Genomic DNA, 115,343 nt, shown 5'->3' with positions numbered 1-115,343 from the left:
TTGAAAGGGGACACTTTATGACAACGATATTTGCAGTGCATCATAAAGGTGAATGTGCCATGTCCGGTGATGGGCAGGTTACTTTAGGAAATTCAGTAGTGATGAAGCATACAGCAAGGAAGGTAAGAAAGATCTTTAACGGTAATGTCCTTGCAGGTTTTGCAGGTTCAGTTGCAGATGCATTCACATTATTTGAGATGTTTGAAGCTAAACTTGAAGAGTATAATGGCAATCTTCAGCGCGCTGCCGTCGAAATGGCAAAGCAATGGAGAAGTGACAATGTACTTAGAAAGCTGGAAGCCATGTTAGTCGTCATGGATAAGAACCATTTGCTGCTCGTTTCTGGTACCGGGGAAGTAATTGAACCGGATGACGGGATTCTGGCCATTGGATCAGGCGGAAATTATGCACTGGCTGCGGGCAGGGCGTTAATGCGATTTTCCAGTGAGCATTTATCTGCAAGGGAAATCGCCCAATCATCTTTACAAATTGCAGCGGAAATTTGTGTATTTACGAATACGAATATAATCGTGGAAGAGTTGTAAGGAGGAGCGCAAATGTCAAATAAAGCTAATTTAACACCGAGGCAAATCGTTGAAAAACTGGATCAATATATCGTAGGGCAGCGTGAGGCAAAGCGGGCAGTGGCGGTGGCTCTTCGGAATCGCTACCGACGTTCCCTTCTCTCGGATCAACTTCGTGATGAAGTCGTTCCGAAAAACATATTAATGATTGGACCGACAGGCGTTGGGAAAACAGAAATAGCTCGGAGAATGGCTAAATTGGTAGGTGCTCCTTTTGTAAAAGTTGAAGCAACGAAATTTACGGAAGTTGGATATGTCGGCCGGGATGTAGAGTCCATGGTTCGTGATTTGGTAGAGACATCCGTCCGCCTCGTGAAGGAAGAAAAGATGGCAAGCGTAAAAGAACGGGCAGAAGAAAATGCAAATCGCCGTTTAATAGAGCTATTAGTGCCATCAACTAAAAAACAAAGTAATTTCAAAAATCCTCTTGAAGTCTTTTTTGGAGGCAGCAACAATCAAGATGAACAGGATTCGGAAGATAATTCCGAAGATTTAAGTTTGCAGGAAAAAAGAAAAATCGTCGCTGAAAAGCTGGCTAATGGCGAATTAGAAAGTGAAATGATAACGGTCGAAGTGGAAGAACAGGCTGCTTCGATGTTTGATATGCTCCAAGGTTCGGGAATGGAACAAATGGGGATGAATATGCAGGACGCTTTAGGAAGCTTGATGCCGAAGAAAAGCAAGAAGCGCAAATTGAAAGTTAGTGAAGCGAGAATTGTTTTAACAAATGAAGAAGCTTCGAAATTGATTGATATGGATGAAGTCACTTCTGATGCTGTTTATGGAGCAGAGCAAAATGGGATTATCTTCATCGATGAAATCGACAAAATTGCCAGCAAGCAATCTGGAAGTTCATCAGCGGATGTTTCAAGAGAAGGCGTTCAAAGGGATATCCTGCCGATCGTCGAAGGTTCAACTGTCGTTACTAAATATGGGTCAGTCAAAACGGATCATGTCCTCTTCATTGCGGCAGGAGCCTTCCATATGGCTAAGCCATCCGATCTTATCCCTGAGCTACAAGGTAGATTTCCTATCCGTGTAGAATTGAACAAACTGACTGTTGATGACTTTGTGCGAATTCTTCATGAGCCTGATAATGCTTTGTTAAAACAATATGTAGCTTTATTGGAAACTGAAGGTATAGAAATTGAATTTTCTGACGATGCTGTTCGTAAGATAGCTGAAGTGGCCTTCGAAGTAAATCAAAACACAGACAATATTGGTGCAAGAAGACTTCATACCATTTTAGAACGGCTGCTTGAAGACCTATCGTTTGAAGCTCCGGAAATTACGATGGAGAAGATTACAATTACACCCCAATATGTCGAAGGCAAGCTAGGTTCTATCGCCCGGAACAAAGATTTAAGCCAGTTTATCCTTTAAGATTCAGACAAATGGTATTAATTTGACAATGCAATGAACATAAAATTACGGAAATACAACTTCATAGTTATGTGAACCACGGTATTTTTAGGAGGAACAAATCAAATGAACTTATTAGCAAAAACAAGAAAAATCAATGCAATGCTTCAAAAAGCAGCAGGTAAAGCAGTCAATTTCAAAGAAATGGCTGAAAGCTTAAGTGAAGTTATCGAAGCGAATGTATTTGTTGTCAGCCGCCGAGGGAAATTATTGGGTATAGCTGTAAGTCAGCAAATCGAAAATGAACGTATGTACAAAATGTTGGAGGATAAACAATTCCCTGAAGTGTACACGAAAAACTTATTTAATATTCCTGAAACTTCTTCCAATCTTGATATCGAAAGTGAATACACGGCTTTCCCAGTCGAAAACAAAGAACTTTTCGCATCGGGATTGACTACGATCGTACCGATTATGGGTGGAGGAGAACGTTTAGGAACATTGGTCCTTGCTCGATTACAAGAAAAATTTCATGATGACGATTTAATTTTAGCTGAGTATGGTGCTACTGTAGTCGGTATGGAGATCCTTCGTGAAAAATCAGAAGAGATTGAAGAAGAAGCGCGTAGTAAAGCTGTTGTTCAAATGGCAATTTCCTCGTTATCATACAGCGAATTGGAAGCCATTGAGCATATCTTTGAAGAGCTTAAAGGTAATGAAGGTCTACTAGTTGCATCAAAAATAGCGGACCGTGTAGGCATCACTCGTTCCGTAATCGTTAATGCACTTAGGAAACTAGAGAGTGCAGGAGTCATTGAGTCACGCTCTCTTGGTATGAAAGGTACTTATATCAAAGTATTGAATGATAAATTCCTACTTGAATTAGAGAAGCTTAAAAATAATTAACAAACAAAAAGGTTTCGGATTGGTCTTATTCCGAAACCTTTTTGTTTTTTTTATTGGATTGGAAGCAGTTATAGAATAGTGAACGTTCCGAGGTCATTACTTAGGCCATTTTTGGCCCTCGGGAGCACTGGCGTTCACACGTGTGAAAAGAAAGCATCCTTATCACCTCAAGTTTTAATACTTCCATTTGTAAAACAAAGAAGACTGTAGGCAAAAGGAGTTCTATCTAAAGGTTAAACAAAGTTGATGGAACGGAAGGTGCGAGACTCCTCACAGGCGCAAAGACCACCCGCGGAAAGCGAATTCCCTACGTTCCAATCAACATTCGAATTTCTACTCTCTGAGGCAGTCCTTGAAAAAGGGCTGCCTTTTTTGTTTTTTAAGCCAACTATGACTAGCAAGCTGAGTGATTTGTAAAAACGTGGAAAAAGAAAACAGGCAATTCATTATGGTCTGATATGGAAATATGAAAATAAGTGTGGTTTTAATATCGGGGAGGAAAATAAAGTAAGGGTAATTATACTATTATAACTATTGAAATGATGCAAAGTGATAACTTTTGGAACTTTATATTTTTTGTGTAAATTTTTCGATGCTTCTATTGATAATGGATCATGTTTATGAAAATCTTATTGTTAGGAAAAATTTGCTGAAATTGTCGAATGGATTAATATCTCGAAAATTTCTCGTTTTTTTCAAAAAAAGAAAATCAGTTTTTACCGCTTATATTTTTTATAACCTTTATATGAAAAGGCTGAAACTGATTAAATGGAAAAAATCACTTAAAATAAAATTCGGAATTTAGTTCTAAAGTATCAGGTATATGGATACGTTTTTCGGTATGATAAATAAGCTAATAGAAGTAAAATATGGTTAAAATGTAGAATATCCTATTAAAATGTAATATAACGTAATTTTAATCATTGAATAATACTAAAAAAAACGTCAAAATTAATCAATTAATGACATTTTTCGACTATAATAGGTCTAAAGTCCATGTGTAGTTTATAGACATAGTCATTATGTTTCATTAAAATTAAAGAATAAATGGTCTGGATTAATTTATTTCTGGAGGAACCATCTGTTAATTATAGAAAGAGGTGATCGATATGGAGTTATTTTCAAATACTTTTCAATCACTAGAAAATGGACTTAATTATTCGACTACAAAACAAAGAGTCATTTCACAGAACATAGCAAATTCAGATACGCCTAACTATAAGGCGAAAGAAGTCGACAAAACACAATCTTTTAAAGCGGAGCTGACATCTTCCATAGAGTCATATCGTACCGATGAAAGACACTTTAACTTCAAATCAGAGGAAAGCCATTCCCCCCACATCGTGACGAAGAAAAATGTTCAATATAACAACAACGGAAACAGTGTGGATGTTGATAAGGAAATGACGGATCTTGCTGCCAATCAAATTTATTTTAATGCAGTTTCTGACAGGCTTTCAGGTAAGTTTCAATCATTGGAGAATGTAATTAGAGGAGGTAAGTGATGGGAATCTTCCAAAGTATGAATATGACCGGATCTAGCCTGACGAGTCAAAGGTTAAGAATGGATGTTATCTCTGCAAATATGGCCAATGCTGACACAACGAGGGCTGAATATGATGCCAAAACGGAATCTTGGAAGCCATACACTAGAAAAGCAGTCGTGCTGCAAAGTAAGGAAGAGGGTTTTTCAAGCTTCTTAAACGCAGCATCCGGAAAAACGAGCGGTATAGGGAATGGAGTGAAGGTGTTGGGAATAGTAAAAGACAAAACACCTTTTGAATTGGATTATAATCCAGAACACCCAGATGCCAATGAAGATGGATATGTTGAAATGCCAAATGTCGACCCACTTAGGGAAATGGTCGATTTAATGAGTGTCACTCGATCATACGAAGCCAATGTGACAGTTTTAAATGCATCAAAGGGAATGATGATGAAAGCATTGGAAATCGGCAAATAAAAATGTGAAAGGTGAGTGTTGATATGGAGGGAATTTCTCTTTCGGCAGTGAACAATGCAGGTAATGTGCTGAAAAAAAATCAGAGTAACACATTTACACCATACGAAGCACAGCAAAATTTTGCGTCCGTATTAAAAGAGTCATTGAATAAAGTTAATGAAACACAGGTGGCATCTGATGATCTGACAACCAAGCTTGTGAATGGGGATGATGTTGAGCTGCATTCGGTGATGATAGCTTCACAAAAAGCCAGTGTTACCATGCAGGCCACATTAGAGGTTCGGAATAAGGTGGTAGAAGCCTACCAAGAAATGATGAGAATGAGTATTTAGCATTCATTTTTAAAACCTCAATAAATAGAAATGACCAGGGGGAAAATGAATCCCCCACTCATAAATTCATAGACTGACCGGGGGATTTAAATGAATGATGTACTAATGAATGTGAAAAACAAAATAACTGCTTACTGGACGAGCCGTAGTAAAAAACAAAAAATCATGATGATTGCTTCAGCTGCATTGATGATCATCATCATTACGGCTGTTTCTATTTTAACCACGCGTACGGCGCTGGTGCCCTTATATTCCAATTTAACTCCATCGGAGACGGGGAGTATTAAGGAGAATTTAGACAGTCAAGGTATTAAGAATGAAATTTCTGAAAATGGTACGACGATAAAGGTTCCTGAAGAGAGTGTGGATACACTTAAAGTGGAACTGGCAGCTGAAGGCATCCCTGAATCGGGTAATATTGATTATTCTTTTTTTAGTCAAAGTGCTGGTATCGGAATGACTGAAAATGAATTCAATGTCATTAAATTGGACTCCATGCAAACGGAACTTGCCAGTTTAATAAAAAAGATTGATGGAGTAGAAGATGCCAGCGTGATGATCACTCTTCCTGATAAAGGAGTTTTTGTTAGTGATGCAGCTGAGGAAGCATCAGCATCCATTGTATTGACAACGAAACCTGGTTATAAATTTGAAGAAAGTCAAATCAATTCGCTTTATCATCTTGTCTCAAAAAGTGTTCCGAACTTGCCTACAGATAATATCGTCATTATGAACCAAGACTTTGAGTATTTTGATCTAGAAAATGAAAATTCTTCTTTTGCGTCCGCATTTGCTACTCAAAATGAAATTAAAAAAGAAGTAGAACGCGATATTCAAAGACAAGTACAAAATATGCTTGGAACGATTATGGGCAGAGATAAGGTGGTTGTTTCTGTCACGACAGACATCGATTTCACTCAAGAGAACCGGGAAGAGAATTTAGTTGAACCCGTTGATAAAGAAAATATGGCTGGAATTGAGATTTCTGCGCAAAGGATCAATGAAACGTATAGTGGGGATGCAGCTGGTGCAGGAGGCATTCCGCAAAGCGAGGACTCTTCTGATTCATTGGGATCTAATTACGTTGAAGGCACGACCGGATCCGGTGATTATGAAAAAGTGGATGAAACAATAAATAGCGAAGTGAACCGAATCAAGAAGGAAATAGTGGAAAGTCCATATAAAGTTAAAGATTTGGGTATACAGGTCATGGTTGAACCGCCTACCGCAGATGATCCAAATTCATTATCTCAACAGAGTGTAGATGATATTACACAAATCCTTGGTACGATAATACGCACGACAATCGAAAAAAAAGCCGAAGGGGAAGAACTTACGGACGAAGAGCTTACTAATAAAATAGCGATTTCGGTTCAACCGTTTAACGGAAAAATGACGTTGCCAAAAGATGATGCTCGTTCATCATTACCAATTTGGGTATACATTGTCGGTGGGGTGCTTTTACTAATCATCATCATTCTCTTGTTCTTATTCTTACGATCCAAAAAGCAATCTGAAATGGAAGAGGAGTACGTGATTGAAGAAGAAGAAGAAGTCATATTCGAAGTTCCGGATTTAAACAAAGAGAAGGAAACAGAAGCATCTATAAAAAGAAAACAACTAGAAAAATTGGCAAAAGAAAAACCAGATGAATTTGCAAAATTATTAAGAAGCTGGATAGCAGAAGACTAGGAGGTTGTGCAAGTGACAGACAGAAAAAAAAAGGCCGGGTTGACTGGCAAACAGAAAGCTGCCATCCTCCTTATTTCTTTAGGCCCGGATGTTTCTGCATCCGTATATAAGCATCTTTCTGAAGAGGAAATTGAGAGATTGACCCTTGAAATTTCAGGAGTTAGAAAAGTGGACTCGCATGATAAAGAAGAAATCCTAGAAGAATTCCATAATATTGCTTTAGCTCAGGATTATATCTCGCAGGGGGGGATAGGATACGCTAAGCAAGTCCTTGAAAAGGCATTAGGGTCCGATCAGGCGACGGCCATCATAAACCGTTTAACATCTTCCTTACAGGTTCGCCCATTCGACTTTGCACGAAAGGCAGATCCAGGACAGATCTTGAATTTCATCCAGAACGAACATCCGCAGACGATTGCATTAATCTTGTCCTATCTGGATCCTGCTCAGGCTGGACAAATATTGTCTGAACTTCCGCAAGAGGTGCAGGCGGATATTGCAAGAAGGATTGCTTTAATGGATAGTACGTCTCCGGAAATCATCAATGAAGTGGAGCAAATACTAGAAAGGAAACTTTCTGCGACTGTGACACAAGATTATACACAGACTGGTGGAGTAGAAGCGGTTGTAGATGTATTGAATGGCGTAGACCGTTCGACGGAACGAACGATTTTGGATGCACTCGAAATCCAAGATCCGGAGCTTGCTGAGGAAATCAAGAAACGGATGTTTGTGTTTGAGGATATTGTGACCCTTGATGGCAGAGCGATTCAGCGTGTAGTCAGGGAATCTGAAAACGAGGATCTCAAACTTTCCCTTAAAGTGGCAAGTGATGAAGTGAAGGAAATCGTTTTCCAAAACATGTCGAAACGTATGGTTGAAACGTTCCAGGAAGAAATGGAATATATGGGGCCTGTACGTTTGCGTGATGTAGAAGAAGCCCAATCAAGAATTGTCGCTGTTATCCGTCGTCTGGAAGAAACTGGGGAAATAGTGATTGCCCGCGGTGGAGGGGATGACATCATTGTCTAGGATTATAAAATCCCAACATGCACAACATGAGAAAAGTAAAAAGATAGCTATAAAAGTTCGGCATTTTGACTTTATTCAAAATGCGGATGAGGGGAAAACCCTTCACCATTTTCAATCTGATGAAATCCTGAACGATGCTAAACAGGAAGCTGATGTTTTATTACTCGATGCTAAACAAAAAGCCCAAGCGATTGCTGCAGAAATCCAGCAAGACCGAGAAAATTGGGAAAATCAAGAAAAGGTTTTATATATCGAACAAGCTCAAAAAGAAGGGTATCAGCAAGGTGTGGAAGATGGCATCCAAAAGGGCTATAACGAAATTGTAGGAGATATCGCTTTTGCAAAAGAAGTGGTAGAGTCTGCTAAAAAAGACTATCGGCAGCATATCGAATCATCTGAAATCGTTATTTTGAATCTTGCTGTTAAAGTGGCGGAAAAAATAATCGGGCAACAGCTTGATAAAGATGAAGAATCTTTTTTATCCATCGTCAAAAAAGCCATCAAAGAGGTAAGGGATCACAGGGAAGTGCAAGTGCACATTCATCCGGTTCAATATCAATCGATTCTTTCCCATAAGGAAGAGTTAATTTCCATCTTTCCAAAAGATACAGAGTTGTATATCTTTCCAGACGATGAACTTGAAGAAGACAGCTGTATTATTGAATCCGAAGCTGGAAAGATAGATGCCAGTGTCGATAGTCAGCTACATGAAATAAAAGTGAAACTTACTGAACTGCTGGAAGGGGATAAAGATGAAAGCTAGTGACCTCTTGCCATTGATTGATGAAGTCGATCCATTCAAAAATTATGGACGGGTAAAACGTGTGGTAGGTTTAATGATAGAATCTCAAGGCCCTGAAAGCTCTGTAGGAGACATTTGTTATATCTATACTGGTATACAAAAAAAGAAAAATCGAATATTGGCCGAAGTTGTCGGTTTTCGGGATGAAATTGTTATTTTAATGCCATTTACCGCAGTCAGTGATATTGCACAGGGGTGTATCGTTGAAGGAAGCGGACGAAGCCTTGAGATAAAGGTGGGCAGTGGGTTGATTGGCAAGGTAGTCGATCCCATGGGTCATCCTATTGATGATTCGTTGCTTCCGAAAGGTCTCGCTACCGTTCCGGTGGATCAAGATCCGCCAAATCCGATGAAACGACCACCCATTAATGAAACGATAGATGTAGGAGTACGGGTGATTGATAGTTTATTGACAGTTGGAAAGGGTCAGCGTGTTGGCATCTTTGCAGGGAGCGGTGTGGGGAAAAGTACGTTGCTTGGTATGGTGGCAAGGAATACGACGGCGGACTTAAACGTTATCGGCCTAGTTGGAGAACGTGGCCGTGAAGTTCGGGAATTCATTGAGAGGGATCTTGGACCAGAAGGGCTAGCACGATCAATCGTTGTTGTAGCGACGTCTGATCAGCCAGCACTTATGCGGATAAAAGGTGCTTTAACGGCAACTGCCATCGCCGAATATTTTCGTGATAAGGGATTGAACGTAATGCTGATGATGGACTCGGTCACAAGGGTTGCGATGGCCCAGAGGGAAATTGGGCTTGCTATCGGAGAACCCCCGACGACTAAAGGATATACGCCATCCGTATTCGCCATCCTGCCAAGGTTACTGGAAAGAACGGGAACAAATCAACTTGGTACCATTACAGCTTTTTATACGGTTCTTGTCGACGGAGATGATATGAATGAGCCCATCGCTGATGCAGTGAGGGGAATATTGGATGGTCACTTCATACTAGACCGGAATCTAGCAAATAAAGGACAGTTTCCAGCTCTCAATGTATTAAAGAGTATAAGCCGTGTCATGAATCATATAGTTGAGGACAAGCATAAAAAATCTGCGGAAAAATTGAGAGCGAGTTTATCAACCTATATGGAGTCGGAAGATTTAATAAATATAGGCGCTTATAAAAGGGGATCTTCAAAGCAAATTGATAACTCCATTACGCGTTATCCGGAAATCATTTCATTTTTAAAGCAAGGAACGCATGAGAAAGCTCCCAAAAATGATAGTATTAATGCCCTTGTCGAATTGATGGAGAAAGGTGATTAGTTATTAGTTATGATTTATCAATATAAATTCGAGAAGATCCTGACCATCAAAGAAAAAGAAAAAAGCGATGCACTGGCTAAATATAATGCTGCTGTAAAAAGGTTTGAAGAAGTGGCAGAGAAATTATATAAGCTCTTAAAGAAAAAAGAAGAGTTGCTTGAATTTCAGCAGGAAAAGTTGCGAAATGGATTATCCGTCCAGGAAATTCGACATCATCAGCTATTTATGGACAACCTGGAAAAACTATTAAGTCATTGTCAACAGGAAGTCATTGAAGCGCGATACAAGATGAATGTTCAAAGGGATGTAGTAATGGAAAGAAATATTGAGGTTAAAAAGTACGAGAAAATGAAAGAAAATGATTTTCTTAAATTCCTTGATGTCATAAAGGAAGCTGAGAATAAACAAATGGATGAAATATCAATCCGACAATTCTTAAGCAAAGGCGTTAGGTGATGGAATGCGTAAAAAAAGTGAATCTAATGGATTGGAAGAATTGGAAGAAAGCAAGATAAGTAAGTTTCAATGGTTTCTTGTTATCTTCATTCCTTTAATTTTTGCTGTAGCGGTAGCGCTGATCGTTTTCACGGTTGCAGGGGTCAATATAGGGGAGAAGGCGAAAGAGATATCAGCAAAAATCCCCTTCATTGAATCGAATGAAAAGGGCGAAGAAAAAGGAAGCCCAGCCAAAAGTGATGAGAAAGTTTCATTGAAGCTGGAAAAATTGGAAACGGAGATTGAAAACAAGGAAAAAGAGATAGACAAGCTGGAGAGCATCATAGATACACGTGACAAGGCCATAGAAAAGGCAGAATTAGAAAAACAGCAGCTTCAAACAGACATGAATCAACTTAAGAATAGTCAGAATGGTAGTAAACAGGCGTTTAAAGAAATAATCCGTACTTATGAAACCATGGCTCCTAAGAAGTCTGCACCTATCCTTACAGAAATGAATGATGATGACGCAATGGAGATTCTCTCAAGTATGAAGGCATCCACTTTAGCGAAGGTATTGGAGCAAATGACAACGGCAGATGCTGCAAGGTTAACGAAGAAACTGACGGAACAAAGTTCTCAAGAGGAAAGATGAAGGATGTGAATATTATATGAATTCAGCCATTAATTCTTTACTCCCCTTGGCATCAGTAAGTCAAAAGGCATCAATAAAGCCTAACCAGCAAACCAATTCCGGGTTTGGTTCAGTCCTTCAATCTGTCGTAGGGGCAGAACCATCCATTCAATCGAATACAGAACCCCTTGACGTCACTGAAGCGAGATTGTCTGCTTTAGGGGATTTGCTTGGATTTTTGAAACTTGATACGTTAAGTGATCCAGACGAAGAGAGTGGTGTTGAAGATACTTCAGTAAATAACCAAGAAGAAGTTAGCAACCTTTTACAGGTACTAAAAAAAATAACCGGCAATGATGAAGAGGCTCTAACAGAATTCTTTGAGAGCATAGAGGAAATGGATTTGGAACAAGATCAAGATGACTTGAGCCTAAGTTCACAAAGTTTGTTATCAGCCAATGTCATGGAACTGTATACGATTCTAAAAAAAGTGTCTGTGTTAAGTGAGGGAGAGTGGAAGCAACTTCCAACTGCTGGTGTGGTGAACCTTTTGAAGCTGGTAAAAGTTCAAGATCTTCTCTCGGAGAATCAGGATTTGAACCAAGATGAAGCAGCCATCCAGAAACAAATGAAAAATCTGCTTGAAGGGATAACGGGAAATCTGGAAAAATGGCTGTCCAATCAGCAAAAAACAAATTCAGAACCTGATCATTCCGGCACTTTGGAAAAAGGGCAGAATAAACCAATCGAAACATTGAAAAGCGCCTTCTCACAAATATCTGGAAGTGACAAGGTAAGTAAAGCTGGAAGTATCTCAAACGTTGTCACTTTGAAAACAGCGGATAGTGATAACTTTCAGGGTTCTGGTATGCCTTTTCACATGACAAAGCTGGAACAATTCGTCTTGACGGCACCATCCATAGGGGAGAAAAATGTCAGCCAAGAAGAGTTTATTAAACAATTTGAAAATATTCTAAGTAAGGCGAATTTCAGCGGAATTAACGGTGTAAATAAACTGTTGATCAGATTGAATCCAGAACATCTAGGGTCACTTAGGATCGAGTTGATTCAAAAGGATGGTATGTTGTCAGCTAAGATTATGGCTACTACAGCACAGGCAAAAGATATGATGGAAAAACAGATTCACGCCTTAAAACATGCCTTTAGCGGTCAAAACATTCAAATCGAAAAAATTGAAATTTCACAAGCGTTCAATGCTTTTAACTCTGAGAAATTCAGCCACAAAGATGAGGAAGAACAAACTAATCAACATGAGAGTAAGGAAGAAAGCCATGATGAGACGGAAAGTGAATTTACAGGCTCCCTTGCTGAAGCTTTGTTAAATCTGGAAGTGTAGGTGAAAAAATGACGACCATCGATACATCACTCTTATTATCAAACTATCAAAATGGTAATAGAAATACTGGGGATTCATTGGGGAAAGATGATTTCTTGAAATTATTGCTTACCCAGCTTCAAAACCAAGATCCGTCAAGCCCTATGGACAATACAGAATTCATCGCTCAAATGGCCACTTTTTCTTCTCTGGAACAGATGATGAATATGGGAGCCCAACTTGAAAAAATAATCGGGAACAATCAACAAAATAGTTTAATGAACTATAACTCTTTTGTCGGTAAGGAAGTCACTTGGCATAAATTAAATGAAGGTGATGATGATCTTGCGATAGAAGAAGGGACAGGCGTCGTGAAATCCATTCAATATAAGGGTGATAGTGTTTATTTCATCTTGGAAGATGGCACAAAACTTGAGCCAGCGAACATTTCGGCAATGGAGCAGCGAAGTACCGCATCCAATAGCTTAACGGAGGCTAGTGAGCTAATAGGCAAGCGTGTTTCTTGGAAGGATGAAAAAAATGGGGAGTCATCTGCAGTCGTTATCTCTGTTTCCATGAATAATGGCAAACTGCAAATTGAAGTGGATGATGAAAGCAACACCAAGCTATCATCAGATCAGTTGACTAAAATCGCTGGAGCTTAAGGGGGCGGAATATGACACTTGGTTTTCAAGCGAATTCCGCTCAGATGATGTCTTAAACAAGCTTGCCCTTGCGGCAAAGATAGTTGATTCAACAAGGGTTTCAACTAAAAATGCGGTAGATTGAAAGCAAGAAAAACAATGTCATCAGTCATGGACAGGGATGAAGCATCGTCTCAATTCTTCACCAACATTAATGGAACCATGATAGTGGATTAATAGGCTGGACCTAGTATAGGAAGCCATGACTGTGGAAGGACAGGAGCAGTCGATATATGAAAGGGGAGCTTTTACATGCTTCGTTCGATGTATTCGGGAATAAGCGGATTAAAAAACTTACAAACAAAATTGGATGTTATCGGTAATAACGTCGCCAATGTCAATACTTACGGTTTCAAAAAAAGCCGGGTGACATTCAGCGATGCGATGAACCAAACCGTATCTGGTGCAAGTGCAGCAACAGCCAATAAAGGTGGAACTAACTCTAAACAAATTGGATTGGGTTCGACGATTGCTACAATCGATACCATCCATTCGCAATCAAGCTTGCAAACTACCGGTCGCGATCTTGACTTAGGAATATCCGGGGATGGTTATTTCGTCGTCAAGCAAGGCGATGCACTTTCCTATACACGAGCAGGAAACTTTTATCTGGATGATAATGGTACACTCGTCAATTCGAATGGTTTGAAAGTACAAGCGTACAAGGTTGATGAAAACGGAAAACGATCAAAAACGATCGGTGACGTTGCTGTTAATGTCAATGCGATTTTACCTGCTGTATCAACTACTAAAATATCAGTTAGTGAAAACCTTGCTGCTGATGCCATTGATGGTTCTGTATTCAGCCAGCAAATAAAAGTCGTTGACGATAAGGGGAAAGAACAAACGGCAACTATCTACTTCCAAAAAACAGGTGATAATAAATGGGAGCTTTTTGATGAAGAACCTGCTGCTTTGGGAGATGCTTCTGCAACTAAACCAAAACCGTTCACTTCAGTGAGTTTCGATGCAAATGGTCAGATAGTGGCTGCGGATAAAAATAAGGCAAATCAAACCCTTAGCATTACAAGCGGCAAAGAGGACGACACGAATACAGCAGTTGATGAAAGCATTCAAAAGGTTAAATTGGATTTTGATTTCTCAAAACTCACCCAAGTTAAAGGGTCTACGACTGCTCTGGTCAATCCAAATGGCAATAAGGAAGGGAAATTGGAGAGTTTTAATATTGGTTCATCGGGAGAAATAAATGGAGTGTATTCCAACGGGCTCATCACAACATTAGGCCAACTGGCCGTTGCCAAGTTTTCAAATTCATCCGGCTTGACGAAAACAGGTGGTAATACTTTTCAGGAATCAATCAATTCAGGGACTGCAAACATCAATATCGCAGGTGAGGGTCGCGGGGTGATTGCATCAGGTTCATTGGAAATGTCCAATGTGGATTTATCTGAAGAGTTTACCGAAATGATCGTTGCGCAACGTGGTTTTCAGTCGAATTCCCGGATTATCACGACATCGGATGAAATCTTACAAGAATTAGTTAACTTAAAACGATAAGTTAAGGGAGGGAGGAGCCAGTTGCTTTTTGCTCTGGCTCCCAAATATCATTATCAAAGTCACAAGACTCAATGGAAAATGCTTTCATATCAATGCATTGTACATAGATACAGTCGAATCATTGCCTGATACGACCATTACTTTTACAAATGGCAAGAAAATCGTGGTGCTTGAGAAGGAAGAGGAAATGGTTGAAGCTATTATACAATTTTATCGTACCGTGAATATTCTGGGATTTCGCAATGATGTGGAGGAAAGAACATGAAAAAGAAATTATTGACAATTATGATGATTATGCTTGTGGCTATAACACTGGTTGGTGTCATAGCGGTCGTGGTTGTGACAAAGTTATCTGACCCCACATCTGCCGAAGGTAAACCGAGCATTGACGAAATTGTCAAATCATCCGTTGAAATTCCCGAGATTACAACGAATCTGGCCGGCAATGATTATATTAAAATCTCATTTATGGTCCAAACAGAAAATAAGAAAGCTAAAGAAGAGTTGGAAAAAAGAAGCTTTCAGATGAAAAATATCATTATTACGGAACTATCCGAAATGAAAGCGGAAGAGTTAACGGGTAAAAAAGGCAAGGAAAAACTACAAGATGCATTAAAGACTAGAATGAATGAATTAATGGAAGAAGGAAAAGTTGAAAAGGTTTATATAACCTCCTCGATTCTTCAATAAGAACATCCTTGCTTCAATTAAATAAGCAGGGGAAGCTTTGGAGGTGAGTGTTAATGTCCGGGGAAATATTATCGCAAAGTGAAATCGATGCTTTGTTATCGGCCATTTCCACAGGTGAAATGGATGCAGATGATTTAAAGAAAGAAGAAGTAGAAAAAAGAGTGAAAGTGTATGACTTTAAAAGGGCACTTCGCTTTTCAAAGGATCAAATCCGGAGTTTGACTAGGATACACGAAAACTTTGCAAGGTTGCTGACCACTTATTTTTCGGCTCAGCTTAGGACATATGTTCAAATTTCCGTTGCTTCGGCAGATCAAATCCCATACGAAGAGTTTATTCGTTCAATTCCGAAAATGACCATTCTGAATGTGTTTGAAGTGCCGCCATTGGATGGGCGTATCATCCTTGAGGTTAACCCGAATATTGCCTATTCCATGATGGATCGAGTTTTGGGAGGGCGGGGCATAAGCGTTAATAAGGTAGATAGTTTAACGGAAATAGAAACGAAAATCATGTCGAATTTATTCGAGAAGGCTTTTGAAAATTTACAGGAGGCATGGGGAACGATTGTTGAAATCGAACCTGTAATGACAGAGTTCGAAGTGAATCCACAATTCCTCCAACTGGTTTCACCCAACGATACTGTTGTTGTCATTTCCTTGAATACCCAAATCGGTGAAACGAGCGGGATGATTAATATTTGCATTCCTCACGTCGTTTTAGAACCTATCATACCGAAGTTATCTGCTCATTATTGGATGGAAAATTCCCAAAAGGATAAAATCCCAGAGGAAATCATGATTTTGGAAAAGCGTATCCGAAACGCAGACCTTCCGATTATTTCTGAACTTGGTACTACAGATATCTCGATCCAGGATTTTTTACTGCTTGATGTTGGTGATGTCATCGATTTAAATAAGGCAATCGATGAACCATTGACGATAAAAATTGGAGGAATCCCAAAATATAGTGCGCAGCCAGGTAAAGTAGGTAAAAAACACGCCATTCAGATTCTTGATATTTTGAAAGGGGGAGACGAAGATGGTAAGTGATGAAATGCTTTCACAAGACGAAATTGATGCCCTTTTAAAAGGTACAAGTGATATAGAAGATGAGGTGAGCACTCTTTCGATGGGCGATTATTTATCAATGATGGAACTCGATGCTCTCGGTGAAATTGGTAATATCTCTTTCGGAAGTTCGGCAACTGCCTTATCCACTTTATTGAATCAGAAAGTGGATATAACTACCCCGACGGTCACCGTCATTGAAAAGGGCCAGATCTCGGAAGAATTCCCTCATCCGTATGTAGCGATTCAAGTTCAATATACAGAAGGATTCTCAGGTATTAATATGTTGGTCATCAAGCAAAGCGATGCTGCTATCATAGCCGATTTGATGCTTGGAGGTGATGGATTGAATCCTTCAGACATGCTGGGGGAAATTCAACTGAGTGCGGTCCAGGAAGCCATGAACCAAATGATGGGTTCGGCAGCGACATCCATGTCGACAATTTTTAGTAAAAAAGTTGATATTTCTCCGCCGAGCATAGATTTACTTAACTTTTTAAATGGTGAAGGAGAAAATGCGATACCAGACGAAGATTTATTTGCAAAAATCTCTTTCCGTTTGCGTGTCGGTAAATTAATTGATTCCAGCATCATGCAAATGCTGCCTTTAGAATTCGCTAAAGGACTAGTTTCTGAACTTTTAAATGGAACAAGCGAACCAACCGAAATGAAAACGGAAAAAGTATTAAGTGATCCAGTTATGAACAATCCATCCCAGGAGCCTGACCCATTTCAGTACGCTGGAACGAACCAAACGGCAAATGAGTTCAATGGACAAGGTTATCAAACCCAACCTACGAACCAAATACCGAATGTGCCGCAACATTTTGGAGGTTCATCCGTACCAACAGGTCAGCCGGTAAATGTTCAGCCTGCCAGTTTCACTAGTTTCCAGCCCTATCAGCTTCAAGAGACTGAAACGAAAAATCTCAGCATGCTGATGGATATTCCATTGCAAGTAACAGTGGAGCTTGGAAGAACGAAGCGTTCTGTCAAGGATATTTTGGAGCTGTCGTCCGGTTCGATCATCGAATTGGATAAGTTAGCCGGCGAGCCAGTGGATATCCTGGTAAACAGTCGCTTGATAGCAAAAGGCGAAGTAGTAGTGATTGATGAAAACTTTGGGGTCCGTGTTACGGATATCATGAGCCAAAGCGACAGATTAAATAAAATCAGATAAATTTGGGGGACGAATATAATGGCGAATAGAATTTTAATTGTGGACGATGCAGCATTTATGAGAATGATGATAAAGGATATCCTTTCTAAAAACGGTTTTGAAATTGTCGGCGAAGCAGCGGATGGTGCGCAAGCGGTGGAAAAATATAAAGAAACGCATCCGGATCTTGTAACGATGGATATCACCATGCCTGAAATGGATGGAATTACAGCTTTAAAAGAAATAAAAAAGGTGAATCCTCAAGCTAAGGTCATTATGTGTTCAGCAATGGGGCAACAAGCCATGGTCATTGATGCAATCCAGGCGGGCGCCAAGGACTTTATCGTGAAGCCATTCCAGGCAGACCGGGTATTGGAAGCCATAAATAAAGCATTAAGTTAAGAGGGTGTCTTCATATTGTTTTTTATAAAAAAATGGCTTCAGGTCCCACTGATGATAGCAGTACTCTTCTCTGGGGCCATTCAGGCCCATGCGGAAGATCTAGATAAAACGGTGAAGGAAGTTTATGAGCAGCCAAATGGTCAGAAAGTGGATAATGAAAAATCAATAGACTCGCTATCTAACAATCAGGCTTCGAATCCGGATAAAGTCGGAATAACCGTTTGGGAATTTCTCAGGATGATACTGGCTACTATTTTTGTAGTGGCACTTCTGTATATCATATTGAAGTTCATCAATAAAAAGAGTAAATCGTACCAAAAGGCAAATTCTGTAGAGAATTTAGGCGGTACGAGCCTTGGTGCAAATCGTTCTGTTCAACTTGTTAAAATCGGAGGGCGAATATTGGTAATCGGGGTTGGTGAAAATATTCAACTTCTGAAAGAAATAGATGATCCTTTGGAATATGAACAGCTTTTGAAAGATTATAACGATAAGTTGGATCAAATGATTCAGCCTGGGGAGTTTGCGGCTAAATTGAAAAATAAGTGGTTGAAGAATAGAGAATCCGAAACCGCTAATTTTTCTACAGAGTTCAAAAATCAACTTGATCAAATATCTGATAGCAGGAAGAAGCTGTTAAATGAGCTTGATAGGAAAGGAAGAGACAATGAATGAATGAGTTCATGGAGTTTTTCAATAACAGTGATCCCACTAATGTCTCTACTTCCGTCAAGCTTGTTCTTCTAATGACCGTATTATCGCTGGCTCCAAGCATATTGATCCTGATGACGTGTTTTACAAGAATCATCATTGTCCTGAGTTTTGTGAGAACATCGCTAGCTACACAGCAGATGCCTCCGAATCAGGTATTGGTCGGACTAGCTCTTTTCATGACCTTTTTCATAATGGCACCTACTTTTCAGGAAGTGAATGAGAAAGCATTAACTCCGTTATTTAATGAAGAAATAGATTTAGAAGAAGCATATGTGCAGGCCTCCATACCTTTTAAGGAATTCATGAGTGCACATACAAGGCAAAAGGATCTGGCATTATTTTTGGAATATGCCAAGGTGGATAAGCCGGAAACGGTACAGGACATTCCCTTGACTGCATTTGTACCAGCTTTTGCAATCAGTGAAATCAAAACAGCCTTTCAAATAGGTTTTATGATTTTCATACCATTTCTGGTGATTGATATGGTAGTTGCAAGTGTCCTGATGTCGATGGGGATGATGATGTTACCGCCAGTCATGATTTCCCTCCCATTTAAAATCCTCTTGTTCATTCTAGTTGACGGATGGTATTTAGTAGTGAAGTCTTTATTACAGAGTTTTTAAGCAGGTGAGAAAAAATGAGTGCAGAGTTTGTTATTGATGTAGCAGAAAAAGGAATTTATATGGTATTGATTATCGCTGGCCCACTGATGGTAATCGCTCTTATTGTAGGTCTATTAGTAAGTATCTTTCAGGCGACTACCCAAATTCAGGAACAAACCTTGGCATTCGTTCCAAAAATCGTGGCAGTCTTATTGGGGCTCATTTTACTGGCTCCATGGATGCTGAGCCATCTGTTATCATACGCCAATGAAATATTCGGTAACCTGAATCGATTTGTAGGGTAGGACATGGAGGAAATTTTTCCGCACTTTCCCGCCTTTTTATTAATTGTAGTCAGGGTCACTACGTTTTTTGTGGCCATGCCGATTTTTTCGTATCGTTCAATACCGATTCAACATCGTGTAGGGCTTGGAATCTTTCTTGCCTGGATCATGTACTATACCATTGAAGCCCCTGTTCTGGACTTGGATGTCACATTTTATTTATTAATCATTAAGGAAGCGCTTGTTGGGCTTTTCATAGGATTCGCCGCCTATATGATTTTATCGGCCGTTCAAATCGCAGGTGGATTGATTGATTTTCAGTTGGGTTTTTCAATTGCTAATGTCATCGATCCTCAAACTGGGGCTCAAAGCCCGTTGTTGGGACAATACCTTTATACAATCGCTCTATTATTCTTATTAAGCACAAACGGCCATCATTTGCTTTTGGATGGAATCTTTTACAGTTATCAGTTCATCCCGATTGACCAATTATTCGTACCATTCGGAGATCATACATTGATAGAATACTTGGCCAAAGCGTTCAGCAAAGCCTTCATGATTGCTTTTCAAATGTCCATGCCAGTGGTAGGGAGCATTTTTTTAGTGGATGTCACATTGGGAATCCTGGCAAGGACAGTTCCTCAATTAAATGTGTTCGTTGTCGGGATTCCAGTGAAAATCATAGCTGGCTTAGCGATCATAATACTGGTTATGGGGATGATGATGACGGTTGTCACCCAACTTTTCAATTTCTTGCTTTTGACGATGCGTCATCTAATGCAGTTGATTGGAGGCGTTTGATATGGAGAGATTTCAGTTGGATTTACAGTTTTTCGCTGGTGAGAAGACCGAAAAGGCGACTCCAAAGAAACGTCAGGATTCTAAGAAAAAAGGGCAGGTGGCAAAGAGTCAGGATGTAAATACGTCTGTGAATTTAATTGCTGTATTTTCAGTGCTATTAATCATGGGGCCCTATATGTACAAGCATTTGCTCGGACTCATGAAAGAATATCTGCAACATTTTACTTTGGCTGGATTCAGCGAGGAAAATGTACAAATTATCATGGTTGAGGTTTTGAAGGAGATGGGGCTGGTCCTTGTGCCCGTTTTTGCAGCAGCAATAGTGGCTGGGGTCTTGGCTAATGTCATGCAAATTGGGTTTATGTTTTCAACAGAATCCATTCAGTTCAAACTTGAAAAATTGGATCCCATTAAAGGGTTCAAACGTATTTTTTCCATGCGGGCCATTGTTGAACTATTGAAATCCATACTTAAAATATCATTTGTTGGTTTTGTTGCCTTTTATGTACTTTGGCAACGTATGGACGAGATTATGATTTTATCACAGATATCTGTGGAAGAAGCGATGTCAACATTGGCGGATATTACGATAAAAGTTGGGTTTTATGCTGCCGTGGCTTTATTGTTCATTGCGCTATTAGACTATTTGTATCAAAAATATGACTTTGAAAAAAACATCCGAATGTCCAAACAGGATATTAAGGATGAATATAAAAATTCCGAAGGGGACCCGCTTATCAAATCCAAGATCAAGCAAAAGCAAAGGCAGATGGCGGCTCAAAGAATGATGCAGGAAATTCCCAATGCGGATGTCGTCATCACTAATCCGACGCATTTTGCAATTGCTTTAAAATATGATGAAGATAAAGCAGAGGCTCCGTTTGTAGTAGCAAAAGGCGTTGATTTTGTTGCTCAGAAAATTAAATTTATTGCTAAAGAAAACGATGTGATCATGGTAGAAAATCGGCCTTTGGCAAGGTCTTTATATGATCAAGCGGAATTAGGCCAGGCGATACCTGAAGAGTTCTTTAAGGCGGTCGCTGAAATACTAGCCTTTGTATATAGAACCAAAGGTAAGCTGTAAAGAAGTAACAGGTAACCCGTTAGTTAGGAGAGAAAAACATGCGAGCAAGAGATTTAGTTGTTATATCGAGCGTCATCCTGATCGTTGCCATGTTGGTCATTCCATTGCCAACATGGTTGTTAAGTATTTTACTCCTCTTAAATATCTCTCTTGCGCTGCTGGTTCTATTGACTACGATGAATATGAAAGAACCTCTCGAATTTTCAATCTTTCCTTCCTTGCTCCTTTTACTGACATTGTTCAGGCTAGGGTTGAATGTTTCGACTACTCGTTCCATTTTGACCTATGGTGATGCTGGAGGAGTTGTAGAGACCTTTGGATCGTTTGTAGTCGGAGGTAACGTACTTGTAGGATTGGTTGTATTCATCATTTTGGTCATCATCAATTTCATTGTCATAACGAAAGGATCGGAACGGGTCTCGGAGGTGGCTGCCAGGTTTACGCTAGATGCGATGCCTGGGAAACAGATGGCCATTGATGCAGATTTAAATGCCGGGATGATTTCCGAAAACGAGGCGCGTGTCAGAAGGGAAAAAATAAGCAACGAAGCAGACTTTTATGGATCCATGGATGGGGCAAGTAAGTTTGTTAAAGGGGACGCCATTGCTGGCATCATCATTGTCATCATTAACTTAATTTTTGGTATGATCATTGGCGTCATGCAATTGGACATGACTTTTGCAGAGTCCGCCGTACATTTTTCGATGTTATCAGTTGGTGATGGTATCGTCAGTCAGGTGCCTGCCTTATTGATTTCCACAGCAACAGGAATAGTCGTAACCCGGGCAGCCTCGAATGGCAACCTCGGAGCAGATATTGTTGAACAGTTATTTCAATTTCCTAAAATGCTCTACTTAACAGCAGCGACCATTTTTCTGTTAGGGTTATTCACTCCCATTTCCGACTTATTCACATTGCCGATTGCTGCTTTATTAGTCATTGGCGGGTATACAATTTCAAGGATACCAAAGCAGGATGAGAGTGAAATACAAGAAATGGAAGAAGTGCTGGAAACAGATGAAATGAAAAGTCCAGAAAGCGTCGTTAACCTTTTAAGTGTTGATCCGATTGAATTTGAGTTTGGATATGGACTGATTCCACTTGCAGATGCCAATCAAGGGGGAGACCTGCTTGATCGAGTCGTCATGATTCGCAGACAGCTTGCTATTGAATTGGGGCTTGTCATTCCTGTCGTCAGAATACGTGATAACATTCAGTTGAACCCTAATGAGTATCGGCTGAAAATTAAAGGTAGTGTCATGGCTAAAGGGGAATTGCTTCTTAATCATTTCTTGGCCATGAGCCCGGGGATGGAGGATGATTCAATAGAAGGGATCGATACGATAGAACCATCCTTCGGTTTACCAGCCAAATGGATCACGGAAGATATGAAAGAACATGCGGAGATAATGGGGTATACGGTTGTAGACCCCCCAAGTGTTGTATCGACTCACTTGACGGAAGTCATAAAGGCCAATGCACAGGAATTATTAGGCAGGCAGGAAACGAAACAATTGATCGATCATCTCCATGAAACTTCCCCGATACTTGTAGAGGAAGTCACCCCGAATCCCCTGTCGATTGGCGATGTACAAAAGGTATTGGCAAAGTTATTGAAGGAAAAAGTCTCTATAAGGAATTTGCCGATCATTTTCGAAACACTTGCGGATTATGGGAAGTTATCCACTGATACAGATTTACTTACTGAATATGTACGTCAAAATTTAGCCAGACAAATAACGAATTCTTTTATTACAGATGAAAATAGAATTAAAGTTATAACATTATCGGGAAAAGTGGAAAAAACGATAGCGGATGGGGTTCAGCAAACTGAACATGGTAACTTTTTATCACTTGATCCAACTGTATCGCAATCCATATTGGAGGCAATTGCTGCGAAATTGGAAGAGCTGACATTAATGGATCACCCACCGATCTTACTCTGCTCTCCAGCAGTAAGGATGTATGCCAGGCAATTAACGGAACGTTATTTTCCTAATGTACCGATTCTTTCATACAATGAACTCGAATCCAATGTAGAAGTACAAAGTGTAGGGGTGGTGAATATCAATTGAAGGTAAAGAAATATTTGGCACCATCAATGAACGAAGCGATGAAGCGAATAAGGGTGGAACTAGGCAGTGATGCGGTCATCCTAAGTTCAAAGCCTGTATATACTAGTGGCTTCCTAGGATTATTCAAAAAGAGGAATATTGAAGTCATTGCAGCCATTGATCCAGTTTCCCAACCTATCCAAACGGTGAGTAAACAAAAAACGAAGAGGTTGCCTTTGAAACCGGAATTGGAAAGTGCACCTGATTTTAATGAAAACAAAAGGGCAAGTACTGATTTATTACAAGAAATCGAAGGCTTGAAAGAAATGATCAAAAATATACAAATCAATTCATCTGGTAGGGAATATCCAGAAAAACTGCAGAAAATCCACGATTACCTAACGGGGCAGGAAGTGGATATATCACTGCGGTCACAAATCATGGAAGAACTACTTGAAAAATGGTTTATTTTGAAACAAAAAGCCACTGATGAAGAAGTTCAGATTTGGCTGGAAGAAGCCATGTTCGGGATACTGGATAAGGTTGAAAATGGAAAACCAGGGCTGCAAAAAAAATATATTAATATTGTTGGTCCAACAGGAGTGGGAAAGACTACGACTCTTGCAAAAGTAGCTGCGGAAACCATGTTGAAGCATGATAAAAAAGTGGCGTTCATTACGACGGATACGTACAGAATTGCTGCAATAGATCAGCTTAAGACATATGCAAAGATTTTAAACGTTCCAATTGAAGTCGCATATAATTTGGAAGATTTCAAAAAGGCGGCTGAACGCTTCTCCCACTATGATTACGTCTTTATAGATACGGCCGGGAGAAATTTCCGTAACCCGCAATATGTAAAAGACCTTAATGAAATCATCGATTTTACAGATGAGATGGAAACCTATTTAGTGTTGTCATTAACCTCTAAGCAAAAGGATATGGACGATATTTATCGGCAGTTTTCAGCCATACCGATTAAACAAGTCATTTTTACAAAAGCGGACGAGACGTCCACTTTCGGAGCAATATTTAATTTTATACACGCTCATAAATTAGGAGCCGCTTATATAACAAATGGACAGAATGTGCCAGACGATATTGAAATAGCTACTTCATCACAGTTATTGAAAATGGCTTTTGGGGCTGAAAAATTTGAATGATCAAGCCGAGAACTTACGAAGACGATTAGAAGCCCGTCAAAATCAATCAATGGCTAGGACAATTGCCGTTTTAAGTGGCAAAGGTGGAGTGGGAAAATCAAACTTTTCCCTGAACTTTTCCATAGCTCTATCCAAAAGGGGGAAAAGGGTCCTGATATTCGACATGGATATCGGCATGGGGAATATTGATATATTGATTGGGCAACATTCCACCTACAGTATTATTGATTTCTTTGAAAATGATTGTAGTTTGAAGGATATTATCACGGAAGGACCCGGGAATATTTCCATCATTACTGGTGGAACAGGGCTGACGAATCTCTTTTCACTAGATGAAGAAAGCTATACCCGCTTTAATGAAGAATTCAGTTCATTGTTGGCAAACTACGATTATATTTTATTTGATATGGGGGCTGGTATAACTCGGGATTCGATGAAATTCATGTTATGTGTGGATGAATTGTTCGTTATTACGACGCCTGAACCGACTTCTATCATGGATGCATACTCCGCAATGAAATATATTCATTCAGTCAATAAAGAGATTCCACTTTTCCTTGTTTGCAATAGGGTTTTCACGAGTAAGGACGGCAAAGAAACGATAAAGCGGCTCCAAAATGCACTAGTGAAATTTTTGGGTCTGGAAACCGTTGTACTAGGATACTTACCAGATGATAGAACTGTTTCAAGAGCTGTTACAAAACAAATTCCCTTTATCCTTTTCGATTCAAAAGCCAATGTATCCAAAGCAATTGCGGACATTGCATCGAGATATGAAAACCATTCATTTGAGGGAGAATTGACTTTGCAAAAAAGCGATTTCCTCCGAAATATGAAGAGATATTTTCTTGGAAAGTAGGTCTCCTTACATGGATAAAGTAAAAGTGCTGATAGTGGATGATTCTGCGTTTATGAGAAAGTTAATTTCAGAGTTTTTAGCAGAGGAGAGCAAGGTTGAAGTCATCGGAACTGCGAGAAATGGATTAGAAGCTTTAGATAAAATAAAGGCTTTAAAACCAGATGTCGTGACTTTGGATGTGGAAATGCCGGTTCTGGACGGCTTGGAAGCATTAAAACGGATCATGAATGAATGTCCAACCGCTGTAGTGATGCTATCAAGTACAACGAAAATAGGAACGGAAAATACATGTGCTGCCATGAACAGTGGAGCATTTGACTTTGTGGCTAAGCCATCAGGTGCCATATCTCTGGATTTACATAAAATTAAGAAAGAACTCTGCGAGAAAGTTATGGCAGCCAGCAGGGCAAATGTTCACAAACTACAAAAAAATGCGCTAAATATTGAAAGAAGCCCATCGTTTTGGAAAAAATATAGTAAAATAGATTCAAATGAAATGATAAAAACCGAAAAAAATAAAAAAACATGGTCCAATGGGAATGAGAGAATTATAGTCATTGGTACATCTACAGGTGGCCCAAAAGCTTTGCAGACTGTATTGACAGAACTGCCAGAAGATATTGAGGCGCCCATTCTTGTTGTCCAGCACATGCCCCCCGGTTTTACAAAATCCTTGGCTACACGCCTGAATTCATTATGTAAGATTCAAGTGAAAGAAGCTGAAGAGGGGGAATTGATCCAAAAAGGAATCGCCTACATCGCTCCTGGAGGCTTTCACATGAAAGTGAGGAAAGTCGGAATGAGTTGGGCAGTCCTTTTGGATCAAACCGAATTGCGTAATGGACATCGCCCGTCGGTGGATGTTCTATTTGAATCAGTAAGTGAAATGAATGATCTTGCGAAAATCGCCGTTATCATGACCGGAATGGGTATGGATGGGACGATAGGGCTTAAGAGGTTGAAACAAAAGGGTCCTTTAAAAGCGATAGCCGAATCACAGGAGACATCAATCGTTTTTGGTATGCCGAAAGCGGCAATCAGTACCAATTTAATAGATAACATAGAGGATGTAGAAAAGATAGCTAAAGCGATAATAGTCTATTGTTAACACGTGGAGGTGGAGATTGTATGGATATGAATCAGTATCTAGAGGTATTTATAGAAGAAAGTAAAGAGCATCTTCAAACATGCAGCGAACAGTTGCTGGTACTTGAAAAGAACCCGGAAGACCTCTCGATTGTAAATGAAATCTTTCGTTCCGCTCACACCTTAAAAGGGATGTCGGCAACTATGGGGTATGAGGATTTAGCCAATTTAACTCATAAAATGGAGAATGTTTTGGATGCAATCCGAAACAGTCAAATCATTCTTACACCTGAATTGTTTGATGTGATATTTTTAGCGGTTGATGATTTAGAGGCGATGGTCATGTCCATTGCTGAAGGTGGAGATGGGAAAAGGGATGTAGTGAATGTTGTCAATCAACTTGAATTGATTGAAAAAGGGGTGTTCCAAGTTTCATCATCCTCCATTGCAGAGGTTGCAGCAGCTTCTGCCGTTCTTGGAAAGGAAGAAATGACTGCGGGGGAGTACGATGAATTTGAATGGACAGTGCTCCAGCAGTCCAAAGAGCAAGGGTTCAACAGCTTTGAAATTTCGATAGGTTTGCGTGAAGACTGTCTTTTAAAAGCTGCCCGCGTGTTTATGGTATTTGAAGTGCTTGAAAAATCAGGTGAAGTAATTAAGTCGTATCCACCCGTTGAACTTTTGGAAGAAGAGCTGTTCGATCAACAATTCACAGTCACGATGGTAACAAGAGAATCGGCTGAAGAGTTACAAGAAAAAATCATAAAGGTTTCTGAAGTGGATCGAGTTGTTCTAAATGCCCTTGATTTTGAAGGCTTGCGACATGCCGACAATACCAAAGAGGATAAAATTGCTGCAGTAAATAATCAGGAACAAGAGAGAAATAATGCCGAGATTCCAATCGATAATAAGGAGAAGAAAAAACAGGCATCCGTCAAGCCAGCGTCAAGCAAGACCATCCGGGTAAACATTGAACGGCTGGATATATTAATGAATTTATTCGAGGAACTTGTAATCGATAGAGGCAGACTTAATCAAATTTCCAGTGATTTGGATAATCAAGAACTGCAGGAAACAGTGGAAAGAATGTCCCGTATAACAAGTGATTTACAAACAATCGTATTGAATATGCGGATGGTGCCTGTGGAAACGGTATTCAATCGTTTTCCAAAAATGGTTCGTCAATTAGCAAGGGACTTAAACAAGAAAGTTGATTTGGAAATCATCGGATCTGAAACGGAACTTGATCGTACAGTCATTGATGAAATTGGTGATCCTCTCGTCCATTTATTAAGAAACGCTATGGATCATGGAATTGAAACACCTGAAGAACGTCTGGCGAAAGGGAAGAAAGAAGAAGGTAAAATCCTATTAAAAGCGTATCACAGCGGGAATCATGTTTTCATTGAAATAGATGATGATGGGGCAGGCATCAATAAAGAGCGAGTCTTGAATAAGGCGCTTTCCAATGGGATTTTAACTAAGGAAATGGCTTCCACTCTAACGGATAAGCAAATCTATGAATTGATATTCGCATCTGGTTTCTCAACAGCAGAAACCATTTCAGATGTGTCAGGGCGCGGTGTAGGTCTGGATGTAGTTAAAAATACAATCGAGTCTCTGGGCGGTTCTGTCACGATTGATTCCAAGGAGAACGAAGGCTCCATATTCCTTATTCAGCTTCCACTTACATTATCCATTATTTCAGTCATGCTGGTTGCGATTCAAAACGAAAAATATGCCATACCGCTTTCTTCTATAATAGAGACTGCGATCATAAAAAGAGAAGATATCATGAATGCCCATAATCAGCAAGTTATTGACTTCAGGGGGAAAGTACTGCCACTTCTGTTCTTGAAAAATATTTTTGAAGTGCCTGTCAGTCAGGAAGAAGAAGAATTCCTCTCCATTGTCATTGTAAGAAAGGGAGATAAATTAGCAGGATTAGTCGTTGATTCATTTATCGGGCAGCTGGAAATCGTTTTGAAATCACTGGGTAATTATTTATCAGGCGCATTTGCAATATCGGGGGCAACGATTCTTGGTGATGGTCAAGTAGCCTTAATCATAGATTGCAACACATTGATTCATTGATTGATAGGGAAATAAGCAGAACCGTGTCACTTTCAGGTTAACATTAAGCTTTTTTTACAAAGAGGAGGGAACAGATGTCGGAGGATATGAAAGTAATCGTATTTCAAATTAAAGATAAAGAATATGCCATTCCAGTAGATAAAGTGAGCGGAATCGAAAAGCTTCTGCATATAACCAGAGTCCCAAAGGCTGTTCAGTTTGTTAAGGGAGTCATCAATTTAAGGGGAGTCATTACCCCAATTATTGATTTACGGGTCCGTTTTGGATTCGAAGAGGTGGAATACGATGATTCTACAAGGATTATCATAGTCATTCTGGATGATATGGAAGTAGGGTTAATAGTGGATTCAGCCAATGATGTTTTGGATATTCCAGTGGACAGTATTGAGCCGCAGCCTGAAGTTGTGGGTCATTTTGCTTCAGAATACATTAGCGGAGTGGCTAAAATTGAAAAGCGTCTGCTCGTCTTAATTAATTTGGAAAAGGCTTTAAGTCTAGAAGTGAATGAAAATATGTTAAAAGAAGGATAGTCATATGTCGTTCATTGAAAAAATCAATCCTCTTCAACTCGATATTTTGAAGGAAATGGGCAATATAGGAGCCGGAAATGCAGCAACTGCTCTTTCTGCCATCCTTAATAGGAAAATAGATATGAATGTTCCTAATGTTCGAATCGTTTCATTCGATGAAATGATGGAAATGGCCGGCGGGCCCGATCACGTCGTTGCCAGCGTTTTTCTTAGAATAGAAGGTGATGCATCCGGAAGTATGTTTTTTATCCTTACGCTTCCAGTAGCCCAATACTTGATTCGACAGATGACTGGTGATGAAACCTTTTCGATAGATTCTACACCTTATACTGAATTGGCATTCTCTAGTCTTCAGGAATTAGGGAATATATTATCTGGATCCTATCTATCTTCACTAGCTGATTTCACTAGATTGAATTTATATCCATCTGTTCCGTCATTGAGCATCGATATGGCAGGGGCAGCCATCAGCTATGGATTATTGGAATTATCCCAAGTAAGTGACGCAGCCATTGTCATTGATACTGTCCTTGAAAAAGATCAGCTACTTGCAGAATCCTTTGATGGTCATTTCTTTTTATTGCCTGATCCTGAATTTTTCGATATCATTTTTGCCGCTTTAGGAGTGACACCAAATGACTGATTTGTTACAGGTCAAGGTTGTTAAGGTCGGAATAGCGGATATGAATATTATAAAACCTCCCCATTCAATCCGTACTTCCGGGCTGGGGTCTTGTGTTGGTCTTGTGATTTATGACGAAAAAAAAGCGATCGCCGGTTTGGCTCACGTCATGTTGCCTGACTCTTCACTCGCTAAATCGGGTCAGATCAACGTTGCTAAATTTGCGGATACGGCGGTTAAGGATTTAGTGCATCTCTTAGTAAAAGAAGGCGCAAGAATGCCATTCTTAAAAGCGAAGTTGGCTGGCGGGGCGCAAATGTTTCAATTTGCCTCGGGAGGGGACTTAATGAGAATAGGTCCCCGGAATGTGGATGCAGTCAAAAAAGAGTTATTTGACTTGCGCATTCAAGTCGTTGCTGAAGATGTTGGGGGGAATAGCGGGAGAACGATCGAATTCAATTTGAACGATTGTTTACTGAATATACGGACCGTAAATAAAGGGACAAAAAGCATATAGAAACGGAAATAGCATTAAAAAAGCGCAGTTAAAATTATGACAGGGTCACAAGAATCAAAATATTGTTGCACCTTGGGCCTTTATGGGCCGTTTTGTTCATAAAACGTATACAATGTTAGGAGGATGTCCAATGTCTCATCTGACCATCGAAGAAGAACAGTTATGTTGGAAAAATTGGGTTGATTGCAGAGATCCGCAGGCCGGGGACATTTTGGTCAAGAAATACATCCCGCTTGTATCGTATCATGTTCAACGTATTTCAGTAAGTCTTCCTAAAAATGTAAGCCGTGATGATATCAGGAGTTTAGGGATGATGGGGTTATTCGATGCGCTTGAGCGTTTTGATACGAATCGAGACCTGAAGTTTGACACATATGCTTCATTTAGAATTCGTGGTGCCATTTTAGATGGATTAAGAAAAGAGGATTGGCTTCCACGGAGTGCAAGAGATAAAGCCAAGAAAATAGAGTCTGCTATTGAAAAGCTAGAGCAGAAATATATGAGGAACCTTTCTCCAAATGAAATTGCAGCTGAATTGAATATACCGGAAGATGATGTATATGATGCAATAAATGAGAATTTTTTTGCGAACGTATTATCCATGGATGAAAACCCTCAAGATCAAGACGAAAAAGAAAGCACAAAATTTCATATTAAAGATGAAAAAACGGATTTACCTGAGGAACATGTGTTAAGGGAAGAACTGTATGTGGAATTAGCCGAAGTCATAGAAACGCTTAATGAAAAAGAACAGTTGGTTTTACAACTTTTTTATAAAGAGGAACTAACATTAACCGAAATTGGACAAGTAATGAGCCTTTCTACATCTCGGATTTCCCAGATTCACTCAAAAGCCATATATAAATTAAGAAACGCGATGCAAGATCAAAAGAATTAAATATACTTAGGGGAACATGGATGCAACGAATACATACAGGTCACGAGTGGGATTTTCGAGGTCGAAGAATCATTATGGCCTTGTTTCAATTATTCTTAGGTCATTCCCCTTCTTGAACATTTCAAAATCCAGAATTTTCTAAAACCGCACGTAGTCTAATGGAGCAGGTCCAGGTTTGCAAGGTATTCAAGTCATATTTTTTAGGATTATAATGTAGACCACTTTCCGTTCGGGTTCATCGGGATTAGTGATTTTTCAGAAGGTGGGTGGCCATGAGTTTAAAAGCGATTGAGATGCAAGTTGCTCTCCTAACCCCGGATGCAGGAAAAATTCAAGAGCAAAATCAACAAAAGAATTTGGTCCAACAGGATCATGCTGCCCATCAAGTCAAAAAGGATATAGAATGAAAACAAAAGACCCTAGTAGGTGAAGAGCAAAAGCTTCCTGCTCATTATTATGAAAAGGAAGGTAATGCAAACAAGGGGCAGACTCGAAAAAAAAATAAACAGAAAAAAACAGCAGTGAAAAAAGATCCCCATTCGTATAAAGGAAATAGGATTGACTATTCCGGTTAATAGGAGGCAACATGTTAGTATTTTTTATGTTTCTGTTGTTCGTTTTGAATATATTCAGCATTTTTGCCATCGTCGTTTTATATCTTCGTCAAAACCGTTTAAGTAAGTTGGAAAAAGACCAAAAAGCAATCATAGGAGAAATGGAACAAATTTTGTCTGGTTATTTGATGGAGATGAAAGAAGATAACGAGACATTGGTACGGGCATTCACCAATTCGGTAGCGATGAAATCCGGGATTGATACAAATGAACAAGAACATGGGTCATTATATGAATCCATGGGAGAGAAAAAAGTCAAGCAAGAACAAAACATGATGCAAGGGCATCATGAGGAAAGGCGTGTCACTTTTAAAAAGCAGGCTATCAAAGCTTATAAAAAAGTGCCTGAAGAACAAGAGTATAATACTTTACCAGTAATAGATGAGGACAAATTGGAGCTTTCAGCAGCAGTCACTTCCGCCTCAATCGAGGGTAATTCGACCAGTAAAGAATTTGCGGAAATGTTACAGGCTTCGTTAAATGAACGATCACTAGATGAACAAGTGAAAATGTTATCTGATCAAGGCCATTCAATAGAAGAAATCGCCAAAAAGTTAAATCGCGGCCAAACGGAAATTGAACTATTACTAAAGTTTCGTATGAATAGATAAATATTTCTTGATTGTGCAGAGTCGTTATGATATATTATGAAATGGTGTTAATACACACGCCCCGTGATTCTTGCAGATGGTGCTGTTTCGACAGTTTCTGTATGAAAATGATCGGTGCGGAGGAAAAACAAAACCATTTAGGAGGAACTAAAATGTCAGTCATTTCTATGAAACAATTGCTTGAAGCTGGTGTGCATTTCGGACACCAAACACGTCGCTGGAACCCGAAAATGAAGAAATATATCTTCACTGAGCGTAACGGCATCTACATCATCGACCTTCAAAAAACAGTTAAAAAGGTTGAAGAAGCTTATAACTTCGTGAAAGAACTAGCTGCTAACGGTGGAACTGTTCTTTTCGTTGGTACTAAAAAACAAGCTCAAGAGTCTGTTAAAGAAGAAGCTATCCGTTCTGGTATGTACTATGTAAACCAACGTTGGTTAGGTGGAACTTTAACAAACTTTGAAACAATCCAAAAACGTATTGCTCGTCTTAAAGATATCGAAAAAATGGAAGCAAACGGAACTTTCGAAGTACTTCCTAAAAAAGAAGTTATCCAACTTAAAAAAGAATGGGATCGCTTAGAGAAATTCTTAGGCGGTATTAAAGATATGAAGACTCTTCCAGATGCGATCTTCGTTATCGACCCTCGCAAAGAGCGTATTGCTGTTGCGGAAGCTCACAAATTACACATTCCACTTGTTGGTATCGTTGATACAAACTGTGATCCGGATGAAATCGATGTAGTTATTCCTGCGAATGACGATGCAATCCGTGCTGTTAAATTATTAACAGGTAAAATGGCAGATGCTATCTTAGAAGCTAAACAAGGCGAAGAAACAGCTACTGAAACAACAACTGCTTAATAAGTAAAAAGGTTGCTTATTCAGTGAGAAAAAAGGTGATAAGAGGATAATGCCTTTTATCCCTTTTTTTTGCACTAAATAAGCATACATAAATCACCGTGCGAATGAAAAAAGCATGGTTGATTTTCAGGAAAGGATAATCATTCAGTTCAGTCAATTTGACTGACTAAGTGGGTGATTCTTCTGGAATTCTGCCGAAAATCGTTATTTTCTTTGATGATAACAAGTATTTTCTGGCAAAAATGGGTAAAGATTGAATAAACTGCATTTAATTTGAGGAGGATATATATTATGGCAATCACTGCACAATTAGTTAAAGAATTGCGTGAAAAAACTGGTGCCGGTATGATGGACTGTAAAAAGGCACTTGTACAAACAGAAGGCGATATGGAAAAAGCAATCGATTTCCTACGTGAAAAAGGAATTGCAAAAGCAGCTAATAAAGGTGACCGTATTGCTGCTGAAGGTTTAACTTCTATCGTTGTAGAAGGAAACCAAGCGGTTATTCTTGAAGTGAACTCAGAAACTGATTTCGTTGCTAAAAACGAAGGCTTCCAAACTCTTGTTAAAGAATTAGCAGCATTCCTTATTGCTAACAAACCTGAAAGCGTTGAGGTTGCTCTTGAACAAACAATGGAAAATGGAGCAAAAGTTGCAGATCATATCAATGCTGCAGTTGCTAAAATCGGGGAAAAATTAACTCTTCGCCGTTTTGAAGTTGTTACAAAAACAGATAATGACGCATTCGGTGCATACCTTCACATGGGTGGACGTATCAGCGTACTATCAGTTCTTGAAGGTACAACTGACGAAGAAGCAGCTAAAGGTGTTTCAATGCATATCGCTGCGATTAACCCTAAATATATCTCTCGCGACCAAGTTGATGCTAGCGAATTAGAACGGGAACGCGAAGTTCTTACTCAACAAGCGCTTAATGAAGGCAAACCTGAAAAAATCGTTGCGAAAATGGTTGAAGGACGTATCAATAAATTCTACGAAGAAATCTGTGTTAACGAACAAGCTTTCGTTAAAAACCCTGATCAAAAAGTGGGACAATTCGTTGAATCAAAAGGCGGAAAAATCCTATCATTCGTTCGTTATGAAGTAGGGGAAGGTCTTGAAAAACGTCAAGAAAACTTTGCTGAAGAAGTAATGAACCAAGTTAAAAAAGACTAATTGTCAGATAATTAATAATAGGGAACACTCTGGTGTTCCCTATTTTTTGAAATGTCATGAATTTTTGGTAGTATTGCAAGAAAGCATGATGAACGAATGAAAAGATTACATAGTTGGAGGTTCTCATGAGTAACGCTAAATATAAACGTGTCGTTTTAAAACTAAGTGGCGAAGCATTAGCCGGTGAAGAAGGATTTGGAATTAACCCTGCAGTAATTAAATCTATTGCTGAACAAGTCAAGGAAGTGGCTGAGCTTGATGTGGAAGTGGCTGTTGTTGTCGGCGGCGGAAACATTTGGCGCGGGAAAATAGGCAGTGAAATGGGCATGGATCGTGCTAATGCCGATTATATGGGTATGCTAGCTACAGTCATGAACTCATTGGCATTACAAGACAGCCTAGATCAGCTTGGAATTGAAACGCGCGTGCAAACTTCCATTGAGATGAGACAAGTCGCAGAACCATACATTAGACGCCGTGCAATCAGGCATCTAGAGAAAAAGAGAGTGGTGATTTTTGCAGCAGGTACCGGTAATCCATACTTCTCAACGGATACCACTGCCGCCCTGCGTGCTGCTGAAATTGAAGCTGATGTCATCTTGATGGCGAAGAATAATGTGGATGGCGTTTACAATGCAGATCCGGTAAAAGACAAAAATGCAGTGAAGTATGATGAACTTTCATATCTTGATGTAATTAAAGAAGGATTGGAAGTAATGGATTCGACTGCGTCCTCACTGTGCATGGACAATGATATTCCATTGATTGTCTTCTCGATTATGGAAAAAGGTAATATTAAACGAGCCGTTCTAGGCGAAACGCTTGGAACAATTGTAAGGGGGAAATAAAAGATGCCGAAACAAGTTATTTCGAATGCGAAAACGAAAATGGAAAAAGCCATTGGAGCTTACACACGTGAATTAGCCAGCATCCGTGCCGGAAGGGCAAATGCCTCATTGCTTGATAGAATCTCGATCGATTATTATGGTTCACCAACACCTGTAAATCAGGTGGCTGGTATTTCTGTCCCTGAAGCTAGACTTTTAGTCATTCAACCTTATGATAAAACGGTATTAGGTGAGATTGAAAAAGCGATCTTGAAATCAGACTTAGGCTTAAATCCTTCTAATGATGGTTCAATCATCAGGATAGCTATTCCAGCGTTAACTGAAGAACGTAGAAAAGAGCTTGTGAAAGTTGTCAAGAAAGAAGCGGAAGAAGCGAAAATAGCTGTCCGTAACGTGCGTCGCGATGCTAATGATGATTTGAAAAAGCTTGAAAAAAATGGTGAAATCACGGAAGATGATTTACGTGGCTATGCCGATGACATTCAAAAGATGACTGATGGCAATATCACGAAAATCGATGAGATTACCAAAGATAAAGAAAAAGAAATTTTGGAAGTATAATATCCACTTAAAGAAATGATTAAATTAAGAGGGCCGAATCCATACTGGGTCATGTCGTGGTTCTAACATATAGGTGTGCTTAAAAGAGAAAACTGTTATAATAAGGTTTCTCCGATAATGATTACTCCTTGAGTTAGTATGTTGCATGCAAACGTTGGAGGTGGTCCTTTTTTTGCTTTTTATATGGGAATCTTAACCGGTTTTAGAAAAAAAGAAGTAATGATTTCTGCCTTTCTCGCTTCTAATGAAGAAATAATTTTCATAATAATAATATGAGAACCAGTTTTTTTTTGATATTATAATATAGATTCTTTTTAAGCGGCAGAAAGCTTGATATACATAGTGCACGAAAATTTTGCCTTTGTAGAGAGATAAGTACAACCTGATGGGGGACTAACATATGTATTCACTATGGAAGCGTTTCGTTAAAAAAGATGCTTCTTCCGATGTAACAAATAGGATTCAGCATATTAAGAAGTTTGATGTTCCTCAACATATCGCCATCATTATGGATGGAAACGGCCGTTGGGCCAAAAAGCGTGCAATGCCACGTGTGGCGGGTCATCATGAAGGAATGAAAACCGTTCGTAAAATTACGAAGGTAGCCAATAATTTAGGGGTCAAGACCTTGACCGTCTATGCGTTTTCCACTGAAAACTGGAAGCGTCCAAAAAGTGAAGTAGACTTTTTAATGAAGCTTCCCCAGGAATTTCTTGGGACATTTTTGCCTGAACTCATTTCTGAAAATGTAAGAGTGGAGACGATTGGAGACTTGTCGCTCATTCCATCACATACTCAAAATGCCGTTAAACGAGCAATGGAAGATACGAAGGATAATGATGGGATGATTCTGAATTTCGCCCTGAACTATGGGAGCCGTGGAGAGATTGTATCTGCAGTGAATAACATCATTCAAGATGCTAAGAATGGTATAATAAAGGAAAATGTATCTGAGGAAATGATATCCAGTTACTTAATGACCAAACATTTGTCAGATCCGGATTTACTGATTCGTACAAGTGGTGAAATCCGTTTAAGTAATTTCATGCTTTGGCAGTCGGCTTATACTGAACTGTGGTTTACTGAGGTGCTATGGCCGGATTTTAGTGAAGAGCATTTATTGCAGGCAGTTGAGGAGTATCAAAAGCGTTCACGAAGATTCGGTGGCGTTTAATGCAGAAGGCGAGGAAAATGGAATAATGAAACAACGAATTATTACGGCGGTCGTAGTTGCCGCTATCTTCATTCCACTAGTTATTTTAGGGGGCATTCCCTTTTTACTGACGGTTTATCTGTTAGGATCCATTGGTTTGTATGAACTGATGAAAATGAAAAATTTGCGTGTACTCTCTTTTGAAGCGATTCTTTCACACATTTTATTGTGGGTACTTTTATTGCCTCATGAATATACTGCTTTTTTAGCGGAAATAAATTACGATAAAGTACAAGTTTTCTTAATCGGGGTTTTGCTGCTGCTGCTTTATACAGTTGTTTCAAAAAACCGTTTTACTTTTGATGACGCAGGCTTTTTAGTGATTTCAATCCTATACTTGGGAATTGGTTTTTACTATCTATTCGAAACACGTGACTCCGCAGGATTGGGTTTGATCTATATCTTGCTTACCCTATTTACGATCTGGGCAACCGATTCTGGAGCCTACTTCATAGGTAAATCACTTGGTAAAAGAAAGCTATGGCCAGAAATAAGTCCAAACAAGACGGTGGAAGGATTTATCGGCGGGTTATTTTCTGCAATGATCGTCGGTGCTTTATTTTATGCCTTCTCCAGCCTTGACTACACATTATTACAATTGTTAGTGATTTCATTAATCATTGGAGTTTTCGGCCAATTGGGTGATCTCGTCCAATCGGCATACAAACGCCATTATGGGGTAAAGGATTCAGGGAAGCTTCTCCCGGGGCACGGCGGGATTTTGGACAGGCTTGATAGCGTGATATTCATTTTACCGATTTTGCATTTATTGCATGTTTTATAATATAAATATAGGCAAGCGTTATATGAATTAGGAGATGAGCAATTTGAAAAATATCAGCCTATTGGGTGCAACAGGTTCGATTGGTCAACAAACAGCGGATGTGGTAAGGTCCCATCCTGATCAATTCAAGATAGTGGCGCTTTCAGCTGGAAAGAATATAGAATTGGTAAGGACTTTTATAAAAGAGTTTGAACCGAAACTGGTTTCAGTCCAGACGGAAGAAGATTATCATGTTTTGAAAAGTGAATTCTTCAGTCGCAAGGATATCGAGTTCATGTATGGCGATGAGGGATTGACTGCAGTGGCTGTGTATGATCAAGCGACGATATTGGTCAATGCTGTCATTGGAAGCGTGGGACTTTATCCGACGCTTTCTGCAATCAAGGCTAAAAAGGATATTGCCATCGCCAACAAGGAGACTTTGGTAACAGCAGGTCATTTGGTCATAAGTGAAGCTAAAAAGGCGGGAGTTAGATTACTCCCGGTTGATAGTGAACATTCCGCTATTTTCCAAGCACTGCAGGGTGAAAAGGAAAAAAATATAGAACGGCTCATCATTACCGCTTCAGGCGGAAGCTTCCGGGATCGAAACAGGGAAGAGTTGAAGGGTGTAACGGTGGACGAGGCGCTGAACCATCCGAACTGGTCAATGGGAGCTAAAATTACGATTGATTCAGCTTCAATGATGAATAAGGGGTTGGAAGTGATTGAGGCCCACTGGCTATTCGATCTTCCATACGATAAAATTGATGTATTGCTACATAAGGAGAGTATCATCCATTCCATGGTTGAATTTCAAGACTCCAGCGTCATTGCGCAACTGGGGACACCAGATATGCGAGTTCCGATCCAATATGCACTTACTTATCCAGACCGGATGCCGCTTGCAGGGCGCAAACGTCTGAACTTGGCTGAAGCAGGAAAGCTGCATTTTAACGAAATGGATTTCTCCAGATATCCTTGTTTGCAATTTGCCTATGAAGCGGGTAAAATTGGCGGAACGATGACAACCGTGTTAAATGCCGCCAACGAAGCGGCAGTTGCTGCATTCTTATCTGGAAAGGTATCTTTCCTTGATATTGAGACGTTGATTGAAAAAGCGCTGAATCAGCATTCCGTCATAGCTCTCCCAGATTTAGAAACGATTTCTGAAGTGGATATTATGACAAGGCAGTATATAGAAACTTTAGTGAAAGATAGGTGACCGGAACATGCAGACTTTAGAAACGATTATAGCGTTCATCATCATTTTTGGCGCTCTTGTATTTTTCCATGAGCTTGGACACTTAGTGTTTGCAAAGCGTGCCGGGATTTTATGCCGGGAGTTCGCAATCGGTTTCGGACCAAAAGTATTCACGTATAAAAAGAAGGAAACCGTTTATACGATTCGTTTGCTTCCTCTGGGCGGTTACGTGCGTATGGCTGGTGAAGACGCAGAAAATATCGAACTGAAGCCCGGGTATCGTGTGGGATTAATGTTTGATCATGATGAGAATGTTACAAAAATCATTTTGAACAATAAAGATAAATATCCTGATATTCGTCTTGTTGAAGTTGAAGTGATCGATCTTGATCATAAACTTATCCTAACCGGTTATGAAGAGGGTGAGGAAGATACATTAAAGACGTTTGCCATTCATAAAGAAGCGGTAATCGTTGAAAATGGTGTGGAGAATCAGATTGCTCCATTTGACCGGCAATTTGCCTCTAAATCGCTTGGGCATCGCTTCCTTACGATTGTAGCAGGACCTGCAATGAACTTTGTTTTGGCTTTTGTCATTTTTGTTTTAATCGGCTTGTTTCAAGGAGTCGTGGTGGATGAAGCGAAACTAGGTGAACTGACTGCAGATGGTTCGGCAGTAAACGCCGGGTTAAAATCGGGGGATGTCATTCAATCCATTGAAGGGACGGAAGTCTCATCTTGGGGGGATGTTCAGGAAAGTATCCAAAAGCACCCTGGGCAAGAGATCGAGTTTGTCGTTGATAGGGATGGGAAAACATTAGAAGTGCCGGTTGTTCCACAAGAAGTGGAAAGGGAAGGTAAGAAAATTGGAATTATCGGTGTTTACCCTCCTGTTGAAAAAGCACCGATTAAAGCTATACAATACGGTTTTACAGAAACATATTTCTGGACAAAACAAATCTTCATCATCCTTGGAGATCTCGTAACGGGCGGATTTACGATAGATAGTCTATCTGGTCCTGTAGGAATATATAAATCCACTGAAGAAGTAGCGAAACAAGGTATATTCACATTGATGAAATGGGCAGGGCTGCTCAGCATTAACTTGGGAATCATGAACTTACTGCCGCTACCGGCATTGGATGGAGGAAGACTGTTATTCTTTGTTGTCGAATTCTTAAGAGGAAAACCAATCGACCGCCAAAAAGAAGGAATGGTTCACTTCATCGGTTTTGCTTTACTGATGCTACTGATGATCGTCGTTACATGGAATGATATCCAGCGATTCTTTTTGTAAGACTTTCTTGGATAAGATAAAACAGGCCAGCAGATTTATCTGTTGGCTGTTTTATTTTAAGAATGACTAGTATTTACTAGTTTTTTAACTGTTTCAGGGAAATAGTTTGTTTTCTAGGGAAATCGTAAGTATAATCGATAATGAGTATAATAACAGCTTTTCTGAATTACGAAGAAAGACTTTTATGTATTGATATGATCATATCCTTTCTGCCGTACGATTTTTACCGTAGTCACAGTTTAATTTAAAGGAATTATTGAAGAGGTGCAGATATGAAACAAAGTATGACGTTAATCCCTACATTGAGAGAAGTGCCTGCAGATGCTGAAATCAAAAGTCATCAGCTTTTATTGCGTGCAGGATTTATGAGGCAAAATTCCAGCGGAGTTTATAGTTTTATGCCGCTTGGAAAAAAGGTGCTTCAAAAGGTAGAAGCGATCGTTAGGGAAGAGATGGAAAATGCAGGAGCAGTTGAACTATTGATGCCGGCTTTACAACAAGCCGAATTCTGGCAGGAATCAGGGCGCTGGTATACCTATGGCCCAGAGTTGATGCGTCTTAAGGATCGCAACAACCGTGAATTCGCACTTGGTGCCACACATGAAGAAGTGATAACGAGCTTAGTTCGTGATGAAGTGAAATCCTACAAGCGTCTACCTTTAACGGTATATCAAATCCAAACCAAATTCCGTGATGAAAAAAGACCACGTTTTGGATTGTTGCGTGGACGTGAATTCATCATGAAAGATGCTTATTCTTTCCATGCTAATCAAGAAAGCCTTGATGCTGTTTATAAAAGAATCTATGCGGCGTATTCAAACATTTTTAGCCGTTGTGGCTTGGACTTCCGTGCCGTCATTGCCGATTCAGGGGCTATGGGCGGAAAGGATACACATGAATTCATGGTCCTATCTGAAATAGGGGAAGATACGATCGCCTATTCGGATACTTCCGATTATGCAGCTAATATTGAAATGGCGCCGGTAAGTGTTAAATATGAAAAAAGTACAGAAGCACAAATTGCATTTGAGAAAATTCATACACCTGGTCAAAAATCGATTGAAGAAGTTGCTTCATTCTTAAATACGGATGCAGAAAAACTGATTAAATCGTTATTGTTTAAAGTGGATGAGAAGTATGTGCTTGTATTGGTACGAGGCGATCATGAAGTCAATGATATAAAGTTGAAGAATTTCTATAATGCTTCAATCGTTGAATTGGTTGATCCAAACGAAACGAAAGAAATTTTGGGATGTTCGATTGGATCCCTTGGACCAATCAATGTCACTTCTGAGGTGGAAGTGATTGCCGATGTTGCCGTCGAAGCGATGGTTAATGGAATCTGTGGTGCAAATGATGAAGATCATCATTATGTGAACGTAAATCCAGATCGCGATTTTAAAGTGGCCAATTATATAGATCTTCGTTTCATTCGGGAGGGCGACCCATCACCTGATGGAAACGGAAATATTAAATTTGCCAAAGGGATTGAGGTAGGTCACGTGTTCAAGCTTGGAACTAAATATTCCGAAGCGATGAATGCGACATTCCTTGATGAGAATGGACGGTCACAGCCTATGATCATGGGCTGCTATGGAATTGGTGTTTCCCGCACACTTGCTGCTGTGGCTGAACAATTCAACGACGAAAAAGGGTTGGTGTGGCCTGCAAACTTAGCACCATACGAAGTTCATTTGATTCCAATCAATATGAAGGATGAAGCCCAGGCTGCCCTTGGTGAAGAGTTGTATAATGAGCTAAAGGCACAAGGCATGGATGTTCTGATGGATGATCGTCAAGAACGTGCAGGCGTAAAATTTGCCGACTCTGACCTGATCGGTCTTCCTGTCAGGGTAACGGTAGGTAAAAAGGCATCTGAGGGAATCGTCGAAGTGAAGATCCGTAAAACAGGTGAGGTTCTTGAAATTGAAAGAGCTGAACTATCTCAAAAGCTTCAAGAAATTCTGGGTTAATTTAATAATAGGGGAATTAGGCATCATTCAATTGGATGATGCCTTTCCTTTTCATGGATTTGGATACTAGAGAAACAATCGTGATATGATATAATAGCCTCTGATATCAAACGAAAATGATAGTGAATAATATCTTAAGTGATAGTAGATAGGGGAGAGAGGGAATGGATCAAAATCCAAATAGCGGTAGAGAGAGATTTCAACTCTTGCTCCAGCAAATGGACTTGACTGAGGATGCCTTTGTGAATTATTTCATAGGTGCCGAAATTGATAAGCTCTCAATCGAGAGGGAGTCCAAAACATGGCATTTTGCCTTTAAAATACCTGCGTTAATTCCTTGCAGTGTTCATACAAGACTTGCTACTCATTTAGCAAGTACGTTTTCCCATATTGCGAAGGTCACATTCAACTTGAATGTGGCCAATCCGCAAGTGACGGAACAATTGGTAAAAGAGTATTGGAAAAACTGCATTGGCGAACTTGAAGGCATGTCTCCGGCCCTGTTATCACTCTTGAATGAACAAGAGCCAATAGTGAATGGATATAAGCTTATCGTAAGCGCCCGAAACGATACGGAGGCCGGTCAGCTGAAACGAAAATACTCCGGCATCATTTCTAATATCTACCAAACATTCGGTTTTCCTCCATTGACACTGGAAGCGGAAGTGAAGGAAACGGTGTCTAATCCTGATTACCAGAAGTTTTTAGAAGAGAAACAAAAGGAAGACGCAGAAAAGGGACTTGCTGCCCTGGTGGAAATGCAGAAGAAAGAATCGGAAAAAGGCGGCGACGAGGTTTACGAAGGACCGGTTAAAATTGGCTATACGATTAAAGAAGATGCGGATTTCCGTCGGATCGAACAGATTATCGATGAAGAGCGCAGGATTGCGATCGAAGGCTTCGTATTTGATGCAGAAGTGCGTGAGTTACGCAGCGGCCGCAGCCTGTTGACGTTTAAAGTCACCGATTATACGAGCTCGATATTGGTCAAAATGTTTTCGCGTGATAAAGAAGATGCTGCCATACTTGCCCGTGTGAAAAAAGGGATGTGGGTACGTGCCCAAGGCAGTATCCAAAATGATACATTCGTACGTGATCTGGTAATGATCGCTAATGATATAAATGAAATTTCTAAACAAGGAAGGCAGGATAAGGCTCCTGAAGGAGAAAAGCGCGTAGAACTGCATATGCATACCCCAATGAGCCAGATGGATGCAGTGACACCCACTTCAGCTCTTGTTGCCCAGGCTGCCAAGTGGGGGCATAAGGCTGTTGCCATTACGGATCATGCAGGTGCCCAATCATTCCCTGAGGCTTACAGTGCAGGGAAGAAGAATGACATCAAAATCCTTTATGGTGTCGAAGTGAACCTAGTGAATGATGGCGTGCCCATCGTTTATAATGAGGCGCATATTGCATTGGCAGATGCCACGTATGTTGTGTTTGACGTTGAGACGACAGGACTGTCAGCCGTTTATGATACGATCATTGAATTTGCAGCAGTAAAAATTCGTGATGGAGACATCATTGATCGATTCGAGTCCTTTGCGAATCCGCATCATCCGTTATCCAATACGACGATAGAATTGACGGGAATAACAGATGATCTTGTAGAAAATGCTCCTGAAGTCTCTGAAGTACTGGAAAAGTTCAAGGCTTGGGCAGGAGATGCAATCCTGGTTGCCCACAACGCTGCTTTCGATATGGGCTTTTTGAATATAGGTTATAAAAACCTGGGATATTCAAAAGCCTCCAACCCTGTTCTGGATACATTGGAACTTGCCCGTTTTCTTTATCCGGAATTTAAAAATCACCGGTTAAATACATTATGTAAAAAGTTCGATATCGATTTGACCCAGCATCATAGGGCCATTTATGATGCTGAAGCTACTGGTTACCTAATGCTGAAGATGCTGAAGGATGCAATGGAAAAAGACATTACCCATCATGATCAGCTTAATGACAATATGGGGAAAGGCAATGCGTACCAACGCTCCCGTCCGTCCCATTGTACGTTGATTGCGCAAACACAGGCTGGTTTAAAAAACCTTTTTAAATTAATTTCAATATCGCATATCGATTATTTTTATCGTGTGCCCCGGTTACCGCGCTCACAACTTAAAAAGTATCGTGAAGGTATTCTGGTCGGATCGGGATGCGATAAAGGGGAAGTTTTTGAAGGGATGATGCAGAAGGGCTTTGAGGAAGTCGTCGATATCGCCGAGTTTTACGACTATCTTGAAATCCATCCGAAGGAAGTGTATCAGCATTTGATTGAGCTTGAATATGTCCGGGATGATAAATCGTTAGAAACGATCATCTCAAATATCGTCAAGCTTGGTGAAAAATTGGATAAGCCTGTCGTTGCCACTGGGAATGTACATTATTTAGATCCTAATGATAAAATTTACCGTAAAATTCTTGTGAACTCACAAGGTGGAGCAAACCCGCTTAATCGCCATAAGCTTCCTGATGTACATTTCCGGACAACTGATGAAATGCTGCGGGAATTCTCCTTCCTTGGTTCTGAGATAGCCAAGGAGGTCGTGGTAACCAACACGAATAAAATCGCGGATATGATTGAAGAAATCAAGCCAATCAAAGATGAGTTATATACACCTAAAATTGAAGGTGCAGAAGAAGAGATGCGTGAGATGAGTTATGGCATGGCAAGGAAGATTTATGGAGAGAACCTGCCGGAAATCGTGGAAGCGCGTCTTGAGAAAGAATTGAAAAGCATCATTGGTCATGGTTTTGCCGTTATATATTTAATCTCTCACAAACTAGTTAAAAAATCTTTGAATGATGGGTATCTTGTTGGCTCAAGGGGATCTGTTGGATCATCCTTCGTTGCCACGATGACTGAAATTACAGAGGTAAACCCTCTTCCGCCGCATTATGTATGTCCGAAGTGCAAGAAATCGGAATTCTTCAATGACGGTTCGGTAGGTTCCGGGTTTGACCTGCCTGATAAAGACTGTCCCGATTGTGAAATTGCTTATACAAAGGACGGCCATGATATCCCGTTTGAAACCTTCCTTGGATTTAAAGGGGATAAGGTTCCCGATATCGACTTGAACTTCTCCGGTGAATATCAGCCGAAAGCCCATAACTATACGAAGGTCTTATTCGGGGAAGAATATGTATATCGTGCGGGAACAATTGGTACAGTCGCTGAAAAAACGGCATATGGGTATGTAAAAGGATACTCCGCTGATAATAACATCCACATGCGCGGGGCTGAGACTGACCGCCTTGTTGCCGGTTGTACTGGTGTGAAAAGGACAACAGGACAGCATCCAGGTGGAATCATCGTTGTTCCGGATTATATGGATATTTATGATTTCACACCTATTCAGTTCCCTGCTGATGACAGGAACTCCGAGTGGAAAACGACTCATTTTGATTTCCATTCCATTCATGATAATATTTTGAAATTAGATATACTTGGTCATGATGATCCGACTGTAATCCGGATGCTTCAAGATTTGAGTGGCATCGATCCAAAGACGGTTCCTACAGATGATCCAGAAGTAATGAAAATATTCAGCAGTACTGAATCATTAGGAGTGACTGAAGAACAGATCATGTGTAAAACGGGTACACTCGGCATTCCCGAATTTGGAACGCGTTTCGTTAGGCAAATGCTTGAAGATACGAAACCTACAACATTTTCAGAGCTTGTTCAGATCTCGGGATTATCCCACGGTACGGATGTATGGTTGAGCAATGCACAGGAATTGATTCACAATCGCATTTGTACATTAAGTGAGGTTATCGGCTGCCGGGATGATATTATGGTCTATCTGATTTATCAAGGACTCGATCCTTCCCTGGCGTTTAAAATTATGGAATCCGTACGTAAAGGGAAAGGGCTCTCTGAAGAATTCGAAGAGGAAATGCGGAAAAATGAGGTACCTGAATGGTATATCGATTCATGTAAGAAGATTAAATACATGTTTCCTAAAGCCCATGCTGCAGCTTACGTATTAATGGCTGTCCGGATTGCCTATTTTAAAGTGCATCTGCCTTTATTGTATTATGCAGCCTATTTCACAGTACGTGCCGATGACTTCGAAATCGACGCCATGACACGGGGCTCGCAAGCGATCAAATCAAAAATGGAAGAAATCATGGTAAAAGGATTGGATGCATCCACTAAGGAAAAGAATACATTGACTGTTCTTGAACTGGCTTTGGAAATGTGTGAAAGAGGATATGCATTTGCTAAAGTGGATTTGTACAAATCCAGTGCTGACCAATTCATAATTGAAGGAAACACTTTGATTCCGCCTTTCAATTCGATACCTGGTCTTGGAACGAATGCCGCCATCAATATCGTCAACGCACGCAAGAATGGCGAATTCCTTTCGAAAGAAGACCTCCAACAACGAGGGAAAGTCTCGAAGACCATCCTTGAATACCTTGATAAACAAGGGTGTTTGGAGTCATTGCCTGAACAAAATCAGTTATCATTATTTTAAAGTGGATACGGATGTCAAAAAGGAAGAAACAGACATGATATTTGCATAAATATCTTGATTATGGTATATTTTTATTGGAAATACTAAGAGGAACCAATGGCAAGAGTGGGGAAACCCACTCTTTCGTGTTGTATTGACCATTTAATTTTGAATCCGAAACCAAGCGCATACAACGCACGTATGGAGGAAACAAATGAGTAAAAAGGTAACGGAAGTTGTAGAGGAATTAGCATTACCAATTCTTGAGGAATTGCAGCTTGAATTAGTCGAAGTGGAGTATGTGAAGGAAGGTAAAAGCTGGTTCCTTCGAGTTTACATTGATAAAGAAACAGGCGTAGATATTGAAGATTGCGGAAATGTGAGTGAAAAACTCAGTGAAAAGCTTGATGAGGTTGATCCGATTCCACAAAATTATTTTCTCGAAGTTTCATCACCCGGAGCTGAAAGGCCTCTGAAAAAGGAGAAGGATTTCCTTAATGCTATCGGTAAAAATGTTTACATAAAAACATACGAGCCCATTTTAGATGAAAAAGAATTCGAAGGAATCCTAATCAGTTTCGATGGTAAAGAAGTGACACTCGAAGTCAGGATCAAGACGAGAAAGAAAACGATCGTCATACCATTCGAAAAGGTAGCCAAAGCAAGATTGGCGATTACCTTCTCTTAAGTCAAGCAAATCATTAATTAAATATCCGTAAGGGGGATCACCATGGGCAATGAGTTATTGGATGCTCTCTATATTTTAGAAAACGAAAAAGGAATTTCCAGGGAAGTTTTGATCGACGCGATTGAAGCTGCACTTATATCGGCATACCGCCGTAACTTTAACCAAGCACAAAATGTACGTATCGACTTGAATCTTGGTAAAGGAACTATGCGTGTATTTGCCAGAAAAGACGTTGTTGACGAAGTATTCGATTCACGTTTGGAAATTTCTGTAGAAGAAGCAAGAGCAATTGATCCCAACTATCAGTTAGAGGACGTTGTCGAAATGGAAGTTACGCCTAAGGATTTCGGCCGTATTGCTGCTCAAACTGCAAAACAAGTCGTTACCCAAAGGGTTCGTGAAGCAGAACGAGGCATCATTTATGCCGAATTCATTGATCGCGAAGAGGATATCATGACTGGAATCGTTCAACGCCAGGATTCTCGCTTCATATATGTTAGCTTAGGTAAAATTGAAGCTTTGCTGCCCGTGAATGAGCAAATGCCGAATGAACAGTATAAACCTCATGATCGCATTAAAGTTTTCATCACGAAAGTTGAAAAGACGTCGAAGGGCCCGCAAATTTTTGTATCCCGATCACATCCTGGACTTTTAAAACGTTTATTCGAAATCGAAGTGCCTGAAATTTTTGATGGAACGGTAGAAATCAAGTCAGTTGCCCGCGAAGCAGGTGACCGTTCAAAAATCTCCGTTCACTCCGATAACGAAGAAGTCGATCCTGTCGGTTCATGTGTAGGTCAAAAAGGACAACGTGTTCAGGCCATCGTCAATGAATTAAAAGGGGAAAAAATCGATATCGTTAAATGGTCAGAGAATCCGGTCATTTTCGTTGCGAATGCTTTAAGCCCTTCAAAAGTCCTTGAAGTTATCGTTAAAGAAGAAGAAAAAGCGACGACTGTTATCGTCCCTGATTATCAACTATCTCTAGCAATTGGTAAACGTGGACAAAATGCCCGCTTAGCTGCCAAACTTACAGGCTGGAAAATTGATATCAAGAGTGAAACGGAAGCCCGCGAAGCTGGTATTTATCCAGTGGAAGAACAGGAATTCCTTTTAAGCAGAGATAGTTATGTTAATGAAGAGGAAAATGAATTCGAAGAGGATAACGAGTAATCCAGAGGTGAAAAAAGATGAATAGCCGAAAAAAAATCCCGATGCGTAAATGTGTGGCCACAGGCGAAATGAAGCCGAAGAAAGAACTCATTCGCATCGTTCGATCTAAAGAAGGGGAAGTCAGCCTTGATCCGACCGGAAAGAAATCGGGAAGGGGAGCTTATTTAACTCTTGATCGGGATATTATCGAGCTGGCCAAAAAGAAAAACGTGCTGGCTAATCACCTTAGTACCCAAATCGATTCTTCCCTTTATGAACAATTGCTTGAATTAGTGAATAAGGAGAAAAACTAACACCATGACCCAACAACAACAATGGATGTCTCTATTAGGTTTGGCCAATCGAGCACGCAAGCTAATTTCGGGTGAAGAATTAGTGGTTAAAGAGATTAGAAGCGGTAATGCCAAAGTTGTTATTTTATCCGCGGACGCTTCAAAAAACACTGAAAAAAAAATATCTGATAAGTGCGCATTTTATCAGGTTCCTTTAAAAAGAGTCGAAAGCAGGTCATTGCTCGGCCATGCGATAGGTAAGGATGCTAGAGTCGCCGTCGCAGTTCTGGATGAAGGTTTTGCACAAAAACTCCGAACGCTGCTCGATTAAATTTTACGGGGGTGAATGTATGACAAAATTGCGTGTATATGAATATGCAAAACAAAAGAACGTTTCAAGCAAGGATGTAATAAATAAACTTAAAGAAATGAATATAGAGGTAACAAATCATATGACAGCATTAGACGATTCAACTGTAAATAAATTAAACGATTCAATTAAACCTAAAAACGAAGATAAAAGTCAAGCTGCTGAACCAAAAGCTAACGCTACGGTTGCAAAATACGAAGCAGAAGCAGATGAGAAGAGTACGGTCAATAAAGAAAAATTAAAGAAAAAACCACCAGTTAAACCTGTAGGTACAAAAAAACCGACTGGGCAGTTTAACCGGGGTCGCAATAATAAGAATAAAAATAATAAACAAAGACAACAAGCGCCGGCGGCTCCTGTTACAAAACGTAAAGAAAGAGAACTACCAGAGAAAATTACGTTTTATGAGTCTTTGACTGTTATGGAACTTGGTAAAAAACTTCACCGTGAACCATCTGAAATTATTAAAAAGCTCTTTATGCTTGGTGTGATGGCTACAATTAACCAAACTTTGGATAAAGATGCTATTGAATTGATCTGTGCGGAATATGGCGTATTGGCTGAAGAAGAGATTCGTGTTGACCTTACTGACCTTGAGTCACTAGTCACTGAAGATGCTTCAGAAGATTTGATTGAGCGTCCGGCCGTAGTAACGATCATGGGCCACGTTGACCATGGTAAAACAACGTTGCTTGATTCTATTCGCCATACGAAAGTAACAGAAGGCGAAGCTGGCGGAATCACTCAGCATATCGGTGCCTACCAAGTTAAAGTTAACGACAAAAAAATCACTTTCCTTGATACACCAGGACATGCTGCGTTTACAACGATGCGTGCTCGTGGAGCTCAGGTTACGGATATCACAATCCTGGTCGTAGCAGCGGATGATGGTGTTATGCCTCAAACGGTTGAAGCGATTAACCATGCTAAAGCAGCAGAAGTTCCAATTATCGTCGCTGTTAATAAGATGGATAAAGAAGCAGCTAATCCAGACCGCGTCATGCAAGAATTGACAGAGCATGGTTTAGTTTCTGAAGCATGGGGCGGGGATACAATTTTCGTACCTATCTCAGCTAAAAATGGTGAGGGTATCGATAGCTTGCTTGAAATGATTCTGCTTGTTAGTGAAGTAGAGGAGTATAAAGCGAATCCGTCTCGTAAAGCAAATGGAACGGTTATCGAAGCTCGTTTGGATAAAGGACGCGGTTCCGTTGCGACATTGCTTGTTCAAAACGGAACGTTGAAAGTCGGAGATCCGATTGTTATCGGTAATACTTTCGGGCGTGTTCGTGCAATGCTTAATGATCTTGGTCGTCGTGTTAAGGATGCTGGTCCGTCAACACCGGTTGAAATCACTGGATTGAATGAAGTACCACAGGCTGGCGATCGTTTCATCGTCTTTGAAGATGAGAAAACGGCACGTCAAGTTGGTGAAGTCCGTGCACAGAGACAACTTGCTTCACAACGTAATGAAAAATCCCGTGTAACGCTTGATACATTGTTCGAGCAAATGAAAGAAGGGGAAATAAAAGAATTGAACATCATTCTAAAAGCTGATGTTCAAGGTTCTGCGGAAGCAGTTGCCGCTTCCCTGAATAAAATAGAGGTGGAAGGCGCTAAAGTGAAAATCATACACACTGGCGTCGGGGCTATTACAGAGTCTGACATCATCCTTGCCACGGCTTCCAATGCTATCGTCATCGGATTTAATGTCCGTCCTGATGTGAATGCGAAGCGTGCGGCTGAATCAGAAAATGTTGATGTCCGTCTTCACCGTATCATCTATAAAGCGATTGAAGAGATCGAGTCGGCTATGAAAGGGATGCTTGACCCTGAATTCGAAGAAAAAATTATCGGTCAGGCTGAAGTTCGTACGACTTTCAAAGTATCTAAAGTCGGCACGATTGCCGGTTCATATGTTACTGAAGGTAAAATTACACGTGATAGCGGAATTCGCTTAATTCGTGAAGGTGTCGTCATTTACGAAGGTGAAATCGATGCATTGAAACGGTTTAAGGATGACGTTAAAGAAGTGGCAACCAACTATGAGTGCGGTATTACCATTAAAAATTACAACGACCTTAAAGAAGGCGATGTAATCGAAGCATATGTAATGGAAGAGATTGAACGTAAATGATCGTTGGCTCTGTCCAATGTGAATGCATCATCCATGATACCCATTCTTTGAAAGAAAAACGGGCCGTGTTGCAGCGTGTCATGACACGGCTTAAACAAAAGTTCAATATTTCGGTAGCCGAAACCGATTTTCAGGATTTATGGCAACGAACAAAGATTACTATCGTAACCGTAACTTCTTCAAGGAAGGCTACTGAGAGGGAACTTCAAAATGCCCTGAAATTTCTAGATTCTTTTCCTGAACTAGAGAGAACAATAACAGATATAGACTGGCTTTAGGCTATCGAGGTGATATTATGAGCCTTCGTTCAAATCGTGTTGGCGAACAAATGAAAAAAGAGCTGAGTGAAATTATTGGCCGAAAAATTAAAGATCCAAGAATCGGATTCGTAACAGTAACGGATGTCGAGGTTACAGGCGATCTACAACAGGCAACAGTTTTTATTTCCGTTTTGGGTGACCAGGAACAACGGGAGAAAACCTTGCAAGGCCTAGCAAAGGCCAAAGGATTCATGCGATCAGAGATTGGGCAAAGAATTCGCCTGCGCAAAACCCCTGAATTGTTTTTTGAATTTGATGAATCGGTCGATTATGGTAATCGTATCGAGTCGTTGATCTCCCAAATCAATTCAGAGGAAAAACCGGCTGAAAAAGACGAAGAATAAGCAAGCAAAAGGAGGCCGACTCAATAAGTGCTTTGCACTTCTTGAAGTCGGTCTCTTTTTTTTGAATATGGAATATGTAAACAAGCAATAAACACCTTTCAAAATTGGATTATTTTCTTTGTGTTACCCGTTTGAGGTGTTTTTTCTTTTAAATGATGAGGTGAAAAAAGTGAATGGTATTCTACCATTAATGAAACCAAAGGGATTGACATCCCATGATTGTGTTTTTAAATTAAGAAAGATTTTAAAAACAAAAAAGGTTGGGCATACAGGTACTTTAGATCCTGATGTCACAGGGGTGTTACCGATTTGTATCGGAAGGGCAACGAAAATAGCTGAATATTTGACAGAAGCCGGTAAAGCGTATGAAGGGGAAGTGACCCTCGGTTTTTCAACGGTAACCGAAGACGCAAGCGGTGAAAAAGTAGAAGAGAAAAAGGTTGGCGAAGTGATTCAGCGTGAACGGATACTAGAAGTGTTGGAATCATTGACGGGGAAAATTGAACAGACGCCGCCGATGTTTTCAGCCGTTAAGGTAAACGGCAAGAAGTTATATGAATATGCTCGTGCCGGAATCGAAGTGGAGAGGCCGACAAGGGAGGTCACCATCTACGAAATTACCCTTCTGGATGATCGTTCTGAATTCATGGGAGAAACCATTTCTTTTCGTTTTCGTGTCAAGTGCAGTAAAGGGACGTATATTCGAACGCTTGCAGTCATGATGGGGGAAAAACTGGGCTATCCTGCACATATGTCAGATTTAATCCGGATTGAATCGGCTGGTTTTAAGCTAGAGGACTGTTTGACATTCGATGAGGTGGAAGCATTCATGGAAACGGGAAGAACGGATGATTTTCTGTTGCCTTTGGAGCGGGGATTATTTCATTTGCCCAAATTTAAGATTAGTGATAAAGTAGCAAAGAAAGTACTTAACGGTGCGGTATTGGAACAAACAGAGGATGTTGTTGTTGAAAAAGGGAAGCCTTTTGTGATGGTAGACCCATCTGATAAGGCCATTGCCATTTATCAAATACATCCGACAAAAGAGGGGTTAATTAAACCTGTAAAAGTATTGGCACAAGAATTATAGACCGTTTTGCCGTCGGAAAGAGGAGATTGAAAGGTGAAAGTGATCGCAATAGAGCATCCTCATCAATTTAATTCGGATGATTTTCCTGAGCTTGTAATGGCGCTTGGATTTTTTGATGGTATTCATAAAGGACATCAAATCGTTATTCAAACTGCCAAGAAAAAAGCAAAGGAAATGAATCTTAAGTCAGCAGTCATGACATTTGATCCGCATCCTTCTGCAGTATTGGGGAGGAAAACGGAGAATATCCGTTATATTACACCACTTGAAGATAAGGTGGATATCATAGAATCGATGGAGATAGATTATTTATTCATCGTCCATTTCAGCGAGGAATTTGCTTCGGTATTGCCGGAACGCTTCGTTGACGAATACATTGCCGGGCTGAATGTCCGACACGTAGTTGCAGGCTTTGATTATTCATACGGTCGCTATGGTCAAGGGTCGATGGAAGATTTGCCTGTTTACGCACAAGGAAGGTTTTCGCAGACGGTCGTTGCAAAACAAACCCTTGAGGATGAAAAGGTTAGCTCGACAAGAATCAGGGAGACTCTAGGAAATGGTGATTTTTCCGACTTTCATCATTTGGCTGGCCGACGCTATTTAACGAAGGGTCATGTCATTCACGGTGAAAAACGGGGCAGGAAGTTAGGATTCCCCACTGCTAATATTGAAGTGAGCAATGATTATATCTTCCCTGCTGCCGGCGTATATGCTGTCAGGATTAAAATTAGCGGTGAATGGTATAATGGAGTTTGCAATGTCGGTTACAAACCTACGTTCCACGAAGAAAAGCCTAAATATCCTACTGTGGAGGTTCATGTCCTGGAGTTCTCGGGTGATATTTATGGCAACCAGGTTTCTGTTGAATGGCATACAAGACTGCGGAGTGAGCAGAAATTTTCAGGACTTGAAGCATTGGTCGCTCAGATCGAAAAGGATAAGCAAGATACGATAGCATATTTTTCAAAGCTTGAAGCTAAAAAAGGTTAGTAAGAGACAAGACTTGCAATTTTAATGAAATACATGTATTCTATTGTATGTATGAAAATAACCATTGCTTGGCTAGTCGAGACTCCGACGCTGGCTCGGTAATCGGTGATTTTACAGAATTTTAGGAGGAATAATAACATGGCAATTACACAAGTACGCAAAAACGAACTTATCGCTGAGTTCAGAACTCACGATACTGACACTGGGTCTCCAGAGGTTCAAATCGCAGTATTAACAGAAGAAATCAACAACTTGAACGGTCACTTACGCACACATAAAAAAGACCACCATTCACGTCGCGGTCTTCTTAAAATGGTAGGTAAACGTCGTAATCTTTTAACTTACCTACGTAACAAAGACGTTACTCGTTACCGTACACTAATTAACAAATTAGGTCTACGTAGATAATTTTTTCAGGAAGGCGGGAAATTTCCCGCTTTTTTGATGTTAATCAAATGATTAGGACGTGTTCTATTTTAAGGCTGAGCCTTCGTCCTTGGGACTCGGCGGGAGCCGGGTCCTTTTCCGTTTATAAATGATCAGGATATACATAATCAAATGAATGAAATTTTTATTCATTTTACTGTTAATGCTTGTTTTTTTCGTGCATAATAGGAATAGTTTGGTTTTAACTCGAGTTCAGTTACTTTCACATAAATGATTTAATCCAATACAGGTTTAGGTAATCTAAGCCACTAAGTGAAGATTCAGAGAGGGGTTTAATAAATGGGACAGGAAAAACATACGTATTCATTTGACTGGGCCGGCCGTAATATAACGGTAGAGATAGGGCAATTGGCCAAACAAGCGAACGGAGCAGTTTTAGTCCGTTATGGAGAAACTGCTGTGTTAAGTACAGCAACAGCTTCGAAGGAACCTAGAAATGTCGACTTTTTCCCTTTGACAGTCAACTACGAAGAAAGACTTTATGCAGTCGGTAAAATTCCAGGCGGCTTCATCAAGCGTGAAGGCCGGCCGAGTGAAAGGGCAATTCTTGCAAGCCGGTTAATTGATCGTCCAATCCGTCCGCTATTCGCTGATGGCTTCAGGAACGATGTACAGATCATCAGCATGGTCATGAGTGTCGATCAAGATTGCTCCACAGAAATGGCAGCGATGCTTGGTTCATCTCTTGCACTTTCAGTTTCCGATATTCCGTTCGAAGGTCCAATTGCTGGAGTTGTAGTAGGAAGAATCAATAATGAATTCATAATTAACCCTACTGTTGACCAACTGGCAAAAAGTGACATCAATTTGACGGTTGCAGGTACTAAAGATGCGATCAACATGGTTGAGGCAGGAGCAAATGAAGTACCAGAAGAAACTATGCTTGAAGCAATCATGTTCGGACATGACGAAATCAAGAAAGTCATTGCATTCCAAGAAAAAATCGTTGCTGAAATCGGCAAGGAAAAAATGCAGATCGCATTATATCAAGTGGATGCAGAACTAGAAGCAGAAGTGAAAGGCCTTTGTGAAGCAGACTTGAACAAAGCAGTACAAGTTCAGGAAAAACATGCTCGTGAAGACGCGATTAAAGAAGTAAAAGATCGTGTATTGGCTCATTATGAAGAAGAAACTGATGAAGCTAAATTAAAACAAATCAAAGAAATCCTGAATATATTGGTTAAATCCGAAGTCCGCCGTTTAATTACGGAAGAAAAAGTGCGTCCAGATGGACGTAACCCTGACGAAATCAGACCATTATCATCAGAAGTTACCATACTGCCTCGTACACATGGATCTGGATTGTTCACACGCGGACAAACCCAAGCGCTATCCATTTGTACATTAGGTGCACTAGGTGATGTACAGATTTTGGACGGGCTTGGAACCGAGGAGTCAAAACGCTTCATGCACCACTATAACTTCCCACATTTCAGTGTTGGTGAAACTGGTCCAATCCGTGGGGCAGGCCGTCGTGAAATTGGTCATGGTGCACTTGGTGAAAGAGCATTGGAACCGGTCATTCCAAATGATAAAGATTTCCCTTATACAATTAGACTTGTTTCTGAAGTACTTGAATCAAACGGGTCAACATCGCAAGCAAGCATCTGTGCAAGCACACTGGCCATGATGGATGCTGGTGTACCATTGAAAGCTCCAGTTGCAGGAATTGCAATGGGTCTAGTTAAAACAGGTGAGCACTATACAATTTTAACTGATATTCAAGGTATGGAAGATCATCTAGGGGACATGGACTTTAAAGTCGCGGGTACCTCAAAAGGTGTTACTGCCCTGCAAATGGATATAAAGATTGCGGGTCTTTCAAGAGAAATCCTGGAAGAAGCTTTACTTCAAGCCAAACATGGCCGGATGCATATTTTGGAATCAATGATCTCAACAATCAATCAACCGCGTGAGCAGTTATCCAAATATGCTCCAAAAATTGTTACAATGTCTATAAATCCGGATAAAATCCGTGATGTCATTGGACCGAGCGGAAAACATATCAATAAAATCATTGAAGAAACTGGCGTGAAAATCGACATCGAACAAGATGGAACGGTATTCATATCATCTACAGATGAACCAATGATTCAAAAAGCGAAGAAAATCATCGAAGATATCGTACGTGAAGTCGTTGTGGGCGAACTATACTTAGGTAAAGTTAAACGTATTGAAAAGTTCGGTGCTTTCGTTGAAATCTTCAATGGTAAAGACGGTTTGGTACATATTTCTGAACTGGCTGAAGAAAGAGTCGGAAAAGTGGAAGATGTCGTTTCACTTGGTGATGAGTTATTAGTAAAAGTTACTGAGATTGATAAGCAAGGAAGGGTAAACCTTTCTCGCAAAGCGGTCCTAAAAGAGCAAAAAGAGGCGGCTAATCCTTCTCAATCGTAAAGAAATGAAAAAACGGCATGCGATTCCTTGTGAATCTGCATGCTTTTTTTTTGAAAGTAATGGGGCGATATAAAGGGGAAGCAGTATTAAAAGCATGTCATGTTCTACCTTGTCCGTTTTCTTCATACATTTTGGTATGAAGGGGGCGTAAAAAATGAATAATAAATGGAAGCAGATAGTTGCGATAAGTGCCATTGCAGGTATATCATGGTTATTAGTGCAAAATCCATATACACAAGTTTATTTGACCCAATTAACAGATCATTCAGTTGCTTCAATGAAGCAAGAAGATGACCTTCTTTTACAAATAAAAGACTCATCAAAAAAATATGAGATTGAACCACAGGATGCACGAATAGATTCGGTTTGGAAAACCGTTCCTGCATATAATGGCCTTAAGGTAAAAATTGACGATTCGTATAAAGCCATGAAGAAGGAGGGCGTGTTCGATAAGGATAAGCTGGTATTTCAGCAGGTTCCTGCAAAGATACATATAGAGGATCTTGATCCGGCTCCGATTTACCGGGCCCATCCCGAAAAGCCGGTGGTTTCATTTTTAATCAATGTGGCTTGGGGAAATGAATACTTACAAGATATGTTGGCTGTATTAAAAAAGAATAATGTAAAGGCTACTTTTTTCCTTGAGGGTAATTGGACGAAAAAGAATCCGGATTTAGCCAAGATGATTAAGGCTGGCGGGCATGAAATTGGAAATCACTCTTATTCACACCCAAATATGCAAAACATATCCGCGCAGGCTACACGTGAGGAAATTCGAAAAACGAACGAAGTCATTGAAGCGGTGACAGGTGTAAAAATGAAATGGTTTGCACCCCCAAGTGGCAGCTACCGGGACGAAACGGTGAAAATTGCGGATTCTTTCGGTATGGAAACCGTTATGTGGAGTGTGGATACGATCGACTGGCAAAAACCAAGCCCTGAAGTCCTTCAACAGCGCGTGCTCTCCAAGGTTCACCCAGGAGCATTCATTTTAATGCATCCTACGGAATCCACCGCAAAATCATTGGAAACGTTAATTGTTGAAATAAAAAAGAAAGACTTAGATGTTGTTACCGTTTCAGAGGCAGTAGACGAAGAACGATTGAATCCATAATGTTTTGGTTACGATAGCAGCATAGAATGATTGGGAGGAATGTTAGGTGATTAAGAAATACACGTGTCAAAATGGAGTAAGAATTGTATTGGAAAATATTCCAACAGTACGTTCAGCAGCAATTGGAGTATGGATTAAAACAGGTTCCCGAAATGAAACACCTGAGTTGAATGGAGTTTCACATTTCCTGGAGCATATGTTGTTCAAAGGGACCACTACGAGAAATGCGCGTGAAATTGCCGAGTCGTTCGATAGTATTGGCGGACAAGTGAATGCATTCACTTCAAAAGAGTATACATGCTATTATGCAAAAGTAATGGATAACCATGCAAGCTATGCGCTTGAAATCCTTGCTGATATGTTCTTCCATTCAACATTTGATGAAGAGGAACTGAAAAAAGAAAAAAATGTAGTCTACGAAGAAATCAAAATGTACGAAGACACACCGGATGATATTGTCCATGACCTCTTAAGTAAGGCGGTATATGAAAATCATCCTCTTGCCTATCCTATATTGGGTACGGAAAATACGCTTGAAACATTCAATAGTGATACTTTAAAGAAATACGTCCATGATATGTATACACCAGATAAAGTAGTGGTATCCATTGCTGGGAATGTGGATGAAAAGTTGATTCAAGAAGTCGAAAGCTACTTTGGTTCGTATGAAGGCGGGAAAGAACGTCTAGAATTGATCAAGCCATCTTTCCATGAAAATAGGATCACTCGTAAAAAAGAAACGGAGCAAGCCCACCTATGCCTTGGTTACAAAGGGTTGGAAATCGGCAATGATAAAACATACAGCTTGATTACCTTGAATAATATTCTTGGAGGAAGCATGAGTAGCCGCCTCTTCCAGGATGTCAGGGAACAACGCGGCCTTGCCTATTCCGTTTACTCCTATCATTCCAGCTACCAAGATAGCGGTTTGGTGACAGTCTATGGGGGGACAGGCACAAATCAACTTGATAGCCTGTATGAAACCATTCAGGAAACGCTGGATACATTAAAACGGGATGGCATAACGGAAAAGGAATTGCGCAATAGTAAAGAGCAACTTAAAGGAAGCTTGATGCTCAGCCTTGAAAGCACGAATAGCCGCATGAGCCGAAACGGAAAAAATGAGCTAATGCTGGGTGAGCACCGTTCCCTTGATGATATCATCATCAAAATTGACGAGGTGACGGAGAATACCGTGAATGAACTGGCAAACCAAATTTTCACGGAACATTCCTTGTCATTAGTGAGTCCGCTGGAAAACTGGGACAAATAAAATGAATAAGTCTGTACCTTCCTTTTATTAATGGGAGGTCAGGCTTTTTTTTTATATAAAAATCTTAGGAATAGAAGGTTTCAAAGTTATGGACAATATTTGGGTAAATGCCTTCTAAGTTTATCTTTTTCGGATATAGATTGAATAGAAGGTGAAAAAGGGGGAGCTATAATTGAGATTGAGTGAACTGAGCGGGAAGGAAATAGTCGATGTGAACCGAGCGGAAAGATTAGGAATCCTCGGACAGACGGATTTGGAAATAGATGAAACCGGACAAATTACCACGTTGATCATCCCTTCGGTCAAATGGTTCGGTCTCTTAAGGAATGGCAGTGAAATAAGGGTGCCGTGGGAACATATAAAAAAAATCGGAACGGACATGGTCATCATTGATTTTCAGGAAGGGCTTTCACATGAGGATGGAGAGCATATGGACGGATAAAGACAGCAGAAAGCAAACATATGTTAAAAAAACGCCTCAGCTGGCAATAGCTAAGGCGTTTTTTCTTTTCTTATCACCGTTTTTTAAGTGAAAACATAAGATGCAGGGTAACTAGAGAATGCAGCAAATTGCTTCTTGAGGAAATGTATCATGAGGCGAGCAATGTTTAGGATCTTTTATATAAAGAAGGTGACGGTTTTAATGCTCACAGGCATGCAAATCGCTGTAATTGGTGGAGATGCGCGTCAGCTTGAAGTTGTTCGTAAACTGACGGAGCTCGATGCGAAGTTATTATTAGTAGGTTTTGAACAGCTCGACCATGCTTTTACCGGAGCGGTTAAGGAAAAAATGGAAGATATAAATTTCAAGGAAATTGATTCAGTTATTCTACCTGTCCGGGGCACAGATCCTGATGGAAAAGTGGAAACGATCTTTTCCAGCGAAGATGTTGTCTTGACTGAAGAAATGATAAAAAACACCCCGGCACATTGCATTTTTTATGCAGGAATCAGCAATGATTACCTCAATGGAATATTTAAGAAAGCGAATCGCAAACTCGTTCTATTGTTCGAACGTGATGATGTGGCTATTTATAATTCTATACCTACTGTAGAGGGCGCGATCATGATGGCCATTCAACATACGGATTTCACTATCCATGGATCAAATGTGGCCGTTCTAGGACTGGGAAGGGTTGGTATGAGTGTAGCCCGGTCATTCCAGGCTCTTGGAGCAAAGGTTAAGGTGGGTGCAAGAAAAAGTGAAGATATTGCGAGGATCAGTGAAATGGCTCTAGCCCCTTTTCATTTAAATGATCTTGCTGCAGAAATGAAAAATGTTGATATATGTATCAATACGATTCCTTTTCCGATAATTACCGCAAAAGTCATTGCGAATATGCCCGTTCATACATTAATTATCGACCTTGCTTCAAAACCGGGGGGAACGGATTTTCGTTACGCTGAAAAAAGGGGAATTAAAGCGCTGTTGGCACCGAGCTTACCGGGTATAGTTGCCCCGAAAACAGCTGGTCAGATATTAGCGAACGCACTGGGACTATTGATTCAAGGTGAGTTCACGAAAAGGAAGGGGAAAAAACCATGAGTCTTCAAGGGAAACGTATCGGTTTCGGATTAACAGGGTCACATTGCACATATGATGAAGTGTTTCCTGAAATAGAAAAGCTTGTAAATGAAGGGGCAGAAGTCATTCCAATCGTAACATCGACCGTACAGAACACGGAAACCCGTTTTGGAAAGGGCGAGGATTGGGTTGAAAGGATAGAAAAATTGACGGGGAATCACGTCGTTGATACAATCGTCAAAGCAGAACCATTAGGACCTAAATTGCCGCTTGATTGTATGGTGATTGCCCCTTTAACGGGCAACTCCATGAGTAAAATGGCAAATGCTCTTACCGATTCGCCTGTACTTATGGCTGCAAAAGCGACGATGAGAAATCACCGTCCGGTTGTGGTCGCAATATCAACCAACGATGCACTTGGGTTAAATGGTGTCAATCTAATGAGGCTGATGGCAGCAAAAGATATTTATTTTGTTCCGTATGGCCAGGATAATCCAGTAGGGAAACCGAGTTCCATGGTTGCCAGGATGAGCATGATAAGGGATACGATCATTGCGGCACTGGAGAGGGAACAAATTCAACCCGTAATCGTAGAAAGGTTCAAGGATGATTTAAACTGATCAAGTTTTCTGACACGCTCCCGCTTTCTGATTACAGACATGTATGCATAAATTTGTAGGTTGAAGTTATAAAAACCACTCCACTAGCAGAATATTTTGTTAAAGTGCGACCCTTTGGAATGTTAATGTGATAAAATAAATGATATTCTGAACAAGTAGTAGTAAATCCAACAAATAACTAATTTTAAGAGATAGAAAAGGAGTATGGACAAATGACTGAGACACAGGGATTGCATATTGCAGTTGTGGGAGCAACTGGAGCAGTAGGACAACAAATGATTTCAACACTCGAACAACGGGACTTACCGATAAAGAAAATCATCTTTTTATCATCGGCTCGTTCCGCAGGAAGCAAACTTACGTTTAAGGGCGAAGAAATCGAAGTGCAGGAAGCAAAACCTGAAAGCTTTGAAGGCATCGATATCGCTTTATTCAGTGCTGGAGGAAGCGTGTCTAAGGAATTGGCTCCAGAAGCAGTGAAACGCGGCGCGATAGTAGTGGATAATACGAGTGCATTCCGCATGGATGAAAATGTGCCGCTGGTTGTGCCTGAAGTAAATGAAGAAGATTTGAAACAGCATAATGGGATCATTGCCAACCCGAATTGTTCAACTATCCAAATGGTAGTGGCATTAGAACCTATCCGCCAGACTTACGGCTTATCAAAAATTGTTGTTTCTACCTATCAGGCTGTTTCAGGTGCAGGAGCCGCAGCGATAAATGAATTAAAAGAACAAGCTCGCGACTTGCTTGATGAAAAAGAAATAAATCCAAAAATTTTACCGGTAAAAGGGGACGAAAAGCATTATCAAATCGCATTTAACGTCATTCCCCAAATCGATAAATTCCAAGATAATGGGTTCACATTTGAAGAGATGAAAATGATTAATGAAACAAAGAAAATCATGCATATGGATGACCTACCAGTAGCAGCAACATGCGTAAGGCTACCTGTTGTTACAGGTCATTCAGAATCCGTTTATATTGAAGTTGAAAAAGAAGGCGTAGCGGCTTCTCAAATTAAAGATTTGATGAGAACGGCTCCTGGAATAGTGTTAGAAGATGAACCGGAACAACAACTTTACCCAACTCCTGCATCGTCCGTCGGAAAAAATGATGTATTTGTCGGTCGGATTCGCAAAGATTTGGATGAGGATAAGGGCTTCCATTTATGGGTGGTTTCCGATAATCTATTAAAAGGAGCAGCATGGAATTCTGTTCAAATTGCGGAAAGCCTTTTAAAATTAGGTTTGGTGACCGTTAAGTAATAATTACGATAGAAAATTAAATTCTAACAGGATAGAGAGTTTTTGTCAGCTTCCCGAATCGGGAAGCTGGCTTATATTTGGGGTGCATATTATGAAAATCATCGTTCAGAAATTCGGTGGGACATCCGTTCGTGATGAGAAAAGCCGTACATTTGCGAAAGGCCATATTGAAAAGGCGATCAAAGAAGGCTATAAAGTGGTGGTAGTCGTTTCAGCTATGGGGAGAAAAGGAGAACCCTATGCAACGGATACCTTGCTTTCACTAATAAATGGGGCAAAAACCAGCCTTTCAAAGCGAGAACAGGATTTACTTATGTCAGTAGGAGAAACAATTTCTTCTGTTGTATTTACGAACATGCTGTTAGAAAACGGTATAGAAGCCGTTGCATATACTGGAGCTCAAGCGGGATTCTTGACGAATACCGACTATTCAAGTGCGAAAATTGTAGAAATGAAATGTGACCGTCTCATGAAAGAACTGGAATTGAAGGATGTAGTCGTTGTGGCAGGATTCCAGGGAGCGGCTAAAAATGGGGACATCACGACCATTGGCCGGGGAGGTAGCGATACTTCAGCGGCAGCATTAGGTGCGGCATTGCAAGCTGAAAGGGTCGACATTTTTACGGATGTGGAAGGTATCATGACTGCAGATCCACGTATTGCGGAGCAAGCACGTCCATTATCCATCGTTTCATATACGGAAGTTTGCAACATGGCATATCAAGGGGCGAAAGTCATTCATCCACGAGCTGTTGAAATTGCCATGCAGGCCAAAGTTCCGATTCGGATTAGGTCAACATATAGCGAAGGTTTGGGAACACTAGTTACAGGTGTGAACAAAGGCAGCCAGGGCAGTGACATTCGTGAAAGGCTCGTTACCGGGATAGCCCATGTTCCTAAAATCACACAAATCAAGGTGCGCGCAAAAAAAGATCAATACAATTTACAGGCAGAAGTTTTCAAAGCAATGGCCAATGCCTCCATTTCAGTGGACTTTATAAATATTTATCCGAGTGGTGTAGTTTATACCGTTTCGGAAGAGATGACAGAACTGGCCCTTTCCATTTTGTCCGAGCTTGGTCATGAACCGGTCATTGAACGAAATTGTGCCAAAGTTTCCGTTGTCGGTGCAGGCATCAACGGAGTGCCAGGCGTTGCAGCGAAGATTGTCACAGCGCTTTCAGAGAAGGAAATTGCCATTCTCCAGTCAGCGGACAGCCATACGACTATTTGGGTCCTCGTAAAAGAGGAAGATTTAATTGAAGCTGTTAATTCACTTCACTATGCGTTTCAATTGCATGAAAATGAAGTCCAATAATCATAAGGTTTTTAATAAAGGTTTTATTAATTAAAGAGGTGTTAAAAGATGATATTTGGTAGAGTATCAACCGCAATGGTCACGCCTTTCGATAGCAAGGGAAATGTCGATTTTCAAAAAACGACTACATTGGTCAATTATTTATTATCCAATGGAACGGATTCACTTGTGATTTCGGGTACGACAGGGGAATCTCCTACTTTATCTTCGGAGGAGAAAATTGCCTTATTGCGTCATGTTTCGAAGGTTGTTGATAAACGAGTGCCCATCATCATGGGTACAGGAAGCTACAATACGTATGCTTCCATTGAATTGACAAAAAAAGCAGAACAAAACGGTGCAGATGCGATCATGCTGGTGGCCCCGTATTATAGTAAAACGAATCAAGAGGGGTTATACCAACATTTCAAAGCGATTGCAGCTAGCACGACTCTGCCTGTAATGGTTTATAATATCCCTGGGCGTGCTTCGGTCAACATTGAACCGGAAACGATCATCCGTCTTTCAAAAATTCCTAATATCGTAGCCGTGAAGGAAGCGAGCGGTGATTTAAACGCGATGACTCAAATCATTGCTGGAACGGATGATGAATTTGCATTATACAGTGGGGACGATGCTTTAACACTCCCTGTTTTAGCGATAGGCGGTGTGGGGGTAGTTTCAGTTGCGTCCCATATTGCCGGTAATGAGTTACAGAAAATAGTGGAGGCCTTCATCAGTGGGAACCTGAAAGAGGCAGCCCGGCTGCATCAGGAACTTTTACCGCTTATAAAGGGTTTGTTTGCAGCACCAAGCCCTGCACCTGTGAAAACAGCGCTTCAGTTATATGGAATTGACGTTGGATCAGTGAGACTGCCGATCGTGCCGTTGACCGAGCAGGAGCGCCTTGCATTAACTAAGGTATTAAAAAAATAAAAAGTCACGGAACAAGCTGATCGTTGAAGATTGGCTTGTTTTTACATAAAGATGTATTTGAAAGTGGGTTCCTATCCAGTTTTGGGTTAAAAACAATGAGAGTTTCATAAGTCTTAACATTGAAAACCGGATAAAAACACGTGAAATAAAAGGGATGAATGTCTCATACATAAGTGAAATGAATTTTAAAAGAAATTAAGTGAAAAAATCCCTCTGAAATTGGTAAGTGTTGTCATGTTTTTTGAACATCGGTTATAATGAAATCATTGGGAAATTATGAACGGGATTTTTTAAGGAGGATATTCGATTGGGTAAAGATAAAAATAATGGGATAAAAGTCATTTCTCTTGGAGGACAAGGGGAACTTGGTAAAAATATGTACATCGTTGAGGTGAACGAAGACATTTATCTTCTTGATGCAGGTTTGATGCTGCCAGGAGAAGAAATGCTTGGAATCGATGCGGTTATACCTGATATTTCTTATTTGATGGATAATAAAGAACGTGTACAGGGGATATTCATTTCCCATGGTCATGAAGACCATATGGGAGCACTTGCTTATGTTTTGAAATACTTACCAGTTCCTGTTTATGGAACGAAGCTTACACTTGCTTTAATCAAAACGAAATTAAAGGAAGATGGCTTTAATGGCCGGGCAACATTTACGGAGATCGATTCAGATTCTCTTTTAAGTTTCCCACAAGCAGCCGTGTCTTTTTTCCGGACTAACCATAGTATTCCCGATTCTGTCGGTGTCGTGATCCATACCCGTGATGGTGCGATCGTATACACAGGGGATTTCAAATTCGACCAAGCGGCAACCGAGTTATATAAGCCGGAAATCGGTAAAATGGCTAGTATCGGTGAAGAAGGTGTCCTATGTTTGCTATCGGATAGCACGGGTGCTGAGAGGCCAGGTTATACGACATCAGAAGCCGTTGTTGCCAGGGATATTACTGAAGCATTCCATGCTGCAACGGGAAGGATCATCGTTGCGTGCTTCGCATCAAACATCAACCGGATCCAACATGTCTTCAATGCGGCAGCAGCAAGCCGCAGGAAAGTGGCAGTTGTAGGAAAAAGCCTTCAACGTGTTTATGAAACAGCCCTGAACCTTGGTTATTTAAAGGTCGAAGATGAGCTAATAATCCCAATTAATGAAATTAGCCAGTATGACGACCGTGAAATCGTCGTATTATCGACAGGTCACCAAGGGGAGCCCATTGCGGCGCTTCAAAAAATGGCGAAACAGACTCATAAACAGGTAACGATAAAAAAAGGTGATACCGTTTTGATCAGTGCATCACCCCTGCAGGGCGGCGAACTAATTTTATCAAAAACGGTCGATTTGCTATACAGGGTAGGTGCTGAAGTAGTATCTGCCAATAAATATAAAGTGCACGTAACGGGGCATGGCAGCCAAGAAGAATTGAAAATGATGATCAATCTGATGAACCCTAAATTCTTTATCCCGGTACATGGAGAATACCGCCATTTATATGCCCATCAAAAAGTTGGGGTCGCCGCGGGTATAAAGAAGGAAAATATCGTAATTGCCGAAAAAGGTGATGTCATCGAACTAAAGGGCGATAAAATGAGCCTATCCGGCAAAGTTTCTGCAGGAAATATCTTGATAGATGGCAGCGGTGTTGGCGATGTGGGCAATATCGTTCTCCGTGATCGTCGCTTGTTGTCCCAGGATGGCATTTTGATCGTCGTCGTCACTCTGAACCGTCAGGATAAAAGTATTGCTGCAGGACCTGAAATCATTTCCCGTGGATTCGTTTATGTTCGTGAATCAGAAAAAATGATTGCCGAAGCAACTGAAATAGTAGGTGAAATCGTAAAGAAAAATGGATCACGCCAACCTTTCGATTGGTCTACGCTGAAGCAGGAAATGCGTGATGCCTTAAACCAATTCTTCTATGAAAAAACGAAGCGCCGTCCGATGATTTTACCAATCATCATGGAATATTAAGTAAAAATCCCTGATAAGCATTATCAGGGGTTTTTTTTCTCTGTGTCAAACCACTTATATCTTTAAGAATGAAGTCCAAGACTCGTGACATAATAAAGCTATAGGATTTAAGTGAAAGGGGTTGGCATAGTGGATAATGCACCATTACCAAATGAAAATGAAGGCAGGCAGGAAGGTAAGAATTCAACTTTAATCGAAAAGATCCAGCAGCTGGGGACTACAAATGTCCCGCAACTATCTCAGGACTCAAAAATCCATTGTTTGACGATCATTGGACAAATTGAAGGACATATGCAGCTGCCACCTCAAAATAAAACGACCAAATATGAACATGTTATTCCACAAATTGTAGCAATTGAGCAAAACCCTAATATTGAGGGGCTACTAGTCATTTTAAATACAGTGGGTGGAGATGTTGAAGCAGGACTAGCCATTGCAGAGATGCTGGCGTCCCTATCAAAGCCGACAGTGTCGATTGTACTTGGGGGCGGACATTCGATCGGTGTGCCTATTGCGGTTTCGTGTGACCATTCCTATATAGCTGAAACCGCGACGATGACGATTCATCCCATTCGTTTGACAGGCCTGGTCATTGGGGTGCCTCAGACCTTTGAATACCTCGATAAAATGCAGGAAAGGGTCATTAAATTTGTTACACGACACTCCAATGTCACGGAAGAAAGCTTTAAGGATTTAATGTTTGCTAAAGGAAATCTAACCCGTGATATTGGTACGAATGTAATCGGGTCGGAGGCAGTTGAAATCGGTATGATCGATGATGTTGGAGGAGTGGGCCAAGCCATGAGAAAACTAAATAGCTTCATGGAAGAAAGAAGGCCAAAAATAGCAAGCGAAGAGGAGGGGCTTCTTCAATGACGCTCTATACGATCGTTCCTGATGAAATTATTTTCCCTCATCATCACGAGAAGACGGCGAACCTGATAGAAATGATCTATAATGGTGTACATGTCATGGTAGAACATGATGGCGGACGTACGTTTCGCATCGATCGAATAGTGAGCACGGATCCTGTAGATTATATGAATGTACACATTCAGCCAGGGGCTGTCATCAATATGTTCGAACAGATGAATAGCAGGTAGTAACGACTAACTAAGGAAAATTATGATATACTGGAGTGAAAATCAGCAGCCGCTTGGCTGCTTTATTCATTTTGTGGGCAAATTGTCCTTCTCATATAGAAATGGTATATATATCAAGGACAAGGTCATTTTTATTTGGTATAATCAAGGAGCGAACGTTTGTTTTGTGAAGGGAAATCACGATGTAATGTTGAATAGGAATGTTAGAATAGTTTCATGAAGAATCAGGTGATATTATGGCAAAGAAGAAACACAGAAAAAAGAAAAGTACAGAGAAATTAAAAATAACGCTTAAATATGAATTGATTGGCTTGACCTTGATAGGGTTAGCTATCATTGCCATTGCCAAGCTTGGAGCAGTGGGAAACGGGTCGGTCCTTTTAATCCGCTTCTTTATGGGGGAATGGTATATCCTCTTTTTGTTGGGTGCGATTGCTGCCGGTTTCTATTTGATGATTAAGAGAGAGGTCCCATACCTGTTAAAACGGCAGTTGATCGGTACGTACTTCCTTGTTGCGAGCATGCTCTTGCTAAGTCATGTAACACTGTTTAACATGCTTGCAGATGGAGGTCCGTTCACGAAGCCGAGCGTCATTTCGAATACGTGGGAATTATTCTGGATGGAAGTGACAGGCAAGGCCAGCTCGAAGGATCTTGGAGGCGGTATGATTGGAGCGATATTATTTGCTGCTTCTTACTTTTTATTCGACGAAGCTGGTTCGAAAATCGTTTCATTCCTTTTTATCATTGTAGGGGCCGTGCTATTGACAGGGAAAACATTAGGTGAAACCCTTGGAAAGTTTTTCATGGGTCTTGGAGGCTTTTTCAAAAGTCAATGGTCAGCGTTCAGAGATGATGTGAAAACATGGAATGTAGACAAAAAAGAAAAGAAAAAAAATCCCGTGAAAAAGAAAAAACGAGAAAAAGATCCGGTTGAAGAAACGGATCAGAACCCTCATCAAGAAGAGGAAACACAGCAAATGGCAACGGAACGGATCATTTCTAGTTTTGCTGATAAAGCCTATAGCGATGAAGCGGAAATAATTCCGGTTGCAGCAGAACCTGAAGCTGTAAGTACAGAGGACCAGGATGATGCCGTACTGCCTATGAATTTTACGGAAGTGGAAAATAAAGAATATCTATTACCGCCGCTCTCTTTATTATTGCAGCCCCAAAAAACGGACCAAAGCGGAGAGTATCAATTAATTCATGAAAATGCGGCAAAACTTGAACGCACCTTCCATAGCTTTGGCGTGAAAGCGAGGGTCACGCAAGTTCATTTAGGCCCTGCCGTAACGAAATATGAAGTGCATCCGGATGTAGGGGTGAAGGTAAGTAAAATTGTCAGCCTATCCGATGACTTGGCCCTAGCGCTTGCCGCAAAGGATATTCGGATCGAAGCTCCGATTCCCGGTAAATCAGCTATTGGCATAGAGGTACCTAACTCCGAAGTGGCGATGGTGTCATTAAGGGAAGTTTTAGAAGCGAAAGAAGTTGACAAGCCTGACGCAAAACTACAAATAGGTTTAGGTCGAAATATTTCTGGTGAAGCGGTTAAGGCGGAGCTCAATAAAATGCCCCATTTACTAGTGGCTGGAGCAACAGGAAGTGGGAAATCCGTTTGTATCAATGGCATTATCACGAGTATCTTGATGCGGGCAAAACCGCATGAAGTGAAAATGATGATGATCGATCCAAAGATGGTAGAGTTAAATGTTTATAATGGAATTCCGCATTTACTCGCACCTGTCGTGACGAATCCAAAGAAAGCTGCACAGGCTTTGCAAAAAGTGGTCAGTGAAATGGAACGCCGATACGAACTATTTTCTCATACAGGTACGCGTAATATTGAAGGGTACAACGATTATATCAACCGGTATAATATTGAAGAAGATGCCAAACAACCACTTTTGCCTTATATCGTAGTCATTGTCGATGAGCTGGCTGATTTGATGATGGTCGCCTCAAATGATGTAGAGGATGCCATCACACGACTTGCACAAATGGCGAGGGCTGCAGGCATCCATTTGATAATAGCCACTCAGCGGCCTTCCGTCGATGTCATAACAGGGGTCATTAAAGCGAACATCCCTTCTCGAATTGCTTTTAGTGTCTCATCAATGACCGATTCGAGAACGATCCTGGATATGGGCGGAGCCGAAAAACTGTTGGGTCGGGGTGACATGCTTTTCTTGCCTGCAGGAGCTTCAAAACCGGTCCGGGTCCAAGGGGCCTTTTTATCAGACAATGAAGTTGAGGAAGTTGTCACATATGTAATTTCACAGCAAAAGGCACAATATAACGAAGAGATGATACCGGATGAAATTGCAGAAACTTCAAATGGTGAAGTCGAAGATAGTTTATATGATGATGCGGTATCCCTGATTTTAGAAATGCAGACGGCATCAGTTTCCATGCTGCAGCGTCGTTTCCGAATCGGTTATACGCGGGCAGCAAGACTTATTGATGAAATGGAAGCAAGGGGAATTGTTGGTCCATATGAAGGCAGTAAGCCGCGAAATGTATTGGTGGCTAAAGATGAACAAGACGAAGCGCATTTATCATAGCTAAAAAAAAAACCGGGCCATGGCCCGGTTTTTAATTATTCATCGCTTCGTCTAAATGTTTAAGGCAAAAGTCGGTAATCATCGCTTCTTCATCTTCCTCTAAATCGAATTCGAGCGCACCTTCATTCCCTTTTTCAAATATATCATATTTAATCAGTTTGCCTATTTGCTCTTCAACTACAAATAGTACCCGGATATATAAACCATTTTCTGAAAAGAGCTCATCCTCTTCCGGCACTTCAATATCTAAGAACAACTCGTAACGCTCCCCGGTTAAAATACCAAATGGATCATTCAATTTTTCAATACTGTATTCTGTAATGTTTAACATCATGTGTACATCCCTTCAAAGAAGATAATCCTATTATACAGGAAATCGGTATCTTGAACAGAAAGCTGGCTACAATCAGTTTGCATTTTTTTATTTGATTTTTATCTGATTTAGGAGAATAATCGTACAATTAATCAAGCCTTGTCTAGATTGAAAGACACAGATGAGGGTAATTTCTCCTAAATTCTTTTTAAGTAAATAGTAAAACACTATTTATTTATATCAAAAAAAATGTTATATTATTTTCGATTAGTAGGAATGATTCAACATCAGAGGTCTGATGTCTTAAGAAATTAGCTGGGGGAAACTTTATGTCAATAAAATCAGATAGTCGACATTTATATTTGCAGGTCATTGATTACCTGAAGCAGGATATTGAAGCAGGGGTCTATCAGGAAAATGAAAAATTCCCTTCTGAATTCGATCTTGCAAAAAAACTGGGTGTGAGTAGGGCTACACTTCGAGAAGCGCTGCGAATTTTAGAGGAAGAAAACATCATCATTCGCCGCCATGGAGTTGGGACTTTTGTCAATCCAAAACCTCGGTTCTCATCAGGTATCGAGCAATTAAAAAGTGTCACGAACATGATTGAAGAGGCAGGGATGAAGCCGGGTACGATTTTCTTAAGCTCGACGGCTCAAGAACCAACAGATGAGGATTTACGCAGGTTTACCTGTTCACCAGAAGAACGCATCGTCATCATCGAACGTGTTAGGACAGCGAATGGCGAGCCGGTTGTCTACTGTGTCGACAAAATTCCTGAATCAATACTATCAGAAAATTTTGACCGTAATGATGAGTCTCTTTTGGATATTTTGGAAAGAGATGCACATCGGAAAATTACGCATGCCGTAGCAGAGATTGAACCTATTGGATATCATGAGAAAGTTTCTCCTATCCTTAAATGTTCACCGGAAGCCGCACTACTCGTTCTAAAGCAGATGCATCTGGATGATTGGGACCAGCCTATCCTGTATTCTGTTAACTACTTTAAAGCCAATATGTTCAGTTTCCATGTTCTCCGCAAACGAGTGTAATCCATAACTCTTGCATACGGGTGAATGCAAGCGTTTGTTCCAAATTCATACGTATGTAAAAAAATTTAACGAGAAGTGAAAACGCAAACATAAATGACTTTTCAGAACATTCCTGCTCAAAAAAACTATGCATTTTAGGGGGAAAAAATTTGAAAAAGCGCAAATTAGGTCTAGCTCTTTCACTTGTTCTTGCAGCCGGTACGTTATTGGGAGCATGTGGTAATTCAGAGAATGACGATAAAGAATCCTCAAATGGTAAAGGCAACAAAGATAACTTTACAGTTGCCATGGTAACAGATACTGGCGGAGTGGATGACGAGTCGTTCAACCAATCGGCTTGGAAAGGTATTCAGGAATTCGGTAAGGACAATGGTTTGGAAAAAGGTAAAGATGGCTTTAACTACCTGCAATCTAAATCTGATGCTGACTATGCTAAAAACCTGAATACACTTGTACGTGAAGATTACAAACTTATTTACGGTATTGGATTTCTTTTAGCTGAAGCAGTTGGTGAAGTGGCTGACCAACGTCCTGATTCTAACTTTGCTATCGTGGATACAGTTGTAGATAAAAAGAATGTTGCCAGCATTAATTTTAAAGAGCAACAAGGATCATTCCTTGTAGGTGTAATTGCCGGATTGCAAACGAAAACAAACAAGGTCGGTTTTATCGGCGGAGTTGAATCTGAATTAATCAAGAAATTCGAAATTGGCTTTAAGGCTGGGGTTTTATCTGTAAATCCGGATGCGAAAGTGGAAGTTAAATATGCCGGAGATTTCAATAAAGCAGACATTGGTAAATCCACTGCAGGTTCCATGTATTCTTCAGGTATCGATATCATATATCATGCTGCTGGCGGAACTGGAAAAGGTGTATTTACAGAAGCTGTCGAGCAAAAACAAAAAGATCCTAAGAGAGAAATCTATGTTATCGGTGTAGATAGCGATCAAGCTAAATTAGGAGCTGTTCCTGGAACAGACGACAACGTTACTTTAACTTCTATGATAAAACGTGTTGATGTTGCAGTTAAAGACCTTTCTACGAAAGCCAAAGAAGGAAACTTCCCAGGTGGAGAAGTTATCGAATACGGTATCAAAGAAAATGGTGTAGGCATTTCTGATACAAAAGATAACGTAACTGAAGAATCTTTAAAAGCGGTCGAAGAATGGACAGAGAAAATTAAATCAGGTGAATTCGTAGTTCCTGGTACGGATAAAGAATTCAAAAAACTTGGTTTATAAGTTGTAATTGAAGAGAGAATAGGGAGGCAGAATTGCCCTCTATTCTTTCTTTTCCTAAAAAAATGCGCTTGGCACTGTAAAATATCGAATGAAAAACTATGATAGATTCGTAGTTTTTCATTTGGTTTTTTTCAAAAAAATCAATAAGGTAAGATATCAATTTATTAATTAAGAATATTTACACTCATTTTAGGAGTTGATAATACGTGGAATATGTAATTGAGATGCTCAATATCCGTAAGGAATTCCCAGGCATCGTCGCAAATGATAACGTTACCCTTCAGGTTAAAAAAGGGGAGATTCACGCATTATTAGGTGAGAATGGCGCGGGAAAATCCACATTGATGAATGTTTTATTCGGCTTATACCAGCCAGAGCAGGGAGAAATTCGTGTGAATGGTGAGCCAGTCAAGATTACCAGTCCAAACATTGCCAATGAATTAGGGATTGGAATGGTCCATCAGCATTTTATGCTCGTTGACCCTTTTACTGTAACAGAAAATATCATATTAGGAAAAGAACCATCAAAGGCTGGTAAGATCGATTTAAAAGAAGCGAGTGAGGAAGTTAGGAAACTATCAGAACAATATCAGCTTCGGGTCGACCCCTATGCAAAGATAGCCGATATTTCAATAGGGATGCAGCAACGTGTTGAAATCCTAAAGACACTCTACCGTGGTGCGGAGATATTGATTTTTGATGAACCAACCGCTGTTCTGACTCCTCAAGAAATCAAGGAACTGATTTTTATAATGAAAGCTCTTATCAAAGAGGGGAAATCTATCATTTTAATTACACACAAACTTAAAGAGATCATGGAGGTTTGTGACCGCGTAACGGTTATACGCAAAGGGCAAGGAATCGGTACAGTGAATGTCAGCGAAACGAACCCTAACGAATTGGCCAGCTTAATGGTCGGTAGGGAAGTTTTATTTAAGACGGAAAAAACGGCAGCTGCTCCTTCTGATGTCGTTCTCGAAGTTCGGGAACTTGAAGTCAAGGATCCACGTGGCGTTTCAGCTGTTCGGAACTTGGATTTAACTGTCCGTGCAGGAGAAATTGTCGGAATCGCTGGAGTGGATGGAAATGGTCAATCCGAATTAATTGAAGCATTGGCTGGTCTAAGGAAGACAACAGCAGGTTCCATAAAGTTAAATGGAAAAGAAATCAGTAATCTGAAGCCACGTAAAATCACGGAATCGGGCGTTGGTCATATTCCAGAAGACAGGCATAAGCATGGTTTGGTTCTTGATTACAGCATTGGGGAAAATATTGTCCTGCAAACCTACTATCAACAGCCTTTCTCAAAAGCTGGTATCTTGAACTCAAAGAAAATATTTGAAAAAGCCCGTTCATTGATCAAAAGTTACGATGTTCGTACTCCGAGTGAATATACCCCGGCAAGGGCGCTTTCTGGCGGCAATCAGCAAAAAGCAATCATCGGTCGTGAAGTTGATAGGAACCCGGATTTATTGATTGCGGCACAACCTACACGCGGGCTTGATGTGGGTGCGATTGAGTTTATCCATAAACGCCTGATTGAACAGCGGGATGCAGGAAAAGCGGTACTCCTCATATCATTTGAATTGGAAGAAATCATGAATGTGAGCGATAAAATTGCCGTTATATACGAAGGGGAAATCGTCGCAATCGTCGATCCGAAAGAAACGACTGAACAGGAGCTTGGCCTTCTTATGGCCGGCAGTAAACGGACGGAAGCAGGTGGAAAACAACATGTCTAAGTATTTATCTAAATTAACGAGTCCGTTAATAGCAGTTATCCTCGGCTTGGTCGTTGGGGCCATAATCATGTTGGTAAGCGGCTATGACCCAGTTGCCGGCTATGGCTCCATGGTTAATGGAATTATTGGGGATTCTTATTATGTAGGGGAATCCGTCAGGACAATCATCCCTTATATCCTTGCTGGTTTGGCAGTGGCCTTTGCATTTCGTACGGGCCTATTCAATATCGGGGTAGAAGGGCAATTAATAGTTGGCTGGCTGGCTGCGGTTTGGGTCGGAATCGCTTTTGAGCTTCCAAGGATCATCCATTTGCCGTTGGCGATCTTAGCTGGTGCAGCTGCGGGCGCATTGTGGGCATTCATCCCTGGATATTTAAAAGCGAAGTTCCGTGTACATGAAGTAATCGTTTCTATCATGTTGAATTATACAGCTTTATATGTAACGAATTATTTAATTCGGAATGTACTGACTGACAAGCTGGATAAAACAGAAAGAATTGCAGATACAGCATCACTGCGTTCTCCTTTTTTTGAAAGCATTACCGATTTTTCCCGGATGCATTGGGGAATAGTCGTAGCAATTATATGCGTAATCATCATGTGGTTCATTCTTGAAAGAACAAAAACGGGCTTTGAACTGAAAGCGGTTGGTTTCAATCAGCACGCGTCCGAATATGCAGGGATGAGTGTAAATAAGAACATCATCCTTTCCATGGTTATTTCTGGTGCTTTTGCAGGACTTGCGGGTGCGATGGAAGGCCTTGGAACTTTCGGTTATGCAGCGGTCAAAGGCGGGTTCACAGGTATGGGCTTTGACGGGATTGCAGTAGCCTTACTAGGGGCGAATACAGCTATTGGGGTTGTTCTGGCCGCCTTATTATTTGGGGGACTGAAAGCAGGTGCCTTAAATATGCCGTTAGAAACCGGCATACCAAGTGAAATTGTAGATATTGTCATAGCGTTGATTATTTTCTTTGTCGCATCCAGTTATTTTATTCGTTGGATTGCCGCTCGATTTAAGAAAGGGGTGAAATAAGTGGATTTTTACCAAGTACTGCAAATAATTATTCCATCCATGATTGCTCTAGCTGCTCCACTTATTTTTACTTCACTCGGAGGGGTGTTTTCTGAACGGGCAGGTGTCATAAACATCGGTTTAGAAGGATTGATGGTCATTGGTGCCTTTACAGGGATCGTCTTTAACTTAATGTTTGCTGATGTCTTTGGCGAATGGACTCCGTGGCTTGCCGTCTTAGCGGCAATGATTGCCGGATTACTGTTTTCCATTCTACACGCTGTGGCATGCATTACGTTCAGGGCAGACCAAACGGTTAGTGGGGTCGCCATCAACTTGTTGGCAGTAGGTCTAACCATGTTTTTGGTGAAGCTGATTTTTGACAAAGGTCAAACTGATAGGATCACAGAAACATTCCCAAGGATTGATGTTCCGTTACTAAGTGATATTCCATTTATAGGACCTATCTTTTTCGCAAATGGGTATTATATCGTTTATATAGCGATCCTAATATCGTTTGTAGTTTGGTATGTACTTTATAAAACACCATTTGGATTAAGGATCCGTGCAGTGGGGGAGCATCCGATGGCTGCTGACACGATGGGTGTCAATGTTACGAAAATCCGTTATGCCGCCGTTTTATTATCAGGTGCTTTTGGCGGTATCGGCGGAGCGATTTATGCTACCATCTTTTCGAATGAATTCAATCATGCGACAATCAATGGTCAAGGGTTCATGGCCATTGCCGCTATGATATTTGGTAAATGGCACCCAATCGGGGCAATGGGTGCAGCACTATTCTTTGGTTTGGCTCAAAGTTTAAGCATCGTTGGCTCGAGCCTTCCTTTCTTCAAGGATATTCCATCTGTTTACCTCTTGATCGCTCCTTATGTTCTGACGATCATTGCACTAACTGGTTTCATTGGACGTGCAGATGCTCCAAAAGCATCTGGACAGCCTTACATTAAAGGGAAAAGATAAGTAATTTGACCGGTCAGCAAATTGTGCTGACCGGTTTTTCCTTATGTGAAAGCTTAAGATTGGGGCCGCAATTCAAAAAAAGTAGCTGTAACTTGCATGATTTTTCCTTTCACATGTATATTTTAAGTAGATGTTTAAAAGGGTTCCGATCTACAAACAATAAGCTAATAAAGGTTATTTATATAATGAGGAGGATTATTCATGTCAATTGCTTCCGATACTATTACGGAAAAAAGCGGCTACAAGCTTCATGTGGTCCGTACGGATAAATATAAAACGAATACTCTCGTACTGAAGATGAAAGCACCATTGACAAAAGAGGACGTTACATATCGTGCATTGCTGCCATATGTATTACAAAGCAATACAAGTAAATATCCTACAACTCCCGAGCTTCGATCTTATCTAGATGATTTGTATGGGGCAGGGTTTTATGTTGATGTGGCTAAAAAAGGTGAATATCAAATCATAAGTTTTACAATCGATATCGTCAATGAAAAATTCCTTAGTGATTCCACCCCGCTTCTCGAAAAGGCTTTTGGATTATTATCCGAGGTAATCTTTCACCCGAAGCAGAATGGAGAAGCTTTTGACTCTAAGACGGTTTCCAATGAAATCCGTTCTTTAAGGCAGCGGATACAATCCATTTCCGATGATAAAATGCGATATTCAGCTACAAGGCTTGTCGAGGAAATGTGTAAAAACGAACCATATGCTCTTGAGGCGAGCGGTAATCTGCAAGACTTGGAAACGATAACGCCCGAGTCGCTTTTCACCTATTATAAAAAAATGCTGACTGAAGATGAAATCGATTTATATGTGATCGGCGACATCGATGAATCAGAAGTGGAAGCTCTAGCTGACAAGTATGTGTCACTAAAAGAACGGGTGCAGGTGAGCCCGCCAAGGAATACGAGTAAGAACGTGGATGAGGAAAAAGAAATCATTGAAAATTCAGATGTGAAACAAGGGAAATTGAATATTGGTTATCGAACCAATATTGCATATGGTGACCCGGAATATTATGCACTTCAGCTCTTCAATGGGATTTTTGGTGGTTTTTCACATTCAAAACTTTTCATTAATGTAAGGGAGAAAGCCAGCCTTGCTTATTACGCAGCTTCGAGGCTCGAAAGTCATAAAGGCCTGTTAATGGTCATGGCGGGCATTGAAAATGCAAACTACAAGCAGGCACTGGAGATCATTCACGCACAAATGAATGAAATGAAGCAAGGGAACTTTTCCGAAGAAGAACTCGAACAAACGAAGGCGGTCGTAAAGAACCAGCTCTTGGAAACCATTGACGTGTCGAGAGGACTAGTGGAAATTTTATATCATAATGTGATTTCCGGCTTGGATATTTCACTAGACGACTGGTTTGCAAAGACAGAGCGGACGACAAAGGAAGAAATCGTTGCCGTTGGTCAAAAGATTCAGCTTGATACGATTTATTTCCTAACAGAAGCGGAGGTGCAAGGGTAATGGAGAAAATTGCATTCACACAATTAAAAGAAGAACTTTACCATGAAAAAATGGAGAATGGCCTAGAAGTATATATTCTTCCGAAAAAAGGGTTCAATAAATCATTTGCGACGTTTACGACAAATTATGGTTCGATCGATAACCATTTCAAACCATTGAATCAAAAGGAATTCTCTAAAGTGCCTGATGGAATTGCCCATTTTCTTGAACATAAGCTTTTTGAAAAGGAAGATGGTGATGTTTTTCAGCAATTTTCAAAGCAGGGAGCATCTGCAAATGCTTTTACTTCTTTTACCCGTACGGCCTACTTATTTTCAAGCACGTCCGATTTCAATCGAAATCTAACGACCTTAATCGACTTTGTCCAGGATCCTTACTTTTCGGAAAAAACGGTAGAAAAGGAAAAAGGAATCATTGGTCAGGAAATTAATATGTATGATGATAATTCAGACTGGCGGTTATACTTCGGTACGATAGCCAACATGTATCATAAACATCCGGTGAAAATTGATATTGCCGGTACTGTAGAATCCATAGCCGATATTACGAAAGATATGCTTTACGAATGCTATAATACGTTTTATCATCCTAGCAACATGCTGTTATTTGTTGTAGGACCGGTAGATGTCGAGAGTACGATGAAGTTGATCAGGGATAATCAAAACAATAAAGGGTACAAAGAACAGCCCGAGGTGGAACGTAAATTCGCTGAAGAGCCGGAAACCGTTGCAAAGGATAGGGAAATCTTGAAGATGAATGTCCAGACACCGAAAGTGATGCTGGGGATCAAGGCCACCAATGTTCATCAATCAGGTTCACAGCTTTTGAAAAGGGAATTGGCGACCAATATTTATTTGGAAATGCTGTTCGGCAAGAGTTCACCTTTGCATGAGGAACTGTACGAGAAAGGGCTGATCGATCAAAGCTTCTCCTATGATTATACACAGGAGCAGGGTTTTGGCTTTGCGTTGATTGGCGGGGACAGTGCAAAACCCGAAGAATTGACAGAGGCTTTATTCGGGATATTGCAAAAATCCAAAGCTGGAACCGGGTTGAATGAAGAAAGCCTGCAAAGGACGATTAAGAAAAGAATCGGTTCTTTCCTTCGTTCTCTGAATTCCCCGGAATATATCGCGAATCAATTCACCCGATATGCATTCAACGATATGAACTTGTTTGATGTGGTATCGGTATTGGAAAAACTAACGATCGAAGATATCAGGAACATCGCCAAGGACTTAATATCCGATGAACGGATGACCGTCTGTCAGGTACTTCCTAAATAAAATAAAAAAGGGGGCGGGAATGTGGGGAAACGTTATGCCCTTATTACTGGTGCCAGTGGAGGAATCGGCAGGGAAATAGCTATCAAGCTCGCCGAAGAGAATTATTCACTTTACTTACATTATAACAACAACGAAGAAGCAATCCTGGAATTAATTGAGGAACTGAAACCTCATCAAGTTGAACTTATTCCGGTTCAAGCTGATTTAGCTACACCGGACGGATACAAGAAATTGGCGGATAATATTTTTGCCCTTCATGCCATTGTCCTTAATAGCGGTAATAGCTATTATGGGCTCATCTCCGATATGGATGAGAAAATCGTGAATGAAATGGTCCAGTTACATGTAACGAGCCCTTTCCAATTAACAAAGGAACTGCTTCCCAAGTTGATGTACCAAGAACAGGCTGCTATTGTTGCAGTCACATCCATTTGGGGACAGACGGGTGCATCTTGTGAGGTCCTATATTCAATGGTCAAGGGCAGCCAAAATGCGTTTATCAAGGCACTGAGCAAAGAAGTATCGCTTAATGGAATCCGGGTGAATGCCGTTGCCCCCGGTGCGATTTCAACGTCGATGCTCGAAACCTTCAGTGCTGAAGATTTGGAGATCATCAAAGGCGATATCCCGATGGGCAGGATGGGCAATTCGAAAGAAGTCGCCGAGGCCGTTTTCTTTCTGCTTTCTGACAAGTCATCTTATATCACCGGACAAATCTTAGGCGTAAATGGTGGATGGTACACATGATTTTTTTATGACATGTATAATTTCCTCGGTTCCTTCACAAAATATATATGTACTATTTTGAAGGAAAGGGTGACCATTCATGTCTGTACTAGACAATTGGGATCAATGGAAAAATTTCTTAGGCGACAGATTAAATCAAGGTGAACAACAAGGTTTATCAGAAGGTGCTGTTACCAACTTGGCTTTTGAAATCGGCGATTACCTTGCTAAGCAGGTTGAGCCCCAGAATGATCAAGAGAAAGTTCTTGCTGATCTTTGGTCGGTCGCAAGCGATGAAGAAAAACATGCAATGGCAAGCGTTATGGTCAAGTTAGTCGAGAACAATGGAACAAAGTAAACTATCAAGCCAAAGGCCCTGTTATTAATTAACAGGGCCTTTGGCTTGAAGTTGACCACTATTTATCCTCTTCGATAAAAATGAAGACTTTTATAGGGTTTTTCCTTTTAACTTAACAGGAAATGCTATATTATAGAATCTAGACAATAATAATTAATGGGTACAGACCTTGAAAATAACGATGGATAAGTTTTGCCCGAATGGGTAAAAGCTTTTAGGCTTAAGGAGTGTTATCGTGGAGAATAAAGAATGGTATTTTGAATATGAAATTCAAGTCAACCGCCCAGGTTTATTAGGGGATATTTCATCCCTGCTTGGTATGCTGTCGATCAATATCATCACTATTAACGGGGTTGATCAAGGCAGGCGTGGCTTACTTTTGTTGGCGAAAGATAGCCGTAATATAGAAAGATTCGAATCAATCCTCCATACGATGGATACGATAAAGGTCATTAAGCTTAGGGAACCTAAATTGCGTGATCGTCTTGCTGTCAGGCATGGACGTTATATTCAGCGCGATGCTGATGAGAAAAACACCTTTAGGTTTGTCCGTGATGAACTTGGTTTGCTTGTCGATTTCCTAGCCGAGCTGTTTAAACAGGAAGGTCATAAATTAATCGGCATCCGAGGCATGCCACGTGTAGGGAAAACGGAATCTATCGTAGCCTCGAGTGTATGTGCTAATAAAAGATGGTTGTTTGTGTCATCGACCCTTTTAAAGCAGACTATCCGCAGTCAGCTTATTGAGGATGAATATAACAATGATAATTTGTTCATTTTAGATGGAATTGTTTCGACCCGCCGTGCAAATGAGCGACACTGGCAGTTGATTCGCGAAATCATGAGGCTTGATGCGGTCAAAGTCATCGAGCATCCGGATGTTTTTGTCCAAAATACCGAGTATACTCTCGAAGACTTTGATTATATTATTGAATTGCGAAACAATCCAGAAGAAGAAATAACATATGAAGTTGTCGACCAAAAAGACCAGTTTTCTGGATCTGATTTTGGTTCCTTTGACTTTTAAAATGGCAGGTGTTTTATTTGACTGAGTTAGGTAATCGATTAAAGGAAGCTAGGGAAGCAAAAGGCCTTAGCCTCGAAGACTTACAGGAATTAACGAAGATTCAAAAGCGCTACCTCATTGGCATTGAAGAGGGAAATTACAGTATGATGCCTGGAAAGTTCTATGTACGGGCTTTCATAAAGCAATATTGTGAAGCGGTCGGGCTGGATTCCGAAGAGATTTTTGAACAATATAAGAGTGAAGTGCCTTCAGTCTATAGTGAGGAATTGCCTGAACAACTTTCAAGGGTCCAATCCCGGAAAACGATTCCGGCTGGGGACTCCAAGGTTGTAGAAATGTTGCCTAAAATCCTAGTTTCGGTTTTAGTTATTGGTGTTGCTATATTAATTTGGGTGTTAGTATCCAATTATATGAGCAAGCCAGATAGTGCTGATAAAAAGAGTGAAAAACAGGGTGAAGTGGTCGGATACAACAAAAGTGATGAATTAAACAAAAAGGAACAAGAGAAAGCGGATAAAAAGCAAGAGGTAGAAAAAGAAGATACATCTGACAAGAAAGATGATGCAGATGACGCTGTAGACGAAAAGACCAAGCAAAAACTTACCGTTATCAGTACAAACGGTAAAAATAGTACGTATGAATTGAAAAATACGGATACCTTTAAGTTAAAAGTGACTTCCAATGGCTCACCATGGGTTGGTATTAAAAATGGTGAAGGTAAATTACTATTCCAAGGGACTATCAAAAAGAACGATAGCGAGGAAATTGATTTCACCAATGAAAAAGAAGCTGTCATTAATGTAGGCAGAGCGTATGAAACGGATATTTTTGTGAATGATGAGAAGCTGGAGTATTCCATTTCACCGACTGAAGTGAATACGCAATTGGTTACGATACAATTTACGAAAGCCGAATAGTCATCTTATAGATGACTATTTTTTCTCTATATTAATGCGGGATTGGTTTATCCCGGCATATAAGATTGGGTTTTGAGTTAAATTATACATATAAGCATGTGGTGGCCTTACGCCATAATTATTTTAGATCTATAACGCTTTGCCAAACGGCCGGCGTAAATTTTGGAGGTAAAAGTTTTGAATCTGCCTAATAAGATTACAGTAGCAAGAATCTGTTTAATACCAGTTTTTTTAATCATCATGCTCGCACCTTTTTCATGGGGTACACTTACTTGGGGAGAATACAGCTTGCCAGTTGCGCACTTAGCTGGAGCGATCCTCTTCATTATCGCTTCTACTACGGATTGGATCGATGGCCATTTTGCCAGAAAATACAATTTAATTACGGATTTAGGGAAATTTTTAGACCCATTGGCTGATAAACTTCTGGTTTCAGCTGCCCTAATTGTTTTGGTTGACCTAGATTTAATGTACGGTCAGTCGTGGATTGCCATCGTGATCATAAGTCGTGAATTTGCCGTTACCGGATTACGTTTAGTACTAGCGGGTACAGGGGAAGTGGTTGCAGCTAACCAGCTTGGTAAAATTAAAACATGGGCGCAAATTGTTGCTATTTCGGCATTATTGCTGCATAACCTTCCATTCGCCCTCATTTCACTTCCGTTTGCTAATATCACATTATGGATTGCATTAATCTTTACAATCTGGTCAGGTTTGGATTATTTTATAAAAAACAGAGAAGTATTTGTTAATTCAAAGTAAAACGAATGGTGGTTTTGAAAAGATGGATGCAGAAATCATTGCAGTGGGCTCTGAGCTTCTTTTAGGACAAATTAATAACACTAATGGAAGATTCCTATCACAACAATTCGCGGAAATGGGTATCAATGTTTTTTACCATACTGTGGTAGGGGATAATGACCGTCGTTTACAACAAGCTATAGAAATCGCTGAATCAAGGGCGAACTTGATTGTCTTTACCGGTGGACTTGGTCCTACCAAAGATGATTTAACGAAGGAAACGATTGCTCGCCATATAGGGAAAAAGCTCGTTTTTAATGACGAAGCTTTGCAATCCATTGAAGCTTACTTTCAAAAACGGGAACGGCCGATGACGGAAAACAACAAAAAACAGGCGCTTGTTCTGGAAGGCTGTGAAGTGTTGGCAAACGATCATGGGATGGCCCCGGGAATGGTCTTATCCAAATCTGGGATTACATACATGCTTCTCCCAGGTCCCCCGAGTGAAATGGAACCGATGTTTTTAAGTTATGGGTATGAAGCGATCATGAATAAACTGGACAAGCATGAACGGATCGATTCCAAGGTTCTTCGGTTCTACGGGATAGGTGAAGCTGAACTGGAAACGGTGATTGAAGATCTTCTTGTCAATCAAACCAATCCGACAATTGCTCCCCTTGCTTCCGAAGGGGAAGTGACGTTAAGGATTACCGCTAAAGACTCATCTAAAGAAAAATGCGAAGAGCTTATTTTAGAAGCGGAAAAAGAAATTCTTAGCCGGGTCGGAAAGTTCTATTATGGAAGTGATAATACTTCGCTCATAAAGGAGCTTGTAAAAGAATTAACGGTCCGCAAGCTTTCGATTGCGGCAGCGGAGAGCTTGACCGGAGGGATGTTCCAAGAGCAGCTGACAACCATCCCGGGCGCCGGTAAAGTCTTCAAAGGTGGTATTGTCAGTTATTCGAATGATGCCAAGTCGAATGCTCTAGACGTCAGCGAGGGTACCATCTCTGAGCATGGTGTGGTCAGCGGTGAGTGTGCTATGGAAATGGCCTCTAATGTCCGGAAAAAGCTCGATGCGGATGTAGGCATCAGCTTTACAGGTGTCGCAGGGCCAGATGAACAAGAAGGCAAACCTGTCGGTACAGTATTTATTGGTATTTCATATCGGGATGGGAACACTCATTTCAAGGAGCTTAATCTTTCCGGAAGCAGGGCGCAGAACCGGATTCGAAGTGTGAAGTACGGCTGTCATTACCTATTAAGGGATTTATAAACGTCGAAGCAGGGCTTTTTAAAGCTCTGTTTTTATTTGTTGGAGAAGTTTGTTTCTGTAAAAAAAGGGGAAAGAAGAAAAAAGTTAATTCCATGAAAATGCTTTTTTAAGTCAGTAATTGAAAGAAAATGAGGGATTCCTTAAGATAAAACGCTATTTTACAAAGAATATCCAGAAGGAAAAAAACGAATGAATGTTCGACTTTTTGCTTGGCAAAATAGTAAAAAGAGTATATAGTAAAGATAGGTTTTGAGACAAGATATAAACATTGATCTCAAATAATTGCTAACGTAAGAACACCTTTAATCGGACAGCCGATTATTTGAATATAGAGGAGGAAATTGAGTGAGTGATCGTCAAGCGGCTTTAGATATGGCGTTAAAACAAATTGAAAAACAATTTGGTAAAGGTTCTATTATGAAACTTGGAGAACAGAGTGATAGAAGGATTTCAACCATTTCAAGCGGTTCTTTAGCATTGGACGTAGCATTGGGAGTGGGCGGATATCCAAGAGGCCGGGTCATTGAGATATATGGACCTGAAAGCTCCGGTAAAACGACTGTTGCATTACATGCCATTGCAGAAGTACAAAAGACTGGTGGTACGGCTGCATTCATTGATGCAGAGCATGCTTTAGATCCAGCATATTCAGAAAAACTTGGTGTGAATATCGATGAGTTATTGCTTTCACAGCCTGATACAGGTGAACAAGCCCTGGAAATCGCTGAAGCATTAGTGCGTAGCGGAGCGGTAGATATCATTGTCATTGACTCAGTGGCAGCCCTTGTTCCTAAAGCTGAAATCGAAGGAGAAATGGGAGATTCCCATATGGGTCTTCAAGCCCGGATGATGTCTCAGGCACTTAGAAAACTGTCGGGTGCCATTAATAAATCAAATACCATTGCCATTTTCATTAACCAGGTCCGTGAAAAAATCGGTGTTATGTTTGGAAATCCAGAAACCACTCCAGGAGGCCGGGCTTTGAAGTTCTATTCAACTGTTCGTCTGGAAGTGCGTCGTGCGGAACAATTAAAACAAGGTAATGAAATCGTCGGTAATAAAACGAAAATCAAAGTTGTAAAAAACAAGGTTGCTCCCCCATTCCGTCAAGCAGAAGTTGATATCATGTATGGTCAAGGGATTTCCCAGGAAGGTGAAATCATCGATATGGGTGCAGATTTGGATATCGTCCTTAAAAGCGGCTCGTGGTACTCTTACAATGAAGAGCGTGTCGGACAAGGACGGGAAAATGCGAAGATGTTCTTGAAAGAAAACCAGGATATCGCCCAGGAGATTTCTCAGAAAATCAGAGATCACTATAATCTTGATGGAGAGCATGAATTACCACCAGAAGAAACAGAAGAGGAACATTTTGAATTGCTTGATTAACAGAAGGAAAAGGCCTAAGCTTGTTCGCTTAGGCCTCTTTCTATATATTGTGAATTAGAGAGAAATTGAAAAAGTGCGCAATTTTCAGCGAATTAAATGGTTGGGTAATACAGATTTACAGTCTACTTCCATAATGAATGTTGCACGTAATGTCGGTTGGTATTAAGAAAACTTGAATAATCATTGATACATAAGGGACAAACGCTTGACAATAAAAATTCTCAACTATACAATTAATATGTATATTTTACAATTTTTCAAACTAAAATTTTGAAAATTAAGTGCTGTATATTGAATTTATGTGCAATGTACTTGCCGACAGTTCAACATTTTATGTAAAAAGTTCATAGCAAGGGGAGGTGAAACGATGGAACCCATGACAATCATCTTCACTTTGCTTGGCCTAATCGTCGGTGCAGTTGTTGGTTATTTTATTCACAAATCAAAGTTTGAGAGTAAAATAACAGGGGCAAAGGGCTCTGCAGAACAAATCCTTGAGGATGCAAAACGTGAAGCGGATGCTCTTAAGAAAGAGGCCTTGTTGGAAGCAAAAGATGAAATTCATAAAATTCGTTCTGATTCTGATCGGGAATCCCGTGAAAGAAGGAACGAATTACAAAAACAAGAAAATCGGTTATTGCAAAGAGAAGAGAATTTGGACCGTAAGGATGAAACGTTAGACAAACGTGAAAGCCTTTTGGAGAAAAAAGAAGATTCTCTAAACCAAAGACAACAGCATATTGAAGTGATGGAAAGCAAAGTGGACGAGACGGTTCGTAAGCAGCAAACAGAGCTTGAACGTGTTTCCGGTTTAACTCGTGAAGAAGCTAAAGCAATCATTATAGACCGAATGGAAAACGAACTGGCTCATGATGTAGCGCTTATGATTAAAGAAAGTGATACCCGTGCCAAAGAAGAAGCTGATAAAAAAGCAAAAGAAATTCTTTCTCTTGCCATTCAGCGTTGTGCGGCTGATCATGTTGCAGAAACCACCGTTTCTGTAGTAAATCTTCCAAATGATGAAATGAAAGGACGGATAATCGGACGTGAAGGACGAAATATCCGGACATTAGAAACGCTAACAGGTATTGACCTTATTATTGATGATACTCCTGAAGCTGTCATTTTATCTGGATTTGATCCAATTAGACGGGAAACAGCACGCTTGGCTCTTGAAAAACTTGTTCAGGACGGACGGATCCATCCGGCTCGAATCGAAGAAATGGTTGACAAAGCAAGACGTGAGGTAGATGAACATATTCGTGAAATTGGTGAACAAACAACTTTTGATGTTGGAGTTCACGGTCTCCATCCGGACCTTATCAAAATACTAGGCCGTTTGAAGTTCCGTACCAGTTATGGGCAAAACGTGCTTAAGCATTCAATTGAAGTGGCTCAGCTTTCAGGTTTACTGGCCGCAGAGGTTGGTGAGGATGAGGTTCTTGCCCGCCGTGCAGGTTTATTGCATGATATTGGGAAAGCAATTGATCATGAAGTGGAAGGCAGTCACGTTGAAATTGGCGTCGAATTAGCCACCAAGTATAAAGAGCATCCAACTGTCATTAACAGCATCGCTTCACATCATGGCGATACGGAACCAACTTCCATAATTTCAGTGCTTGTAGCAGCCGCTGATGCATTATCTGCTGCAAGACCAGGTGCTAGAAGTGAAACGCTTGAAAATTACATTAGAAGACTTGAAAAACTCGAAGAGATTTCCGAATCCTATGATGGAGTAGAAAAGTCATTCGCGATTCAAGCCGGACGAGAAGTGCGGATTCTAGTGAAACCAGAGCAGATAGATGATCTTTCGGCCCATCGACTCGCACGTGATATCCGGAAAAGGATTGAAGAAGAGCTCGATTATCCAGGTCATATAAAAGTCACGGTCATCCGTGAAACAAGGGCAGTCGAATACGCCAAATAAATTGTTAAATAAAAACGAAGTGGTGCAAACCACTTCGTTTTTATTTTTCTACTATTTATGGTTAAGAGTGATTCCTATGATTACCTCATATTATGTTACAATACATACTTGAATATTCTTATCATTAGAAATGTGAATATAGAAAGGGTTTTACAATGAAATTGTTATTTATTGGAGATGTCGTAGGGTCTCCAGGTCGTGATATGATCCAAGAATACCTTCCAAAGTTAAAAGAAAAGTATCGGCCGCATATCACGGTCATCAATGGAGAAAATGCTGCCAGCGGCCGGGGAATTACAGAAAAGATATACAGGAATTTTTTAGAGTGGGGAGCGCAGGCGGTGACCATGGGAAACCATACATGGGATAATCGAGATATTTTCAATTTTATTGATGATGCGAAATATCTCATCCGTCCAGCTAACTTTCCAGACGGTACACCTGGAGAAGGCATGAAGTTTTTAAAATTGAACCAGCAGGAAATTGCGGTCATCAATTTGCAAGCCAGAACATTCATGCCGGACCTGGATTGTCCATTCAAAAAGGCGGAAGAACTCGTGGCAAAGGCTCAAAAAAGAACACCAATCATCTTTGTCGATTTTCATGGTGAGGCTACAAGTGAAAAACAAGCAATGGGGTGGTTCCTGGATGGAAAGGTTACAGCCGTTGTGGGTACACACACCCACGTCCAGACGGCTGATAACCGTATCTTACCTGCGGGCACCGCTTATATATCAGATGTAGGCATGACAGGACCGTATGATGGGATTCTTGGCATGGAAAGAGGGGCAGTCATCCATCGGTTCCTGACAAGTCTGCCTGTACGTTTCGAAGTGCCTAAAGAGGGACGAACTCTATTAAGTGGGATTATACTGGAAATTGACGATAAGACTGGTAAGGCTAAAAAGATAGAACGAATACTCATTAACGAAGATCATCCCTTTTATCATTGATTTGAATGGATGGACAGTCAAAAGCTGTCCATCCATTTTTTCATTAATAAAACCTTTGGTGGACAATCCCGGTTTTCTTTGTCATACAAGTTTTACTTGATGAATATAGTAGCAGTGGAAAGTGTTATAACTATTGAGCCAAAGATTATAATCGGCAGGGAAGACAAGGAGGACTAGGAATGGAAATATTAAAGGTTTCAGCAAAATCTAATCCTAATTCTGTAGCAGGCGCACTAGCGGGAGTGCTCAGAGAAAGAGGAGCAGCCGAAATTCAAGCAATCGGTGCAGGTGCGTTAAATCAAGCCGTCAAGGCAGTAGCAATCGCAAGAGGGTTTGTCGCACCTAGTGGAGTTGACTTGATTTGTATTCCTGCCTTTACAGATATACTTATTGATGGCGAAGAGAGAACGGCTATAAAGTTAATTATTGAACCAAGATAATCTCATGGGTTGGTGTCCTGTTTGTCTGACGGCGAGCAGGCTCTTTTTTGTGAAAAAAACCAAATGACGAAAAACACGGGTCTCTTTATAATGAAATAGATGAATTTTAAAAAGGTAAGGAACAGGAAGGGGGATTATATTGAATATTTTTGACGCACATTGTGATGTGTTAATGAAGATGTACATCGATCCGGATATTTCTTTTTTGGATAGTGATAAATTACATATAACAAAGCAGGGATTATTGGAGGAAGGGGGAAAAGTCCAGTGTTTTGCGATATATATTCCTGAAAAGGTACACCCTGATATGAGATTTCAGGCGGCCTTGGCAATGGTTGATATTTTTCATGAAAAGATTTTGTCAGAGCCGGAAATGAAATTTATAAAAACCAAGGCAGACATCGATTCCCTAAAAGAAAGAGAAATAGGTGCATTGTTAACTTTGGAGGGGTGCGATTGTATTGGCAATGATTTGTTGAAACTGAAAACTCTTCTTCATCTTGGAGTGTCCTCTGTAGGACTAACATGGAATTACGCCAACTTGGTAGCTGATGGGGCATTAGAATCAAGAGGGGGCGGATTGACACAATTTGGAACGGAGGTGGTGAACCTATTAAATGAGAAGTCAATTTGGTGTGATTTATCGCATTTATCTGAGGCTGGATTTTGGGACACCATAAAAAGGGCGGAATTTCCCATTGCTTCCCATTCGAATGCCCATCATCTTTGTTCGCATCCGCGAAATTTAAAGGACAGCCAGATAAAGGCCCTTTTGCAGAAAAATGGAGTGATCGGGGTAACCTTTGTCCCTCAATTTCTTTCTAATCGTGATTCATCTTCGATAAAGGATATCTTGAAACATATAGATCATATCTGTAGTTTGGGTGGAGAGAGGCAAATTGGATTAGGGTCTGACTTCGATGGAATCGAACATATGGTAGAAAATTTAACATCATATAAGGATTATCACAACTTTATCAATGAGCTGAACAGACTTTATTCCAGTGAGTTTGTAAAAGGACTTCTTTTTGGGAATTTCACTCGTAATTTCCCTGTTAAAAAGGAAAGATTTTAAGAGTGTTTCAATTCTCACTATATAGATATGAATAAATATTCTGAAAATATAAAAAATAGAAGCAAAAAGGTTGCAATTTGATGGTTTAACCGATAGAATTGAAAGCGTTTAGTACACCTTTCCTAACTAAGGACGATTAATTATACATAGTCGAATGTTCTGAAGAGAGGTGCGGTTAAATGCATTTATATACGAACGTTCTAAAGGAGTGTAAGACATGATCAATCAACTTTCATGGAAAGTTGGCGGACAACAAGGTGAAGGTATTGAAAGTACAGGAGAAATATTCTGTATTGCCCTCAATCGCTTAGGTTACTACTTGTATGGCTACCGTCATTTCTCATCCCGAATCAAGGGTGGACACACGAATAACAAAATTCGTGTAAGTACTACGGAAACACGTGCTATCTCTGATGATTTAGACATCTTAGTTGCTTTTGACCAAGAAACAATTGACGTCAATTATAAAGAATTACATGAGGGTGGCATCATAATCGCAGATGCAAAATTCAAACCTGTCTCCCCAGAAGATACAAAGGCAGAATTATATATTGTTCCATTTACAGAAATAGCAGCAGAATTAGGAACATCATTAATGAAAAACATGGTCGCTATCGGTGCGACATGTGCTGTTCTAGGAATGGAAATCTCCGTATTCAACGATGTAGTTGATGAAATCTTCGGCCGTAAAGGAGAAGAAATCGTTAAGAAGAATATGGATGCCATTACTGCAGGATACAAGGCAATGGAAGTAATGCTTGGTGAAAAACTAGGTGCAATGGAGCTGGAGAAGGCTGACGGCCAAAAACGATTGTTCATGATCGGAAATGATGCCATCGCTTTAGGTGCAGTTGCAGGCGGTTGTCGTTTCATGGCAGCTTACCCAATTACCCCAGCATCGGAAATTATGGAATACCTAATTAAAAAACTACCTCAATTGGGCGGGACGGTCATTCAGACTGAAGATGAAATCGCCGCTGCTACAATGGCGATCGGTGCGAACTATGGTGGTGTCCGTGCCATCACGGCTTCAGCTGGACCTGGACTTTCCTTGAAGATGGAAGCGATTGGTTTAGCGGGCATTACCGAGACTCCAATTGTCATAGTCGATACACAACGTGGTGGTCCATCTACGGGACTTCCAACTAAGCAAGAGCAATCGGACTTAATGGCAATGATTTATGGTACACACGGTGAAATTCCTAAAATCGTCATGGCTCCAAGTACTGTTGAGGAAGCTTTTTATGATACGGCTGAAGCATTCAACCTTGCGGAGGAATATCAATGTCCAGTTATCATTTTATCCGACTTACAGCTTTCTTTAGGTAAACAAACGGTTCAGCCGCTTGATTACAGCAAAGTGGAGATAAGACGCGGTAAATTGGTGGACTTTGAGATTGAAGAGGCTGAAAACAACAATTCATACTTCAAGCGTTATGAAGTAACGGAAGACGGGGTCTCACCTCGTGTTGTACCTGGTATGAAAAATGGAATTCACCATGTTACAGGTGTTGAACATGATGAAACGGGCAGACCTTCTGAGACTGCTTTGAATCGTAAAGCGCAAATGGATAAACGGATGCGGAAGTTGAATAAATTAACCAACACATTCCAAACACCAGTATACAAAAATACCCCGCATGAAGAAGCGGATTTATTAATACTTGGTTTTAACTCGACACGCGGGACGATTGATGAAGCGATCGGCCGGTTAGAAACGGATGGAATGAAAGTGAATCATGCGCAAATCCGTTTGATTCATCCTTTCCCCGCTGATGAAGTCCTTTCATTAGTGCAAGCGGCTAAGAAAGTAGTAGTTATCGAAAATAATGCGACTGGACAATTGGCTAATATTATCAAGATGAATGTCGGACATGTTAATAAAATTAAAAGCATCCTAAAATATGATGGCAACCCATTCCTCCCGCATGAAATTCACACACAATGCAAGGAGATGTTCGAATATGGCAACGTTTAAAGAGTTTCGTAATGATGTAAAACCTAACTGGTGTCCTGGCTGCGGAGATTTCTCCGTTCAGGCTGCCATGCAGCGTGCAGCAGCCAATGTAGGATTGGAGCCGGAGAACTTGGCTGTTGTTTCCGGTATCGGCTGCTCAGGCCGTATATCCGGTTACATCAAGTCATATGGTTTTCATGGAATCCATGGCCGCTCACTGCCAATTGCTCAAGGAGTGAAAATGGCCAACCGTGAATTGACCGTAATAGCTTCAGGCGGAGACGGAGATGGTTTTGCAATCGGGATGGGACATACGATTCATGCGATCCGTCGTAATATCGACATTACGTATATCGTCATGGATAATCAAATTTATGGGTTGACAAAAGGCCAGACTTCTCCACGGTCAGCTGCTGGATTTAAAACAAAATCCACTCCAGAAGGATCGATTGAACAGGCTGTTTCACCTATGGAATTAGCATTATCAGCTGGAGCTACCTTTGTCGCCCAAAGCTTTTCCACTGACTTGAAAGACCTTACAGCAATCATTGAAGCAGGGATTAATCATAAAGGGTTCTCATTCATCAATGTTTTCTCTCCTTGCGTAACTTATAATAAGATCAATACGTATGATTGGTTTAAACAAAACTTAACTAAATTGAACACGATTGAAGGCTATGATTCTTCAAATAAAGAACAGGCCATGCAGACTTTGATGAAACATGACAGCCTTGTGACAGGGATTATTTATCAAGACTCTTCACGCCCTTCGTACCAGGAATTAATACCAGGGTATGCTGAAGCAGGGTTAAATAAATCAGATCTGACACTCGATCAAGCACATTTTGATAAGCTTGTTGCTGAATTTATGTAAAAGTTAAAAGGTTCACCCCTTAAAATGGGGTGAACCTTTTTTGAGATTAATTGGAAATCTCAAATGGAGAGAATTACTAAACTCTTTGGATTAGCTTACCACCAACCGTTATTGCATCCACGGTTACAGCCGAATGAGAAGAAATTGCAACGATTCCTTCTGCAACAACAATGGTGGTGGCGGTCCCTATCGCGGTCCCGATCGCGGTCCCGATCCCGATCCCGATCCCGATCCCGATCCCGATCCCGGTCATTGTCACGTCTTTGACAGCCTCTTACAGCACGACAAAAATCGTCTGCGATTCTGTCGTTATCGTTGTTATTATGATGATGGTGATTATTGTTACATGACATATAAGTCACTCCTTCAATTATTTTGGTTGTACAAGATATCTTATTCGAGAGCGGACGAGATGCTATAGAAACATGACCCATTTAATAAAAATGTACGAATGCACTAAAAATCATCATTATTAATGTGAAGAGGCCGGTACAAAAGCGATTATGGTATTTTTTAGATTAGTTTTTCATATCTTTACATATTAAGGTAGATGATTGAGCAGCCCTATTTCAGGGGGAGTGTACATGTTGAGAGGGAAAATGAAAGCAGTTGTCAAACATCACCGAGGTTATGGAGCACAAATGCAGGTTGTCGATATTCCGGATATTCGTGAGGACGAGGTATTGATTCGAGTCAACATGACCTCGATTTGCGGAACTGATATTCATATTTTCACTTGGGATAAATGGTCACAGGGAAGAGTGAATCCACCATACGTATTTGGGCACGAACTCGCAGGGGAAGTAGTGGAGATAGGAGCAAGTGTGAATAATGTTTCAGTTGGGGATTATGTATCTGCCGAAACACATATCGTTTGCGGTGCATGCCGCCAATGTTTAACAGGACAGTTTCATATTTGTAAAAATACGAGTATTATCGGTCTCGATACACAGGGGTGCTTTGCTGAGTATGTAGCTCTGCCCGCCAAGAATCTATGGATAAATCCAATTGACATGCCGCCGGATATAGCTACCATCCAAGAACCGATGGGTAATGCCGTCCATTCTGTCCTTGCAGGCGATGTGCTCGGTAAAACGGTGGCAATCATCGGCTGTGGACCAATTGGACTTATGGCAGTGGCTGTTGCAAAGGCCGCAGGTGCTGATAAAGTAATCGCGCTTGATATTAATGATTATCGACTTCAGCTTGCAAAAAAGATGGGGGCTACACACCTAATCCATTCAATGAAACAAAATCCACTGGAAATCACGAAAGGCCTCACAAATACGGATGGGGTGGATGTAGTTTGTGAAATGAGCGGTAATCCTGCTGCAATCGAACAAGGGTTTAAGATGGCGACGAATGGTGGAAGGATATCAATCCTAAGTCTGCCGGCTCAGCCCGTCACACTGAATATAACGGAGGATATCGTCTTCAAGGGACTTACTGTACAAGGGATAACCGGAAGGAAAATGTTTTCAACCTGGCAACAAGTTTCAAGTCTGCTTGGAAGTGGGAAGGTTGATGTAAAACCAATGATTACGCACCGTTTTTCGCTAAGCGATTTTGAGAAAGGATTTGATCTAATGATCAAAGGTCAATGTGGTAAGGTACTCCTGATACCTTAAAGAGTGAGAAGGTTCACGAGTAAATCAACCAAATTCACGAGTAAAGCGGTCAAACTCACGAGTAAATTGCATGGTCTGCTTTTGAAATAGCTGTGAAGGAATAGTATCATCCTATCATTTAATAAGAAGGGGCTAAGTTCGTTCGAATATGCGAATCAGGCCTCTTCTTTTATGTTCTCAATTACCGTTTCTGTGAATAATTTCTTACAATTGAAGAAGGCACGACAGAATGATTGTTTCTTGCTGTTAAAAGCTTTATACTATGTTAATGTGGATATATCACACTTAAAAGCTAATATTTACTGGTAATTTTTAAAAAGAATGACGTATAAAACCATTAGAAACAAGATAGGTCTTGGAATAGTTAGTGAAAGAAATAAACTAACTATTTTGAAAGGAGATTAACTATGAACGAGAAACAACGATTAGAATCACAACAAGTACAGGCTGAGAATCCAGCGGACAAAAAATCCGATAAGGACTACAGTAAGTACTTTCAAGCCGTTTATATTCCGCCTTCCTTAAAAGATGCGAAAAAGCGAGGAAAAGAAGAAGTAGAATACCATGATGATTTTGCGATTCCTGAAGGTTTCCGTGGTATGGGAGAAGGCAAAAAGTTTTACATTCGTACATACGGCTGTCAAATGAATGAACATGACACAGAGGTAATGGCGGGCATTTTTACGGCACTTGGTTATCAGCCTACAAACACGGTTGAAGATGCTAACGTCATTTTACTTAACACTTGTGCGATTCGGGAAAACGCTGAGAATAAAGTGTTTGGTGAATTGGGGCATTTAAAATCATTGAAATTGGAAAAGCCGGATTTATTGCTAGGGGTTTGCGGCTGCATGTCCCAAGAAGAGTCAGTTGTAAAGCGAATTCTTGAGAAGCACCATTTTGTTGACATGATTTTCGGAACGCATAATATCCACCGTTTGCCCCAAATTCTTAATGAAGCTTATCTTTCAAAGGAAATGGTCATTGAGGTTTGGTCAAAAGAAGGTGATGTTATCGAGAACCTTCCGAAAGTGCGTAAGGGCAAAACGAAAGCATGGGTTAATATCATGTATGGCTGCGATAAGTTTTGTACATACTGCATCGTACCATACACAAGGGGAAAAGAAAGAAGTCGCAGACCTGAAGATATTATACAAGAAGTGCGTCATTTAGCTGCCCAGGGCTACAAAGAAATAACCCTTCTTGGACAGAATGTGAATGCTTATGGTAAAGATTTTACGGATATTGAATATCGTTTCGGTGATTTGATGGATGAAATTCGCAAAATCGATATTCCTCGTATTCGATTTACGACAAGTCACCCCCGTGACTTTGATGATCACTTGATTGAAGTTCTGGCTAAAGGCGGCAATCTTGTTGACCATATCCATCTTCCTGTTCAATCGGGAAGTACGGACACTCTTAAAATCATGGCTCGTAAATATACACGTGAAGAATATTTAGAGTTAGTAAAAAAGATTAAGGAAGCTATCCCAAATGCATCACTAACGACTGACATCATTGTAGGCTATCCGAATGAAACGGAAGAGCACTTTGAAGAAACGATGTCTTTATACCGCGAAGTTGGTTTTGATGCAGCATATACTTACATTTATTCACCACGTGAGGGAACTCCTGCTGCGAAAATGCAGGATAATGTACCGATGGAAGTGAAAAAGGAACGTCTTCAACGCTTGAATGCACTTGTAAATGATACGTGTGCGTTGAAAATGAAAGAGTATGATGGACAGATTGTTGAAGTGCTTGTAGAAGGTGAAAGCAAGAAGAATGCGGAAGTATTAGCAGGCTATACAACCAAAAATAAGCTCGTCAACTTCAAAGGACCAAAATCTGCAATTGGCCAAATCGTAAAAGTGAAAATCACTGGAACCAAAACATGGTCATTAAATGGGGATATGGTTGAAGAAGCAACGGCGATTGAGGTGGAGTAATATGACGAAATATACTAAAGATGACATACTGACAAAAGCGGCCGAGCTCGCTGAGATGATTGCCAGCACGGAAGAAGTCGATTTCTTTAAAAGGGCAGAAGCTCACATCAATGAAAACCAAAAAATCCGGGAAATGATTGCAAGTATCAAAAGTTTGCAAAAACAGGCGGTTAACTTCCAGCATTATGGCAAAGAGAAAGCATACAGCCAAGTTCAGGCGAAAATTGATGCATTGGAAAAACAATTGGATGAACTTCCGATCGTCCAAGAATTCAAACAATCCCAAGTTGACGTAAATGATCTTTTACAAATGGTCTCATCACAAGTATCGAATAAGGTGACTGACCTGATTATTGAATCAACCCAAGGCGACGTCCTTCGCGGCGAGACAGGTTCACAGGTACAAGCTGGCGGCGGAAGCTGTTCATGAATATAAAAAAGCCCTTCTGATTTCAGAAGGGCTTTTTTATATTCGGAAATCCTTATACGGCGCCCATTCGTGACACATATCCCAAAACATGCGCATAAAATAACCTAGGTTTAAAACATTACAGCAGTTTTCAAATAAAAAAAATTCTACGCACACTAGACTTTTACCACGCATAGGATGAATGGAAACTGTATGAGGAGGGTTCGCTAGCATGTCACAATATAGAGAGATAATTACTAAAGCGGTGGTGGCAAAAGGACGTAAATTTACAAAGTCCTCTCACACCATTTGCCCGGCTCATCATCCTTCTAGCATTCTAGGTTGTTGGATCATCAACCATAAATACGATGCAAAGAAAGTCGGCAAAAAGGTAGAAATCCACGGCAGCTACGAAATCAACGTCTGGTATTCTTATAACCATAATTCAAAAACGGAAGTTGTTACTGAAAAAGTGCAATATACCGACGTGATTTCGCTGAAATACCGTGATCCCGATTGTCTTGATGACCATGAAATCGTTGCAAAATCTGTCCAACAGCCGAATTGTTTAGAAGCTTGCATCTCCCCATGTGGGCAAAAAATCATCGTCCATGTGGAAAGAGAATTCTTTGTGGAAGTCGTCGGCGAAACGAAAATTTGTGTCGCTGTTAGTCCAGATGGCCGCTGTGAGGATGACTGGGGCTCTGATTTCGATGATGAGGAATTTGAAGATTTAGATCCGGATTTCCTTGATGAATTCGAAGACGAATAGAATAGAATATGGAAAGTAACTACCGGATGACATTCCCTTCATCCGGTTTTATTTATTTTGAAATGGGACATGTTTTAGGGAATTGGTAAATATCATTATGTGTTTTTGTACGGATTTATAGCACTTAACAGTGACTTCATAGGAAAAAATTGATTTGCGATGAATTTCCGAATGCAGGCAATGTTGCATTACCGTATGTTATAATGTAGGACATAAAAGAATAATAGATTTTAGTTTGGAAAGGTTTTGAAGGAATGGCTGGATATACTCCAATGATACAGCAATATTTAAAAATTAAGGCAGAGTATCAGGATGCCTTTTTATTTTTTCGTTTAGGCGATTTTTATGAAATGTTTTTTGACGATGCACTGAATGCATCACAGGAGCTCGAAATTACATTAACGAGCCGAGAAGGTGGAAGCGAAGATCGAATTCCGATGTGCGGCATTCCGTATCATTCGGCTGCTAATTATATTGATATATTAATAGAAAAAGGTTTTAAAGTAGCTATTTGTGAACAGACCGAAGATCCCAAACAAGCCAAAGGCGTGGTGCGCAGGGAAGTTGTCCAGCTTATTACGCCGGGTACGAAAATGGATAGTAAAGGTCTTCGCGAAAAGGAGAATAATTACATCGCTACCATCACTTCTTTTCATGATGGTCAGTTTGGTTTTGGGTACAATGATTTATCTACAGGGGAAAATAAGGTCACATTGATTGAGAGTTTCGAAGAAGTTCTCAATGAATTTGCCATCCTTGGTGCGAGCGAAGTGGTCATTTCTGAAGATTTCAATGAAGAATGGAAAAAAAGGCTGCAAGAACGGGGCGCTGCAGCTCTATCCCTAGAAGATAATTTGGAACAAAGTGAATCTTTCGTTCCTTTATTGCATCTTTTAAAGGCCGAAAAGCAGAAGACAACCACCACACGTTTATTGAATTATTTATACCGCACACAAAAACGCAGTCTGGATCATTTACAGCCAGTACTTGCATATGAAACGTCACAATATATGAAAATTGATTATTACAGCAAACGCAATTTGGAATTGACCGAAACGATCCGTTCCAAAGGTAAAAAGGGCTCATTATTATGGCTGCTTGATGAAACGAAAACAGCCATGGGCGGAAGAATGTTGAAGCAATGGATTGATAGACCGCTCATCAATAAAAAACAGATCGAGAGAAGGCAAAGCCTTGTTGAAACCCTGAAAAACCAATACTTCGAACGCCAAGACTTACGTGAACGCCTTAAGGAAGTATACGATTTGGAGCGGCTTGCCGGAAGGGTCGCCTTTGGGAATGTTAATGCCCGGGACTTGATTCAGTTGAAACGTTCATTGCAACAAGTTCCCATCATCCGTGAAATCGTGAAGTCAATGGCTTCCAATCAGGAAATTTCAATTCTTGCCGATAAATTGGATCCTTGTGAAGAAGTCACGGATTTGCTTGAGACCGCGCTTGTTGAAAACCCACCGTTGTCCGTCAAGGAAGGGAATATCATTCAGGACGGTTTCCATGAGGAGCTGGATACATACAGGTATGCCAGCAGAAACGGAAAGACTTGGATTGCTCAGCTGGAACGCGAAGAGCGGGAACGGACAGGGATCAGATCATTGAAAATCGGTTATAATCGTGTTTTTGGTTATTATATTGAAGTCACACGTGCCAATCTGCATCTGCTTGAAGAAGGACGCTATGAACGGAAGCAAACGTTAACGAATGCCGAACGTTATATCACACCGGAATTGAAAGAAAAGGAAGCGTTGATTTTACAAGCCGAGGAAAAAAGCATCGGTTTGGAATATGACCTGTTCCTCAATCTGCGTGAAGAGGTTAAAAGTTATATTCCACGCTTACAGGATTTAGCAAAGGGCGTCAGTGAACTAGATGTCCTGCAGTGCTTTGCGACGATTAGCGAAGAACGCCATTATGTGAAACCTGTCTTTACTGATAATCGAAGAATCGTCTTGAAGGAAGGACGGCATCCCGTAGTCGAGAAAGTTCTTCAATCACAGGAGTATGTCCCCAATGACTGCTTCATGGATGAAGACCGGGAGTTACTTTTGATCACTGGACCCAATATGTCGGGTAAAAGTACGTATATGCGTCAGATTGCGCTAACCTCGATTTTAGCGCAAATTGGATGCTTCGTATCTGCGAGTATAGCTGAATTGCCTATTTTTGATAAGGTATTCACTAGGATTGGCGCGGCCGATGATTTGATTTCCGGTCAAAGTACATTCATGGTCGAGATGCTTGAAGCAAGGAATGCCATCATGAATGCGACGGAAAACAGTTTAATTTTATTTGATGAGATCGGGCGGGGAACCTCAACATACGATGGGATGGCACTTGCCCAAGCCATAATTGAATATATCCATGAGGAAATCGGTGCGAAGACCCTTTTTTCCACTCATTATCACGAATTGACGGTATTAGCATCGGAACTGCCCAAATTGAAAAATATTCATGTCAGTGCAATTGAGCAAAATGGTAACGTTGTTTTCCTTCATAAAATTAAAGAAGGACCTGCAGATAAAAGTTATGGAATTCATGTGGCCAAGCTTGCTGATCTACCAAAGCAGTTGATTGACCGGGCAGCAGCTATCTTAGCGCATTTAGAGAATGAAAATGGACAAGCAAAGGCGCTGCCAGCAGAGCCAGTTGATGTTAGAAAAGCACCGATTGCTGCAGCTGCTCCAGAAATACCTGTCAATGAGGCACAGCTGTCCTTCTTTGGCGAAGAGGCACATAAAGGAAGAGTGAATTCTTCTCCTAAGGAAAAAAAGGTACTGGATGACATAAAATCGCTGGATATCCTTGAAATGACGCCGCTAGAGGCGATGAACACCCTTTATAAATTGCAAAAGAAACTTAAATGAGAAAATAAAGCGAGGCGATAAAAATGGGAAAAATCATACAGCTGGACGAGGCTTTATCGAATAAAATCGCAGCTGGCGAAGTTGTTGAACGCCCAGCCTCAGTCGTAAAGGAACTTGTGGAAAACGCCATAGATGCAAACAGTACCATCATTGAGATTGAATTGGTGGAGGCTGGACTTGGTTCCATTCGAATCGTGGACAATGGCGATGGGATTTTGGCTGATGATATAGAGCAAGCATTTAAACGTCATGCTACAAGTAAAATAAAAGATGAAAACGATCTATTCCGAATTCGGACACTTGGTTTCCGCGGGGAAGCTATGCCAAGTATTGCTTCAGTTTCCCGCTTTGAATTGAAAAGCAGCACAGGCGAAGGCGTAGGGACGCGCATTCTTCTTGAAGGCGGGATGGTGAAGGAACTTGAGGCTTCATCCAGCCGTAAAGGAACGGATATCCTTGTTACCGACTTATTTTACAATACACCTGCAAGGTTGAAATATATGAAAACCGTTCATACTGAGCTTGGAAATATTACGGATGTCGCTAACAGGCTCGCACTTTCACACCCGGATGTTTCTATACGTTTATCACACAATGAGAAGCGTATCCTGCATACGAATGGTAACGGTGATGTCAGGCAGGTGCTAGCTGCAATCTATGGGACGAATATCGCCAAAAAGATGATTCCCATACAGGCAAGCTCTTTGGATTTCACTTTATCGGGTTATATCGTTATGCCTGAGGTCACGCGGGCTTCGAGGAATTATATATCAACGATGATAAACGGCCGTTTCATTAAAAACTATGCACTAGTGAAAGCGATTTTGGATGGGTACCATACCCTTCTACCGATTGGCCGGTTTCCAATTGCTTTGTTGAATATTGAAATGGATCCAATTCTTGTCGATGTCAACGTCCATCCATCCAAAATGGAGGTTAGGCTCAGCAAGGAACAGGAATTGTACAGCCTCGTATCAGAAACGATCAAATCTGCGTTTAATAAGTTATCTCTCATTCCAAGTGGATATACACCTGCACCAAAGCCGGAACAGGTGAAAAGTGAGCAAACTACGCTTGATTTGGACCATGTTGTGGAAAGTGGGAAGCGAGTCCTTGAAGAAGCCAAGAAAGAAGCTTCACTATTGAAGGATACCTTGATTCGGGAAAAGCAGGAACAAAAGAATGTTGAGGATCATGTCGAAGAATTTAATTTCGAACCGAAGGAATTAATCTACAGCAATGAAAAACAGCAGCAAAATACAGATGCCTATATCCCGGTCTTACCAGAGGATGAAAGAAAACCATACTTCGAATCGGCCGAAAAGTATACAACCTATACGGTCGAACAAGAGGAAGAAATCGAGGGAAATGAATCCGAAAGTCGAATCCCTCCGATGTACCCAATTGGGCAAATGCATGGTACGTATATTTTTGCCCAAAACGAAAAGGGATTGTATATCATCGACCAACATGCTGCACAGGAACGGATCAAATACGAATATTTTAAAGAAAAAGTCGGACAAGTCGAGAACGAACTACAGGATATGCTGGTCCCAATTACGCTTGAATTTTCGACAGACCAATGTATTCGGATAAATGAATATAGGCATGAGTTGGAAAAAGTCGGCGTCTATTTAGAGGAGTTTGGTTATAATGCCTTTATTGTACGATCGCACCCACAATGGTTCCCTAAAGGGATTGAACAGGAAATCCTTGAAGAAATGATAGAACAATTGCTATCGATGAAAAAGGTCGATATCAAAAAACTGCGCGAAGAAGCGGCCATCATGATGAGCTGTAAAGCCTCCATAAAGGCAAACCGTCATCTGCGCAATGATGAAATACAAGCACTATTGGATGAACTAAGACGAACAACAGATCCCTTCACATGTCCTCACGGAAGACCGATCATTATCTCTTATTCCATATATGAAATGGAGAAAATGTTCAAGCGGGTCATGTAATTCAAAGCAATGGAAAACCCTTTATTTGATAGGGTTCTCCATTGCTTTTTCAGTTAATTGACCACAAAATTTTCCAAGAGCTTTTGAAAGGTTTTCTGCAGAAGAGTCCTGTATATTCTGAGTAACATGACTAGATTAACGAAAGTTTCATTATCGACATCATTTGTCATTTGATTTGTTGCTAATTTATACATTTTTGAAATGAAGCAGATGGGATTACAGGTCGGATTATTCATAATGAAGGGGTATTAGTTTACGTAGATCGATAGACTTATATATAATAGATTAAAACCATTAGGAGTTGACTTAATGATTAATCGGATCAGGAATAAATTAATTCCCGCACAGGAAATGGGAGAAGAGGTAGATAATATCTACTCTATCTTACCCCCGCCAGGAACCATTATCGGAGAGGCAACAGAAGAAGAAATGGAAAAGGCAGCAGAGCTAGAAATTAGACATATGGCTTTCATGAGGTTGCAGGAAATGAATATACAATTTGACGGTGCATCTTATAAAGAACTATTAAAAGAATTTCAAGATTTTGAAACCGATTCTAGTAAATTTTGGAGAGATATATCCAGCCGTTTATCCGTTCCGTATGAATGGCCAATCAGAATTGATCATGCAAACGGCCCTATTTATATTGGTGAACACGATTTATTTGAAGAAGAGAATGAGGATTGATATTGAAATTTACGTTTGGCATAGGTTCATGTATTAGTTTTTAATGCAATTTTCGTAAATCAATCCTAGAGCGTTAACCAAAAGGTTTAACGCTCTTTTTATTTACAAATTTAACTGGTTAGAAGTAGGTGAATGTTTCCTTCTTATTGAACCAACGTAGCTGGTGGTTTAGGAAAGGATCAGGAATATTTATTGTAGTTTATCACCTGTTTTTTTAAAAGATATTCCTTAACCTAAACAACTAACAAATGAGTTAGTTGATTATGGTTCACAAAAAAAATCCATATTTTTTATAGGTTTTGTTCTATATTATGGTTGATTAACAAGTGAACGGTTTGTACGATTTTTCAAATTTTCATCAGAACTGGAAATCTAAGCATTGAATCCTAAAGAAAATTAACGAAGAGAGTTAGTGGCCTTTTATTACTCTTTAAATGTTATATAAATCGAATATAACAATGATCACTTTTCTTATAAAAATACTGGGACTTAATTTTTGATAGCCCATTCCTCACCCAATCTTCTTGCATAATATGATTATACGCGCCAATATATTGTGAAGCAGGTGATTACTTGGGAGGAAAAAAAGGATCAAACTCCGCTTCTAAAAACCATCCTCACTGCTTTGAACCATTCATAAGTCCCAACCCTATTACTTCATTTAATCCTGTTCAACGCTTTCCTAAAATTGATAAAACAGCCTTTGTAAGTCAGTTTTCCAGTGTCATAGGTGATGTTACTATTAGTAACAATGTTTATGTAGCCCCTAATGTAAGTATACGTGCGGATGAAGGAACCCCTTTTTATATAGGTTCTAATACAAATATCCAGGACGGAGTAATTTTACATGGTTTATTAAATAAAAAGATTTCAGTTGGAGCAAAAAGGTATTCTATATTCATTGGAGATGAAGTGACCATTGCTCATGGAGCACTTGTCCATGGTCCTTGTTATATCGCGGACAAAGTATTTGTTGGTTTTAATTCTATTGTTCATACCGCAATTGTAGGGAGAGGCGCATTTATTTCTTATAATGCCGTAGTTACAAATGGCGTTCGAATTCCACCTAATAGGTTCGTACCACCTGGAGCTAATATAGATTCTCAAGAAAAAGCGGATGCACTTTCGCCAGTACCAAAGGATAGTAAGGAATTTGCACATGAAGTTCAACGAGTCAATCAAGAATTCCCCGCATCGTATCACCTGTTATTTGGGAAAAATCGTTGCTCCTGCGGATTTGCTATGACCAACATTAAAAAGGGAATGTATACAGCGAGTTCTTTTCACAGAGGAGAAATAAGAAAGGGTGCACCAAGGAGACCAAATAAAATGGTCTCTTTTTTATTTGTTCACTACATTATGTTTAACAAAGCTCTTTTAAAAAGGGGGAGTGAAACACGGGAAACTTAAGACGCAATATGATTGAAAAGGTGGGCGTCACCTCAACCGTTTCTGCGGCAAATTTGTTTGTCGTACAGCCTATTACTGGTGAACATAAAATAAAGGGGATCAGGAGATATGTTGATTAATTCAAAACCATGTCATCTTACTATTTATGTATGCTTAAGAATGTATGCAAATTGGTATAATAATTGTATTCAAGTGGGTGATGGATTTTAATAGGCCAGAATCACGTGCTGGATATAGTTAATTTGGTGGAAATCTTTTGTTTCCTCTAGATCACTTATCTTTAATAATAATGCTATGGATTAGGTGGAGGTTGATAGATATAGGTACGTATTGTTCGTACAGGAAACTACTAATCTGATTTTTTTGTATAATCAAACTTTTTAATATACAGGTTTTCTCATTGCGTGTTTAGAAATTACAGTGATATAATGATTTCTGTGATTTTAAAGTTTAACATAGGAAGTGTCTAAATTGTCAAACAATTCAAAAGAGAGTAAATTCGTCCCGTACGTCTCTGCATCTAAATCTTTACCGGAATTAACAGTAACTGCAATAATTCTAGGCATCATTCTTGCAATTGTCTTCGGGGCAGCAAATGCATACTTAGGCCTGCTTATTGGATTAACTGTCTCTGCTTCAATACCCGCCGCGGTAATTTCAATGGCGATCTTAAGAGGAATTTTTCGCAGGGATTCTATATTAGAAAACAATATTGTGCAAACGATGACCACGGCAGGGGAGGCTATTGGTGCCGGTGCAGTATTTACCATCCCAGCATTATTCATGTGGGACATGGACGTGAGTCAAGCATTGATCATTTTCATTGTTTTAACCGGGGGATTTTTAGGTGTCTTCATGATGGTGCCCCTTCGGCAGCTATTAATTGTTAGGGAACATGAAACATTACCTTACCCTGAAGGTACGGCATGTGCCGAGGTACTGAAGTCAGGAGAAAAAGGTGGTACAAGCGCCAAACTAATCGGTGCCGGTTTGGTAATCGGTGGTGTGGTTAAAGCGCTTGGTGATGGATTTAAGCTTTTCAAAACAGAAGTTGAAACAGGAATCACAAATTTTAAAAACGCAGTGGTTGGTCTTGATGCCTTTCCTTCCCTTTTGGGAGTAGGGTATATCATTGGTCCGCGCGTTGCAGGTCAAATGCTAGGTGGAGGGTTATTAGCCTGGGTCGTTCTTATACCGGCGATCAGCTTCTTTGGCAGCAGTAATGGAACAGCCATTTTCCCTTCTGATGTACCGATTGGTGAATTGGATGCATGGGGAATTTGGGATAATTATATACGTTATATTGGAGCCGGTGCAGTTGCAACTGGCGGATTGATTACCTTGATTAAAACGTTGCCTATCCTTTTCAGTTCAGTTATTGATACTCTTAAAGGCGTAAAAGCTAATAAAGGACAACTTAAGTCAGGTTCAATCCGTACTGAAAAAGACATACCGGCTAAATACGTTTGGTTAGGAACGATCATTGTTATTTTAATCATCGCTTTCACACCTATAACAGATGTAGGAATCATCGGTGCGATTGCGATTGCGATTTTTGGATTTTTATTCGTGACTGTGGCCTCGAGGGTTGTTGGAATCGTTGGAAGTTCTTCTTCCCCTGTTTCTGGAATGACCATAGCCACACTTTTGATTGTAGCGATTGTCTATAAAGCTACTGGTTTTACTGGAACGACTGGAATGGTAGCGGCTCTAACCGTTGCCGCAATCATTTGTACAGCTCTTGCTGTTTCAGGTGATGTATCTCAAGATCTAAAAACAGGATATATCGTGGGCGGAACACCATGGAAACAGCAAGTTGCCATGATGATTGGTGTCGTCGCGTCCGCTTCTGTCATCGGTTTTATCCTAATTCTTATGGACAATGCTTATACAATGGGATCTGCAGAACTTCCAGCACCTAAAGCAGCTCTTATGAAAATTCTTGCTGAAGGAGTTCTTGGAGGAGATTTACCTTGGACCCTTATCTTTATCGGTGCGGCCATTGCCATCACATTAGAGTTTTTCGGTTTGAATTCACTTGTAGTTGCAGTCGGCATTTACTTGCCGGTTCATACTAGTGCCCCAATCATGATTGGTGGATTTATACGTTTCTTCGTTGAATACTTCGCGAAAACGAAAGAAGAGCTTAAAGCTCGTGTTGATAGAGGTGTATTGTTCGCATCTGGTTTAATAGCAGGTGAATCATTGATTGGTGTACTTATTGCCATATTGATCGCAGCAGGTGTCCAAGTTCCGGCTGCGGCTAAATTAGCCAGCAATTTGCTACCATTCTTACTATTCCTTGCTCTAGCTGGATTGCTTTGGTACGTATCCAGCAAAGGGAAAAAAGAAGATGCTTCGTAAACGCCAATCAAAAAAGCGGAACCTGTTAACTATGGTTCCGCTTTTGGAAAGACGTGTCACTTTGGAACAACAATCTTCTGAAGCAACTTTTTTAGTCATTCAACGGACCAATTTTGTCGAACGAATTACGATCCGTTTCTTCAAGCAGCCGTCCGTTCGAAAAATCAAACTTGATAAGTTTGGGGCATTTGCCATTAAACAAATGGAGTACAAATGCAATGTCAATCAAATTTCCGAAGCGATGAGTGAACATTTTGGCGAGGAAGCAGAACCAGCCTTACCGAGGCTGATGAAATTTTTGGAAATTCTTGAGGTCCACGATTGGATCATATGGGATGATGAAGAAAAATGATAAACAAGCTGAAGCTCTTTTTGATGCTTCAGCTTGTTTTTTTGTTTTGGGTATTGGTAATTCCTATTCAGGTACGGTTGGGTAAGTGAACTATGGGTATAAAAACATGTGATATCTTTATATATGTTGTAATCTTGAACTGTTAGTCATGATTCATAATGCAGTTTTATTCATATTTTGAAGAGCTGGTGGGTCATTTTGGGAAGAGTACAAGGTAAAGTAGCATTAGTGAGAGGTGGAGCTTCAGGTATAGGGTTATCCATATCCACACTAATGGCTAAAGAAGGCGCCAAAGTCGTGATTGCTGATTTTAACGAAGCAGGAGCAAAAGAAGCGGCCGAAAACATTAAAAAAAGGTGGGGAAGCGACTGGAGTGTTCTTGGATGCTGGACAATCAGATTCTTATCCTGGCAGCAGTCGACTTTACAGTTGAACAATATGGAACGGTTACGGTACTTGTTAATAATGTGGGTTTAACTAACTTACATAAAGATCTGGATGTAGTGAATGTACATTTGGAAGAATGGGACCGGCTTATCAGATGTGAATTTAAAAAGTGTGCTATTGGGAAGTAGGTTTGCCATTCCCCACATGATTAAAGCGGGAGGAGGATCGATAATCAATACGCTGGACTTACAGGTGACTCCGTACGGTCTGCATATGGTACCTCCAAAGCTGGTGTAGTGAATTTGACCACAAGTAGGGGAAAGAACATATTCGTTGTAATGGAGTGGCACCAGACCTTATTTTAACTCCTGCTGCGAAAAATAATATGCCTCCGGCCGTACTCGACATTTTTGCCAAATTTAATGCATTGCCATATCATGGTGAAGCGGATGATATCGGATATACCGTTCTATTCCTTGACTCTGATGAGTCCAAATTGATTACAGGTCAGACGATCCAAGCATCTCTGATTTTAATGATTATTTAACTAAAGCAAAATCCAATTAATTGTCTGGACATTTATATAACAAAACTTTACCCTGGATAAGATTAACCTTATTCGGGGTTTTTCGTTAGGAATGTCTTATTGAAATAACCATGAAGCAGGTGCATGAAACAATGGAAGTAACAGATTATGATGAAGTGCTGAACATCAAAACGGAGGGTGAACAAAAAAATTTCAATGATTCTTTGCATTATCACCGATACGAGCCTACACCCTATAATGCATTGGAATATTTATTCAAAAAATATCCACTGAAAAGAAATGATCGCATAGTCGATTTTGGATGCGGTAAAGGACGATTGAATTTTTTTATCCATCACTTATATCAACCATCTGTAGTTGGCGTGGAGATGAATGAATCTTTCTATAAACAAGCGATCGCGAATCTGAAAAGCTATAGGAAGAAAAGGAAAACCGGCAATGGCAATATAGAATTCCACTGTTGTTTGGCAGAGGAATATGATATTGATGCGAAGGACAATCGGTTTTATTTCTTTAATCCATTTTCCGTACAGATCTTCATGAAGGTCATCAATAACATATTGGTGTCCATCGAAACAGAACCGCGCCGAATCGAATTGATTTTATATTATGGGTCACAGGATTATATTTTTTTTCTCGAAAATCAAACCGTCTTCGAGCTGAAAGAAGAAGTGTTGTTACCGGGCTTGACTGAATCGAATCCTTTTGAGAAATTCGTCATATATCAATTGCCGAATTAAACGAATAATAATCAAGTAATTAAGTATAAAAAGCACCCAGCAATTTCATTGATTGCTGGGTGCAAATGAGGAAACAAGCCACTCGTTCTCGTTTAATGGATGCTTAATTTACAGCATATTGTAAAATCTTTTGAGGTTGAAGCTCATATTGTTTTTCTATATAAATTTGATGCCAAATCATAAAAGTTAAAATGGTCCAGAGCTTCCGGCTGTTTTCTTTTAAAATCAAGATTCGGGATAAGAGCATTCCGAATTAGAGTCAATATGCCGTACAAAAAGTGCACAAAAAAATGGGATGCCTTAATTAATAAGGCATCCGTCTTATTTTATCTATTAATAATCAATAGTTCCGTTCGATGATAAAGTGTGCCCGATCACCTCTAAAGAGAGTTTTAGAGAATTCTATGACCGAGCCATCACTCTCATGAGTGTAAGTTTCCAATGAAAAACAAGGTGAACCGTTAGGCACTTCCAACTTGTCAGAAATGGAATCGTCGGCTAGTGAAAACTCCAAGTGTTCGACCGTTTTTTTTACTTTTAAATTGAATTGTGTTTCAAGTACGTTAAAGAGCGACTTTTCACATGCCTCAATATTCAGACCGGGAGTCTTATACCAAGGAAGATAGGCAATTTCGTATTGAAGAGGAATATCGTTTACGTAACGTACACGCTCCAGTTTGTTGACTGGATCTCCAATATTTTGCTTGAAGAGTTTGGCAAGGGTTGCATTCGCTTCAATGACCTTTAAGCTAATGACCTTAGTGGAAGGATTTTTTCCTTGCATCGTTATTTGCTCAGAGAACTTTTCAACCGTGCTTGTAAGGAATTGCTGCACTTTATTTTCCGAAACGAAAGTCCCTTTCCCCTGAACACGATAGATGTAGCCTTCGACGGTCAATTGCTGTAAGGCGGTGCGAACTGTTGTCCTGCTTACACCATATATTTTACAAAATTCTGCTTCAGTCGGTAGTTTTGTATTCGTTTGATACTCGCCATTTTTTATGAGATCGATAATTGATTCCTTGACTATGGAATGCAATGCCGCTTCTTTATTCATGGTTTCCACAGTGATTCCTCCTATACTCATTCCAATATATACATATAGATTATCTCGGATAAGTGCAATAATCAACTTTAAATCGAAAATTTGTAGTAACAATTTGAAATTTGTGTTGATATTTTATTAATTTGTAACTACAATATAAGTATGGAGGTAATAATACCCATTTTAAGGGAGTGATAATACACAAGAACAGCGCTAATTATAATAATGGGATTTATTTTACTTAAAAATACTGAATAATCAATTATTAAAAGGGGGGTAATTTCAATGAATATCTTATTATGTTGTTCAGCGGGTATGTCTACTAGTTTATTAGTTACCAAAATGGAGGAAAGTGCAAAGGTCCAAGGAGTGAATTGTAAAATATGGGCGGTTGGATCGACAGAAGTGAACAATGAAATGGATAAGGCTGATGTCATTTTATTAGGTCCACAGGTGCGATATCTGCTTTCCAAGTTACAGCAAGCGGGAAAAGAGAAGGGGATTCCGGTCGCAACCATCGATCCAATGTTCTATGGATTATGTAATGGTGAAGAAGTGCTAAAACAAGCCACTACTTTAATAAAAGGAGAATAAGGATATGATGACTTTTATTGATAAGTATATTATGCCCGGAGCTGTAAAGGTAGGAAATAACAGGCATCTGCTCGCCATTCGTGACGCATTGATTGGAATGATAGCGATTACAATGATCGGTTCATTTGCCGTCCTGTTTAATAATCTTGGGCAAGTCATCAAGCCGTACGGAAGAATGATGGAGGCCATTTTCGGTCCTGCGTGGAATACGCTTGGAGGAGATATTTGGTTTGGTACCTTTGCATTCATGACGGTATTCGCTGTGTTCGGCATTTCTTATAAACTAGCAAGATCTTACGGTGATGATGGTTTTGAGGCCATGCTGGTTTCCGCGGCCTGTTTCTTCTTATTATTGCCCCAAATCGGTAATGTCACGTTAACGATCGATGATAAAGCGGTTACAGGCGGGGCCTGGGGATTCGTAAGTGTGAACTATTTTAATGCAACGGCCCTATTTACAGGAATAGTCGTTGCCTTAATAGCAACGGAAATATTCGTGAGACTTTCAAGAGTCAAATATTTAGTCATTAAGTTACCTGATGGAGTACCTCCAGCGGTAGCCCGTTCATTTGCAAAGTTAGTGCCCGGTATGGCAACAATCTTTGCCGCTGGTGTGTTTGGATTGCTATTCCGTAAAGCTACGGATGGGCAGGTATTAAATGACTGGCTGAGTAAAGTGATTGTATCTCCTTTACAAAGTGCCGTAGATTCATTACCATTCGCTATTTTACTAGTATTTCTTGTTCATTTATTATGGATGATCGGTTTGCACGGACCAAATATCCTTGGCGGGATAACGACACCGCTTTTTGAAAGTTCGGGCGTGAAAAATATTGATTTATATGCACAAGGTGTCAAAGACATGGACCAATATGGGGTATTGGCAGGTTCTTTCCTCGATGCATTTGTTTATTTAGGCGGATCTGGTGCAACATTAGGCCTGATCATCGCTATGATCATTGCCGGCCGGAAACGATATAAACAGATGATTGCACTTGGAGGGGCACCAGGGGTGTTCCAAATTAACGAACCGATCCTTTTCGGATTGCCTATCGTTCTGAATCCAATGTGGTTCATCCCCTTTGTTCTCGGTCCGGTCATTACAACGGTGATTTCATATATAGCGGTAAGTAGCGGAATGGTTTTCCCGATCGTTGCTAAAATTCCATGGGTAACCCCTCCGATTGTGGGAGGATTCCTGGCTACAGGCGGGCATGTATCTGGAGCGGTATTGGCTGCGATCAACCTATTCATTTCAACAGCGATTTATTTACCGTTCGTATATGCTCAAGTGAAGATAGATACAAAAAATAAAACAGAGCTTACGAAAGATTCAGAAACGTTAAGCGTTTAAGAAAGAAGTGTTGATAATGGAAAAAGAAGAATTATACCAGCTATCCTTTCAATTGATTTTATATAGTGGGAATGCAAGAAGCTTTGCAATGGAAGCGATGCAGGAAGCGAAGAAAAAGGATTTCGATTCTGCCCGCTTGAAAATTGCAGAGGCTGAAACAGAATTGCTGCAAGCCCATAAATACCAAACTCAATTAATCCATGCTGAGGCAGGCGGGGACCATTTTGAACTTCCCATTATCCTGGTGCATGCACAAGATCATTTAATGACAGCGATGACTTTAAAGGATCTTGCAATTGAAATGATCGATCTACGCGAAGAATTCTTGCATGCAAATGCTGTTAAGGAGGGAACTGCTGAATGAGCAAGGGGTTGAAGATTGTCACGATTGGCGGAGGATCGAGCTACACGCCAGAACTAATCGAAGGTTTCATTAAATATCATGGGGAACTTCCTGTGAGTGAGATTTGGCTTGTGGATATAGAAGCAGGAAAGGAAAAGCTTGAAATTGTTGGGGATTTGGCAAAAAGGATGATAGAAAAGGCTGGTGTGGATATAGAAGTCCATCTGACGCTAGACAGAAAGAAAGCGCTTAAAGGTGCGGATTATGTAACAACCCAGCTGCGTGTTGGCCAGCTCGCTGCAAGAGCTCTTGATGAAAAAATCCCCTTGAAACACGGTGTCATTGGACAGGAGACGAACGGACCAGGCGGTCTTTTCAAGGCTTTTAGGACGATTCCCGTTATTCTCGATATAGCTCGTGAGATGGAGGAATTATGTCCAAATGCATGGTTGATTAACTTCACGAACCCTGCTGGAATGGTAACGGAAGCAGTTCTGCGTCACAGCAATATTTCCAAAATCATCGGCCTTTGCAATGTGCCGATTGGTATGGAACGAGGTGTTGCGGATTTGATGGACGTCGAGCCATCAAGAGTCAGGATTGACTTTGCTGGTTTGAACCATATGGTTTACGGATTGGATGTATTCGTTGATGGGGAGAGCGTCAAAGATCAAATCATCAATCTGATTACAGATCCAGCGAAAGCTGTCACGATGAAGAATATCCATGCAATGGGCTGGGAGCCGGAATTCCTTAGAGCGTTGAATCTGTTTCCATGCCCATACCACAATTACTATTATAAAACGGGAGATGTATTGGCTCAAGAATTGAAGGATGCTGAAAACGGGGAAACACGTGCTGAGGTCGTTCAAAGACTTGAAGAAGAGTTATTCGAGCTTTACAAAGACCAAAATCTGGCTATCAAGCCGCCGCAACTAGAAGAGCGCGGAGGAGCTTACTACAGTGATGCGGCTGTACGGTTGATTTGCTCGATGCATACGGATAAGCGAGATATTCAAGCGGTAAATACCGTCAACCATGGTGCGATTGAAGGCATCCCTTACGGATCGGCGATTGAAACCAGCTGCGTGATAACTAAGGATGGTCCTAAGCCAATCAATGTAGGAGAGCTTCCTGTCGCTGTCCGCGGATTAATTCAGCAAATTAAATCCTTTGAACGAGTAGCCATCGAAGCTGCAATCTCAGGTGATTATGATACTGCGTTGCTTGCCATGACGATTAATCCACTCGTTCCAAGTGATCGGGTTGCCAAACTAATCTTAGACGAAATGCTCGAGGCACATAAAGACTATTTGCCCCAGTTTTTTAAAAAAAAAGAGTTGCAGGATAACTTCTCATGATTGAAGTTCTTATAAATGCAGATGATTTCGGGCTAACTAAAGCGGTGAATTATGGAATTTTGGATTGTCATAAATATGGAATTGTCAATTCGGCAACGATCATGATGAATGCAAAAGCAACGGAGCATGCGATTGAAATCGCAAAGAAAACGCCTTCGTTGAAAGTAGGGATACACTTAGTGCTGACATGGGGGAAACCTTTGTTGAGCGACGTTCCGAGTTTAGTTGATGAATCTGGATTCTTCAAGAAGCAAGGGGTGGTATATGGAGACACTAACGATATTTCCTTGAGCGAGTTGGAGAGGGAATGGTCAGCACAGATCGAAAGATTCTTGGAGTTTGGCCTGTTCCCGACACATTTAGACAGCCATCATCATGTACACGGGATAACAGCGTTTCTTCCTGTTATTCAAAAGTTGTCAGAGAAATATCGATTGCCAGTACGTAATGCTGGAGAACATCTTGTTGGGGTACAAACCGTGACAGATGTATTCCTGGATGACTTTTATGGAGAAATGGTGGTTGAAGATTACTTTCAAAACTTAAAGGGGAGGATAATGGACGGGGCAAGCGTAGAAATAATGACTCATCCAGCTTATATGGATGAAGAATTGCTGCAAGTTTCTTCTTATAATGATAAACGCTTAAAGGAAACGCGGATTTTGACAAATGCAAAATTGCCAGAAGGATTTTTCCTTAGATATAGCATCAACCAAGTTCAGATTTGATTTAAAAAGGGTAATCCTACAACCAAAAAGGGGACCATTCATTAAGATGAATGGTCCTTTTTAATTCAATGATTACTTTATCTCAAATTAATAAGCCAAGCTGAATAGGGCTTTGATGTGTGATAAATAGCGAACATTACTTGCTTCTTTCATCAATGTAGCAGGCAGACCTTTAAGGGAAGTGTTATTAGCCCCAACGGTTGCCACTGCATCCTTACGGCCAAGGCTTGCAAGTGTACCTGAGTTTACAGGTAAAAACTCTTCAAGTTTTTTGCCTTCAAAGGCTGCATATAGGTTGTATCCAACAAGCTCACCCATTTGCCATGCGTTTTGGGCGGTTGGTGCGTAT

General features: G+C 40.4%; 108 protein-coding genes and 3 pseudogenes. 107 read left to right on the top strand and 4 right to left on the bottom strand.

Annotated features, from left to right (window positions below; translation table 11 throughout):
- Nucleotides 1-17: 17 nt before the first annotated feature.
- The 70 genes from hslV (at nucleotide 18) to ACQKMH_RS11480 (ending at nucleotide 70,700) form a co-directional block, all read left to right on the top strand.
- Nucleotides 18-545 (top strand): HslVU peptidase proteolytic subunit, encoded by a 528-nt coding sequence (gene hslV, locus ACQKMH_RS11825; protein WP_427587678.1) that lies wholly within the window; start codon nucleotides 18-20, stop codon nucleotides 543-545.
- A 12-nt stretch (nucleotides 546-557) separates the two neighbouring features.
- Nucleotides 558-1,967 carry an HslU--HslV peptidase ATPase subunit gene (hslU, locus tag ACQKMH_RS11820; protein WP_427587677.1) on the top strand — a complete coding sequence of 470 codons (1,410 nt, stop codon included), beginning with the start codon at nucleotides 558-560 and terminating at the stop codon, nucleotides 1,965-1,967.
- Between the two features lie 105 nt (nucleotides 1,968-2,072).
- Nucleotides 2,073-2,852 (top strand): GTP-sensing pleiotropic transcriptional regulator CodY, encoded by a 780-nt coding sequence (gene codY, locus ACQKMH_RS11815; RefSeq protein ID WP_427587676.1) that lies wholly within the window; start codon nucleotides 2,073-2,075, stop codon nucleotides 2,850-2,852.
- A 1,109-nt stretch (nucleotides 2,853-3,961) separates the two neighbouring features.
- Nucleotides 3,962-4,357: a flagellar basal body rod protein FlgB gene (gene flgB, locus ACQKMH_RS11810; protein ID WP_427587674.1), complete on the top strand. Its 396-nt coding sequence runs from the start codon at nucleotides 3,962-3,964 to the stop codon at nucleotides 4,355-4,357.
- Complete coding sequence (flgC, locus tag ACQKMH_RS11805; RefSeq protein ID WP_427587673.1) at nucleotides 4,357-4,815, top strand: flagellar basal body rod protein FlgC; 459 nt, start codon at nucleotides 4,357-4,359, stop codon at nucleotides 4,813-4,815. Before flgB ends, flgC begins: the two co-directional genes overlap by 1 nt.
- A gap of 23 nt (nucleotides 4,816-4,838) precedes the next feature.
- Nucleotides 4,839-5,147, top strand: coding sequence for a flagellar hook-basal body complex protein FliE (fliE, locus tag ACQKMH_RS11800; protein WP_427587672.1), 309 nt, complete (start codon nucleotides 4,839-4,841; stop codon nucleotides 5,145-5,147).
- Nucleotides 5,148-5,237: 90 nt separating this feature from the next.
- Nucleotides 5,238-6,839, top strand: a complete 1,602-nt coding sequence (gene fliF / locus ACQKMH_RS11795) for a flagellar basal-body MS-ring/collar protein FliF (protein ID WP_427587671.1) — start codon at nucleotides 5,238-5,240, stop codon at nucleotides 6,837-6,839.
- A 12-nt stretch (nucleotides 6,840-6,851) separates the two neighbouring features.
- A complete protein-coding gene (gene fliG, locus ACQKMH_RS11790; protein ID WP_427587670.1) occupies nucleotides 6,852-7,871 on the top strand; it encodes a flagellar motor switch protein FliG in 1,020 nt (339 codons plus the stop codon).
- Nucleotides 7,864-8,634 carry a flagellar assembly protein FliH gene (gene fliH / locus ACQKMH_RS11785; protein WP_427587668.1) on the top strand — a complete coding sequence of 257 codons (771 nt, stop codon included), beginning with the start codon at nucleotides 7,864-7,866 and terminating at the stop codon, nucleotides 8,632-8,634. Before fliG ends, fliH begins: the two co-directional genes overlap by 8 nt.
- The gene (fliI, locus tag ACQKMH_RS11780) at nucleotides 8,624-9,943 is read left to right on the top strand and encodes a flagellar protein export ATPase FliI (protein WP_427587667.1); all 1,320 of its coding nucleotides are present in this window, start codon (nucleotides 8,624-8,626) and stop codon (nucleotides 9,941-9,943) included. Before fliH ends, fliI begins: the two co-directional genes overlap by 11 nt.
- A 9-nt stretch (nucleotides 9,944-9,952) precedes the next feature.
- Nucleotides 9,953-10,399 carry a flagellar export protein FliJ gene (fliJ, locus tag ACQKMH_RS11775; protein WP_427587666.1) on the top strand — a complete coding sequence of 149 codons (447 nt, stop codon included), beginning with the start codon at nucleotides 9,953-9,955 and terminating at the stop codon, nucleotides 10,397-10,399.
- A gap of 4 nt (nucleotides 10,400-10,403) precedes the next feature.
- Nucleotides 10,404-11,033 (top strand): MotE family protein, encoded by a 630-nt coding sequence (locus tag ACQKMH_RS11770; protein ID WP_427587665.1) that lies wholly within the window; start codon nucleotides 10,404-10,406, stop codon nucleotides 11,031-11,033.
- 16 nt (nucleotides 11,034-11,049) lie between these two features.
- On the top strand, nucleotides 11,050-12,369 hold the full coding sequence (locus ACQKMH_RS11765; RefSeq protein WP_427587664.1) for a flagellar hook-length control protein FliK: 1,320 nt from the start codon (nucleotides 11,050-11,052) through the stop codon (nucleotides 12,367-12,369).
- Between the two features lie 8 nt (nucleotides 12,370-12,377).
- Nucleotides 12,378-13,013: a flagellar hook assembly protein FlgD gene (flgD, locus tag ACQKMH_RS11760; RefSeq protein WP_427587663.1), complete on the top strand. Its 636-nt coding sequence runs from the start codon at nucleotides 12,378-12,380 to the stop codon at nucleotides 13,011-13,013.
- 138 nt (nucleotides 13,014-13,151) lie between these two features.
- The gene (locus tag ACQKMH_RS11755; RefSeq protein WP_427588486.1) at nucleotides 13,152-13,229 is read left to right on the top strand and encodes a hypothetical protein; all 78 of its coding nucleotides are present in this window, start codon (nucleotides 13,152-13,154) and stop codon (nucleotides 13,227-13,229) included.
- Nucleotides 13,230-13,304: 75 nt separating this feature from the next.
- Nucleotides 13,305-14,570 carry a flagellar hook protein FlgE gene (locus ACQKMH_RS11750; protein WP_427587661.1) on the top strand — a complete coding sequence of 422 codons (1,266 nt, stop codon included), beginning with the start codon at nucleotides 13,305-13,307 and terminating at the stop codon, nucleotides 14,568-14,570.
- Nucleotides 14,571-14,619: 49 nt separating this feature from the next.
- Entirely contained in the window at nucleotides 14,620-14,835 is a 216-nt protein-coding gene (locus ACQKMH_RS11745) for a flagellar FlbD family protein (RefSeq protein ID WP_230158272.1), read from the top strand.
- Nucleotides 14,832-15,260, top strand: coding sequence for a flagellar basal body-associated protein FliL (gene fliL, locus ACQKMH_RS11740; protein WP_427587660.1), 429 nt, complete (start codon nucleotides 14,832-14,834; stop codon nucleotides 15,258-15,260). Before ACQKMH_RS11745 ends, fliL begins: the two co-directional genes overlap by 4 nt.
- 53 nt (nucleotides 15,261-15,313) lie before the next feature.
- Nucleotides 15,314-16,312, top strand: coding sequence for a flagellar motor switch protein FliM (fliM, locus tag ACQKMH_RS11735; protein ID WP_427587659.1), 999 nt, complete (start codon nucleotides 15,314-15,316; stop codon nucleotides 16,310-16,312).
- A complete protein-coding gene (fliY, locus tag ACQKMH_RS11730) occupies nucleotides 16,302-17,510 on the top strand; it encodes a flagellar motor switch phosphatase FliY (RefSeq protein ID WP_427587658.1) in 1,209 nt (402 codons plus the stop codon). Before fliM ends, fliY begins: the two co-directional genes overlap by 11 nt.
- Nucleotides 17,511-17,528: 18 nt before the next feature.
- Nucleotides 17,529-17,891, top strand: a complete 363-nt coding sequence (locus ACQKMH_RS11725) for a response regulator (RefSeq protein WP_063231856.1) — start codon at nucleotides 17,529-17,531, stop codon at nucleotides 17,889-17,891.
- 15 nt (nucleotides 17,892-17,906) lie between these two features.
- Nucleotides 17,907-18,566 (top strand): flagellar biosynthetic protein FliO, encoded by a 660-nt coding sequence (locus ACQKMH_RS11720; protein WP_427587657.1) that lies wholly within the window; start codon nucleotides 17,907-17,909, stop codon nucleotides 18,564-18,566.
- Entirely contained in the window at nucleotides 18,563-19,228 is a 666-nt protein-coding gene (gene fliP / locus ACQKMH_RS11715) for a flagellar type III secretion system pore protein FliP (protein WP_427587656.1), read from the top strand. Before ACQKMH_RS11720 ends, fliP begins: the two co-directional genes overlap by 4 nt.
- A 14-nt stretch (nucleotides 19,229-19,242) precedes the next feature.
- Nucleotides 19,243-19,512, top strand: coding sequence for a flagellar biosynthesis protein FliQ (fliQ, locus tag ACQKMH_RS11710; protein WP_230158060.1), 270 nt, complete (start codon nucleotides 19,243-19,245; stop codon nucleotides 19,510-19,512).
- Nucleotides 19,513-19,515: 3 nt separating this feature from the next.
- A complete protein-coding gene (gene fliR, locus ACQKMH_RS11705; protein WP_427587655.1) occupies nucleotides 19,516-20,292 on the top strand; it encodes a flagellar biosynthetic protein FliR in 777 nt (258 codons plus the stop codon).
- 1 nt (nucleotide 20,293) lies between these two features.
- Complete coding sequence (gene flhB, locus ACQKMH_RS11700) at nucleotides 20,294-21,376, top strand: flagellar biosynthesis protein FlhB (protein WP_427587654.1); 1,083 nt, start codon at nucleotides 20,294-20,296, stop codon at nucleotides 21,374-21,376.
- Between the two features lie 38 nt (nucleotides 21,377-21,414).
- Nucleotides 21,415-23,451, top strand: coding sequence for a flagellar biosynthesis protein FlhA (gene flhA, locus ACQKMH_RS11695; protein WP_427587653.1), 2,037 nt, complete (start codon nucleotides 21,415-21,417; stop codon nucleotides 23,449-23,451).
- Nucleotides 23,448-24,593, top strand: coding sequence for a flagellar biosynthesis protein FlhF (gene flhF, locus ACQKMH_RS11690; protein ID WP_427587652.1), 1,146 nt, complete (start codon nucleotides 23,448-23,450; stop codon nucleotides 24,591-24,593). Before flhA ends, flhF begins: the two co-directional genes overlap by 4 nt.
- Complete coding sequence (locus ACQKMH_RS11685) at nucleotides 24,586-25,452, top strand: MinD/ParA family protein (protein WP_427587651.1); 867 nt, start codon at nucleotides 24,586-24,588, stop codon at nucleotides 25,450-25,452. Before flhF ends, ACQKMH_RS11685 begins: the two co-directional genes overlap by 8 nt.
- 10 nt (nucleotides 25,453-25,462) lie before the next feature.
- Complete coding sequence (locus ACQKMH_RS11680; protein ID WP_427587649.1) at nucleotides 25,463-26,560, top strand: protein-glutamate methylesterase/protein-glutamine glutaminase; 1,098 nt, start codon at nucleotides 25,463-25,465, stop codon at nucleotides 26,558-26,560.
- A gap of 20 nt (nucleotides 26,561-26,580) precedes the next feature.
- Nucleotides 26,581-28,632, top strand: a complete 2,052-nt coding sequence (locus ACQKMH_RS11675; protein ID WP_427587648.1) for a chemotaxis protein CheW — start codon at nucleotides 26,581-26,583, stop codon at nucleotides 28,630-28,632.
- Nucleotides 28,633-28,706: 74 nt separating this feature from the next.
- Nucleotides 28,707-29,162 (top strand): chemotaxis protein CheW, encoded by a 456-nt coding sequence (locus ACQKMH_RS11670; RefSeq protein ID WP_427587646.1) that lies wholly within the window; start codon nucleotides 28,707-28,709, stop codon nucleotides 29,160-29,162.
- 4 nt (nucleotides 29,163-29,166) lie between these two features.
- On the top strand, nucleotides 29,167-29,805 hold the full coding sequence (locus ACQKMH_RS11665; RefSeq protein ID WP_427587645.1) for a chemotaxis protein CheC: 639 nt from the start codon (nucleotides 29,167-29,169) through the stop codon (nucleotides 29,803-29,805).
- Nucleotides 29,798-30,301 (top strand): chemotaxis protein CheD, encoded by a 504-nt coding sequence (locus tag ACQKMH_RS11660; protein WP_427587644.1) that lies wholly within the window; start codon nucleotides 29,798-29,800, stop codon nucleotides 30,299-30,301. Before ACQKMH_RS11665 ends, ACQKMH_RS11660 begins: the two co-directional genes overlap by 8 nt.
- 130 nt (nucleotides 30,302-30,431) lie before the next feature.
- Nucleotides 30,432-31,199 (top strand): FliA/WhiG family RNA polymerase sigma factor, encoded by a 768-nt coding sequence (locus ACQKMH_RS11655; protein ID WP_427587643.1) that lies wholly within the window; start codon nucleotides 30,432-30,434, stop codon nucleotides 31,197-31,199.
- Nucleotides 31,200-31,471: 272 nt separating this feature from the next.
- Entirely contained in the window at nucleotides 31,472-31,606 is a 135-nt protein-coding gene (locus tag ACQKMH_RS11650; RefSeq protein ID WP_427587642.1) for a hypothetical protein, read from the top strand.
- A gap of 179 nt (nucleotides 31,607-31,785) precedes the next feature.
- Entirely contained in the window at nucleotides 31,786-32,424 is a 639-nt protein-coding gene (locus ACQKMH_RS11645; protein ID WP_427587641.1) for a hypothetical protein, read from the top strand.
- 152 nt (nucleotides 32,425-32,576) lie between these two features.
- Nucleotides 32,577-33,290 carry a 30S ribosomal protein S2 gene (gene rpsB, locus ACQKMH_RS11640; protein WP_057913389.1) on the top strand — a complete coding sequence of 238 codons (714 nt, stop codon included), beginning with the start codon at nucleotides 32,577-32,579 and terminating at the stop codon, nucleotides 33,288-33,290.
- A gap of 291 nt (nucleotides 33,291-33,581) precedes the next feature.
- A complete protein-coding gene (gene tsf / locus ACQKMH_RS11635; RefSeq protein ID WP_427587639.1) occupies nucleotides 33,582-34,466 on the top strand; it encodes a translation elongation factor Ts in 885 nt (294 codons plus the stop codon).
- A 125-nt stretch (nucleotides 34,467-34,591) separates the two neighbouring features.
- Nucleotides 34,592-35,314 (top strand): UMP kinase, encoded by a 723-nt coding sequence (pyrH, locus tag ACQKMH_RS11630; protein ID WP_057913387.1) that lies wholly within the window; start codon nucleotides 34,592-34,594, stop codon nucleotides 35,312-35,314.
- A 3-nt stretch (nucleotides 35,315-35,317) separates the two neighbouring features.
- The gene (frr, locus tag ACQKMH_RS11625; protein ID WP_289317136.1) at nucleotides 35,318-35,875 is read left to right on the top strand and encodes a ribosome recycling factor; all 558 of its coding nucleotides are present in this window, start codon (nucleotides 35,318-35,320) and stop codon (nucleotides 35,873-35,875) included.
- A 400-nt stretch (nucleotides 35,876-36,275) separates the two neighbouring features.
- Entirely contained in the window at nucleotides 36,276-37,049 is a 774-nt protein-coding gene (locus ACQKMH_RS11620) for an isoprenyl transferase (protein WP_230158039.1), read from the top strand.
- Between the two features lie 25 nt (nucleotides 37,050-37,074).
- Complete coding sequence (locus ACQKMH_RS11615) at nucleotides 37,075-37,872, top strand: phosphatidate cytidylyltransferase (protein WP_427587637.1); 798 nt, start codon at nucleotides 37,075-37,077, stop codon at nucleotides 37,870-37,872.
- A 43-nt stretch (nucleotides 37,873-37,915) separates the two neighbouring features.
- On the top strand, nucleotides 37,916-39,076 hold the full coding sequence (gene dxr, locus ACQKMH_RS11610; protein WP_427587636.1) for a 1-deoxy-D-xylulose-5-phosphate reductoisomerase: 1,161 nt from the start codon (nucleotides 37,916-37,918) through the stop codon (nucleotides 39,074-39,076).
- 7 nt (nucleotides 39,077-39,083) lie between these two features.
- Entirely contained in the window at nucleotides 39,084-40,352 is a 1,269-nt protein-coding gene (gene rseP, locus ACQKMH_RS11605; RefSeq protein WP_427587635.1) for an RIP metalloprotease RseP, read from the top strand.
- A 272-nt stretch (nucleotides 40,353-40,624) separates the two neighbouring features.
- Nucleotides 40,625-42,325 carry a proline--tRNA ligase gene (locus ACQKMH_RS11600; protein ID WP_427587634.1) on the top strand — a complete coding sequence of 567 codons (1,701 nt, stop codon included), beginning with the start codon at nucleotides 40,625-40,627 and terminating at the stop codon, nucleotides 42,323-42,325.
- Between the two features lie 164 nt (nucleotides 42,326-42,489).
- On the top strand, nucleotides 42,490-46,809 hold the full coding sequence (locus ACQKMH_RS11595; RefSeq protein ID WP_427587633.1) for a PolC-type DNA polymerase III: 4,320 nt from the start codon (nucleotides 42,490-42,492) through the stop codon (nucleotides 46,807-46,809).
- Between the two features lie 193 nt (nucleotides 46,810-47,002).
- Nucleotides 47,003-47,476, top strand: a complete 474-nt coding sequence (gene rimP / locus ACQKMH_RS11590; RefSeq protein ID WP_427587632.1) for a ribosome maturation factor RimP — start codon at nucleotides 47,003-47,005, stop codon at nucleotides 47,474-47,476.
- Between the two features lie 42 nt (nucleotides 47,477-47,518).
- On the top strand, nucleotides 47,519-48,649 hold the full coding sequence (gene nusA / locus ACQKMH_RS11585) for a transcription termination factor NusA (protein WP_427587631.1): 1,131 nt from the start codon (nucleotides 47,519-47,521) through the stop codon (nucleotides 48,647-48,649).
- 17 nt (nucleotides 48,650-48,666) lie between these two features.
- The gene (gene rnpM / locus ACQKMH_RS11580; protein ID WP_057913378.1) at nucleotides 48,667-48,942 is read left to right on the top strand and encodes an RNase P modulator RnpM; all 276 of its coding nucleotides are present in this window, start codon (nucleotides 48,667-48,669) and stop codon (nucleotides 48,940-48,942) included.
- A 4-nt stretch (nucleotides 48,943-48,946) separates the two neighbouring features.
- Nucleotides 48,947-49,252 carry a YlxQ family RNA-binding protein gene (locus ACQKMH_RS11575; RefSeq protein WP_034313614.1) on the top strand — a complete coding sequence of 102 codons (306 nt, stop codon included), beginning with the start codon at nucleotides 48,947-48,949 and terminating at the stop codon, nucleotides 49,250-49,252.
- Nucleotides 49,253-49,271: 19 nt separating this feature from the next.
- Complete coding sequence (infB, locus tag ACQKMH_RS11570; RefSeq protein ID WP_427587629.1) at nucleotides 49,272-51,428, top strand: translation initiation factor IF-2; 2,157 nt, start codon at nucleotides 49,272-49,274, stop codon at nucleotides 51,426-51,428.
- The gene (locus tag ACQKMH_RS11565) at nucleotides 51,425-51,706 is read left to right on the top strand and encodes a DUF503 domain-containing protein (protein WP_057913375.1); all 282 of its coding nucleotides are present in this window, start codon (nucleotides 51,425-51,427) and stop codon (nucleotides 51,704-51,706) included. Before infB ends, ACQKMH_RS11565 begins: the two co-directional genes overlap by 4 nt.
- Before the next feature lie 17 nt (nucleotides 51,707-51,723).
- Complete coding sequence (rbfA, locus tag ACQKMH_RS11560; RefSeq protein WP_230158011.1) at nucleotides 51,724-52,092, top strand: 30S ribosome-binding factor RbfA; 369 nt, start codon at nucleotides 51,724-51,726, stop codon at nucleotides 52,090-52,092.
- 169 nt (nucleotides 52,093-52,261) lie between these two features.
- Nucleotides 52,262-53,182, top strand: a complete 921-nt coding sequence (gene truB, locus ACQKMH_RS11555; protein WP_427587628.1) for a tRNA pseudouridine(55) synthase TruB — start codon at nucleotides 52,262-52,264, stop codon at nucleotides 53,180-53,182.
- 33 nt (nucleotides 53,183-53,215) lie between these two features.
- A complete protein-coding gene (ribF, locus tag ACQKMH_RS11550) occupies nucleotides 53,216-54,175 on the top strand; it encodes a bifunctional riboflavin kinase/FAD synthetase (RefSeq protein WP_427587626.1) in 960 nt (319 codons plus the stop codon).
- Nucleotides 54,176-54,313: 138 nt separating this feature from the next.
- Entirely contained in the window at nucleotides 54,314-54,583 is a 270-nt protein-coding gene (gene rpsO / locus ACQKMH_RS11545; protein WP_053345367.1) for a 30S ribosomal protein S15, read from the top strand.
- 318 nt (nucleotides 54,584-54,901) lie between these two features.
- Nucleotides 54,902-57,019: a polyribonucleotide nucleotidyltransferase gene (pnp, locus tag ACQKMH_RS11540; RefSeq protein ID WP_427587625.1), complete on the top strand. Its 2,118-nt coding sequence runs from the start codon at nucleotides 54,902-54,904 to the stop codon at nucleotides 57,017-57,019.
- Nucleotides 57,020-57,173: 154 nt separating this feature from the next.
- On the top strand, nucleotides 57,174-58,133 hold the full coding sequence (locus ACQKMH_RS11535) for a polysaccharide deacetylase family protein (protein ID WP_427587624.1): 960 nt from the start codon (nucleotides 57,174-57,176) through the stop codon (nucleotides 58,131-58,133).
- 46 nt (nucleotides 58,134-58,179) lie between these two features.
- A complete protein-coding gene (locus tag ACQKMH_RS11530; protein ID WP_427587623.1) occupies nucleotides 58,180-59,406 on the top strand; it encodes a M16 family metallopeptidase in 1,227 nt (408 codons plus the stop codon).
- A gap of 172 nt (nucleotides 59,407-59,578) precedes the next feature.
- Nucleotides 59,579-59,848: a YlmC/YmxH family sporulation protein gene (locus ACQKMH_RS11525; RefSeq protein ID WP_427587622.1), complete on the top strand. Its 270-nt coding sequence runs from the start codon at nucleotides 59,579-59,581 to the stop codon at nucleotides 59,846-59,848.
- Between the two features lie 201 nt (nucleotides 59,849-60,049).
- Nucleotides 60,050-60,952 (top strand): dipicolinic acid synthetase subunit A, encoded by a 903-nt coding sequence (gene dpaA / locus ACQKMH_RS11520; protein ID WP_427588485.1) that lies wholly within the window; start codon nucleotides 60,050-60,052, stop codon nucleotides 60,950-60,952.
- Entirely contained in the window at nucleotides 60,949-61,551 is a 603-nt protein-coding gene (locus ACQKMH_RS11515) for a dipicolinate synthase subunit B (protein WP_377355641.1), read from the top strand. The genes dpaA and ACQKMH_RS11515 overlap by 4 nt, the downstream gene beginning before the upstream one ends.
- Before the next feature lie 212 nt (nucleotides 61,552-61,763).
- Entirely contained in the window at nucleotides 61,764-62,819 is a 1,056-nt protein-coding gene (asd, locus tag ACQKMH_RS11510; protein ID WP_427587621.1) for an aspartate-semialdehyde dehydrogenase, read from the top strand.
- A gap of 91 nt (nucleotides 62,820-62,910) precedes the next feature.
- Nucleotides 62,911-64,137 (top strand): aspartate kinase, encoded by a 1,227-nt coding sequence (gene dapG, locus ACQKMH_RS11505; RefSeq protein ID WP_427587620.1) that lies wholly within the window; start codon nucleotides 62,911-62,913, stop codon nucleotides 64,135-64,137.
- Between the two features lie 48 nt (nucleotides 64,138-64,185).
- Nucleotides 64,186-65,052 (top strand): 4-hydroxy-tetrahydrodipicolinate synthase, encoded by an 867-nt coding sequence (dapA, locus tag ACQKMH_RS11500; RefSeq protein ID WP_427587619.1) that lies wholly within the window; start codon nucleotides 64,186-64,188, stop codon nucleotides 65,050-65,052.
- A gap of 307 nt (nucleotides 65,053-65,359) precedes the next feature.
- Nucleotides 65,360-67,030, top strand: coding sequence for a ribonuclease J (locus tag ACQKMH_RS11495; RefSeq protein ID WP_427587618.1), 1,671 nt, complete (start codon nucleotides 65,360-65,362; stop codon nucleotides 67,028-67,030).
- A 126-nt stretch (nucleotides 67,031-67,156) separates the two neighbouring features.
- A complete protein-coding gene (locus tag ACQKMH_RS11490) occupies nucleotides 67,157-67,906 on the top strand; it encodes a ClpP family protease (RefSeq protein WP_427588484.1) in 750 nt (249 codons plus the stop codon).
- Nucleotides 67,903-68,133 carry a YlzJ-like family protein gene (locus ACQKMH_RS11485; protein WP_427587617.1) on the top strand — a complete coding sequence of 77 codons (231 nt, stop codon included), beginning with the start codon at nucleotides 67,903-67,905 and terminating at the stop codon, nucleotides 68,131-68,133. Before ACQKMH_RS11490 ends, ACQKMH_RS11485 begins: the two co-directional genes overlap by 4 nt.
- Before the next feature lie 236 nt (nucleotides 68,134-68,369).
- The gene (locus tag ACQKMH_RS11480; RefSeq protein WP_427587616.1) at nucleotides 68,370-70,700 is read left to right on the top strand and encodes a DNA translocase FtsK; all 2,331 of its coding nucleotides are present in this window, start codon (nucleotides 68,370-68,372) and stop codon (nucleotides 70,698-70,700) included.
- Nucleotides 70,701-70,731: 31 nt separating this feature from the next.
- Here the strand turns inward: ACQKMH_RS11480 and ACQKMH_RS11475 are convergent, their stop codons facing one another.
- Nucleotides 70,732-71,034, bottom strand: coding sequence for a DUF6509 family protein (locus ACQKMH_RS11475; protein WP_427587615.1), 303 nt, complete (start codon nucleotides 71,032-71,034; stop codon nucleotides 70,732-70,734).
- Between the two features lie 308 nt (nucleotides 71,035-71,342).
- Here ACQKMH_RS11475 and ACQKMH_RS11470 point away from each other — a divergent pair, with 308 nt between their 5' ends.
- The 20 genes from ACQKMH_RS11470 to ACQKMH_RS11375 all read left to right on the top strand — a co-directional run bounded on the left by ACQKMH_RS11470 (nucleotide 71,343) and on the right by ACQKMH_RS11375 (nucleotide 93,475).
- Nucleotides 71,343-72,068 (top strand): GntR family transcriptional regulator, encoded by a 726-nt coding sequence (locus tag ACQKMH_RS11470; RefSeq protein WP_427587613.1) that lies wholly within the window; start codon nucleotides 71,343-71,345, stop codon nucleotides 72,066-72,068.
- 149 nt (nucleotides 72,069-72,217) lie between these two features.
- Nucleotides 72,218-73,309: a BMP family lipoprotein gene (locus tag ACQKMH_RS11465; RefSeq protein ID WP_427587612.1), complete on the top strand. Its 1,092-nt coding sequence runs from the start codon at nucleotides 72,218-72,220 to the stop codon at nucleotides 73,307-73,309.
- Nucleotides 73,310-73,515: 206 nt separating this feature from the next.
- Nucleotides 73,516-75,051 carry an ABC transporter ATP-binding protein gene (locus tag ACQKMH_RS11460; protein ID WP_427587611.1) on the top strand — a complete coding sequence of 512 codons (1,536 nt, stop codon included), beginning with the start codon at nucleotides 73,516-73,518 and terminating at the stop codon, nucleotides 75,049-75,051.
- Entirely contained in the window at nucleotides 75,044-76,087 is a 1,044-nt protein-coding gene (locus ACQKMH_RS11455) for an ABC transporter permease (protein WP_098370972.1), read from the top strand. Before ACQKMH_RS11460 ends, ACQKMH_RS11455 begins: the two co-directional genes overlap by 8 nt.
- Nucleotides 76,088-77,047, top strand: a complete 960-nt coding sequence (locus tag ACQKMH_RS11450; protein ID WP_094246576.1) for an ABC transporter permease — start codon at nucleotides 76,088-76,090, stop codon at nucleotides 77,045-77,047.
- Nucleotides 77,048-77,248: 201 nt separating this feature from the next.
- Nucleotides 77,249-78,529, top strand: a complete 1,281-nt coding sequence (gene yfmF, locus ACQKMH_RS11445; protein WP_427587610.1) for an EF-P 5-aminopentanol modification-associated protein YfmF — start codon at nucleotides 77,249-77,251, stop codon at nucleotides 78,527-78,529.
- Nucleotides 78,529-79,815 carry an EF-P 5-aminopentanol modification-associated protein YfmH gene (gene yfmH, locus ACQKMH_RS11440; protein ID WP_427587609.1) on the top strand — a complete coding sequence of 429 codons (1,287 nt, stop codon included), beginning with the start codon at nucleotides 78,529-78,531 and terminating at the stop codon, nucleotides 79,813-79,815. The genes yfmF and yfmH overlap by 1 nt, the downstream gene beginning before the upstream one ends.
- Before the next feature lie 21 nt (nucleotides 79,816-79,836).
- Nucleotides 79,837-80,562: an elongation factor P 5-aminopentanone reductase gene (gene ymfI / locus ACQKMH_RS11435; RefSeq protein WP_427587608.1), complete on the top strand. Its 726-nt coding sequence runs from the start codon at nucleotides 79,837-79,839 to the stop codon at nucleotides 80,560-80,562.
- Between the two features lie 79 nt (nucleotides 80,563-80,641).
- Nucleotides 80,642-80,899 carry a DUF3243 domain-containing protein gene (locus ACQKMH_RS11430; protein ID WP_427587606.1) on the top strand — a complete coding sequence of 86 codons (258 nt, stop codon included), beginning with the start codon at nucleotides 80,642-80,644 and terminating at the stop codon, nucleotides 80,897-80,899.
- 235 nt (nucleotides 80,900-81,134) lie between these two features.
- The gene (locus ACQKMH_RS11425; protein WP_427587605.1) at nucleotides 81,135-81,926 is read left to right on the top strand and encodes a DUF3388 domain-containing protein; all 792 of its coding nucleotides are present in this window, start codon (nucleotides 81,135-81,137) and stop codon (nucleotides 81,924-81,926) included.
- Nucleotides 81,927-81,934: 8 nt separating this feature from the next.
- Nucleotides 81,935-82,843 (top strand): RodZ domain-containing protein, encoded by a 909-nt coding sequence (locus ACQKMH_RS11420; RefSeq protein ID WP_427587604.1) that lies wholly within the window; start codon nucleotides 81,935-81,937, stop codon nucleotides 82,841-82,843.
- Between the two features lie 177 nt (nucleotides 82,844-83,020).
- Nucleotides 83,021-83,605, top strand: a complete 585-nt coding sequence (pgsA, locus tag ACQKMH_RS11415; protein WP_427587603.1) for a CDP-diacylglycerol--glycerol-3-phosphate 3-phosphatidyltransferase — start codon at nucleotides 83,021-83,023, stop codon at nucleotides 83,603-83,605.
- 22 nt (nucleotides 83,606-83,627) lie between these two features.
- The gene (locus tag ACQKMH_RS11410; RefSeq protein ID WP_427588483.1) at nucleotides 83,628-84,860 is read left to right on the top strand and encodes a competence/damage-inducible protein A; all 1,233 of its coding nucleotides are present in this window, start codon (nucleotides 83,628-83,630) and stop codon (nucleotides 84,858-84,860) included.
- Between the two features lie 345 nt (nucleotides 84,861-85,205).
- Nucleotides 85,206-86,249: a recombinase RecA gene (gene recA, locus ACQKMH_RS11405; protein ID WP_427587602.1), complete on the top strand. Its 1,044-nt coding sequence runs from the start codon at nucleotides 85,206-85,208 to the stop codon at nucleotides 86,247-86,249.
- A gap of 367 nt (nucleotides 86,250-86,616) precedes the next feature.
- Nucleotides 86,617-88,176, top strand: coding sequence for a ribonuclease Y (gene rny, locus ACQKMH_RS11400; RefSeq protein ID WP_427587601.1), 1,560 nt, complete (start codon nucleotides 86,617-86,619; stop codon nucleotides 88,174-88,176).
- Nucleotides 88,177-88,331: 155 nt separating this feature from the next.
- Nucleotides 88,332-89,129 carry a TIGR00282 family metallophosphoesterase gene (locus tag ACQKMH_RS11395; protein ID WP_427587600.1) on the top strand — a complete coding sequence of 266 codons (798 nt, stop codon included), beginning with the start codon at nucleotides 88,332-88,334 and terminating at the stop codon, nucleotides 89,127-89,129.
- Between the two features lie 179 nt (nucleotides 89,130-89,308).
- The gene (gene spoVS, locus ACQKMH_RS11390) at nucleotides 89,309-89,569 is read left to right on the top strand and encodes a stage V sporulation protein SpoVS (protein ID WP_029281188.1); all 261 of its coding nucleotides are present in this window, start codon (nucleotides 89,309-89,311) and stop codon (nucleotides 89,567-89,569) included.
- Between the two features lie 139 nt (nucleotides 89,570-89,708).
- Nucleotides 89,709-90,644: a dipeptidase gene (locus ACQKMH_RS11385; protein WP_427587599.1), complete on the top strand. Its 936-nt coding sequence runs from the start codon at nucleotides 89,709-89,711 to the stop codon at nucleotides 90,642-90,644.
- 217 nt (nucleotides 90,645-90,861) lie between these two features.
- On the top strand, nucleotides 90,862-92,622 hold the full coding sequence (locus ACQKMH_RS11380; protein ID WP_427587598.1) for a 2-oxoacid:acceptor oxidoreductase subunit alpha: 1,761 nt from the start codon (nucleotides 90,862-90,864) through the stop codon (nucleotides 92,620-92,622).
- Complete coding sequence (locus tag ACQKMH_RS11375) at nucleotides 92,609-93,475, top strand: 2-oxoacid:ferredoxin oxidoreductase subunit beta (protein WP_230157945.1); 867 nt, start codon at nucleotides 92,609-92,611, stop codon at nucleotides 93,473-93,475. The genes ACQKMH_RS11380 and ACQKMH_RS11375 overlap by 14 nt, the downstream gene beginning before the upstream one ends.
- A gap of 76 nt (nucleotides 93,476-93,551) precedes the next feature.
- Here the strand turns inward: ACQKMH_RS11375 and ACQKMH_RS11370 are convergent, their stop codons facing one another.
- Nucleotides 93,552-93,734: a hypothetical protein gene (locus ACQKMH_RS11370; protein WP_427587596.1), complete on the bottom strand. Its 183-nt coding sequence runs from the start codon at nucleotides 93,732-93,734 to the stop codon at nucleotides 93,552-93,554.
- A 325-nt stretch (nucleotides 93,735-94,059) separates the two neighbouring features.
- Between ACQKMH_RS11370 and tdh the strand changes: the two genes are divergently transcribed.
- From tdh to ACQKMH_RS11310, 12 genes and pseudogenes are all read left to right on the top strand, one after another.
- The gene (tdh, locus tag ACQKMH_RS11365) at nucleotides 94,060-95,103 is read left to right on the top strand and encodes an L-threonine 3-dehydrogenase (RefSeq protein ID WP_427587595.1); all 1,044 of its coding nucleotides are present in this window, start codon (nucleotides 94,060-94,062) and stop codon (nucleotides 95,101-95,103) included.
- A gap of 407 nt (nucleotides 95,104-95,510) precedes the next feature.
- The gene (gene miaB, locus ACQKMH_RS11360; RefSeq protein WP_427587594.1) at nucleotides 95,511-97,055 is read left to right on the top strand and encodes a tRNA (N6-isopentenyl adenosine(37)-C2)-methylthiotransferase MiaB; all 1,545 of its coding nucleotides are present in this window, start codon (nucleotides 95,511-95,513) and stop codon (nucleotides 97,053-97,055) included.
- 1 nt (nucleotide 97,056) lies between these two features.
- Entirely contained in the window at nucleotides 97,057-97,485 is a 429-nt protein-coding gene (locus ACQKMH_RS11355) for a RicAFT regulatory complex protein RicA family protein (protein WP_427587593.1), read from the top strand.
- Nucleotides 97,486-97,696: 211 nt separating this feature from the next.
- On the top strand, nucleotides 97,697-98,236 hold the full coding sequence (locus tag ACQKMH_RS11350) for an outer spore coat protein CotE (RefSeq protein WP_427587592.1): 540 nt from the start codon (nucleotides 97,697-97,699) through the stop codon (nucleotides 98,234-98,236).
- Between the two features lie 254 nt (nucleotides 98,237-98,490).
- Entirely contained in the window at nucleotides 98,491-101,118 is a 2,628-nt protein-coding gene (gene mutS, locus ACQKMH_RS11345) for a DNA mismatch repair protein MutS (protein ID WP_427587591.1), read from the top strand.
- A gap of 23 nt (nucleotides 101,119-101,141) precedes the next feature.
- Nucleotides 101,142-103,082 (top strand): DNA mismatch repair endonuclease MutL, encoded by a 1,941-nt coding sequence (gene mutL, locus ACQKMH_RS11340; RefSeq protein ID WP_427587590.1) that lies wholly within the window; start codon nucleotides 101,142-101,144, stop codon nucleotides 103,080-103,082.
- Between the two features lie 309 nt (nucleotides 103,083-103,391).
- Entirely contained in the window at nucleotides 103,392-103,769 is a 378-nt protein-coding gene (locus tag ACQKMH_RS11335) for a hypothetical protein (RefSeq protein WP_427587588.1), read from the top strand.
- Between the two features lie 573 nt (nucleotides 103,770-104,342).
- A pseudogene (locus tag ACQKMH_RS11330) lies at nucleotides 104,343-105,005 on the top strand (carbonate dehydratase); the annotation flags it as partial.
- Between the two features lie 645 nt (nucleotides 105,006-105,650).
- On the top strand, nucleotides 105,651-107,543 hold the full coding sequence (locus ACQKMH_RS11325; RefSeq protein ID WP_427587587.1) for an OPT family oligopeptide transporter: 1,893 nt from the start codon (nucleotides 105,651-105,653) through the stop codon (nucleotides 107,541-107,543).
- A complete protein-coding gene (locus ACQKMH_RS11320) occupies nucleotides 107,533-107,895 on the top strand; it encodes a PqqD family protein (protein ID WP_427587586.1) in 363 nt (120 codons plus the stop codon). The genes ACQKMH_RS11325 and ACQKMH_RS11320 overlap by 11 nt, the downstream gene beginning before the upstream one ends.
- Nucleotides 107,896-108,093: 198 nt before the next feature.
- Nucleotides 108,094-108,829, top strand: a pseudogene (locus ACQKMH_RS11315) (SDR family NAD(P)-dependent oxidoreductase).
- A gap of 131 nt (nucleotides 108,830-108,960) precedes the next feature.
- Nucleotides 108,961-109,569, top strand: a complete 609-nt coding sequence (locus ACQKMH_RS11310) for a methyltransferase domain-containing protein (protein ID WP_427587585.1) — start codon at nucleotides 108,961-108,963, stop codon at nucleotides 109,567-109,569.
- 340 nt (nucleotides 109,570-109,909) lie between these two features.
- Here the strand turns inward: ACQKMH_RS11310 and ACQKMH_RS11305 are convergent, their stop codons facing one another.
- Entirely contained in the window at nucleotides 109,910-110,626 is a 717-nt protein-coding gene (locus ACQKMH_RS11305; protein ID WP_427588482.1) for a GntR family transcriptional regulator, read from the bottom strand.
- A 273-nt stretch (nucleotides 110,627-110,899) separates the two neighbouring features.
- Here ACQKMH_RS11305 and ACQKMH_RS11300 point away from each other — a divergent pair, with 273 nt between their 5' ends.
- The 5 genes from ACQKMH_RS11300 to chbG are packed head-to-tail and all read left to right on the top strand — an operon-like array spanning nucleotide 110,900 to nucleotide 114,994.
- A complete protein-coding gene (locus ACQKMH_RS11300) occupies nucleotides 110,900-111,208 on the top strand; it encodes a PTS sugar transporter subunit IIB (protein ID WP_427587584.1) in 309 nt (102 codons plus the stop codon).
- Nucleotides 111,209-111,212: 4 nt separating this feature from the next.
- Nucleotides 111,213-112,562, top strand: a complete 1,350-nt coding sequence (locus tag ACQKMH_RS11295) for a PTS sugar transporter subunit IIC (protein WP_230157902.1) — start codon at nucleotides 111,213-111,215, stop codon at nucleotides 112,560-112,562.
- 16 nt (nucleotides 112,563-112,578) lie between these two features.
- Complete coding sequence (locus ACQKMH_RS11290; protein WP_230157900.1) at nucleotides 112,579-112,926, top strand: PTS lactose/cellobiose transporter subunit IIA; 348 nt, start codon at nucleotides 112,579-112,581, stop codon at nucleotides 112,924-112,926.
- Nucleotides 112,923-114,266: a 6-phospho-beta-glucosidase gene (locus ACQKMH_RS11285; protein ID WP_427587583.1), complete on the top strand. Its 1,344-nt coding sequence runs from the start codon at nucleotides 112,923-112,925 to the stop codon at nucleotides 114,264-114,266. The genes ACQKMH_RS11290 and ACQKMH_RS11285 overlap by 4 nt, the downstream gene beginning before the upstream one ends.
- Nucleotides 114,263-114,994, top strand: a complete 732-nt coding sequence (gene chbG / locus ACQKMH_RS11280; RefSeq protein ID WP_427587582.1) for a chitin disaccharide deacetylase — start codon at nucleotides 114,263-114,265, stop codon at nucleotides 114,992-114,994. The genes ACQKMH_RS11285 and chbG overlap by 4 nt, the downstream gene beginning before the upstream one ends.
- A gap of 87 nt (nucleotides 114,995-115,081) precedes the next feature.
- Here chbG and ACQKMH_RS11275 read toward each other — a convergent pair.
- Nucleotides 115,082-115,343, bottom strand: a pseudogene (locus ACQKMH_RS11275) (NAD(P)/FAD-dependent oxidoreductase); the annotation flags it as partial.

This window comes from Peribacillus sp. NPDC097895, from assembly GCF_050277555.1.
Lineage (GTDB): Bacteria > Bacillota > Bacilli > Bacillales > DSM-1321 > Peribacillus.
The sequence above is the reverse complement of the archived record's forward strand: the minus strand, read 5'-3'. Positions and strand labels throughout refer to the sequence as shown.

What these genes read in the sequence shown, in the direction of transcription:
- hslV (WP_427587678.1), top strand. Translation starts at nt 18, where the DNA reads ATGACAACGATATTTGCAGTGCATCATAAAGGTGAATGTGCCATGTCC.
- hslU (WP_427587677.1), top strand. Translation starts at nt 558, where the DNA reads ATGTCAAATAAAGCTAATTTAACACCGAGGCAAATCGTTGAAAAACTG.
- codY (WP_427587676.1), top strand. Translation starts at nt 2,073, where the DNA reads ATGAACTTATTAGCAAAAACAAGAAAAATCAATGCAATGCTTCAAAAA.
- flgB (WP_427587674.1), top strand. Translation starts at nt 3,962, where the DNA reads ATGGAGTTATTTTCAAATACTTTTCAATCACTAGAAAATGGACTTAAT.
- flgC (WP_427587673.1), top strand. Translation starts at nt 4,357, where the DNA reads ATGGGAATCTTCCAAAGTATGAATATGACCGGATCTAGCCTGACGAGT.
- fliE (WP_427587672.1), top strand. Translation starts at nt 4,839, where the DNA reads ATGGAGGGAATTTCTCTTTCGGCAGTGAACAATGCAGGTAATGTGCTG.
- fliF (WP_427587671.1), top strand. Translation starts at nt 5,238, where the DNA reads ATGAATGATGTACTAATGAATGTGAAAAACAAAATAACTGCTTACTGG.
- fliI (WP_427587667.1), top strand. Translation starts at nt 8,624, where the DNA reads ATGAAAGCTAGTGACCTCTTGCCATTGATTGATGAAGTCGATCCATTC.
- fliJ (WP_427587666.1), top strand. Translation starts at nt 9,953, where the DNA reads ATGATTTATCAATATAAATTCGAGAAGATCCTGACCATCAAAGAAAAA.
- ACQKMH_RS11770 (WP_427587665.1), top strand. Translation starts at nt 10,404, where the DNA reads ATGCGTAAAAAAAGTGAATCTAATGGATTGGAAGAATTGGAAGAAAGC.
- ACQKMH_RS11765 (WP_427587664.1), top strand. Translation starts at nt 11,050, where the DNA reads ATGAATTCAGCCATTAATTCTTTACTCCCCTTGGCATCAGTAAGTCAA.
- flgD (WP_427587663.1), top strand. Translation starts at nt 12,378, where the DNA reads ATGACGACCATCGATACATCACTCTTATTATCAAACTATCAAAATGGT.
- ACQKMH_RS11755 (WP_427588486.1), top strand. Translation starts at nt 13,152, where the DNA reads ATGTCATCAGTCATGGACAGGGATGAAGCATCGTCTCAATTCTTCACC.
- ACQKMH_RS11750 (WP_427587661.1), top strand. Translation starts at nt 13,305, where the DNA reads ATGCTTCGTTCGATGTATTCGGGAATAAGCGGATTAAAAAACTTACAA.
- fliL (WP_427587660.1), top strand. Translation starts at nt 14,832, where the DNA reads ATGAAAAAGAAATTATTGACAATTATGATGATTATGCTTGTGGCTATA.
- fliM (WP_427587659.1), top strand. Translation starts at nt 15,314, where the DNA reads ATGTCCGGGGAAATATTATCGCAAAGTGAAATCGATGCTTTGTTATCG.
- fliY (WP_427587658.1), top strand. Translation starts at nt 16,302, where the DNA reads ATGGTAAGTGATGAAATGCTTTCACAAGACGAAATTGATGCCCTTTTA.
- ACQKMH_RS11725 (WP_063231856.1), top strand. Translation starts at nt 17,529, where the DNA reads ATGGCGAATAGAATTTTAATTGTGGACGATGCAGCATTTATGAGAATG.
- fliP (WP_427587656.1), top strand. Translation starts at nt 18,563, where the DNA reads ATGAATGAGTTCATGGAGTTTTTCAATAACAGTGATCCCACTAATGTC.
- fliQ (WP_230158060.1), top strand. Translation starts at nt 19,243, where the DNA reads ATGAGTGCAGAGTTTGTTATTGATGTAGCAGAAAAAGGAATTTATATG.
- fliR (WP_427587655.1), top strand. Translation starts at nt 19,516, where the DNA reads ATGGAGGAAATTTTTCCGCACTTTCCCGCCTTTTTATTAATTGTAGTC.
- flhB (WP_427587654.1), top strand. Translation starts at nt 20,294, where the DNA reads ATGGAGAGATTTCAGTTGGATTTACAGTTTTTCGCTGGTGAGAAGACC.
- flhA (WP_427587653.1), top strand. Translation starts at nt 21,415, where the DNA reads ATGCGAGCAAGAGATTTAGTTGTTATATCGAGCGTCATCCTGATCGTT.
- ACQKMH_RS11680 (WP_427587649.1), top strand. Translation starts at nt 25,463, where the DNA reads ATGGATAAAGTAAAAGTGCTGATAGTGGATGATTCTGCGTTTATGAGA.
- ACQKMH_RS11675 (WP_427587648.1), top strand. Translation starts at nt 26,581, where the DNA reads ATGGATATGAATCAGTATCTAGAGGTATTTATAGAAGAAAGTAAAGAG.
- ACQKMH_RS11670 (WP_427587646.1), top strand. Translation starts at nt 28,707, where the DNA reads ATGTCGGAGGATATGAAAGTAATCGTATTTCAAATTAAAGATAAAGAA.
- ACQKMH_RS11665 (WP_427587645.1), top strand. Translation starts at nt 29,167, where the DNA reads ATGTCGTTCATTGAAAAAATCAATCCTCTTCAACTCGATATTTTGAAG.
- ACQKMH_RS11660 (WP_427587644.1), top strand. Translation starts at nt 29,798, where the DNA reads ATGACTGATTTGTTACAGGTCAAGGTTGTTAAGGTCGGAATAGCGGAT.
- ACQKMH_RS11655 (WP_427587643.1), top strand. Translation starts at nt 30,432, where the DNA reads ATGTCTCATCTGACCATCGAAGAAGAACAGTTATGTTGGAAAAATTGG.
- ACQKMH_RS11650 (WP_427587642.1), top strand. Translation starts at nt 31,472, where the DNA reads ATGAGTTTAAAAGCGATTGAGATGCAAGTTGCTCTCCTAACCCCGGAT.
- ACQKMH_RS11645 (WP_427587641.1), top strand. Translation starts at nt 31,786, where the DNA reads ATGTTAGTATTTTTTATGTTTCTGTTGTTCGTTTTGAATATATTCAGC.
- rpsB (WP_057913389.1), top strand. Translation starts at nt 32,577, where the DNA reads ATGTCAGTCATTTCTATGAAACAATTGCTTGAAGCTGGTGTGCATTTC.
- tsf (WP_427587639.1), top strand. Translation starts at nt 33,582, where the DNA reads ATGGCAATCACTGCACAATTAGTTAAAGAATTGCGTGAAAAAACTGGT.
- pyrH (WP_057913387.1), top strand. Translation starts at nt 34,592, where the DNA reads ATGAGTAACGCTAAATATAAACGTGTCGTTTTAAAACTAAGTGGCGAA.
- frr (WP_289317136.1), top strand. Translation starts at nt 35,318, where the DNA reads ATGCCGAAACAAGTTATTTCGAATGCGAAAACGAAAATGGAAAAAGCC.
- ACQKMH_RS11620 (WP_230158039.1), top strand. Translation starts at nt 36,276, where the DNA reads ATGTATTCACTATGGAAGCGTTTCGTTAAAAAAGATGCTTCTTCCGAT.
- ACQKMH_RS11615 (WP_427587637.1), top strand. Translation starts at nt 37,075, where the DNA reads ATGAAACAACGAATTATTACGGCGGTCGTAGTTGCCGCTATCTTCATT.
- rseP (WP_427587635.1), top strand. Translation starts at nt 39,084, where the DNA reads ATGCAGACTTTAGAAACGATTATAGCGTTCATCATCATTTTTGGCGCT.
- ACQKMH_RS11600 (WP_427587634.1), top strand. Translation starts at nt 40,625, where the DNA reads ATGAAACAAAGTATGACGTTAATCCCTACATTGAGAGAAGTGCCTGCA.
- ACQKMH_RS11595 (WP_427587633.1), top strand. Translation starts at nt 42,490, where the DNA reads ATGGATCAAAATCCAAATAGCGGTAGAGAGAGATTTCAACTCTTGCTC.
- rimP (WP_427587632.1), top strand. Translation starts at nt 47,003, where the DNA reads ATGAGTAAAAAGGTAACGGAAGTTGTAGAGGAATTAGCATTACCAATT.
- nusA (WP_427587631.1), top strand. Translation starts at nt 47,519, where the DNA reads ATGGGCAATGAGTTATTGGATGCTCTCTATATTTTAGAAAACGAAAAA.
- rnpM (WP_057913378.1), top strand. Translation starts at nt 48,667, where the DNA reads ATGAATAGCCGAAAAAAAATCCCGATGCGTAAATGTGTGGCCACAGGC.
- ACQKMH_RS11575 (WP_034313614.1), top strand. Translation starts at nt 48,947, where the DNA reads ATGACCCAACAACAACAATGGATGTCTCTATTAGGTTTGGCCAATCGA.
- infB (WP_427587629.1), top strand. Translation starts at nt 49,272, where the DNA reads ATGACAAAATTGCGTGTATATGAATATGCAAAACAAAAGAACGTTTCA.
- ACQKMH_RS11565 (WP_057913375.1), top strand. Translation starts at nt 51,425, where the DNA reads ATGATCGTTGGCTCTGTCCAATGTGAATGCATCATCCATGATACCCAT.
- rbfA (WP_230158011.1), top strand. Translation starts at nt 51,724, where the DNA reads ATGAGCCTTCGTTCAAATCGTGTTGGCGAACAAATGAAAAAAGAGCTG.
- rpsO (WP_053345367.1), top strand. Translation starts at nt 54,314, where the DNA reads ATGGCAATTACACAAGTACGCAAAAACGAACTTATCGCTGAGTTCAGA.
- pnp (WP_427587625.1), top strand. Translation starts at nt 54,902, where the DNA reads ATGGGACAGGAAAAACATACGTATTCATTTGACTGGGCCGGCCGTAAT.
- ACQKMH_RS11535 (WP_427587624.1), top strand. Translation starts at nt 57,174, where the DNA reads ATGAATAATAAATGGAAGCAGATAGTTGCGATAAGTGCCATTGCAGGT.
- dpaA (WP_427588485.1), top strand. Translation starts at nt 60,050, where the DNA reads ATGCTCACAGGCATGCAAATCGCTGTAATTGGTGGAGATGCGCGTCAG.
- ACQKMH_RS11515 (WP_377355641.1), top strand. Translation starts at nt 60,949, where the DNA reads ATGAGTCTTCAAGGGAAACGTATCGGTTTCGGATTAACAGGGTCACAT.
- asd (WP_427587621.1), top strand. Translation starts at nt 61,764, where the DNA reads ATGACTGAGACACAGGGATTGCATATTGCAGTTGTGGGAGCAACTGGA.
- dapG (WP_427587620.1), top strand. Translation starts at nt 62,911, where the DNA reads ATGAAAATCATCGTTCAGAAATTCGGTGGGACATCCGTTCGTGATGAG.
- dapA (WP_427587619.1), top strand. Translation starts at nt 64,186, where the DNA reads ATGATATTTGGTAGAGTATCAACCGCAATGGTCACGCCTTTCGATAGC.
- ACQKMH_RS11485 (WP_427587617.1), top strand. Translation starts at nt 67,903, where the DNA reads ATGACGCTCTATACGATCGTTCCTGATGAAATTATTTTCCCTCATCAT.
- ACQKMH_RS11480 (WP_427587616.1), top strand. Translation starts at nt 68,370, where the DNA reads ATGGCAAAGAAGAAACACAGAAAAAAGAAAAGTACAGAGAAATTAAAA.
- ACQKMH_RS11475 (WP_427587615.1), bottom strand. Translation starts at nt 71,034, where the DNA reads ATGATGTTAAACATTACAGAATACAGTATTGAAAAATTGAATGATCCA.
- ACQKMH_RS11470 (WP_427587613.1), top strand. Translation starts at nt 71,343, where the DNA reads ATGTCAATAAAATCAGATAGTCGACATTTATATTTGCAGGTCATTGAT.
- ACQKMH_RS11455 (WP_098370972.1), top strand. Translation starts at nt 75,044, where the DNA reads ATGTCTAAGTATTTATCTAAATTAACGAGTCCGTTAATAGCAGTTATC.
- yfmF (WP_427587610.1), top strand. Translation starts at nt 77,249, where the DNA reads ATGTCAATTGCTTCCGATACTATTACGGAAAAAAGCGGCTACAAGCTT.
- yfmH (WP_427587609.1), top strand. Translation starts at nt 78,529, where the DNA reads ATGGAGAAAATTGCATTCACACAATTAAAAGAAGAACTTTACCATGAA.
- ACQKMH_RS11430 (WP_427587606.1), top strand. Translation starts at nt 80,642, where the DNA reads ATGTCTGTACTAGACAATTGGGATCAATGGAAAAATTTCTTAGGCGAC.
- ACQKMH_RS11410 (WP_427588483.1), top strand. Translation starts at nt 83,628, where the DNA reads ATGGATGCAGAAATCATTGCAGTGGGCTCTGAGCTTCTTTTAGGACAA.
- rny (WP_427587601.1), top strand. Translation starts at nt 86,617, where the DNA reads ATGGAACCCATGACAATCATCTTCACTTTGCTTGGCCTAATCGTCGGT.
- ACQKMH_RS11395 (WP_427587600.1), top strand. Translation starts at nt 88,332, where the DNA reads ATGAAATTGTTATTTATTGGAGATGTCGTAGGGTCTCCAGGTCGTGAT.
- spoVS (WP_029281188.1), top strand. Translation starts at nt 89,309, where the DNA reads ATGGAAATATTAAAGGTTTCAGCAAAATCTAATCCTAATTCTGTAGCA.
- ACQKMH_RS11380 (WP_427587598.1), top strand. Translation starts at nt 90,862, where the DNA reads ATGATCAATCAACTTTCATGGAAAGTTGGCGGACAACAAGGTGAAGGT.
- ACQKMH_RS11375 (WP_230157945.1), top strand. Translation starts at nt 92,609, where the DNA reads ATGGCAACGTTTAAAGAGTTTCGTAATGATGTAAAACCTAACTGGTGT.
- tdh (WP_427587595.1), top strand. Translation starts at nt 94,060, where the DNA reads ATGTTGAGAGGGAAAATGAAAGCAGTTGTCAAACATCACCGAGGTTAT.
- miaB (WP_427587594.1), top strand. Translation starts at nt 95,511, where the DNA reads ATGAACGAGAAACAACGATTAGAATCACAACAAGTACAGGCTGAGAAT.
- ACQKMH_RS11355 (WP_427587593.1), top strand. Translation starts at nt 97,057, where the DNA reads ATGACGAAATATACTAAAGATGACATACTGACAAAAGCGGCCGAGCTC.
- ACQKMH_RS11350 (WP_427587592.1), top strand. Translation starts at nt 97,697, where the DNA reads ATGTCACAATATAGAGAGATAATTACTAAAGCGGTGGTGGCAAAAGGA.
- mutS (WP_427587591.1), top strand. Translation starts at nt 98,491, where the DNA reads ATGGCTGGATATACTCCAATGATACAGCAATATTTAAAAATTAAGGCA.
- mutL (WP_427587590.1), top strand. Translation starts at nt 101,142, where the DNA reads ATGGGAAAAATCATACAGCTGGACGAGGCTTTATCGAATAAAATCGCA.
- ACQKMH_RS11335 (WP_427587588.1), top strand. Translation starts at nt 103,392, where the DNA reads ATGATTAATCGGATCAGGAATAAATTAATTCCCGCACAGGAAATGGGA.
- ACQKMH_RS11320 (WP_427587586.1), top strand. Translation starts at nt 107,533, where the DNA reads ATGCTTCGTAAACGCCAATCAAAAAAGCGGAACCTGTTAACTATGGTT.
- ACQKMH_RS11310 (WP_427587585.1), top strand. Translation starts at nt 108,961, where the DNA reads ATGGAAGTAACAGATTATGATGAAGTGCTGAACATCAAAACGGAGGGT.
- ACQKMH_RS11305 (WP_427588482.1), bottom strand. Translation starts at nt 110,626, where the DNA reads ATGAATAAAGAAGCGGCATTGCATTCCATAGTCAAGGAATCAATTATC.
- ACQKMH_RS11300 (WP_427587584.1), top strand. Translation starts at nt 110,900, where the DNA reads ATGAATATCTTATTATGTTGTTCAGCGGGTATGTCTACTAGTTTATTA.
- ACQKMH_RS11295 (WP_230157902.1), top strand. Translation starts at nt 111,213, where the DNA reads ATGATGACTTTTATTGATAAGTATATTATGCCCGGAGCTGTAAAGGTA.
- ACQKMH_RS11290 (WP_230157900.1), top strand. Translation starts at nt 112,579, where the DNA reads ATGGAAAAAGAAGAATTATACCAGCTATCCTTTCAATTGATTTTATAT.
- ACQKMH_RS11285 (WP_427587583.1), top strand. Translation starts at nt 112,923, where the DNA reads ATGAGCAAGGGGTTGAAGATTGTCACGATTGGCGGAGGATCGAGCTAC.
- chbG (WP_427587582.1), top strand. Translation starts at nt 114,263, where the DNA reads ATGATTGAAGTTCTTATAAATGCAGATGATTTCGGGCTAACTAAAGCG.